Here is a 115343-nt window from a genome sequence, read left to right on the forward strand (position 1 = left end):
AGCCTGCGCAAAGCGGTCGAGCGCATTCTAAGTCAGGTCGGTCAAGAATACACCATTACTTTTGCTTAACCCCTTAAGATACTTCCTTCGTCAGCATGACAAAACAATCATTTATGAGTAACTTAATCGAAAATCACTCACTCTTTGATTGATGAATTCCCTTAAAAAATTGCCGGATTTCGTCGGCCAGTGCCTGAGGCTGCTCCATAGCGGCAAAGTGGCCACCCGATGATATTTCATTCCACCGTTCTATGGTAAAATAACGCTCAACCAGCTCTCTGGGCGGAGCGCTAATATCCTTAGGAAAGAACGTAAATCCGGCAGGCACAGCCGTTTTTTTGCCCGTTTTATCGAACGGATTATACTTGATAAGTGGGTTGTATGTAGCGGCCATGATCGATTTGATGGCTTCATAATACAGCCGCATTGACGAGTTACTGGTTCGCGTAACCCAATAGATTGTGAGATTTGTCAGCAACTCGTCCTTCGTAAAGGCATTTTCCAAATTCCCGCCATTATCGCTCCAGGCATAAAATTTTTCGATAAGCCATGCCGCCAGACCAGCCGGCGAATCAGTCAGACTATACGCCAAACTCTGGGGCTTGGTAGCCTGAATCATCGAGTAAGCGCCTTCGGTTCGTTGCCATTTCTGTATTTTTTCAAAGAATTTCTTCTCAGCGTCGCTGGCATCATCGGGCTGTTCGAGGGTATGGTGAAACGGCAAATCTGTCAGATGGATAGCGTGGAGATGGTCATCATGATAAAGCGCCAGTTGTTCGGTGATACTGCCTCCCCAATCTCCACCATGCGCAAAAAATTCGTCATAACCCAATTCATCGACCATCAACCTGGCGAACAGATCAGCCATTTTTTTCGGGTCCATCCCTTCCTCTGCGGGAATACCGGAGAAGCCATAGCCCGGCATAGACGGCACTACGACATCAAACGAAAATCCCTCTTCATCGGCTTCTGTGAGTAACGGAATTAGTTTATGAAACCGGAAGAAGCTATCGGGGTAACCGTGAATCAATAACAGCGGAAAAGACGTTTTCCCTTTGCCTTTCTGGTGGATGAAATGAATACCGATATCGTCAATTTCTGTCTTGAAATGAGCAAACGTATTCAAATACGCTTCCTGTTTGAGCCAGTCGAATTGCTGCTGCCAATACGTGCAGAGTTCCTGCAAATAGGCTTCGTTGGTACCCATCTCCCATTTTTCATTCGCTATCTGATCGGGCCAGCGGGTTTTCGCCAGTCTTGACCGTAAATCGGCCAGCGTACTCTCATCGACGCTGATTGTGAAGGGATGTATCATTTCAGTCTGTTGACAGGATCGGTCCTAAAACCAATCGTAACAAATAGCTACCTACCTGAAATGTAAAGCCCGAATCGCCTATGAATGTTTTGTTTCAGAGTAAAGCAAACAGGACTTTTAGTGCGGTAAAAGCAACTGTTCCTAAAATAAACGAGACGGCATAATAGTAGAAGGATTTATCGTTGAAATAGCTCGGGCCTACCCACGAACAGACGGTGGGTGATTCACGCACGTAATATACCTGCAACGACTGACCAACTTTTAATTGCTCTATGTCGGTCGTGGCATCTACTTCTTCCTCATAAACTGTACCGTCGACGTCAAAAACAATCGTCGGAAAAAGCTTGACCGCACCATTCGTTCGTTTTTCGCGAATGCGACTAATGCGCCCCTGGGCGAATGCGCCAATGCGCATCATTTCTTTATAGAGTTCAGATGACGCCCGACCAAGGGTAAAGGCATAATGGGCTCCATAACCGGCTAAAATCAGGATAAAAATCGTATCGATGGCGTTCATGATTTCTGACTGTTTCTGTTGAATTGAATAGGACAAAATTGACAGTCAGCAGGCCGGGACACAATCTGGGAAACCCTAGAAATCGACTACAGGGAAACCTTTGAAATAGCGTATAGGAAAACCCTGATTAGTTACCTTTCATGAAAAATCCCGAACAACCAAAGGCTATTCGGGATAAGAAAGGATGGTGGATAACAAACGGAACTGACTTATTTAGCTGCTGTAAATTTCAGCTCAAGGGTTTCTCCCGTACTGGGATCTTCCTCGTTCAGGTTGAAGATGATGTTGTCGCCGTCGGCATCGGCTACCTGTTCGCCATCAACGTAGAGACCGTAAACCTTTCCGCGTTTTTTCACTTCTACGTTATCGATATCAATGGAAGCATCCTGCGAGCCCGTGGCTTTCAGCGTTAAGGTCATCGTTACGTTATCTTCTGACGTAGCATCCAGACTAACCGTTCCTGAAATGGTTTTTCCCGACTGGGTTAACGGCAATTTGGGCAGGTCGATTTCGTCGGTGCCGGCTGCGTAGCGAAACGAACTTAGTTTATAATTACCAGCTACTACGTCGGCCGCATTCTCTGGCTCGATATCGGTTTCACTTTTTTTGCAGGCGGTAAAGGTCAGCGCAACGAATAAGAAAAGAAGGATCGTTTTCATGGCTTTTAGTTGTTTGCGAGGTGATTTCCGTCAATCACCGAGGCAAAACTACCCGCCGTTTCAAGTCTCATCAATACCGCATTTGTATGATTTTTAAGGAGCAGTATCAAAGAGCGAAAGAATGAAAGAGTGAAAGCCATCCGGATGCTTCTCTGCCGGATGGCTTTCACTCTTTCATTCTTTCGCTCTTTATCTACGTCCCAAGTACTTATTCACCGCTTCCACCTTCGAGTGGACCTGGAGCTTTTCATAGATGTTGAAGATGTGTTTTCGCACCGTAGTGGGGCTGACGAATAGCTCTTCCGCTACTTCTTTGTGACTGTGGCCTTTCGACAGGCGGTCGAGAATTTCGCGTTCGCGGGGGGTCAGTACGTCCAGTTCGGTTGGAGTGGAGCGATTGACGTGGAACGAACCCGCAATTTTACGGGCAATGGTACTACTCATGGGAGCGCCCCCTTCGTGCAGTTCGGTGATGGCTTCGAGGAGTTTATGGGGCGGGCTGCGCTTCAGAATATACGAATTCGCACCCGCTTTGAGCGCTTCAAAAACAGTTTCATCTTCGTCATACATCGTACACATCATGAACTGAGTATCAGGACATCTTGGCTTGAGATGCCGTACGCAGTCGATACCATTCATGCCAGGGAGGTCGATATCCATTAACACTACGTCGACGCAGTGACCGGGCAGATAGTCGAGAGCCGCTTCGGCCGTCTCGAACGTAGCCTGACAGAAAAAGCCATCGGCACCGTCGACCAGAATAGCCAGCGATTGCCGAATAGGCTCTTTATCTTCAACAATAGCAACGGTTATGGAGGTTTTCATCTGGCAATATTCACCGTTTTTTTTGGGGAAAGCTATACTACGTTTGCAGTATTTTGGGGGCCGATACGGGTGGGTAGGGATAGGTGATTTTCACGGAAGTACCGGCCGATGAGGACAAAATTTCATAACATCCGCCTGATTCTTCGATACGTTGCTGCATATTGCCCAACCCGTTACGTAACGCTGTCTTCTCGTTGGGCGTAAAACCTCGTCCGTTGTCTTGTACCTCAATGAATAAATGGTCGGCGTCGGGGCGGATGGTCAGGTGAACTTCGCTGGCGTGGGCGTGTTTCACTACGTTGTTCAGCGATTCTTTCACCGTCAGAAAAACGTTACGTCGGTCGGCGCCACGTATCGCAATTTCGCGGGGAGATTCTGTTACGTCGGTTTTCAACGTAACGGACGTATTTTCGATGAACTCACTGGCGTAAGCGCGGGTGTATGCAATCAACCCATTGAGGCTGTCATTTTTGGTGTTCAACGACCAGATAATCTCATTCATAGACGTCACCATCTCCGACGAAATGCTGGAAATTTTTTCCACTTCAGGGGTCGTTTTATCGCCCATCTTCGTTTTCGCCACCTCGCTCAACAACCCGATGGCCGTCAACGAAGCCCCCAGATCGTCGTGCATCTCTTTGGCGATACGTCGGCGCTCTTTTTGCTGGCCTTCCAGTTCCGACTGCACCACCGCCAGTTCGCGCTGGCGTTCGGCAGCCAGCAAAGCCTCGTCGGCGGTACGTTGGCGCTGTCGGTAGTAGAGGTACGCAAATACCAACCCTCCTCCCACCCCAACAATGACCAGACCGGCAATCAGCAAATAAAGATTCTGGCGTTTTTGTTTTTCCTGAAGCTGATCGATACTTAGCTGTTTTTGAGCTAGTTGCTCACGAGATTCGGCCTGTTTCAGTTTCACTTCGTAGTCCTGAAGCAAACTTTTTGTTTCCTGATTATTCAGCGAATCATCAACGCCAATGTATTTATCCAGCCAATTGGCAGCAGCTTTGAAGTTGCCCAAACCCTGATTGGCGATGGCGTATTCGCGGTAAATATTCCGAAATTCGGTTAAGCCGGCCTTGTTTTTTACTGCAATGGAATGCGACTCATCCAGCAGTTTTTTGGCGGCTGCAAATTGCCTCATCTGACTTCGGGTTTGGGCTAATGTCATCAGCACCTCAAGTTCGTGCCGCGTGTTGCCTAACTGTCTGCTGAAACGTAGCGCTTCATTTCGATAATAAAGGGCCGAGTCGTAGCGGGCCGCCAGCGAGTGTTCGAATCCGATATTGTTATACAGATTGATCATAAAGTCGAGGTCGTTTTTGGGATCAATCCATTGTTTTGCTTTCAAATAATTGGCCATCGTTTCGCGACTTTTTCCCATGTCGCTATATACGACAGCCAGGCTGAAATAATCGGTGGCAATTGCCCGCCGGTCGGCCTTATCTACCGTCAGGGTGGTATCGAACGCAAGCGCTTTTCGGTAATGTTCCAGTGCCTTTTCACGCATCTTCTGCTTATTATAGATGTATCCAAGGTTCTGATTCACAACCGCTACGTTGCGCGGGCTTCCGTCTAGCTGCATGTAGCGGGCAGCCTGCTGGTAATTGGGAATGGCTTCCTGAAACCGCCCCATAAACAACGCCGTGTTGGCCACGGCAAAATAGCTAAGCCCCAGATGCCGCTTTATCGTATCCTGTTTAGCTTTCTCAACGGCAGCCAGCGCCACCTTTCGGGCTTCATCGTGCCGTCCCAGGTTATTAAGCTGGTACGCCATAAGCCGTACACTCTCAAAATAGCCTTTGGTAAAATTGATTTTCTGAGAGAAACTGTACGCTTTCTGGTAATTATTCAGCGCCTTGATCGGTGCACTTGTCTCAATTGATTCTCCTTTTTTAAGGAGGTCCATTACGTAGCTGGTATCGGTCGGGTTGGGCACCGACTGCGCGTAACTAACGACCCTGAATAGAGTCAGTGCAAGTCCTAAACAAAGTTGTTTTACCAGCGAAAGCATCAAGTTAAGCTGTTACGTTTCTAACAAAGATAAACGAAACGTTGTAATCGCTACGTGTGTGGTAACACTTGCTGATTTACAGTTTAAATCGGCTTGATAAACGAAATTGTCCGCTCTACTTCTTCAAAACCTACGCCTTTATGAAAAGCTTCTCCCAACGTATTGTCCAGTAATACGTCGGACGCCAGTTCCTTACTTCCCTGTTCTCTTGCCCACTCCTCAGCCTGTCGGATGAGCGCCCGCCCTACGCCCTGCTGCTGAGAAACTGGCGCTACGTAGATACCTTCCAAAAAAGCGACCGGTGTTTGAGAAGCGCCCGGTACATAATCCACCCGCAGTGACAGATTCATAAAGCCAATTGCTACTCCCTGATTGTCACGAACAATGAAGGCTTCCTGTTTCGGAGATTGATAAATTTCGTTCAGCACTTCAGCCATTTCAGCCTCGGTCGTGTCGGGCCAAAGCGCCAGGGCCATTTGTTGCCAGTCCTTAAAATCCGGTTCATTTATTTTTGTGATACGCATACGTATTGAGTTTAATCAGTCACTATTTTTACTTCAAAAGAAACATTCAGTATAATCGACGTATGAAAAATTTCTTTCTCTTATTTTCTCTTACGCTAACGACAGGTATTGCTACGTTCGCTCAGCAGCAGGAGTTGTCGATTTCGCCCATTGGATTTGCCTTACCCAGAAACCAGCTTCTTCAGTACGAACGCTACGTTGACAAGCAGCAAAGTCTAACCTTTTCATTAAGCTACAACGAAAATCTGCGTAATAGTTTGTTTTTCAACCCGCCCCGCACGGAACGCTTCCAAAACGTGCGAATGGCGGCTGGTTACCGCTACTACGTTCCGGGTCTGGGTATTGGCGATGAACTGACCCTGTTTGGCTCGGTGCGTGCTATTGTTGATTATTCAGCGTTGCGGCTTGCTTATGATACACGCAATCCTGTTTCGGCAGATTCGCTACGTGCCGCCGGTTTTTCCCTGGCCCCCGAACTGCTGTTTGGTGCAAAAGCAACTTTCCTGAAACGCGTTACGTTGACTGGGTCCCTTGGTGGGCAGTACCTGTTCAAGCTGTTTCCAACCAGCCAAATCACGCAAAATCAGAACTACTGGAATTCGTTTTACTGGACTAACGACAATCAGGACGCACAATTCAAGCGTAACGTTGTCACACATTACCGTCAGGGCTGGTATCCATCGATTCAGGTTACAGTGGGTGTGGTGTTGGGGAAGAGTCGGTAGTTGAGGAAGACCCCGACAGGCTCCGGCTGTCGGTTGTAACTACTCAATTAGTTGGGCCAGCGACCACAACATCGGACGGCACGGGCCGGGGCCTATATCCTACTTTATCAACGGCAACGTAACGATGAAATCGTTGGCAGTTTCTTCTACTTTGGGCGTCTGCTGGCCCAACAACTGATACTTCGACAAAATATTCAGCAGCCCTTTTTGCGTGGAATTGACCCGGTTTGTGGCTTTTCGCTGTAACGTATTGCTGACGATCAGGCATCCGTCTTCAGTTGTCGTGAGTCGAATCCGTAACGGTTGTTCGGCTGATACGATGTTGTGTTTCACGGCATTTTCGACCAGCAATTGAAGTGTCAGTGGGGGCAGTTTGTACTGGAGAAACGGATCGTCGATATTTTTTATCAGGTCGATACCGGCACCGTAACGGGTTTTGAGCAGATGGTAGTACGAATCGATAAAGGCCAGTTCGGTTTGCAGGGTCGTGAGTTCGTGATCGTTGGTACGTAGCAGATACCGGTACACACTCGACATTTCATCCACAAAACGCTCAGCTTTAGCCGGTTCAGAGGCAATGAGCGACGATAACGTATTGAGGCTATTGAACAGAAAATGCGGGTTGAGCTGCGCCTGAAGCGCCATCATCTGCACCGCCGACATTTGCTGCTGGAGTTTTTCGGTAACCAGTTCCGATTCGAGATGCTGGCGCTGGTGCTGTTCGCGTTCGCGGGCGAGTCGCTGTTCCATCGTGGCGCTTCGGATCGCACTTCGGCGCTGGCGATATCCCAAAAGCAACGTAAAGCAGATGAGTTCGGCCAGAATTCCCAGTTCGAAGAATGTCAGTGGGGCCGATAAAAAGAAATCCGAATTATCCAGTGCAAACCCAAGTCTGGTCAGGACCATCGACACAATACCACCTGCCAGAATAAACGCCGACCCAATTGCAACGTAGCGGGGCACCACCCCTCTCAGCTGGCCGATTTGCCAGACGCCATAACCCGCAATTCCTACCATAAGCAGCCGCATAGACGTATGAGCCGTATCGTAAACGGAACCATACCACTTATCTGCGGCAAAACACAATGCCCACATCAGCACTATATAGGCCAGAATAACTCCTTTTGTAATCCTGAATAAGCGAAAAAGCCCCGGCAGTCGAGTGCGAAGCTGAATTAGCGCATCGGCAAAATCGAAGTAAATAAAATAGGCGAGCATGGGAGCCGCCACCCGGACGAAATACCACGTATTATTTGATACATATTGGTTGATTTCATCGACGCGCAGGCCAAAATATACCAGCCAGGACAGCATATACAGCGTATAAAGTCCATAAAGACGCTCGCGGTAAATGCTCCACTGCACGATGTTCAGCAAGAGGATAGCACTGACCATCCCTGTGAACAGCAGATTCCAGGTGGCAAATGTCATGAAGTGTTTGTCTCAGTTAGGTAAAAATGGTCTAAAAATCGGAATTCTCCGGGTGGCGTGTCAATCGTTAAGCCGATGAATTGGTATAAGTTGGTTATGAACCGTCATAAAGTGAGGGTGAACCGTATGTTGTTTTAAGACGTAGCACCGGGCGTTTTGTTTCGAATTAGTTGTGACACAGAGATGCACAGAGGTGTTGTTATTTTTCTCTGTGCATCTCTGTGTCACAACCCTTTAAGCAAATCTGGTTAATTCTCAGCGATTTCACGTATTTTCGTTTCTTCATTCCTCTGAACCAACTACTAATTCGTTCATGACCTACGAAGCCTGGTCCCCGCTTTTTCTGGGAATGGCGCTGGCCCTGCTGATTGCCAATCTGGTGCAGTGGTTCATGTACCGCGAACGTATTTACGGCCTGTATACGATTTACATTCTCATCTGGGCTGTTTATTTCACCATCAATCACTTCAATCTGCCTAAAAACCTCAGCAACTTCTATAAAGTCCTGCTGTCGTATTCGGGTTACATATTGTATCTGGAACTTGCCCGGATTTTTCTCGACCTCAGCGACCGGCCTCGATTTCGACGCTGGATCACGCGGGTTCAGGGGCTGCTGGTGCTTTATATCGTTACGAAGACGTACATTTATCTGTTTACCGATCTCTGGAAAAGCCCCATCCATGACCTTCTGATTCATCCGGTACGATTTGCCCTGATGACGGTTGGCGGCTACGTCGTTTTTTCGTTCTATCGTTCCAAAGATACCGTTGCCCGATTCTTTGTAGCTGGCACGGCGTCGTTGCTCATCAACCATCTCATTACAACCATATTACTAATTCGCTCGCCGATTTACAGTCAGCAAATGCCGTTTTGGGAGCACCCTGATTTGTTTGTGCAGACAGGTGTTGTGCTCGATCTGATTTTCTTTGGGCTGGGCATTACGCACCGGCATCGGCGCGAAGCGGTTCGGAAGGTAGCGGTTGAAGGGCAGCTCGCTACTGAACGGGAACAACGCCAACGCGAACATCTCGAAGCTGATTTGCAGATGGAACGCCTGAAACAGGAGAAAACCGAAGTGCAGATGCGGGCGCTGCAAAGCCAGATCAATCCGCATTTTCTGTTTAATAGCCTCAATACGTTGTCGTCGCTCATCGATGAAAGTCCGCGTCAGGCGGGTGAGTTTGTCGATGAACTATCGAGCGTTTATCGGTATTTGCTACGTGCTAATCGAGCCACCGATACGTCTGAACGCGACCGGGAAGGAGATCTGACCACCGTCAGTCTTGAACTCGATTTTATTCAATCGTATTTCCATTTGCTACGTACGCGCCACGGCGCGGCCATTCGTCTGGAAGTAGACGTACCGCCTGACCATGCCGACGCGCTACTTCCTCCGCTGACGCTGCAATTGCTGGTAGAGAATGCTGTAAAACACAATATTGCTTTACCGGCTCAGCCGCTAACCATCCGCATACGTAGCACTGACGATAGTAATTTAGTCGTTGAAAATACGCTGCAACGTAAAACGCTACGTGTCGAATCGACGGGAATCGGCCTGGCGAATATCACCGCGAAATACCGCATCCTGAACCAGCAGGAACCGACAATTGAAGAAGTGGATGGCTGGTTCCGTATTACGTTGCCTTTACTGGAGCCCAAAAGTTTGTTGACTACAACGTAACGTTCACACTCCGTTTGAAGCCCCATAACGAGTGTTTTTGTCATGCTGAGGCACGAAGCATCTTAATTTATCCCTACAAGCGTGCAAGAAAACCTTAAGATGCTTCGTGCCTCAGCATGACAAAAACGTCAACTTGGTATTGGCGTCGTCACCTCACTTTCCGGTTGAATCGTCACCTCTTCGTTGTAGAGACAGAGCGTTATCGATTCCTTCGAGAAATTATGGATCGTTACGTTCTGCTGCGTCGTTATTACGTCCAGCAATGCACCCCGGAATCGAATTTTGAACGAAAACGATTGCCAGTTTTCCGGACAGTAGGGACGTAGCACTAGCTGGTAGTTAATCGATTGTGGAATTGGCGGCAAAATGACCCATTCGGTCTTATTTTCTTTGCGCGCCTTTTTGACGATTTCCTTCTGCTCTTTGGGCAATTCCAAACCAACCCGCATACCACCGAACCCTTTCACCACCGCCAGCCACGTACCAGCCATCGACGTAATGTGGCAGCCGTCTTCGGTATCGTTGTTGTAATCATCGAGGTCGAGCCGGGCGGTGCGGAGGTACATTTCGTAGGCTTTTTCTTTCATTCCTAAACTGGATGCCAGAATTGAATGTACACAGGGTGATAGCGACGATTCATGCACCGTCATTGGCTCGTAGAAGTCGAAATTCTTTCGGACAAAATCGTGCCCGTGCTCGTGTTCGAAGAAATAAAGTCCCTGCAATACGTCGGCCTGTTTGATGAAGCACGACCGCAGAATCCGGTCCCACGACCAGTTCTGATTGATCGGGCGCTGCCCTTTCGGAATGTCTGAAACCGGCATCAGTTCTTTATCCAGAAAGCCGTCCTGTTGCAGATAAACCTGACGTTCTTCGTCAAAAGGGAAATGCATAGTATCAACAATATGTGTCGCTTTCTCAATCTCTTTCTCTTCCCGAAAATGAATCCGGTCGATCAGATCGGCGTATTTCTCCTGGTCGAGAATCTTCACTTTATTGACTGCTTCGATGGTGTAACGTAGCGTCCAGGCGGCAATGTAGTTGGTGTACCAGTTGTTATTGACGTTGTTTTCGTACTCATTCGGCCCCGTTACGCCCAACATTACGTACTTCTCTTTCTTCGTCGACCAGTTGACGCGCTGGCTCCAGAACCGGCTGATGGCAATGAGGACTTCCAGCCCATAATCGACCAGATACTGCTCATCGCCGGTGTAGCGAACGTAGTCGAAAATGGCGTAGGCGATGGCTCCGTTCCGGTGAATTTCCTCGAATGTAATTTCCCACTCGTTGTGGCACTCTTCCCCATTCATGGTCACCATCGGGTAGAGCGCAGCGCCCGCCCGGAAGCCCAGTTTCTGCGCATTCTCAATGGCTTTACCAAGTTGTTTATAGCGGTAAATCAGCAGGTTACGCGCCACCTTCTGATCAGCCGTAGATAGGTAGAAAGGCAGGCAATAAGCTTCGGTGTCCCAGTACGTACTACCGCCGTATTTCTCGCCGGTAAACCCTTTGGGGCCGATGTTCAGTCGTTCATCTTCACCTGTGTACGTCTGGTTCAACTGGAAAATATTGAACCGGATTCCTTGTTGAGCTGCTACGTCGCCCTCAATCACGATGTCGTTCGTTTTCCACTTATCGGCCCAGGCCTGCTTCTGTTCGAACAGCATTTTGTCGAAACCTTTGCGACTGATACGTTGGATGTACTTGTGGGCTTCCTTTATCAACGTATCAGAATCGTAATTCAGCGACGACAGATTAACGCCATATTTATAGATGACCGTTTCCTGGCCCTCCCGACAGTCGAGCGTAATGCGATTCGCTACGTATTTCTCGTATTTGATCGGCTGCGACTGGTAGTCAACTTTCTCCCCCCCCTGCTCAATTTCCACGCACATGCCCGTTGCTACGTGGAAGCCAGTTTTACGAGTGCGTAATTCAATATACGCTTCACCATAGGCCGTTTCCTTACGTACCTCATCCCAGAACGTTTCGTCGTAATTGGCATCTCGGTTTCGGACGGCCCCGTCGATGTAGGGCGTAATGGTGATTTTTGCGTCGAAATTCAGCGGTTTGATGGCGTAACGTATCGCCCCGGATTCGTCGTCAACGATGGAATAGAACCGTTTGGCATTGACTTCCACCTCTTTTCCACTCTTCAAACGAGCCACAAACTGGCGTTCGAGATAGCCTTCCTGCATGTTGAGCACGCGCCGAAAATTACGTACTTCGCAGGTATTCAAGTCGAGGGTTTCGTATTCAATATCGATGTCGATGCCAATCCAGTTGGCGGCATTCAGGACTTTGGCAAAGTATTCGGGGTACCCATTTTTCCACCAGCCAACGCGGGTTTTGTCGGGGTAGTATACGCCGGCAACGTAGTGACCCAACATGGTTTTCCCGGAGAATTTTTCTTCAAATGATCCGCGTCCGCCCAGTCGGCCATTACCGATGGACATTACGCTTTCGGTTATCTCATTGTAGTCACGGTGGAAACTTTCTTCAACTATATTCCAGGGGTCCTGCGTCAGGTAATGTTTCATTAATAGGTTATGAATGTTGCGCGAATTTAATCCGAACAGCGAGTAGTTTGCACACCTGCGAGTAGATACGTAGTACGCAATTACGTCGTTCTGTCGATTCGTTATCTCTATTGAGACGCGCTACGTTACGGTCAGTTACAAAAAGAGGCTTTAGAAAACCATAATGAACAATACCGACCGTCATGGGAAGTTACTACGTTCGTCAATCTATAAAATGTATGAGACATAATTAAATAGACAGAGATAACACATTAAATATAGGATTTCCTGTACCCAAAATATAGGCTTACCTCGATTTTAGAACAGGAACCTCTGCCCCAATTTTGCCATACGTATCACTTAATCCAGTTATCACGTATGGAAACACATCCAACACTTGTTTTTGGGGCTGACTTTACAATTATAGTATTACTACTCTTGGCTGTGGGTAGCTATTTTGTTTATCAGGGTTATCAAACCCTATCATTTTTTTTCGAACTGGGCCGACGGGGGGAATCGACCAAAGGACGCGTAATCGGCTTAAACCGAAGTATCTCTTTTAATGGCACAAATAATGTTGAATATATCAATCCTCTGTTTTCGTACTGGATAGATGGGCAATTGTATGAAGTAGAAGGCGATCTGCTGCTTTTTGAGAGCTTTGCCATCGGTCAGGAGATGCCTATAAGGTTTCTGCCCGAAAACCCGAAAAAATTCACGTATCGAAAAACGAGTTTAACTGGTATCGGATCGCTGCTGATGGGTTTATCCCTAGTGGCACTTGCCGTATGGTTACTAGTAAAGTAAAGATACTGGAAAGTTGATCGTTTCAGAATGTACGTTCCTATTGCTACACATAAAAAGACCTCTTTTCTGGCTTTGACATTATGATGTTCAAAGCAAAAGAGGTCTTTTAAACCTTCCCTGGAAATTGGGGTGATATATATGTAGGCAACTCTGTTTATCAGGCTTTAAAACGGAGCCGAACGGTATGAACCTGTTGGACAAATTCGCTCAAATCGGTCTGATATCCTTCAACTTTGGCACCAGTTAATTGGCGGGTTATTTCGCTATTAAGCTGTTCGTTATGGCTAAAAACCGCAACCTGGCAAATCTCACTGCTTGAATTTACCCGGAATTGCACGACCACAATTCCTCCCTTTTGCGTTGGTTTGAGCGCATCCGGATACGATACATATTTGCCTACCTGTTGCTCAAGGGTTGCCTTTGCCACTTTCGGTTTGTGTGGCGCAGCGTAGGCCTGCGTTGCCAGGAAGCCTACCAGCATAAGAAGGGCGAAACTCTTTTTCATGACTTCAAACGGATTTAACTAATGAACTAAAATGCTCCTGGTCCAAACTCACCGGGAGTTTGGACCAGTTAATATTAAGCAAATATTATGTCAATATTAATTTTATGTTATAGTTTTTTATTTTGATTTAGTTAGCGGTATTATAGATATTCTCCAAATAAATAACCAAATCAGTCAATACATTCGGATTTTTGTTAGTTTATAACTAAAATCTACTTTTAGAAGATTCCAAACAGCGCTGTTTTAGACTATTATTTTCCAATCCAATGTTAAGCAAATGTTAACAAAATCTATTTACTACGTAACAAATGAAAAGCCCCAACCAGATAGGAAGGGGCTTTTCATTTCAAATGACTTCGTCCGAATTATTTTTAACTCAATGATTTATGGTATTTTTCACTTCTTTTCCTGCAATACCTGTTTCATCAATCGTTCCAATTCCTCGATCCGGGCCTTTTGCTGCTGTAATTCCTGTTGCCTTGCTTTATCCGCTTTCTCCAGTTGAATAGTATACAAGGTTAATTCCTCTACTTTTTCCAGCAACGTAGCATTCATCTTCACCAGATCAACGCCTTCCTTCACTACGTCGGTCGCCGAGGGTACGTTGGGTAAATGACCATGTACACCAACGTAGCGTTCTACCTCACTCAGAGAGGGCAACTGATACGTTGGGGCAAAAACCTTATCGCTCCACTGGTTCACGTTGTCGATACGTAGCCGATGGCGGGCCAGCACCGTTTCGCCCACTTCGTTAACGGTCAGAAACTGGTCGGTGGTGCCGTTAAACAGGGGGTTCGATAAGTGAGCGAATTTGATTCTGCCGTTGTTACGTAGGTTGATGGTGCCGCGCACATCCAGGGGAAATTGAGGGGAATTGGTACCGATGCCCACGGCAATGCTGGTGTTGTTCGGATCGCCCAGCACGATGGCATTGCTTAAAGCCACACTCGCATTAGTACCGATGGCGACCGCATTCTGGAGCGCACCGCTGACGGGTTGGGCGTTGTAGCCCACCATGGTGTTGTTGCTGCCAGTGGTGTTATTTTTCCCGGCATCAATCCCAAAAAAGGCATTGTTATTGCTATTACTGCTGGAGCCCGCATTTTTGCCAAAAAACGCGTTTCTACTCCCCAGCGTATTGTTGATGCCTGCTCCTGCTCCTACAAAGGCATTATCGTTACCCGTTTCGTTTTTCTGGCCGGCATCATTACCCATAAATGTATTGGACCCACCCGTAGTGGTGAAAAAACCCGCCTGATTGCCCACAAAGACGTTAAACGTGCCATTGTTGTTGTGCCCCGCCTGATAGCCCAGAAACGTATTGTTGGTTCCTGTTGAGTTGTATAAACCCGCCAGTGAGCCCACAAAGACATTATAACGTCCAGTCGTGTTGCTATTACCTGCTTGATAGCCCAGAAAAGCATTATCGAATCCTTCCGTGTTTTTGTTGCCCGTCTGATAGCCCACAAACGTATTTTCAGCTCCCGACATGGTTATATTACCGGCACCTATACCTACAATGACATTCTTCCCCCCCGGCGTGGCCGAGATCGGTGCGGTGGCTACGTAGTTGTTTTGCGCCAGTAGTGGAGTGCTCAGCAGAAGGGCGAGCAGAATGCTGGAAAGTGATTTCATTGATTTCGTAATTAAATGCCTGTTTCTCAAAGTTAATGAATAGCCAGCAAGTTATAGTATTGCTTTACTTTTCGGTTTCTGTTGATTTGTTCGTGCCAGGTGAAGGAGTAAATATGCAAAAAGCCCCTGTCTCTTTAAAAGAAGCCAGGAGCCCTGTTCACATTTGTTACTTTTATCCGTAAACATAAAACTATAGTAAATCTAACCTTCCCGTTATTAATCGTTAAGTAAGGGTCCGACTGCTTATTACCGCTTGTCAGTTCGGGTTGTTGAGGTTGTCAGTTCACCGCTTAAATTGGTCACTTCACCTTCTTTTTTGGCCTACAGGCTTATGGGCAGCGTTATCTTTAGGGCATTTCATCGGTTCATGGCTATGAATCAGCTAATCAGAGAAGATCATTCCGGCGAACGATTACAGCACGAAATCGACAAGATTCTCCTGCGGGCTTCGGTGGTGACGGGCCAGTTTATGGGATTGATTTCGCTGCTGTTTTTTGAGGCCATCGACGACCGGCCAGAACCGAAAGTGGCCTGGTTTTCGTTCGGGATGGCGTTTCTGTTCACGATGCTGATCTGGATGTTCAACATCTATATCAACAATCGTCGAGGGTTATCCTTTGTGTATCAATTCATTAATCCCGACTATGAATTCATTATCCGGGTCCTGATCTGCCTGCTCATCAGCGAGGGCATGATTCGTATCTGGACGGTACTGGATGTGTTCTATCAGATGGAAAATACGGGAACCAGCAATTTTCCGGCGGTGCTTCAGGTACGGGGGCTGCTCATTGTGGCGTTCTCGCTACTTACTACGTGGGGTATCGAAAAAGCATTAGCGCAACAACAGGCTATGGGGCTCATAACCAGACTAAAAGAAGAAAATTTTCAGGCGAAGTACGAGGTACTCAAGCAGCAGATCAACCCACACTTTCTGTTCAATTCCCTCAATATTCTGAAGGGCATGATACGTACCGGAAACGAAGATGCCGAAGAATACCTGATTAAACTGGCCGATGTATACCGATATATTCTGCAAAGCAACGCCAAACAGGACGTAGCGATGTCGGATGAACTGCTGCTGCTTGAGTCGTACCACTTCATGTTGAAAAACCGTTTCCGTGATGCCATCGACCTCACCATTACGTTGTCGCCCGAAACGCGTCGGTCAGTGCTGCCTCCGCTGACGTTTCAGATGCTGATGGAAAACTGCGTGAAACATAACGTACTGACGCAGAGCCGAAAACTCTATGTCAGCGTAACCGAACAGGATGGTATAGTGGCCTTTCGAAATAACCTGCAACTCAAACAGTCGCTGCAATCGAGCACCCACGTTGGGCTGGAAAATCTGACCCGACGCTACGAACATTTGTGCGGCACACCATTACGTATTGAACAGGACGAACAGTTTTTTACGGTTTATTTACCCATAATTCCGCCCGACCATGACCGTGCTTATTCTTGAAGATGAGGCCATTACCGCCGAAGAACTGCAACATTACATTACGTCCATCGATCCGAACGTAACGGTGCTGGCATCACTGGAAACCATCGAAGAGGCCGTTGATTTCCTGAAAACGCATGAAAGCCCCGACCTGATTTTCTCCGACATACAGCTCGCCGACGGACTGAGTTTCGAGGTATTTGAACAGGCTCCGGTACGTTGCCCGGTCATTTTCTGTACGGCGTTCGATGAGTACGCTATCCAGGCTTTCTCGACGAACGGTATCGACTACGTACTGAAACCATTCGACCGGAAAGCAATAGAAGGAAGTCTAAACAAATTCCACGCGCTGCAAACGTACTTCCAGCGCGATACGCCCGCCCTCGCAAAACCCGACCTGAACGAACCACTGCAACGGCTCATCGAGCAGCTACGTCCCAGCCGACGTTCGAGTTTTCTGGTCAATTACCGGGGCAAATATTTTCCGGTTTCGGTGGCCGACATTGCGTATTTCTATACCGAAAACGACGTAGTATGGCTCTATAAATCGTCAGGCGAGAAATTCGCCCTCGAATACAACCTCGACCAACTCGAATCCCTCCTCGACCCGAGCCAGTTTTTCCGGGCCAACCGGCAATACATCATTCGCTACGACGCCATCCGCGAATTTGAGTCGTATTTCAACCGCAAGCTCGCCGTCCGGCTCCATTTGCCCACTTCAGAGCCCATCATCATCAGCAAAGCCAAAGCCAGCGAATTCATGCACTGGCTGGAGCAGCGTTGATGCTTCTTTAGCTAAGCAAATTAGCTAGCAAGGCCGCTTCATAGGCGGCTTTTTCCGTTTCATCGGGTCTATGGTTTGGGTTCGGGGCTGCCGATTCCAGTTTTGTTGTGTCGTACGTGAACGAGATACCTTTCACGACATACGGCGGGCAGTTTGACCGTAACAACGCCTTTCTGCATCTAACTTCCTCTTTTACATACTAACAACAAAAACGACGAACAACTATGCGTTTACGTGTCCTCTTTATCGCTGCTGTTGGGCTGGGGTCAGCTCATGGTGCGCTGGCTCAGAATATGAACTACGTAGCAACAAACCCTTCGGCAAGCTCGCCGGGCTCGTACAATACCATTGTCGGTATTGCTGCGGGCGGTAGAAATTCCACCACTGGCTGGTCGAACGTGTTTATGGGCAATTACGCTGGTTTTGAAAACATAAGTGGTGAAAATAACGTGTTTTCAGGTGCCAAAGCGGGATACGCTAACAGAACAGGCAGCCGTAATGTAATCGTTGGCGAAGAATCAGGGTACGCAGCCAATGGTTTCGATAACACCTTTATTGGCTTTGCTACAGGCTATTTTACGTCGGGCAGCAACAACGTTATCATGGGTAGCCGGGCAGGGATTGAAACCCGCGGAGGCAGCAATAACGTCTTTTTGGGTCGTTACGCGGGCGGTGCCAATCGCGAAGGCAGCAATAACATATACATCGGTCTTGAGGCTGGTTACAACAATAATAATGGCCATGAGAACGTATTCCTGGGCTTTCAGGCGGGTTACATTACCCAGGCAACTGCGAATATGTTTCTGGGCTTCAAGTCGGGCTATGCCAACACATCGGGTCAGTATAACGCGTTTATGGGCTACCAGGCGGGCATGTCGAATACCTCGGGCAGTGGCAACGTGTTTGCTGGTACCCGATCCGGTATGAACAACGTTACTGGTACGGATAACACGTTTCTGGGCAACAATGCCGACGCGCTTTCACGGGTGGTAAGTCTGACGAACGCAACGGCAATCGGAGCCAACGCCCGCGTAGCTACCAGCAACGCTATTGTGCTGGGCGACACTACGAAAAACACGAAAGTAGGGGTTGGCGTAACGGCTCCGGCCTTTCCGCTAGACGTGCGCGGTACCATCAACATCCGAAATAAAGGGTCGCTGAAGTTCGCCCAGCGGGTACAATTGCAGAGCGACGAAACGGAGTACCTCGTATTGACAGCGGGTGAACAGGGCCAGAGTGGATTGCGACTGGCAAATTTATCCAACAACGTATCAGCGGAAACGGCCAGCCGATTGCTCAGCGTAGACGATCAGGGTCGAGTGGGCCTGTATCGGCCGGTGGTCAGTGCTGATCAGGTGCGGCTACAGGCCAGTATCGCAAACCCGTGGGCCGACTATGTATTCTCACCAACGTATCAACTAGCTCCGTTACGTGAAGTTGCCGATTTTGTGCATACAAATCAGCATTTGCCGGGTTTGCCCAGCGCAGCCGAGGTTACTAAGGAGGGAATTGATTTAGCTACGCTGAACACCAAATTGCTGGAAAAAGTAGAAGAACTGACGTTGTACCTGATTGAGCAACAGAAGCAGAATACGGCTCAACAAGACGAATTAACCGAACTACGCCAGCAGATCAACGAATTACGTAAGCGGTGAATGATGCAATCCGAATTATTGTAAGGATATGAACAGCGATCCTGTTTAAAGTTTTACTGAATATCGATTTTGTCATGCTTCGTTCCCGCTTCGGCGGCCCGGTCAGCATGACAAAATCGCTCATTTTTGACTTTTTCTTAAAAGTCTAAACAGGTTCAACGTAGCACAATCCACTTACCGATTTGCCAAAACAGCCCATATCGGTGTCCATTGGATGTCTGGATAGCGGTTGTTGTCGAGCGAATCCAGTTTGGGCGCACCACCAAGCATATCACGCAAGTATTGCATTCCCTGCCAGGGCGGGAAAACTTCATTCGGCTGTGGTGATACCGTACGCATCGCTTTAATCATGGTGTTCAATACCCCTAAGCCACCCAGACGTAGCAAACTGAACTTTTCACCCGTTGCTTTTTGGGCTGCTTCCTGTACATCACGAATGCTTGCCACCTGACCAGCAATACGTAAATAACGTGGCGTCGACGTATCAAGGGCGGCAGCAGCCGTAAACTCAGCCGTATTCTGCAGGGTGGTAAAGTCCATCAACTGATCGGCGTTGCCCCAGTACATGATCTGATTCAGTTTAAACAGGATGACGGGTGCCTGACCAGTCAGCAAATCAGTGAACATTCCGTTCAGAATCGATGTAGCACCAATAGGCGCTTTATCCAGACGCTCATTAAACGTCCGACGTAAATCCAGATTTCTATTTTTTCCTTTGGGCAAAGAGCGGTAATCGATACAATAATCAGACGGAATAAACCGGGGAACGGCCGCGTCTATGGCTGCCTTAAGCAGTCGGGTTTGGCTTTCCACGATCACCTCCCGCAATCCTGACAAAGCAGAAACGACACACGTACCACCCTGGCAGGCCTGCGCCAACGACGTAGCATTGCTGAAATCTACCTCAACAACCGATACTCCTTGCTGACGTAACGCGCTAATTGCCTGATCGTTGCTTCCCCGACGTATCAGTACCGTTACGTTAGCACCCTGCTTACGTAGTTCATGGGCGATACGTTGTCCGAGATTCCCAGTGGCACCTGCCAGTATAATTGAATGTTGAGCAGGGTTTGTACTGTTCGTCGGTTGTGATTCTGAAATGGATTCCATACATGAAGGATTGCTCCTCAATAGACGTAGTGTTTACCGACATTGTTTTATAGGCTTCCATTTCCATGTCTCGCTGAGAGGCCAGCCGCCTGAATGGAGTAACTTTGGGTTTGCGTTTAAGGCTTGACAAAAGCAGATTTTCGTTACGTTTTGTTAGCTTCGCGCTGGACAATTATAAATACTATTATGAAAATTAAACTTGTATTAGTTCAATTATTTCTCGGCCTATGTTTTTCAACATTCGCGCAACAAAATCAAGCTCCGAAATCCGAAAATAAAGCGAATGTTGCCGAAAAAGGATTGATCAAGGTATCTGTTTTGTACCCTTATGCAGAAGGCAAAACGTTTGATATGGATTACTACGAAAAAAGCCATATGCCATATGTAGCCGGTTTGTTAGGGTCTAATTTGGTACGTTATACGATAGAAAAAGGGATTTCAAGTGGAATTCCCAACTCTCCATTACCATTTATGGCTATTGGAAGTTTTTATGTTAAAAGCCTAAGCGATTATCAGGCTGCTATCACCCCAAATAGAGAGGCTATAAGAGCAGATTTCCCAAAGTACACTAACATCAGTCCTACCATACTGGTTAGTGAGGTGGTAAAGTAATTTGTCAGCTTATCAGAAACGTCTCGACCGGGCCAATTGGCGTTTGTCTTTCGGCGTTGTTCTCACAGACGTAGCACCATAGCCCCCGTAGCCTGATCGGTTTCTCGAATTAACTGGTTAGGGTGTACGGTTATCGTTATTTCGACAGAACCGGTGCCCACTTCCAGCCCCAGAATGTGTCCGCCGAAAGCTTTAAAATCTTTGCCTGTAACTACGCCGTGTACGTGCATAGCAGGTTTACCGTCTTTCCAGGCGATGCTGCCCGTCATACTGGCCAGTTCCATATCGCGCATGGCTTTAGGCTCGTAGTCTTTCTTTTTGGCATTCCAGAATCCAAATGTTGGGTGGACAAAACCAAAGCCGGTCAGGCTGGCGCTCGGAATTTTCTCGGTAAGCGTCAACTGCTCCAGCTCAGTCAGTACGTTGTCGCCCTGACGTAGCACCATTACGTATCCGGTGGGCGTTTTGATGTATTTGGCAGGCTGCTGGGCCTGTACGGATAAAAAAGAGAGGCAGCAAAGAGCTGTCACGAGGAAAAAGAATATCGTATTCATAACTGTCGCTGAGTAAATCAATAGCTTGTAAACACAAATCAGCCAGAATCTTCCTGATTCTGGCTGAATATCTAGTGTATGGAGACCTGTCTATAAGGTTTAAAAACAGTGTGTTTGTCATGCTGATCGGGCCGCCTAACAATATTGACTACTCCAAAGCATCAATTTAACCCTCTGCTTCTGTCAGTTTAACCTTCCAATTTGTCCGCTTCGCCTAGTTAAGCCCCGCTCGCCGTAGTATCACCCTCTACTTTTGGTGCATCGGTCAACGATCAATCGCCAACAAGATATGAAACGTGTATTCATCGGGCTTTTTTTGCTACTATCCCGCAGCCCAGCCTTCTGCCAAACTCCCGCTGATACGCTCCGGCTTACGCTTCCCCAGGCCGAAGACCAGTTTCGCCAACATAATCTGTCGTTGCTGGCTACGAGACTGGGAATCAATGAATATCAGGGTTATGAGAACCAGTCGAAACAACGTAACAACCCATCGATTTACATCGAACAGATGCCGTATAACCGGCAAACCCGCGAGTTTATGCCTGTAAAACAGGGCAATTCTGAACAGCTCATTCAGGTGCAGCAACTGCTTTTGCTGGCGGGCAAACGTAACAAACAGCTCGCGCTGGCCACTACCAACACCAAACTGGCCGCCGACCGTTTCGACGATCTGGTACGTACACTTTCGTCGCAGCTACGTTCGACATTTTATGATCTGTATTATCAACAAAAAGCGCTGGCGATTTACGAGCAGGAAATCAATACGTTAAGCCAGACGGTAGGGCTTTACCAGCAGCAATACGACAAAGGCAACGTACCACTCAAAGACCTGACCCGTCTTAAAGCCTACTTGTTTAACCTGTCGACCGAACGGCAACAACGCCAGGCGCAAGTCACTGACGATCAAACCACATTGGCTGTATTACTCAATACAGCACCCGAACAACCCATAAATGCTACGCTGACAGATGCCGAGGTCAACCAACAACGCGACCTCGGCAGGCTGTCGCTCGATAGTCTGATAACCCTTGCCGAACGGAATCGCCCTGACCTCCGTGGCTACCGCGATCAGACAATCGCCGAGCGCCAAAATCTGTCTCTGCAGAAAGCAATGGCCGTTCCCGACCTGACTTTACAAGGAACGTACGACCGAAACGCGGGCTACATTCCCAATTATTTTGGAGTAGGTGTAGGCATCTCACTACCCTTTTTCAACCGCAATCAGGGTAATATTCAGGCGGCAAATGTGCGCATTCAGAGCAGCCAGCAGGTGGCGTCGGCGTATCAGCTTCAGGTGGAAGGTGAACTTCAGCGGTCACTGACAAAAGCGCGGCAGGCCGACCAGTTATACCGCACATTCGACCAACGTTTCAACAGTGATTTCGGCCGACTTATCGACGGCGTTACGTTGAACTACCGCAAACAAAACATCGACGTAGTGGAATTTCTGGACTTTCTGGATTCCTACAAAACATCTCAGATTCAGTTTATTCAACTCCAAAACGACCGGACTCAACGGCTTGAAGACCTCCGTCTTGCTGTCGGTGCCAATCCATTCGCCAACTAAGTTTCTCAAGCTCAATTGTTTTGCCAATACACAATGAAAACGTATCCATTCCCCCGCACCAGTTGGCTCTTACTTCCAGTCGCCGTACTAACTGCTACGTTGCTGACCAACTGCCAACCCGACGCTTCGGCCAGCAATACGCCGGACAGTACCAGTAAACAGGTCGATTTGCTGGCTACTGCTACGTTCGATACGGCAAAACTTGTGCCCGTAACCAACGAGATGAACCTGACCGGAAAAGTGACCTTCAATCAGGACAAAGTGGTGAAGGTGTTTCCGCTGGTTGGCGGCCATATCGAAAACGTCAAAGCTGACCTCGGTGACTACGTGAAGGCAGGACAGGAACTGGCAATTATCCGCTCGGGCGAAATGGCCGATCTGGAACAGCAATCCATTGCGGCACGCGGCCAACTGGCTATCGCCCAGAAAAACAACCAGGTCACTGAAGACATGGTGAAAAGCGGCCTCTCGTCGCAACGCGATCTGGTTTCATCGCGGGAGCAGTTGCAGGCGGCCAAAGGCGAGATGAATCGCATCAACGAACGACGTAGCATTCTGGGTGGTCGTGGTTCGTCGGTCTACGTAGTGAAAGCCCCTGTCAGCGGATTTGTGGTCGAGAAAAGCGCGGCAACGGGTATGGAAATCCGCTCCGACGATCCCGAAAATCTGTTCACCATCTCGAACCTCGATCACGTTTGGGTAATTGCCAACGTGTATGAATCCGACGTAGCACACGTTCACGAAGGCGATCTGGCCCATATCACTACGTTAGCTTATCCAGATCAGGTGTATCAGGGACGTATCGACAAGGTTTTCAACGTATTAGACCCAGACAGCAAGACCGAGAAAGTACGTATTACGTTGGTAAACCCAACCAAAGGCACCGACAACATTGCCCTCAAACCGGAGATGTTTGCCAACGTGAGTGTGCAATACGCAGGTCGTGACCGACGTACCGCCATCCCCGCCAAATCCATTGTTTTTGCCGATAACCGGAATTACGTAGTGGTTGCCGATGCCAAAAATCGTCCTGTCGTTCGCGAAATAGACCCTTTCAAAACGATAGGTACTACTACGTATCTCAATGGCGGCATACAACCCGGCGAACGTGTCGTCACGCAAAATCAACTCCTGATTTTCAAGGCACTAAATAATTAAAGAGTGAAAGAATGAAAGAGCGAAAAGGCTGACGCGAGCTATTTTCTACGAATGCACTCTTTGGATCTTTCATTCTTTCGCTCTTTAAATCCGCTCATTCACCCTTTCGCTCTTTGCCATGAACAAGTTCATCAAAAGCATTCTGACTTTCTCACTGAAGAACCGGTTCTTCATCTTTTTTCTGACGGCACTGGCCATTATCGCCGGTATCATCAGCTACCAGAATACGCCTATCGAAGCGTTTCCCGACGTAACGAATACACGGATCACGATCATTACGCAGTGGCCCGGACGGTCGGCGGAAGAGGTTGAGAAATTTGTGACCATTCCGGTTGAAATCGGGCTGAATTCGGCGCAGAAAAAAACGGACGTTCGCTCTACTACGTTGTTCGGTCTGTCGGTCGTAAACGTCATGTTCGATGATGGCGTCGATGACAGTTTTGCCCGCCAGCAGATCAACAACCTGCTTCCCGGCGTTGAACTTCCCGACGGTGTAAAGCCTGATGTTCAGCCACCTTATGGCCCAACCGGCGAGATTTTCCGATACACGCTGGAGTCGCCAACGCGCACCGTTCGCGAACTTAAAACGATTCAGGATTGGGTGCTCGACCGCCAGTTCAAGAGCGTACCGGGTGTAGCCGACGTAGTGAGTTTCGGTGGCGAAGCCAAAACCTACGAAATCTCAGTTGACCCGCGTCGGCTGGCCGATTACAACATTACCCCGCTCGAACTGTATCAGGCTGTTGCCAACTCCAACGTCAATGTGGGTGGTGATGTCATCGAGAAAAACGCCGAAGCCTACGTAGTACGCGGCATCGGTTTACTACGTAACCAGCGTGATATTGAGAACATTATCGTCAAAAACGTGAAGGGTACGCCCATCATGGTACGTAACGTAGCGCAGGTATCCGAATCAGCGTTGCCCCGTCTAGGACAAGCCGGTCGCGACAAGCAGAACGACGTCGTGGAAGGCGTAGTGGTGATGCGGAAAGGCGAAAATCCAATGGAAGTGATCGAGCTGGTAAAAGACAAAATCAACCAGCTGAACACCAGCATTTTACCGTCAGACGTAAAAATCAATACGTTCTATAATCGCGAAACGCTGGTCCATTTTGCGACGCATACCGTTACGCATAATCTGCTCGAAGGTATCATTTTCGTAACAACCATCGTGTTCCTGTTCATGGCTGACTGGCGTACTACGTTGGCGGTGTCCATCGTGATTCCGCTGGCCTTATTATTCGCCTTTATCTGCCTGCGACTCAAGGGAATGTCGGCCAATTTGTTGTCGATGGGTGCCATTGACTTCGGGATTATCGTCGACGGAGCCGTGGTGATGGTGGAGGGTATTTTCGTAGCTCTTGATGCAAAAGCACATCACGAAGGCATGGAACGGTTCAACAAGTCGGCCAAACTGGGACTGCTACGTTCGACGGGTACGGAAATGGGAAAAGCGATTTTCTTCTCCAAAGCCATCATCATTACGTGTCTGATTCCGATTTTCTCGTTCCAGAAAGTCGAAGGTAAAATGTTCTCGCCCCTGGCCTGGACACTTGGTTTCGCTCTGCTTGGTGCCCTGCTGTTCACACTGACGCTGGTACCCGTAATCGCAAGCATGCTCCTCAACAAAAACGTACGTGAAAAACACAATCCGTTTGTTACGTTTATTACGAACAGTGCGATGCGGGCGTTCTCGTTCACGTTCGCCCGCAAACGTGCCAGCTTGTTATTAACGGCTCTCCTGGTGGTGGTTGGTTTGTCGGGTTTCAATTTATTAGGTACTGAGTTTTTACCCGAACTCAACGAAGGTTCGATTTATGTGCGGGCGTCGTTACCCATGAGTATTTCGCTGCCCGAATCGATTCGGTTGACGCAACAAATGCGTAAAGTGTTTCAGCAATTCCCCGAAGTGAAAGGGGTTATCTCGCAAACCGGCCGCCCGAACGACGGCACTGACCCAACGGGATTCTACAACGTTGAGTTTCTGGTCGATATCTACCCGAAAGAGGAGTGGAAAAGTGGACTTTCCAAAGAGCAACTGGTGGCTCAAATGCAGGATAAGTTGAAAGTTTTCCCCGGTATCGACTTTGGGTTTTCGCAGCCAATCATGGACAACGTAGCGGAAGCGGTTTCGGGGGTGAAAGGTTCTATTGCCGTCAAGATTTACGGTAACGACCTGCCAACGCTGGTCAAGAAAGCGGACGAAGTAGAGAAACAACTCGCAACGGTACGTGGCATTGAAGATCTGGGCGTCATAAAAAACATCGGTCAGCCCGAAATGCGGATTGAGTTGGACGAATACAAACTGGCTTTGTATGGCGTCAATAAGGCTGATGCCCAGGCAGTTATTGAAATGGCGATTGGTGGCAAAGCGGCTACGCAGATTTACGAAGGGGAACGCAAATTTGACCTCCGTATCCGCTACGAACCCAGTTTCCGACGTACCGAAACCGAAATCGGCAACCTGATGGTGCCAACCCAAACGGGCACGCAGATTCCCATCAAGGAAATTGCCAAACTTTACACGCAAACTGGCCCAATCCTGATTTTCCGCGAAGGCAACCAACGTTTTTCGGCTGTAAAGTTTTCAGTACGTGGTCGCGACATGGGTAGCGCCATTGCCGAAGCTCAGCAAAAAGTGTCGTCGGCGGTTACGTTTCCTTCGGGTTACACGGTCAAATGGGCGGGTGATTTTGAGAATCAGCAACGCGCCACCAAACGGCTTGGCCAGATGGTTCCAGTGAGCCTGGTAATGATTTTCGTAATTCTGTTCGTGCTGTTCGGAAACGCCAAAGATGCTGGGCTAGTGCTCGTTAACGTACCGTTCGCCATCATCGGCGGTATTGCAGCCCTGCTCGTTACGCACGTCAACTTCAGCATTTCGGCGGGGATTGGATTCATCGCCCTATTCGGTATCTGTATCCAGAACGGCGTTATTCTGATTTCGGTCTTCAAGAAAAACCTGAAGAATCAGATGCCGTTAGCACAGGCCATTTACGAAGGTGTGTTGTCGCGAGTACGTCCGGTGGTGATGACGGCCATGATGGCGGCCATCGGTCTGATTCCGGCCGCCGTCTCAACCGGCATTGGTTCAGAAACATCGAAACCACTGGCGATTGTGGTCATCGGCGGACTCATCACCGCTACGTTGCTGACACTGTTCATTTTCCCGCTGGTTTTCTACGCCTTCTACCGTCCGGGAGCTCGTGAACGGAAGGCCATGAAGAAAGCGCTGGTAGAACAGGTTTAAAGAGCGAAAGAGTGAAGGAGTGAAACCGGCAGGTATTTTCGCTCATTCACTCTTTCACTCTTTGATAAGCTCAGCCTTTACACGTAGCGCCTGTTTTATGTGCCGTTCGGTATGCGCAAGCAGCATCCGGAAGGCATCTCCCAGCCTGATCTTGAGCCAATTGCCGAGCAACGTCATTACTTTATCTGTATTCCAATCAAGGTAAACGGCCTTGTCCAGCAAGGAACGTAGTAATGTTTGCAGGTCCAGAAACTGGCTCATTACGTCGGCAGGAACGAGTTCGCTGGCGGGTCTGGGACGTATCATTCCGGGTGCGGGCAGCTTGATTTTCACCTGCGGATCAACAGCGAAAAGTATTGCCTTCCCGACCCAGTCACTATGTATTGGCTGGTCGGTGGGCTGGGTTTGCACGAGGCCAAGTTTATCGACCTTGTGCTGAATGTTACGTATATAGAAGCGTTCTGCCAGATTCAGGTGCTGCAAACATTCGATAATGCTCCAACGTTCGGGCGCGGGTTTCCACCGGAGTTGTTCATCGGTGAGTGGCGCAAACTCCTGTTCAACCGTTTTCAGAACAGCCGTCAATCGGGTTTGTAAATCGAGCGCCGTTTCGAGTTTCTGCATGAAATCAGAAGTTGATTTTGTTACTGAGCCTGTAAATACGCCTGCCTGAACTGTTCGACATCGCGTTTGGTATTGAGATCAATGGCGCCAGCTTCGAACGGAACTTCCGAGCAATCGTCGCGGTGGCGCACAATCACCCATTGAAGCCCTTTATCGCCCTGTAACTGCAAAATTTCGGTGATATACGTGCGGTAAAAAAGAGCCGGTACGCCAATCTGCGTTCCATATCGACAAGCCACAATTCCTTTCTCTTCGTCTTTCCAAACATCGAACATGTGCTGAAGCAAACCCAGCGACACAATTGGTTGGTCGATGTGCAGAATCAGGACGGCATCAATGTCCTTGTGCGTCAGGTACAAAGCTGCGAGCCCGGTTTTCAGTGAACCCGCCTGCCCGCTCGGCCAGGTCGGATTATCGACAAGCGTAATCGGTAAGCCCGCCAGTTCAGGTGCAATCTGGTTGCGGTTAGCCCCCAATACAACCACTACGGGGCCACGTTGCAAAGCCAGCGCACTCTCGGTGGTTCGCCGAATGAGCGTTTGCCCTTTATACGTTAATAGCTGCTTTACGTCTCCCCCCATGCGCGACGAATCGCCCGCAGCTAATACAATCGTTCCAATTTTCAAGACAATAGTTTTTTGTTTGAAGATAGCAAATAAAGAGCGAAAGCGTGAATGAGTGAAACCGGGCCGCCGGAGCGAATATCGCTTCGCTCCGGCGGCCCGGTTTCACTCATTCACGCTTTCGCTCTTTAAAAATTTCTCTCGGATAGCCTACTTCTACGAGCGATAATCCTTCTGCCGGAGCTGCTCGTCCGGCGCGTTTGCGGTCGCGGGCCTGAATAATCTGCTCGAAGTCGTTTACACTTAACCGCTCCTGCCCTACTGCCAGCAACGTACCGACAATGGCACGTACCATCCCGTGCAGAAATCGATTGGCCTGGATGTGAAAGCCTAAATCGCCGTTCGATCCCACTTCCCACTCTGCCCGGTCGATGCGGCAGTTAAAGGTTTTAACATCGGTTTTTACTTTACTAAAACTCTCAAAGTCAGTGTGATTAAACAATAGTGAAGCGGCTTCATTCATCCGTGCTACGTCGAGCGGCAAGGTAAACAGATACGTCAATCCCTCCCGAAACGGGTCTTTCCGCCGACTGATATGATATTGGTAATATCGATACGTAGCAGTGTAGCGGGCATGATCGTCGGCACGTACCGGAAAGCAGTCGTATACAGCAATATCCTTCGGAATCAGACTGTTAACTGAACGTAGCAAATGAGCCGGTAACGCTACGTCGGTTTCAAAATGCGCGAATTGCTCAGCCGCGTGTACACCTGCATCGGTTCGGCCACTGCCTACAATGGCAATCGGCCGACGTAGCACGGTTGTCAAAGCCGTTTCAAGGACTTCCTGTACGCTTAGTCCGTTGGGTTGTCGCTGCCAGCCATGATAATTCGTCCCTCGATACGCCAGTTGAAGAAAATAACGCATAGTGGCGGTAAAGGTACAAAGCAGCTAATAGTACAAGCTGTTTTATCTCGAATACTACGCAGCAAAAACAGCATACGCTGTGATTATCAGGCAATTATGGCCTCCTATCAAAGCCCTGTCAAAAAGAGGAAGGTATTTTACATTCAGCTACAATCTATCTACTTCAAACTTCAGATCGTCAATCAGTTGACGTAGTCGGTCGGTGCTGGGCGGTACGGGCGGTAATTCCTGGCTGACAAAGGCGCTTACTTCCCAAACTTCCAGTACGTCTTTTAAAGATACTTCGCGATTTGGTACGTCGGTTCGGTCGGCAGTAAGTAAGAGCACTCCTCTGGTTTTCACCTGATTATATACTCGACGGCAGCAGATGATAGCTCCATTCGGATGATTCAGCATCAGGACATACACTTTGCCATCAAGAATATCGAACCAGTTCCGAATAAACTTTCCGACGAGTAACGCCCCCGGAAACGTAAAATCATCGCCAGCCTCAAAAGCCCGATATTGACCTTCGGTCAGGTTTGGCAGATGCATAGCTGGCAGTTGATAAATGAAGTCATTCTGTTGATGACGTTGCCGATACGTAGCAAACTGCGCCTGCATCACCACCGGAATGCTGGGCCCCATCGCCTGTGCCGGCGGTGTCGACTTAGTCGTTACGCCCGGCTCTTCATAGACATTATTAAATGTCAGTAGGTCGGCTGGACGGGCCGGATTCGACGTAGCAGCCGGATTTCCGCCCCAACGATCACCAGTGGGTGTAAATAACGATTCAGTATCTGGTTTATCCTGTCGCAGCCAATCAGCCGTTTTTGCCGTATTGGTGGGCTGATTGCTCGTCGGCCGCTCCGGACGAACGGGCGACGTAATAACGGGTGGTGTAGGTATTGGATGTTCGTTTGTGCGACGTACTTCCTCCTGAGGTCGGTAAAATTTGTTCAGTACCGACGAGAGCGGTTGCGGTTCGGGTTGGGGTAGTCCAGGTTGCGCAAAAATATCCGGAAAGTCAGGGTGCTGAAACGGGTCATCGTCGGAAGTTAATTTCCCATCCGAGCGGATGGCTGGCCCTGAATCCAGGCGCGTATTGTACGTATCGGCTGCTTTTTGGCCCAGCGGAATACTAAGATTCGGGGTTTCACGAATTTTGCGCAGATCTTGCCGCGTTAGCAATTCAACAGTGGTGTTGAATGCTTTAGCAATCGCCTGCATATTCTGCTGATTTGGGTTAGCACGGCCCTCTTCATAAGCACCTAATAAAGAACGTTTTATATTTATTTTTCGGGAGAATTGCTCCTGCGTTAACCCATTTAGCTTACGCAGGTAGCGGATGTTATCACTGACGAGCGTCATCCGGTTGGGGTTTACTAAAGTTTCAGCTAAGATAACGATTCATGGATTAAATCCACAAACACCACTTTTTTGTATTTTTAGCATAAATTATTGCCTTACATGACCATCCTTCAGCCCCCGGCGAACCTACGTAGTGAATTACAGGCTGTTTTCGATGCACAGCATCAAAATGCCCCTTTAATGGCTCTGACCACGGCCCCCGAACGTATTGAACGCATTCGACGGATTCAGCAGTGGCTGACGAGTAATGAAACGGCGATTCAGCAGGCCATGTACGACGATTTCCGGCGGCCTCCGGTTGAGGTACTGGTGGGCGATCTCATTCCGATATACAGTGAAATCAGGCATACAATTCGGCATCTCAAGAGTTGGATGAAACCCCAGCGCGTTCCCACGTCGCTCGCGTTGGCCGGTACCCGAAGTTACATTCATCACGAGCCCAAAGGTAACGTATTGATTATTAGCCCCTGGAATTACCCACTGGCACTGGCAATACGTCCGTTGGTGCTGGCAATAGCCGCTGGTAACGTAGCGATGCTGAAGCCCTCGGAACTGACACCTCACACGTCGGGCCTGCTGAAACGAATGTTGACGGAATTATTTCCTACTAACGAAGTGACTGTTTTTGAGGGCGATGCCACCGTTTCTGAAGCCTTACTCGAACTGCCTTTCAACCATATATATTTTACCGGAAGTCCGGCGGTTGGGCGTCTGGTGATGACCGCTGCGGCTAAGCATCTGGCATCTGTTACGTTGGAATTGGGCGGAAAATCGCCTGCGTTCGTCGATGAATCAGCAAATTTGAAACAGGCGGCCGAACAGATCGCTTGGGGGAAATACTTCAATAACGGACAAACCTGTATTGCGCCAGATTATTTACTGGTACACGAAGCTGTAAGAAAGCCTTTTCTGGAGTCATTACAGGAACGTCTACAGAAGATGTATCAACCTGATAACAAACCAGTTGAATTTTCCGACAGCTACGCCCGTATCGTCAACAGACGCCACTTCGAGCGTCTAAAAATGCTGCTTGACGATGCTACGTCGAAAGGAGCAGTTGTTACGTTCGGCGGTCAGCTCAACCCTGACCAGAATTTCATTGAACCCACAGTTCTGGAGAACGTAACGCCGAATATGCGAGTCATGCAGGAAGAAATTTTCGGCCCTCTGTTGCCTATATTAACGTATCAGACACTCGACGAAGCGATACGTATCGTCAATCAGGGCGAAAAACCGCTGGCGCTCTACATCCACAGCCGAAACCAAAAACACACGCAATACATACTGGATCATACGTCGGCGGGCGATACGGTGGTGAATGATACGTTACTACAATTCGGCAATATGGAAATTCCGTTTGGGGGCGTCAACAACAGTGGTATCGGCAAATCGAACGGATTTTTCGGTTTTCAGGAATTTTCCAACCAGCGGGGAGTCATGCACCGCGACTTAGGTACCATCAAATTCCTTTACCCGCCCTACACTGACACAGTAAAGAAGATCGCTCAATTTATTGCAAAATATCTGTAAACGTAGCGTTTCATAAGCCGACTTTATGTGGCAGAGCCAAATTGGCTCATAGCTTAAAATGCTTCTTTTGTCGGTGTTTGCCTCCGACCTATCGACTCGATTTGTAAATTCCCTTGAAAAAATAGTGATTAGCCGGTCAAATAATAATCCTGGTTAAGCTTCCTGTACACTAATTTTTGTCATGCTGACGAAGGAAGCATCTTAACTTTCATCATTTGAGTACCAGGAATCTTTAAGATCCTTCCTTCGTCAGCATGACAAAAAATACGATGCAGAATACTCTAAACTGTTTATAGTTCAGTACTCACTAACCGAGAATGAAAACTCTGATTCACTCATTTTTACTACTACTGGTATGCATTGGTGCTGCCTTTGCCAATACGTCTATCGATAATTTACAAGTTGATTATCAACCTACTCCGCTGGGAATTGACCAGACGAACCCGCACTTTTCGTGGCAGATGAAAGCGCTGGATGCCAAACGGGGTTACGCGCAGATAGCCTATCAGTTAATCGTAACTGACGCCCAAAAGCACGTAGTATGGGATTCGAAAAAGGTGAATTCCGGGATTTCACATGCTATCGAGTATGCCGGACAGGCTTTGCAACCAACCACGCGCTACGTTTGGAACGTAACAGTTTGGGATAATACAGGCAAGTCGTCAACCAATAGTTCCTGGTTCGAAACGGGGTTGATGAATCCTACGATTGCAGCCTGGTCGGGGGCCAAATGGATTGGCGGGGGCAGTGATGAACTGGTTTTTTATTCGCACTACGTATCGGTTTATAAAATTCAGTATAACGTTCAATTAGATCAGGCAAGTCGTTCGACCAAAGCCGCCTTTGTTTTCGGCGCCAACGACCGCCGGTTGATGAACAGCGATTTAAACTTAGAGGGCATGAAAAATGAACAGAATCAGAGTTATATCGCCTTCGAATTGGACATATCGTCGGTAAGCGATTCGCCGGATGGACTCGCAAAAATCAACATTTACCGGGTTGGCTACGCGAAAAATGACAAAGCTGATGTACCATTTAAAACCCTCACCATTCCGCAAACATTAATTAACAATGCCAACAAATACGAAAAACACACGATTGTTGCCGAGTGTAATTTTGGCTTGTTCGAGTTATTTGTAAATGGCAATCAGGAGGCCAATAAACTGAAGGAAAAAACCGACGCGCCACCCTCCCGTTTCGGCCCACGCGGCTTCAATCTCAATCCGGCGGGCAGCGGTAACAACTTCATCAGTTTTCCGATGGTCGCCGATATTGGATTTAAAGTCGGGCCAAATCAGACGGCGCATTTTTCGCAGGTCGAAATCCGAAATTATCGGTTTCCGTCCAATTTATTATTCTTCGAAAATTCAACTAAATCAGCTTACAACGGCATTTTTAAGTCGCCGAATTTGGCCGTTGACAACGGTCGATATACCCTCAAAGGCGAATCGCTGGTTATCGCAGACCCGAGCCGGAATGCTGCGCCCATGCTACGTACTACGTTCGCTACGTCGGCAAAACCCATTGCCAAAGCCCGTTTATACGTAACGGCACGCGGTATTTATGAAATGTACCTGAACGGCAACCGCGTCAGCAACGATTATTTCAACCCCGGTCTGACGCAGTACAACAAACACCACATGTACCAGACCTACGACGTAACAACTGCGCTGAAATCGGGACAGAAAAACGCCATCGGAGCTTGGTTGAGTGAAGGCTGGTGGAGCGGCAATATTACGTTCAGTGGCGAAAACTGGAACTACTTCGGCGATCGTCAATCGCTGCTGAGCAAGCTCGTTGTTACGTATGCGGATGGTTCTGAACAAGTTGTTACGTCTACACCCCGCGAATGGAAACTGTTTACGGATGGTCCGGTACGTTACGGTTCCTTTTTTCAGGGTGAAGTGTATGACGCGACGAAAGAAGCGCTGGTGAAAAACTGGTCGATGCCTACTTATTCCGATGCAGGGTGGAAATCCACCGTCGAGGTGCCGCTGGAGGGTACAGCCTATGCAGGCACCTTCACCAATCCGTTCGGGCAAAAATCAACCATGGATTATTCTGGCTTCAAACTCATCGGGCAAATGGGCGAAAATGCCAGTCTGGTGAAGACGCTACCGGCTCAGAACGTAACGCAGGTTCGGCCCAACGTATTCGTTTATGACATGGGGCAGAATATGGTAGGTTTTCCGCAGATACGGATCAAAAACGGTAAAAAAGGGCAAGTCGTTACATTGCGATACGCCGAAATGAAATATCCGGACTTGGCTGAATATAAGGTGAATACAGGTATGGTCATGATGGAAAATATTCGGGCGGCCCTCGCTCATGATACGTATATTTTGAAAGGTGGCGACGAAACCATTCAACCGCGCTTCACTTTTCATGGCTATCGCTACGTTGAACTGACCGGGATTGGCCAATCTGTTCCTGTAACTGACGTAAAAGGACTCGTTATCAGCTCAATAACAAATCTGACCTCTCACTACGAAACCTCGAACGCGCTGGTCAACAAGCTCTGGCAAAACATTACGTGGTCGCTACGTAGTAACTTCCTTTCTATCCCCACCGACACCCCGGCACGTAACGAACGAATGGGCTGGAGCGGAGATATTTCCGTGTTTTCGAGAAGTGCTACGTACCTCACCAACGCCGATTTATTTCTCAGAAGACACCTGCTGGCCATGCGCGATGTGCAGGCCGAAAATGGACGCTTTACCGACGTAGCACCGATGGGTGGTGGTTTTGGCGGGACGCTCTGGGGTAGTGCCGGTATCGTGGTGGCCTGGGAGACGTATCGGCAATACGGTGACGTAGCATTATTGAGCGAACACTACGATGCCATGAAACGCTACGTTCAGTTTCTGGAAACCAAAGTTGACAAAGCAACCGGCGTCCTGAACGAAGGCCCGCTCGGCGACTGGCTGAGCCCGGAAAATGGTAAAAACGATAATACGTTGTTCTGGATGGCTTACTTCGCCTACGATCTGGACATGATGAGCAAGATAGCAACGGTACTTGGGAAATCAGAGGAAGCCACTCAGTTCACCAAACGCCGGGATGAGATAAAAACGGCCTGGAATGAAATTTATGTTGACAAAACGACGCACAAAACCGTAAAATCGGGTGTAAAAACGGGTTTTATGGGGCCACCAAATCAGCAGGATCAGGCGCAGAAATCGGATAAGGGACAGGTGATTGACACGCAGGCTTCGTATGCTATTCCGCTGGCGTTGGGCCTGTTCAATGAAGAGAATAAACCTTTTGCCATTCAATTCTTAAATGCCGCAATTGAGCGTCCGAACAAAGATGACGAGGGTATAGAACGTCCATCTTACTCCTTGATGACAGGCTTTATCGGCACCGCATCTATCATCGAAGCACTTTCCGAAAACGGAAGTACGACTAATGCGTATCGGCTTTTGCAGCAGCAGGATTATCCGTCGTGGCTTTATTCGGTGGTCAACGGCGCTACGTCCATTTGGGAACGCTTGAATTCATATACTGTTGAGAAGGGATTTGGCGGCAACAATAGCATGAATTCCTTTAATCACTATTCTTTTGGGGCCGTAGCGGCCTGGATGTATAACTATTCATTGGGTATTCAACGCCACCCGCAGCAGGCGGCTTTTAAGGAAATTGTCCTCAAACCTACCCCCGATCCCACTCACAAAATAACCTACGCCAAAGGGTATTATGATTCCATTTATGGACGTATCAATAGTGAGTGGAAATCAGAAGGAAATCAATGGACGTACAAAACCAGCTTGCCAGCGAACACGACTGCTACGTTATATTTACCCGTCAGGAGTATTAATCAAATTAAAGAGAACGGAAAATCAATTTCCCAATTGCCGGGGGTCCGTCAAGTTGATAATCAGGTGCTTATTCCTTTAGGTTCGGGCAGCTATTCGTTTACAATCAGTAATTAAATCTGCGTAAGCGGGGTGTACGTCGTCAGATGAAAGTGGACAAAAAGGGTGGAAAGGGACGAGACAATTCAGTAATCACATCGGCGACCTGGTTGTTTCACCTAAATCACCTTAGTAATGTCTAATTCAACTAAAAAGTCCTCTCAGAGCCGATCAAAAACGGCTCAATCAACTTCAAGTTCCTCAGAGCGCAAACCGACCCTATTGATTATCAAAGACATCCAGCCGCACCGGCGGCCTGGCTATTTCAAGATCAAAGGCTGGGGCTGTTATTATCTCTCAACAGTGCTGGATGACTACCGCTCCGGCGGCCCGGTCGCGATATATTTTAGCGTGGGAACTGTGCCCCTGTATGCAGGCTACAGACGTTGAGCGAAGGGTGCAAGTAGCTCTAAAAGCCAGTAGTTTGACGGCTGATCAACGACCTCGCATGTTCTCGGACAATGGTTCAGCTTTTGTGTCTCGCTATCTGAAAGGGGAAAGCATAGAACATATTCGCAGTTCGCCGTTTCATCCGATGACTCAAGAAAAAATTGAGCGGTATCACCGGTCAATGAAAAATGTGCTGTTACTGGAACACTACTATAGTCCCGATGAATTGAGGACGCGCCTAACGGAGTGGGTAGATTACTACAACCGCGCGGGCGGCCCCGCACCAACGCTATCATGACCGGGGCGCCGGAGCGATCACTTGAGAATGTACGTCCCGCCGATGCATACTGGGGTCGCCAATAGCAAATCGTAGCTGAACGGCAAAAAATCAAGCGACTAACGATGGCCCAACGACGGAAAAGTGGCCCACCGCTGTGGTCATATTTTTCAGCGAGTTCAAAGTGCTTAAAAGTACATCTTCTGTTTTACCTCCATCTGTCCACTTTCGGTTGACGATATACAAATAGTAGAATAAGGACAGGGAGAAGATATCTCACAGTTTTAGCGCATTTGCAACCAAAGCGAATCGATGGTTACATTTACTCCAAAGAGGTTTACCTAATGGCATAAAAAGCCCGCCGAAGTGAGTCAGTGGGCTGTTATGTGTCTGGAAAGGAATTTTCTTTCAAGTTCAAATATTGATCGGGGTTTAACTCTATAGCCCCACCATTTTGACAAACGAATAGATTTAAACCGGCTCAACGCTACAACTTTGGGCACGTGTTATTATTGCAGGGGAGGAAAGCCAATGGGTTATTGGTTAAATAGCCTGTTGTCGCGCTTATCATCGAAACACTTGTACAGGGTCAGATCTACATCATTAAACTTCTTAATAATTCTATAGCCATTAAAGTACTGCCTTTTTAGGTCTAAACTTTTATTTATGTACAAGTCAAAGGTCAACTTCCAGATTGGTGAGGTAGCGATGGCAAAAACATGACCTAGTAATTCAAATTCCAAACAACCGTATTCAGCTAACAAATAGTCTAAGTGATAATTTGATGGATCGATACAAAGCTTGGGGTGAGTAATTAAATCGTCTGAAATAAATAACATACCAACACTACGTTCAAAATGCAAAACAGGATAATCGCTAAGGTCGTACCGGGCAAATGCTCTTATAAAATCAAACTTACTATTATGCCCATCACCCATCTGCCTTTCAGTCTCCTCAAGGAATACCTTATTTAGTTGTCTGGTGATTATTTCTTGAAAGTGGGAGCGAAAGCTATACGCTGGTTTTAGTCTAAATGTTATTGGTTTGCTCTTGAAGTTTACATCAAAAAAGATTGACTTATAACGACCAGCAGCATGGCCCCTCCCTATTGGAGTGCCGTTATTAAGAATCCTAAACTTGGACAAATTCAATGACTCCTTGAGGATAGTTTTCCACTCTGCGGGTTCCCAAAATAAGAATTACATGAATCGCATACAATTGGGCATATCTGTCGACCACCTAAAGATTGTGGAATAGTATGTACATCTCTATTAAATGTTACCCTGGGTTCCTTCTGATTAGACCAAATGCATTTTTTTATGCCTTTATCGATTTCATTGCTGCTCAATCCTGCTTAGCGTTGTTATGCCTACAACTTCTAATTAAACAGTGTTGTATGCAAATACGTATGCAAACAAAAAACCGCCAACATTGCTGAAGGCGGCTTTTTGTTTATATGTATCTGTCAATCAATGAGCCAGTGGAGGGATTCGAACCCCCGACGCGCTTGCGCATCCTGATTACAAATCAGGCGGAATCGACCGCTATCCGACACTGGCAATCCTCAATCCAGAGCTGAATTGTGGTGCAAAACTAACAATTTTAAGCGTCACGTGCAAAGCAATTTTCAATTTTGTCCTACGCGTAACGGACTTTTTCGTGAAAGTTATGCCTGTGCTACTCGCAACTGATGCCGTAGGTCGGCCAGTTGCTTTTCGGCGTCGGCGATTTTCTTGTCAATATCAGCACGGAGTTTGTCAGCGTTTTTAGAACGGGCAAAAAATTCGATGTTGTTCCGATACGTAGCAATGTCGTTTTCAATAGCTGTGATACGTCGGCGGATGTCGCTTTCCCGCTTATTATCTCCTCCATCGCGATAGCCACCACCACGATTCGAATCCCGTCCGCCACGGATGGCTTCTGCTTCACTTTGCAGCATAATCCGCTCTTTGTCTTTCGCTGGAATTTTACCCGTAGCGCCAACCAATGCATTCACTGCATTGATATATCGCTTTTGGGTCGACTGCATATCTTTCTTCGGTACGAAGCCAATGGTGTTCCACTCCTTCTTGAATTCATTCAGTTGAGAGAGGTCGGCGTTAGCCGTCGCGGCAGCTTCAATACGTTCGATCAGAGCAATCTTCCGCGCTAAATTCTCTTCAAACTCACGCTCTGTTTCCTGATTTTTCGACCGTTTTTTATCGAAGAAAGCATCACAGGCAGCTTTGAAACGGTCGAAAATACTGTTCTTTTGTTTCTCTGGAACCTGACCAATATTTTTCCACTGCTTCTGTAGCTCAATCACCGTCTGCGTAATTTCAGGCGACTCCTGTCCAGCGGCCAAAATGGCTTCGACCTGCTCGCAAAGCTGAACTTTTGCCCGCAGATTTTCTTCGCGCTTGCTTTCCAGTTGACGGAAAAACTCCCCTTTATTGTGGAAGAACGTTTTTAGAGCGGCCCAGAATTTCTTGCTTAATTCTTTGCCTTCCTCACGCGGCATTGGCCCCTTAATGGCGTTCCAGCGATCCTGCAGCCCCATAACCACTTTTGTGCGGTCGTTCCAGTCGTTAATGCTGTTCGACGTAAAAGATGTCAGCGGTACTAATTCTTCATAAATTGCCGACTTTTCTTCATACAACTGCGCCGACTCTTTCCGCTGCTCGTTGGTCTGGTCACGACGTTTATCATACAGTACGTCCAGAGCCACTTTCATACGACCCCATAGCACTTCCTGCTCAGCTTTAGGAGCTGGTCCAATGTGCTTATATTCCTCGAACAGAGCGTTCGCTTCGTCAATTGTTTGGCGGGTCACAGCCGTTTCTTCCACGGCTTTTGCCATCGCTTCAACTTTCTCGATGACTTCTGATTTGAGCGTAGCATTACGTTTACGGTCGAGTTCTTTTAACTCAAAGTAAATATTACGGTTGCTGTAATAACGGTCGACCAGGGCGTGATACGTGGCCCACAACGTAGCATTATGCGGGGAATTCATGTTTCCGGCCGCTTTCCACTCGTCCTGAATTTTCTTGAACTCGTTCCAACTTACTTTCGGATCGCCAGCGTTGTTTTCTTCGTTTTCAACGAGTTCGCGCAGGCGCGTCAGCAATTCTGTTTTTGCGGCAAAGTTGTTATCCTTTGCCTTGTCCAGATTCTGGAAATACGTATTTTTCTGACTTTTGATTTGCTTGTACAACTCGTCGAACCGTTGTACCAAATCGTCATACTTATATTCAAAACCTTCCTCGGCGCCAGTTTCTGCCACGTACGTTTGTAAGGCAGCTTCCCGTTCAGCCCGTTTCATCTGATCAAACAAGGGCTTAACTTCTTTAAGCACCTGATCGGCCTTTTTGAAATCGCTGGGGTTTACGCTTGTCGCGCTGATAACTGCCATCTGAGTTTCGAGCAGATTTACAAAATCCTGTTTCGAAAACTGGCTATAATCAGTAACTGGCTGAGACGAATGCTCTGTTTCTTCTTCCGGTTCCGGTACAGTTGCGTAGTGCGCCGTTATGTCTTCGCTCATAAACGGTTCTGTCTCGGTTTCAGTAGCAACAGGCGTTTCTTCCGCAACGGGTTCAGCCGAAGTTTCAGCCGTGGGCTCTTCAGCGACCGAAGGCGTGGGGGCCGCTTCAGTTACAGGCTCATCAGCAGTTTCCGCCACAGGTTCATTGGTGGCTGCTACGTCGTCAGATGAGGTAGCGTTTGGTGAAGCCGTTTCCTCGCTTTCTGCTATATGTACAGGCACGTCGGCATCAGCTGAAATAGTCGGCACGTCTACCGACGTAGCAGACGGTTCAGCACTTTCTGCCGATGCAACGGGTCCGCTATCCGTCTCTGAAACTATATTGTCCGTTTCTGAAACCACTTCGGGAGTTACTGGTACGTCTTCGTTCGCAACGGGGGCAGACTCAGTCAAATTGGTTGTTGTTTCGGATAATACGGGTGCTATTTCTGTAACACCTGTAGCCTCTGCTGGTTCGGCAGAGAGCGTAGACGTAGCGTCCGCCGGTTCGGGCGTAGCTTCTGCACTCTCGGCTTCTGATTCGCCGGGCGTGGCCGCAACGAGCTCTTCTGCTTCAGAGGGGGTAAGGGATTCGGGAGTATTCACTGCCAGCGCATCGGTTGCCTGATTCGTGGTTTCCGACTGCTGGTTAATTTCCTGTTCTTGGTTTGCCATGTTGGGAACGTACCGATTACTTTTGCAAAAGTACGATTATATACGGATTTTCTTGTAGCAGCGTCAGTGAAAAGGCGATAAATAGAGCATTCCTAATGTCCTCAGACATCAGTCATTTACGTAACGAATATACACTGGCAGGCTTAGATGTCGCCGATGTGCTCCCCGACCCTATTGCCCAGTTCCAAAACTGGTTCGATGCGGCAGTCCAGGCAAAGGTTCCTGAACCGAATGCTATGCATCTCAACACTGTAACACCAGAAGGTCGGCCCGATGGACGTATTGTGCTTCTAAAAGGCGTTTCAGAAGCGGGTTTCGTCTTTTTTACCAATTACGAAAGTCGAAAAGGGCAGGAATTAATTGCCCATCCTTTTGCCAGTCTTACCTTCTTTTACCCCGACCTGGAACGTCAGATTCGAGTGGAAGGCCGGGGCGAAAAAGTAAGTTCGGAAGAGTCTGATACGTATTTTAATAGCCGCCCCCGCGGAAGTCAAATTGGCGCCTGGGCATCGCACCAAAGTTCGGTAATTCCGAATCGGGACGTATTGGAAATCCGTCAGCACGAACTCGAAACTCAATTTGCGAACCAAACCATCCCTCGTCCAACGTATTGGGGCGGTTTTCGAATCGTACCCGACGTAGTGGAATTCTGGCAGGGACGGCCCAGCCGCCTGCACGACCGGATTCGATACCGGAAAGAAGGGGAAAGTTGGGTGATTGAGCGTCTGTCTCCGTAAATAATGAGCGAAAGAGTGAATGAGTGAAAGAGCGGGGCTGTCGGATGGTATTCGCTCCGCTCCGGCAGCCCCGCTCTTTCACTCATTCACTCTTTCGCTCATTGAAGTAAAACCAACGGATTGATTACTTTTAACGTCGAACTCCCTTTTCCTTCTTTTCTATGACGGGCAGTAAAGCCAGGTCTCCTCAGGCCGTATCGAATCGCACGCTGTTTAGTGTCATTTCGGCTTCATCGGTCGGGACGCTCATTGAGTGGTACGACTTCTACATTTTTGGCAGTCTGGCCGCCATTCTTTCCTCGCAGTTTTTTCCGAAAGACAATCCAACAGCCGCCCTCTTATCGACGCTTGCTACGTTTGCCGCTGGGTTTGTGGTACGTCCCTTTGGCGCACTGGTATTCGGGCGACTTGGCGATTTGGTGGGCCGGAAATATACGTTTCTGGTAACGCTGGTGCTGATGGGCGGCTCTACGTTTGCCATCGGCCTGATTCCGGGTTATGCTACCATTGGCTTCTGGGCACCACTGTTGGTGCTTCTCCTTCGGCTCGTTCAGGGTCTTGCTCTCGGTGGTGAGTATGGCGGAGCCGCTACGTACGTAGCAGAGTACGCGCCCGAAGGCCGACGAGGGTACTACACAAGTTTCATTCAGACTACCGCTACGTTAGGTTTGTTCGTTTCGTTGGGTGTGATTCTGATTACGCGTGAAACATTAGGCGTTGATACATTTTCGGACTGGGGCTGGCGGGTGCCGTTTTTACTGTCGATTCTGCTGGTTGCCGTTTCCATCGTGATACGTCTGCGGATGGCCGAATCGCCCCTTTTCTCGAAACTGAAGTCGGAAGGGAAAGTCTCGAAAAATCCACTCGCCGAAAGTTTTGGGAAGAAACAGAATCTCAAAATGGTTTTGCTGGCTCTGTTCGGAGCTACAGCCGGTCAGGGTGTTATCTGGTATACGGGGCAGTTTTACGCACTGTCATTCATCCAGAAAGCCTGCAATATTGAGTTTGTGCAGTCGAATATGATTGTAGCCATTGCACTGCTGGCCGCTACTCCCCTTTTTGTCGTTTTTGGCGGATTATCGGACCGCATCGGTCGGAAGTCGATTATGCTGGCGGGGATGTTGTTGGGCATCGTTACGTATCGCCCGATTTACGACAAGATGTACAGCCTTACCGATTTGTCGAAACAACAGGAAGTTGTTGACGCCCGCACCATTGATCGGAAACAAGTAAAACTGGGCAATGGCGATACACAAATAACAACAACGACGACTCATATCTACACCGATGGTCTGATCGCCAAAGACGTTGAAAAAACCGCTACGTCCGCCAAACCTGAATTGACCAAATCCGTTACGTTACCGGACGGCAGTTTCTGGCTGATGGTGCTGCTGGTGTTTGTGCAGGTTGTATACGTAACGATGGTCTACGGGCCAATTGCCGCCTTTCTGGTTGAGTTATTCCCGACGCGCATTCGCTATACGTCTATGTCGCTGCCTTACCATATCGGCAACGGCATTTTTGGTGGATTAACCCCGTTTATAGCGACAGCCCTGGTTGCTACAGCTACCAAAGCCAATCAGGCCGTACCGGGTTCGGTCGCGAAGCCCTACCTCGAAGGATTGTGGTATCCTATTTTGGTAGCGAGTATCTGTTTTATCATTGGCATTTTGTATCTGAATAACAAGAAATACACCACGGCAGACGATTAATATCTGAGCCAGGCTCCGGCTTGACTCGTGTAAAATTTCGCTACGGCCAAGCTGTAGCCTGGCCTATACAAGAAATGGAACTTCTAAAAAAATACCTCGGCGTAGTTTGGATTTTACTCGGTGTCTACGTCGGTTACGACCGGATTACGGATAGTCTGACAAAAATTGGCAGTCCCCAACTGGAAGATCGTGTTTTCGGATGGGTGGTTCTGCTGGTGCTCACTCCTATCGTTGTCGGCGGACTGATTTTGTTCGGGAAATATGCACTGGATGGCGAATATGATTCGTAACACCGTTGGATCAACGCTATGTTGGTTAGTCGTTTTTCTGCTAACCGTTTTTTCGCAACCTGGGAACGTAGCGTTTGGGCAATTGCCATTCCCGGCTAATGTTAAGCGCGTTCTGTTTTTGGGGAATAGTATTACGTATGCCGGAAAGTACGTAACGGCTATCGAAACGTACTACGTAATGCACTATCCAAACCAACCAATTGAATTTATTAACGTTGGGTTGCCGAGCGAAACCGTTTCGGGACTTTCCGAAGAAGGGCACGCCGACGGGAAGTTTCCCCGCCCTGATCTACACGAACGACTGGACCGAATTCTGACGCAGACAAAACCCGATTTGGTGTTTGCCTGCTACGGCATGAACGACGGGATTTATTTACCCTTCGATGAAAGTAGATTCGCGAAATTCAAAGAAGGAATCCAGTGGCTGCACGATGAAGTAGTAAAAACGGGAGCCAATCTTATCCACGTCACCCCACCTGATTATGACGAATTGAAGGGCGGCAAAGTCGGTTATGCCGCCGTCCTCGACCGCTACGCTGACTGGTTGCTGGAGCAGAAAACGGTCAAGCAATGGAACGTAGTGGATATTCATTACCCCATGAAAAAGTTGCTGGAAGCACACCGAAAAGTAGATGCTACGTTCGGTATTTCTGCTTTTGCACTGGCCGAGGATGGTGTTCACCCTGGCGACGTGGGCCATTGGGTTATGGCTAAGAGTATATTGCTTGGTCTGGGCGAAAAGAACGTAGCACCCGCTACCGATCTGAAATCATCGATTGCGTCAATTCCAAATTCGGCACAAATCAGTAAGCTCATCGCCGAGCGACAAGATCTCATGAAAGACGCCTGGTTGACCGCGACTGGCCATAAACGTCCCGGCATGACTACTGGAATACCCCTTCTCGAAGCGCAGACAAAAGCCGCCGACATGGAAAAACAAATCCGAACGTTGTTGAAGTAAGGTTGTCATTTATGGTCAGTGATTGTCATTTATAGTCATTAATGGTCAGGTTTAAAACCAGTTCTGAGCCATTTATGACCATAAGTGACTACTACGTTTCAATGACTAATCATAACCATAAATGACAACATACTTTTACCTTTACGGTCTTATTCGTTTTTATCCTTTTACGACTCATGCGTATCCGAACCTTTGACGAATACCAGACAGCTTATCAGAAAAGTGTCGACGACCCGGAAGCTTTCTGGGCCGAAGTTGCTCAGAATTTCCAGTGGCGCAAACCCTGGACCAAAACCCTTCAATGGAATTTTACCGACCCCGACGTAAAGTGGTTTGTGGGTGGTAAACTTAATATTACCGAGAACTGTCTCGACCGGCATCTGGCCGAACGTGGTGACCAACCGGCCATCATCTGGGAGCCCAACGACCCCAATGAAGCGGGTGTTACGTTGACTTACAAAATGCTCCACGACCAGGTTTGCCGCTTTGCCAACGTATTGAAACGCAACGGCGTCGTGAAAGGCGACCGGGTTTGTATTTATATGCCGATGGTGCCCGAACTGGCCATTGCGGTGCTGGCCTGTGCCCGCATCGGGGCGGTTCATTCGGTGGTTTTTGGTGGTTTCTCAGCACAAAGTATTGCCGATCGGATTAACGACGCCCAGTGCAAAGTGGTCGTTACGGCCGATGGTGCGTATCGCGGGAATAAAGAAATAGGACTAAAAAGCACTGTGGATGACGCACTTATCGGCTGCCCCAGTGTGCAGAAAGTAATTGTGATGACCCGTACCCGCACACCAGTTTCGATGCTGAAGGGCCGCGATGTGTGGTGGGAACAGGAACTGAAACAGGTTACCGCCGATTGCCCCGCCGAAGAAATGGACGCCGAAGATATGCTGTTCATTCTGTACACATCCGGCTCAACGGGCAAACCTAAAGGAGTAGTACATACCTGTGGTGGGTATATGGTTTACACGACCTACACCTTCCAGAACGTATTTCAATATGAACCGGGTCAGATTTTCTTCTGCACGGCCGATATTGGCTGGATTACCGGGCATAGTTATATCGTTTATGGTCCACTGGCATCGGGTGCTACGTCAATGATTTTCGAAGGTGTACCGACGTACCCCGATTGCGGTCGGTTCTGGGATATTGTCGATAAATACAAGGTCAATATTCTGTATACAGCCCCAACCGCTATCCGTTCGTTAATGGGTTTTGGTTTGGAGAAAGTCGAGAATCACGATCTGAGCAGCCTGCAAGTGTTAGGCTCTGTAGGTGAACCAATTAACGAAGAAGCCTGGTATTGGTATAACGACCATATCGGCAAAAATCGCTGCCCCATTGTCGATACGTGGTGGCAGACGGAAACCGGCGGTACGTTGATTTCGCCCCTGGCGGGCATTACTAAAACCAAACCGACCTACGCTACGTTGCCACTACCCGGTGTTCAGCCGGTACTTGTCGATGAAAACGGGAAGGAGATTGAAGGTAACGGCGTCAGCGGCAACCTCTGCATGAAGTTTCCATGGCCGGGCATACTACGTACTACGTATGGTGATCACGAACGCTGTCGCCAGACGTATTTCGCTACGTATCCGGGCCTGTATTTCACGGGCGATGGCTGCCTGCGCGACAAAGACGGATACTACCGCATTACGGGCCGCGTCGATGACGTCCTAAACGTATCGGGCCACCGCATCGGCACTGCCGAAGTCGAAAATGCGATCAATATGCACACGGGCGTAGTGGAAAGCGCCGTGGTTGGTTACCCGCACGACATTAAGGGACAAGGAATTTATGCCTACGTTATTACTGAAAGTGGAGCCAGCAGTCATGACGAAGACCTGACCAAACGCGATATTCTGGCTACGGTAAGCCGCATCATCGGCCCCATCGCCAAACCCGACAAGATTCAGTTTGTAACGGGTTTACCGAAAACACGCTCAGGCAAAATCATGCGCCGAATTCTCCGAAAAATTGCTGAAGGCGACACCAGTAACTTAGGCGACACCACTACGTTGCTCGACCCGGCGGTTGTGGATGATATTAAGGCGGGGGCGATATAAGCATTTTTGTCATGCTGAGGTACGAAGCATCTTAAGATTTCCTGGTTTATATGTTGTAAAATCTTAAGATGCTTCGTACCTCAGCATGACAAATAATCTTCTTTTACGTTTGTCTCTACAATGGCCTAAAACAGAACCTCACTATCGCTTCGCCGGAATAATAGCGGACGTAGCCAGCCGAGCACCCGTTACGTTGGGAGTGGAACCGGCCGAATCGAGCAATGGCTTCTGCGACAGGAAAAATGCGTTTTCAAAAGACAGCGATTCACTTTTTACGCCGATAAAAGTTGCTTTTGTATCAAAGAAGGCTTCCTTAAAACTGGCTTCTTTCAACGTAGCATTACTGAAATCGACGGCGTTTCGGAACCGGCAATTATCAAAAATATTTCGACCTGTACTTTGCGCGTAATTGAACGTCAGTTGTCCGTCGGTGGTGCACATTGAGAAATCCAGATTACTTCTGAAGTCGCCCAGATTGAAACGCGCATCTCCTGCAAAAACTGCACTCTGAAAGTAAACCACGCCTGCCCAGATCGTTTTCCAGAAACTGGCCATCTTCGCGAAATGCGCGGTCTGAAAGCGAACCTCCCGCGTAAACATGGCTCCGTCGAAGTATGTTTCAGAACCAAAACGAGCGCCTTCAAACGTTACGTTCCGGTTAAACTGACTGTTGGCAAACGAGCTGATGCCCCGTACCGAAATCGATTGGAAACTGGTTTCGCCATTGAATTTGCTGTTCAAAAACGTCAGATTCTTTCCAAAATCGCAGAGAATGGTCTGACCGTTACGTTGGTTGAATGCCGTTACTTTTCCCGTAAATACGCAGTTTTTGAAATAAACCGACGATTCAATCGCTACGCTACGTATCGTTTCGGTTTGTGGGTACGTAGCGAGCGTAGTAAAATCCAGATCACCTTCAATCGTTTTGTTTTCAATAAAAACTGGCTCCTGATTGCCCAATTTTTCCAGTATGCTACGTGCCGTGATCGGTTTGGTATCGGTTGCCGTGGCCGTACAGCCCAGGCAACCGATACAAAGCGTCAGCATTGCAACCAGATTACTTAGATTTAACCGCTTGAAGCGATTGAGTTGCTTGACTTTGTACATATTGTTTTACTTTCTGAGCCAGTGCACCACTTTTCTTTTGCTGACGAATGAAATTGAAAATCTCCTGGGGAGCATACGCATTTTGATGGTCCGCATTAACAGCCGTAGTAAACTGCTTACGGGCTTTTTCAGGACTTTTGATGGTCAGTTTATTTTTGAACGAGAACGCCACACCCGCCTGTTCGTAGCCTTCACGAGCTGCATATCCGTTCTTGAATTTGATCGGCCGATCAGTTGTGTAGAAGTAGTTATCTTCTTCATCGAATTCATCGAACGTATCGTCGGCGTCGACCATCAGCACCAGGTAATACGAACCACTCAGATTTGACGGCGTTTTATACGTAGCACGTACGCCATCGTCGGTTCCAAACAATACGTCCGACAGGCTGCTATACGCCGGAATGCTTATGTTCAGTTCACAGTTTCCATTCGCACAACTATACTTGTTAGACTGCAGATTTTTGTTTGAATAGGTGTGCTGAAACAATACGCCATAATCATTTGCATTCCGGGCATTGTAGTAGATGTAGTACGCTGTCCAGGGCGTTTTGGGCGTAGCGTCGGCAGTACCGTCGTTGTAGATATTGAACTCAACAGCTCTGGACGATGGCGAACCAGTCGACTCATAATCAGACGCATCTGAATTAACCCAGGCCACTAAATCAACACCTTTTGTTGTCGGATTCGGCTGTGGTTGTGGGTCATCGTTCGGCTTAACTGCGGTTTCGCTCATCACGAACAATTCTTTCCCGCCGTCTTTCAGGGGAATTAGAAATGTGTTGAGCATGAAATTGTAATCGATCCAGATGAATCCCTTGCTGCCCCAAGTCGTTCCCCAGGAGTTGATGACTTTGAAAGCACCATTGGGCCCTTTTTTGTCGTCGTAACCTATGATGGTCAGCGCGTGACCTGCGTGCATACCCACTTTATCGTAGGTTGTATTCGACGACAGTACGTTGTCGCTGTTCCAGGTCATAAAATTATCGGCGAGTTCGGCGCCAATTACGACGGGCACTTTATTGACCAACTGCTGTTTGACGGCTGTAACCGTCGGGTCGATCAGGCGGTACGCTTTAATTTTATGTTTAGCCGCTTCAGTATCCCAGCTGGCCGACGCAGTCGCTTTGCTGCAATCGCCTAAATCGGTATACGGTGAAACGGCTAACGTAGCACCTCCCCGTGCCATAAGCACATCCATAATGGGTTCAAAATTTGTCCCATTACAATCCGCACCTTTATCTTTTGGATCAAGGGCCGTAAACAAATCACGCGGGCTGATCTGGTAGGAAGGACTGCTCAATTGAGCGGCCGTATAGCCTTTAGCAACGCCTTCGATAGCCGTTTTTGCGTAATAACCCGTTGCCCAGACTGCACAAGTGCCATAAGGCCCCTGATTGCCGACGGGTGGTAAATACTGAGTCAGATCAAACGAAGCAGGCAGGTTGTCTGCGCTAACAGCACCAAATTTAATGGCATACGGGGCGTCAGTCAGGTCTTCTTTCTGCGAAAATAAACCCAGCGAATAACCGGTTGTGTTAATAGGCTTGTCCCCTGGATTGGGAAGCTGATCTTCTACCTTTTTACAGCCGAGTAACAGTGCGGCTACAGCGGTTGCAGTCAAAATTCGTGTGGTGTTCATAAAGTATTTTGAATGTTGTTTAAAAAAGAGAATGGAACGTCGGTGCATCGGCCTCTTGCCGACGAACGACGTCACGAAATTGGGGTGCTACGTTCCGGGGAGAAATAACATTTCGCTTCAACTGCTCAAAACAGATACTGAATTGGACAATTTGAGCTATGAACTATTGTGGGAAAAATGGAGAGGTGGGCGTAAATCAGCCCATTTGAGAATATGCAGACGTAGCAGACGTTACGTCAGAAATAAAAACGGCTGACTGTGACTAGGACACAATCAGCCGCCAAAAGCAGTACGTTACGTTGATTTAAATTAGCTATTTACTTCACTTTTACAATCTCCCCAAAATAGTTCATAAACACCAGATAGTCAGACTTCTTCTCACCAACAGGATCAATCAGCCGAACGGTAATGGTAACGTAGCGCTGGCCGTTGAAAGTTGGTTTATACGTAGCATTTTGCAGGACAGAACGCGCAATCAGTTCGTCATTTTTGGAGAAATAGGCGATGTCGTCTTTAGCCAGTGTTCGTTTGAACACGCGACTTCCCGATTTTTTCACCGCGAGTATTGTCGCCGTATTATTGAAATAACAACCTTTTTCGGTCGACGTAGCGCTGGTATCCTGGTCGAGCGTCAGCGTGAATTTCATCGGTTTAGCCGACTCCTGATATTCATTGGATTTCCCCAATTTATCAGCCTTCAAGATGGATTGGCAGTTTTTGGGTTTGGGTGCCGCCACTACCGTCGAATCGGTGGTAGCCGACGTAGTGTTTTCTTCTTTTTTTTCACTCTTTCCACAAGCAGCGAGCAGGCCAACCGCCAGAACAAATACGTATGCGTTTTTCATGCGGTAAAGTTCGCATTTATCCGGAAAAGGTATCATCAAAGAAACACAAAGGTTTCACTACGTCTGCCAATGAATTTGTTCGTGTAATTTTCAGGATTAATCACGGCCAATTGACCCAAATCCAACAGTTTGGTGTTGTACTAAAGGAGTCATTCCTGCTTACTACTACCAAAAATTCTACTAACAACAAACGTATGCAACTTCTTTACAGCTACTTACGGCGCTATTGGGGCCTGTTAGCCCTCGCCCTGCTGCTAGCCGCCGTCAACCAGATTTTCTCCCTCCTCGACCCCTACATTTTTCGTAAAATTATCGACCAATACGTAGTGAAACCCGATGGTTCGCTACGTCCGCTGAGCTTCTGGGCTTTTCTGCAAAATGGTGCAGGTCTGCTGATTTTGCAGGCACTTGGCGTGGCGATGGTGAGCCGAATCGCCAAAAATTTTCAGGATTACTACGTCAATGTGATTACCCAGCGGCTGGGCGCTCAACTCTACACCGACGGCCTTCGTCACTCGCTCGACCTTCCGTATCAGGTGTTTGAAGACCAGCGTTCGGGCGAAACGTTGGGAAAACTACAGAAGGTACGTACCGACGTAGAGAAATTAATCCAGTCGTTTGTCAACGTATTGTTTACGTCGGTGGTCGGTATTGTGTTTGTGATGTGGTATGCCGCTACGGTCTATTGGCCCATCGCTCCGGCTTATTTTCTAACCATTCCGCTACTGGGTTTTGTCAGCTCGCTGCTCAGTAAAAAAATTAAGACCGTTCAGAAAACCATCGTCGCCGAAACTACTGCGCTGGCGGGTTCTACGACCGAAAGTCTACGTAATATTGAGCTGGTGAAAAGTCTCGGACTGGCTCAACAGGAAACAGAACGACTAAATGCTACAACTGAGAAAATTCTGAAGCTCGAACTCAAGAAAGTCCGTTACATCCGGTCGTTGTCGTTTGTACAGGGTACGTTTGTGAATCTGCTACGTAACGCTATCATGCTGTTGATGCTGTTTCTGGTGGTACGAGAACAGATAACGGTGGGCGAATTTTTCTCGCTCTTTATTTATTCGTTTGCCATTTTCGGGCCGCTTCAGGAACTAGGTAACATCATCAATATATATCGGGAAACGGAAGCGTCACTGGCGAATTTCCAGCAGATTCTGAACACCCCCCGCGATGTAAAACCGGCCCAGCCGCAATCTGTTGCTACGTTGAAAACGCTGGCTTTCGACGATGTTCATTTCAAACATCTCACTGCCGAAAAACCCGCCCTCGACGGTATTTCATTCGATGCACAGGTTGGCGAAACCATTGCGTTTGTCGGCCCTAGTGGATCAGGGAAAACGACGCTGGTGAAGTTACTCGTTGGCTTATATAAACCTCTAAGTGGCCAGATTTTGTACAATAGCATTCCTGGCTCAGATGTAAACCTGGATGAACTGCGTGAACAAATCGGTTTCGTAACGCAGGATACTCAGCTTTTTGCTGGAACGATTCGGGAAAACCTGCGTTTCGTGGCTCCTGACGCCACCGATGAAGAATGTCTGAGAGCCCTGCATCAGGCTGCGGCTGATACGTTACTGAGACGTGCTCCACAGGGACTCGATACGGTCATTGGCGAAGGTGGCGTAAAAGTGTCTGGTGGTGAAAAACAGCGACTCAGTATTGCCAGAGCCCTTCTCCGCAAACCGGCCTTGCTGGTGTTTGATGAAGCCACGTCGGCGCTGGATTCCCTTACCGAAGAGGAGATTGGACGTACTGTTCGCCAGTTATCGGGCTCACGTCAGCACATCACCATTCTGATTGCCCACCGACTAAGCACTATCCTCCACGCCGACCGGATTTTCGTGCTGGAGCAGGGTCAGGTTGTCGAACAGGGCCGTCATGAGGAATTACTCGACCAGAAAGGGCTCTACTACGCTATGTGGCGTCAGCAAATCGGCGAACGTAAAGAATTGGCAGTGGTTTAAATAGTGTAGCAAGTAAAAAGAAGGTAGCTACGCTGTTAATACAGTAGGAGTAGCAGTTATATGATTCCATAATTCCTCCATAGGTGCCATTTCACAAAGCGCAAATGATAGCTGCCCATTAAATAAAGCGTATCTTTACTGCATGAGCGAACTAACGTATACATCTATTCCTGATACATCAGATAACAACTACTGGGAATCCAGGACCACCGACCGCAGCACAACCTTTATTCCAAAGGATAAAGAACTACATCAGGAGCTAAAGCGCAAGGCTTGGGCTGTTATTCAGGCATCGCTGACCAAGAGGAATAGAAAAGGTTAATAATACCAGGCCGTCACAAGGGAGTGATGGAATCATCTTATACAGTACTCATTGAGCGCAATACAGCCCCATAACGCCATGGTTTGCCAAAATCAATGGTCTATTAATTGCATGTATGGGTGTCAAAAATAGTTAACTTCCTACCAGTGTTGTTCTGGCAATGATTTAAGCCCCTTTCATCCGATTGGGGCTTTTTTGATACACGCTACTTGCACCAGTTAGTTAAACGAATGGTCAGTAAACTGATTATCAGCCAGATTCAACATTAAGATTGATTATGCTTTTAGTAGCGAACATATGTTTTCATCCTTTGTACCCGCCCCAGCAGCCCGGTCAGGATGATAAAATAGCCCAAATCAACCATCCGTTATTCACGTTAATCATACGCCTGAACTCTCAAATCTGATTTCCATGTGAAAGTCCTACACATAAAAACTTTTTCTCAAAATATTTGGTTGATATATCAACTAAGCAATACATTTGCACCATGATTACGGACAAAGAAACAGAGCTGCGTGGAAAAATTTCGGAACGGATGGGCAAGTTGTCCATTTTTACGATCAACCACGTTGGCCATCTGATGGGTAAAAAGGCGAATCGCGAATTGATTCGGTCTGGCTTTAAACTTCAGATTGAGCAGTTACCGATTCTGTTTACGGTTTACTTTTCGGGCACCGATTTACCGTCACAGCAGGAAATTGCAAACCTCATCCAGAAAGACAAATCGGGCATACAGCGCTCTATACGCACGTTAGAACGGGATGGCTACCTACGTATCGTTGCGGATGAGATCGACCGACGCAAGAATCTGATTCAGCTTACACCTGCTGGCAAAATGGTAGTTGAGAAAATCATTGAAGAAGCCGAAAAGATCGATAAGCAGGTAACTGATCAACTGAGCGCCGAAGAACTGCATACATTCATGACAACACTACGTAAAATTTCATCGCTACTGGGTGAGTAGCATTTTTTTAACTAATTAGTTGATATATCTACAGTAGACACATCAACTTTATTTCACTTATGAAACATAAAATTGCACTGGGTTTATTTTTGATACTGGCTCAAAGCAGCTGGGCCCAGTCGACAAACGGCTTTCGATTAAAGGATTGCATCGATTACGGCCTCCAGCATTTTGGAACGGTACGTATCGCGCAGTATCAGGTTCAAAATGCGAACGAGCAGGCTCGTCAGGCTTTGGGACAGTACCTGCCCCAGGTTTCGGGAACGGGAACCGCGACCGATAATTTAAAGCTTCAACAGAGCATTATTCCGGCTGGGTTGTTCAGTCCAGAACCACGGGTACTGATTATCGGGCAGAAATATCAGATAAACGTAGCAGCACAGGCTAGTCAAACCATTTATGACCGGTCGCTGCTGCTGGGGCTTAAAGCGGCTAAACCGAATCAGCAACTCGCGGAACTGAATACCCGCCAGACCCGCGAAGATATTATTTACAATATCGCCAGCAATTATTACCAGGTTTTCATTACCCAACAGCAAATTGCTCTCCTACGCGACAACCTTCAGCGGACGCAGCAGGTACTGAATATCCTGAAGTTGCAGCGGGACAATGGCGTCATTCAACCGGTCGATTATACCCGTACGGAAGTCAATTACAACAGTACACAGTCACAACTCACGTTGGCCGAGAATGACTATAATCTGGCGCTGAACCGACTCAAATATCAGATGGGTTTGTCGCAGGAAGAAAATCTGGTTTTATCGGATTCCGCACTGGTCAAGCAGCTTCCTACAATTGAACAAGCTTCGTTCGATGCTCAAAATCTGGTTTCGTTCCAGCAAGCCGCTACGAATTTGGACCTACAACGCCTGCAACTGAAGCGGATTCAGGCCGGTTACCTGCCAACGGTAAGTCTCACAGCCAACTATGGAACGCTCAATCTGGGCGCTCAGGAACTGAATCAGGTGTTCGACCGATTTGCTGGTTTTGGTAGCATTGGTTTGCGTTTCAACATACCAATTTTCGATGGTCTGCAACGCGACGCGCAGATAAAACAGCAACGGCTCACCGTACTGACGCAGGAAGAACAACAGCGCCTGAACGTAGCAGCTTACCGGCTTCAGTTCAATAACGCCCAGTCGCAAATTCAGAAAGTACAAACGAACGTAGTAAACGGCGACCGAAACGTTAAGCTGGCTCAGGAGGTTTATAACATTACTACACTGCAATATAAACAGGGTGTTAAATCGCTGACCGATCTGGTCAACGCCGATACGTCGTACCGCCAATCCCAATCCGATTACATCAATTCCCTCATTAATCTGTATCAGGCCCGCCTTGATCTGGAACAATCGAAGGGAACACTACTTACATTCTATAATCAACTTTAACCGGGCCGCCGGAGCGGTCGCTAGCAGGCTATACAACTGAAAGCCATGAAAAAGACAACACTTATTATCCTTACGTCCGCTGTGGCCATCATTGCACTGATTGGCTTCCGGCTGGTGTCGAATAAAGAAAAGATTGATGCCCAGAAAAAGCCGGTCGTCAACACCAACGTAGCAATTCCGGTAACGACCATACAGGTCGAAGAAACCGCTGTGAGTCAGCAGCTTGTCAAAACGGGCAATCTGATTCCGTTCCGTGAAGCCAATATTACGGCAACTACGGCCGGCAAGGTGACGAAGGTCAATTTTAACCTGGGTACGTCGGTTCGTCAGGGTCAGACGCTGGTTGAACTGGATAATCACCTGAAAGAACTTTCGCTACAGGCTATGCAACTGAACATTGATAAGCTGAAGAAAGACGTAACGCGCTACAACACGTTGCTGGCGGGAAACGCTACCACGGAGATCCAGGTCAACGAAACGAAGTACAACTACGAAAACGCTGTTAATCAGGCCGAACAGATTCAGAAGCAGATTCAGGATGCGAACGTAAAAGCACCGATCGGCGGGCAAATAGTTCAGAAAGCCATCGAACCGGGCGTGTACATTACGGTCGGTAGTACGTTAGGCAAAGTGCTGGACGTATCACGGCTGAAAGTGAACGTACTGGTCAACGAAAGCGATGTGTATCAGCTACGTAACGGACAATCGGTACGGGTTATGGCGGACGTATTTCCAGGACGGGCGATCAATGGGCAGATTTCGTATATCGCCCCACAAGGTACCGACGAGCACAATTACCCGGTTGAAATTACCATCAACAATGGCAGTGGTCTGAAAGCCGGTACGTTCGTAAACGTCGATTTCTCGCAGAAATCGAACCAGAAAACGTTGCAGATTCCACGTATCGCGCTGGTCGAAAGTATCAAAAATCCGTATGTCTACGTAGTAGAAAACAACGTAGTACATCAACGTAAACTCTCGGTCGGCCGCGATTTTGGCGATACCATCGAAGTAATAGGCGGTTTATCGGCTGGCGACGTAGTAGTTACGACCGGCCAACTGAACCTCAGCGAAGGCAAACCTGTGCAAATCACAAAATAAAGAGTGAAAGAGCGAAAGAATGAAAGAGCGAATATCTCGCGTCAGCCATTCACTCTTTCGCTCATTCACTCTTTCACTCATTAAAGTCATGTCAATAACCGAAATAGCCATTAAACGGCCGTTACTGGTAACGACCATATTTACCGTACTGATTTTGTTCGGTGTGCTCAGCTACCAGCAATTATCGTACAACCTGTTGCCAAAATTTGAAGCCAACGTCATCAGCGTTGCCACTACGTATCGGGGCGCGTCGGCCGACGAGGTTGAAACTAACGTAACGAAACGTATCGAGGACGCACTGTCGTCGCTGGAAGGCCTCGACCGGATGACGGCAACCTCACGAGAAGGAGCCTCTATCGTGATTATTCAATTGAAAAATGGGGTCGACGTAACGCTGGCACAACAGGACGCGCAACGCAAACTCGAGCAGATTATCAACCTCTTGCCCGATGATGTTGACCGTCCGATTCTTAACAAGTTTTCGACGGATGAACTGCCGGTGCTACGTATGGGCGTAACGGCGAACCTATCGCCGACCAAACTCTATGATCTGATTGATGATGATCTGAAACCGCAGCTTTCGAACGTAGCGGGCGTTGGTCAGGTAAACGTAATTGGCGGCAGCGAACGTCAGATTCAGGTAAATGTCAACACCGAAAAACTACGTGGTTACGGCATTTCGGTTGGTCAGGTAGCGCAGGCTATCAATGCGGCTAACACTAGTTATCCGGCTGGTCAGGTAGAAACGCGGGAATCGCAGTATTCCATCCGATTTGATGCGTCGGTCGAAACGACCAATCGGTTACGTAGTCTGGTAATCGCCCGTCGGACAGACGGTAGCCAGGTACTACTGAAAGACGTAGCGGAAGTGGTCGATGCCACGGCGAAACCAACGGCCATCAACCACATCAACGCGCTGCCTTCCATTGGTGTACAGATCCAGAAACAGTCCGACGCCAACGCCGTATCGGTGAGTGAACTGGTCCGGGCACGTATCGCTACGCTAGAAAAACAGCATAGTGATGTCAAACTCAAATTCAACATTGCTGCCGATCAGTCGACCTATACGCTGGCTTCGGCACACGCGGTTGTTGACGATTTGTTTCTGGCCGTACTGATTGTGTCGGTGGTGATGCTGCTGTTTTTGCACAGCTTCCGCTCATCGCTGTTCGTGCTGGTGGCGCTGCCATCGTCTATGATTCCAACGTTTGTCTTGATGTACGTATCGGGTTTCTCGCTGAACCTGATGACGTTGATGGCGCTTTCCTTAGTAGTTGGGATTCTGGTCGATGACTCGATTGTGGTATTGGAAAACATCAACCGCCACCTCGAAATGGGGAAAGATCGCGTCAAGGCTTCGCTGGATGGACGTAGTGAAATTGGCTTTACGGCGCTGGCCATTACGTTGGTCGACGTAGTGGTATTCGTACCGCTTGCCATGACCGGCGGCCTGATTGGGAACATCCTGCGCGAATTCTCGCTGGTGGTTGTGTTCTCTACGTTAATGAGTCTGGTTGTATCCTTTACGCTGACGCCTTTGCTGGTATCTCGCTTCGGCAAGCAGGAACCGCTGAATCCCAACTCGTTATGGGGCCGGCTGAATCTGGGTTTCGAGCGGATACTGGATCGTATTACAGCGGCTTACGGCCAAATTCTGGAAAGTGTACTGGGGCATAAACGCTGGATTTTCCTGGCTGTACTTGCTTTATTGATCGGCTCGATTGCTTTAGTACCGACCGGATTTATCGGTGCGGCTTTCATGCCGCAAAGCGATCAGGGCGAGATGAGTGTGCAATTGGAACTGGCTCCTACGGCATCTATTTACCAGTCTAATGCTGTTTCGCAACGGGCTGAGCAGATCATCATGAAACACCCGGAAGTAGCGAACGTGTTCACCAACGTTGGCTACACCAGCAGTGGTATCGCTACGTCGTCGAACAGCAACATTGTTGATTTGAACGTAAAGCTGGTTGATAAGAAGGAACGTAGCGTTTCGACAGAAGATTTTGGTCAGCTCCTGAAACGCGACGTGGGTCAGATTCCAGGCGTGAAAGTAACGGTTAGTCCGGTTGGGATTGTGGGTGCCTCGCAGGCTCCGATCCAGATTGCCGTAAAAGGGACCAATATGACGACCATTCGTCAGGCGGCTAATCAGATTAAAGATGTCGTTACGTCGGTTCCGGGCACGCAGGACGTTAAGTTTTCGGTAAAGGATCCGAAACCCGAAGTCACCGTGAGCCTTGACCGCGAAAAAATGGCGCAGTTGGGCATCAGTGCATCTGACGTAGGGATTGCGTTACAGAATGCCTTTCGGGGAAATGATTTGTCGAAGTTCAAACAGAACGGTAACGAATACGATATTCTGGTAAGCCTTGACCAATTCGACCGCACAAACCCGCAGGATGTCAGCAGGTTAACGTTCGTTAACAATCAGGGTCAAACGTTCGAACTGTCGCAGTTTGCCAAAGTTCAGGAACAAACCGGCGAAAGTGTGCTGGAACGTATCGACCGTCTTTCGTCAATTACGATTAACTCGCAGGTTATTGGTCGCCCGGTCGGTACGGTTGGTGGTGATATTCAGGCGAAAGTGGCGCAACTTAAACTGCCGGAAGGCATTTCAGTTCAGTATTTAGGCCAGTTGCAACAGCAATCCGATGCCTTCGGGAGTCTGGGTCTGGCACTGGGTATCGCTATTCTGCTGGTGTATTTCATCATGGTGGCGCTCTACGAAAGTGTCGTTTACCCATTCGTGGTACTATTCTCGATTCCAGTAGCCTTGATTGGTGCCTTGCTGGCGCTGGCGCTGACGATGCAAAGCCTGACGGTATTCTCGATTGTGGGTATGATTATGCTATTGGGTCTGGTAGCTAAAAACGCCATCCTGATTGTCGACTTCGCCAATCAGCTCAAAGCCGAAGGTCACGACGTTGTTCACGCCCTGATCGAAGCTGGTAAAGAACGGTTACGCCCCATTCTGATGACAACGCTGGCGATGGTGTTCGGGATGTTGCCGCTTGCGTTAGCCAGCGGTTCCGGTGCCGAAACCAAAAACGGCATGGCCTGGGTTATCATTGGCGGGTTGACCTCCTCCCTCCTCCTGACGCTTTTGGTTGTACCTTCTGTGTATCTGGTCATTGACCGAATCATGGCTCGGTTCACCAAGAAACCAGTAACGCCGAAGAAGCCACAGGAGTTGGAAGTCGCCAAAGCGATTAGCTAACGAAACACGAATTATAGGTAGTTCATTTTTGTCATCCTGACGCAGGAAGGATCTCAAGGTTTCCCAGCACTCTATTGAGGAAACTTTAAGATCCTTCCTGCGTCAGGATGACAAAAAACTTGCAACAAAACTCTATTAATCAATTATTTACCCAATCGACTATTCATTACGCAAAACTAACGTAGCAATTCCGCAGGTAGCTTCGTGATTTTCTCAACCTGAAGATTCCGATAAAATACCTCGGCCCCTTCCGACTGAATCTGAATTTTACCTTTAGTAAGTGGCTCAACCTGCCCATTTACCAAGTGGCGCGTGTTCGTTAACACCATATTCACCTTGCCGTTAATAACGTGCAGAGCCGTTCCTCCAAAACAATATAAATCTATGGTATTCCACTCGCCCGACGTTTTTTCATTGTCCAACCCCTTCAGGCATGTGCGGCCATTCGTTGTTTTGTCCTGGAACGTAACAGGTGTACCGCCAGCCTGATAAACGTATTTCCCTTTTTCATTCTGTCGAGCGGGTATATCGGCTACTACGTCCATAACACCCCAATAGTCTCCAGTGTCGCCTTCCTGAATCTGAAATTCAAACGATTCCATCCAGAGCATTTTCGTACCGTTAGGTCCAACACAATGGTACAATAAACCGCTGTCACGAGGTTGATCAAGTTTAGGAGCCCATTTCTGTTTTCCCCATTTGAATTCCAGCCGCAGGTGGTAATTTTCAAATTCGGCCAACGTATTGATGCCGCCAAAAGTCTCCCCGGAAATCCGAAGGGCAGGCTTTCCATCTTCCGTAACGACCGAAAAAACCTGATTTGGATCTTTGTTCAAACCGATGGGAGGCAGCTGTTTATTTTTCTGGTCAGGTCGGTCGAGGTACGTTTCCCAACCAGTCAGGTCTTTCCCGTTAAAAAGCGACTGCCATTTATCGTCTTTGGGCACCAACGGTTCAACAACATAGGCCTGCGAAAACAGTCCGAAGCAACTAATTAAAAGAAGTAGTTTCATAAACTTTTCGGGTGATTACTACGCACTACGTACCTGTCTGTTACGTAGTATCAGGCAGGTATCGTTCAAATAGGTAAAGATTTTGCCTCTACTTTAATACCCGGAAAGCCTTTAGTCAGCCCCTTCTACTAGTACTAAATTCCTGTTAGCAACTAACTGTACTGTACTCTTTTAATTAAAAAAAATAAAAAAATCGTACAACTATTGTTTTATTTAAACGATTAAGCTTACATTTGAACCATCACTTCTTCGACCGCACCAAATCCACCATTCTTATAAGCCAATCGAGCCATCATACTACGTATGAGCCAGAAAAAAGTATCGATTAAGGATATTGCTCAGCAGGCGGGCGTTTCCACAGCGCTGGTGTCTTACGTATTGAATGGTAAAGAAAAGGAGAGTCGGGTTGGGCAGGAAATTGCCTTAAAAATCAGACAGATTGCGAGGGAGCTGAATTACCAGCCCAGCTATCTGGCCAAGAGTTTACGTAGCGGAAAAACACAGACAATCGGTCTGATCATTGCGGATATATCGAACCCTTTTTTCGCCAATATCGCTCGCATTGTTGAGGACGAAGCCAAGAAAATTGGGTACACGGTGATTATTGGAAGTTCGGACGAAACGGCTGATAAATCGCGGGATTTAATCGATGTGTTTCTGAACCGGCAGGTCGATGGATTCATCATCGTATCAGCCGAAGCTTCTGATGAACAGATTTATTACCTGAAGGATAAGAACGTATCATTTGTCTTGCTGGACCGCCATTTTCCGGAAATACCAACCGATTTTGTTTCACTCAATAATTATAAAGCCGCCCTCGACGCTGGTTTACATCTGCTCGAAAATGGCTATAAACACATTGGATTAATTGCCTATAAATCAGGCCTGTTCCACATGAAGGAACGGATTCGCGGCTATCGGAAAGCGTTGGAACAGCATAACGTTACGTTTCGCCCCGAATGGCTAATTGAAGTAGGGTTTGATACGATTGAACAGGAAGTGAAAGCGGGTATTAATGCGATGCTGGCTTCCGATGCTCCGATTGATGCGCTGATTTTCGCTACGTATCGATTGGCCATCAGCGGACTGAAATACATAAACGAATTAGGTTTGAAAGTGCCTGATGATCTGGCCATTGTCAGTTTCGGGCAGGCCGAGGCCTTTGATTTATACTATTGCCCGATAACGTATCTGCAACAGCCTATGGACGATTTAGGAAAAATGGCGGTAAGTGTGCTGGCAAACAAACTAAAGCACCCGCAGGAACCACAAAAGCAGGTTTTGATGGAGGCACAGTTGATTGCCCGCGATTCGTCGCGGAGAAAAGTACCGAAATCGTAGCAAGTCATTATTTAGCTTGTTGCTTAATCGTTTAAACAACCCTTTTTCTGCTTTAAATTTTCGACAACCACATGCAACGGAGAAATTTTCTAAAGTCAGCTATGCTTGGCTCAACAGCAGTGTTGGCGGGTGTACCTTTTTTTGATACGCAAGCGGCTATTCCTAAACTTAAGATTACAAAAATTCGGTATTACGCAGCTCCGGGATATAATAAACCCCTCTTCAATCAGGCCAGAGGCATTGTCGAGATCGAAACTGACGGTGGTATTATCGGCATCGGCGAGGGCGGCTCCAAGGATATGGTTGAGCAACTGGCTCAGATGATGATTGGCGAAAATCCGTTCCGCATCGAACACATCTGGCAGAATCTTTACCGGGGCATGTTTTATCCGCCAGGCCGCGAAAAATTACACGCTCAGGGCGCACTCGACATGGCCCTGTGGGATCTTAAAGGCAAAGCGCTTGGCGTGCCCGTTTACGAACTGCTGGGTGGTGCTACCCGCGACTACGTCGAATGTTACGCCACCGGTTTCCGTGCTTCCAAAGCCAAAACCGAAGAAGAACGTGCCCGCGACTGCATCGAAGCGGGCTTGCGGTCGTACCGGATTGGGCCAACCGGCGGTAATGGGACCGATCCGTTCGATTTTTATGACAACGCGAAGAAAACCATTGAGTTCTGCAAACGTATCGACGCAGCGGTTGGCGGAGGTGGCAAATGGGCCATCGACCTGCACACCCGCTTTGATACCACCGAAGGCGTCAAAATCTGCAAGGCGCTCGAAAATCTGGAGCCGTACTTCGTCGAAGACATCGTTCGTTCCGAAAACCCGGACGTTTATAAAACGGTACGTCAGATGACCAACGTACCGATTGCCGTCGGCGAGCAATTCGGCGACCGCTGGGATAGTAATACGTTCATCGAGCAGCATCTGATTGATTACACGCGCTTTACGTTGCCCAATACGGGCGGAATCTCGGAATTCAAAAAGCTGGCATCCATGTGCGAAACGCACTACGTCGGTATGATTCCGCACTTCACTGGTCCACTCGCGACTGCTACATTGGTGCATGTGCTGGGTTCCAGCAGTCCCATGCGCTGCCTGATGGAACTGGGCGGTGGCGAACCCGAACGCCCGGCCTACTTCAACGAGGATTTTGTCAACTTCAAAAACGGCAAGCTATACCTCAATCCAGAACCAGGTTTAGGCGTGAAGTTCGACCCGAAGAAAGCTACGTTTCTCTTCGAAGTAAAAGAAAATACGAAGTTCCCGCACCCAATTCTGAAAGCGCCCGACGGGTCAATTCACAATTGGTAGATCATTGCTTGATAAAAGAGAAAAGGCGTGGTTAGAAAATGTTGTAAACAAACAAAAGCTATTCCTATCCCTTAATCGTTTCTACCGCCTTTCTCTTTTATCAAATCTGTTGCCGCTTTTTCTAGTGCCCATTTAATAACTCTTACAATTCCTAAATCATGAAAAAACATCTAATGCTGCTCGTGTTATTGCTGTTGCTGGGCCATGGTTATGGCTTCGCGCAGAATAACCGGGTAACCGGTAAGGTAACCGGTGCTAACGACCAGGGATTACCCGGCGTAAACGTAGTAGTTGGCGGTACGTCGACCGGAACCACCACCGATGCCGATGGAAATTATGCCATCAATGCACCGGCCAACGCGTCGCTGATTTTCTCGTACATCAGCTACATCAGCCAGACCATTCAGGTCAACAATCGCTCAGTGCTTAATGTAAAGTTGATCGAAGATGCCAAAGCCATTGATGAGGTGGTCGTTACCGCACTCGGTATCAAACGGGAAGCTAAAACGCTGGGTTACGCTACGGCTACAGTCAACTCGGAACAGATTACAGTAAACCGCACCAACAACTTTGTGAGTGGTTTACAGGGAAAAATGGCTGGAGTAAACATCACGACGATGGGTTCCGGTCCTGCCGGAACGGCGAAGATTCGGATTCGCGGTCAGTCGTCGTTTAGTGGTCAGAACAACCCGCTGATTGTTGTGAACGGCGTTCCTATCGACAATTCCAACTATTCGCTTGGGGGTGATTATGGTACCCGCGCCATGAACAATTCCGACGGTGGCGATGGGTTAAGCAGTATCAACCCCGACGATATCGAAACCATGACCGTATTGAAAGGTGGTACGGCAGCAGCCCTCTACGGTTCACGCGCGAAAGACGGCGTTGTGATGATTACCACCAAAAGCCGGGGCGCGGGCAAAGGATTTGGTGTTACGTACAACACAAACTTCACCACCGAAACGGCCCTGGATTTCACTGATTTCCAATATGAATACGGACAGGGCGAGGGCGGTTTGCGTCCTACTTCGCGTGACCCGACTTCGGGTGTTTGGAGCTTTGGTGAGAAATTTCAGCCGGGCATGACTCAAGTGCTTTTCGACAACGAAACCTGGCCGTATGAGCCGGTTCGCAACCGCGTGAAGCAATTCTATCGTACTGGAACCAACTTCACCAATACCGTAACGGTGTCCAACAACGGGCAGAACGGCGGTTTCAGTCTTTCGTTCAGCAATACCGACAATAAGGGTATCATGGACAACAACACCTTCAATCGGAAGGTGATCAACCTGGGTTTTTCGCAGAATATCAATAGCCGGCTGACGGCTTCGGGAAACATCAACTACTCGAAGGAAAATAACGTCAACCCGCCCCAGTTGAATGCGCAGGATTTCTCGGTATCGACAGTGATTTTCACGCTGGCGAACTCCATGCCATTCCAGGCGCTACGTGATAACCAGGTCCAGCCCAACGGCGATGAGTTTGTGTTCTCGCGCTTCCTGGTACGTAACAATCCGTACTATTCGATGAATTATCACTTCGAAAACATCCTGCGCGACCGGATTTTCGGAAACCTTGCTCTTCGCTACCAACTGACCGACTGGCTGTACATTCAGGGACGTATCGCGCAGGATTACTACATTCGGAATCAGGATTATAACATCCCGAATGGCTATGCGCCCATCGCTAAAGCGCCAACCGGCTACGTAAATGGTTCGTACACGCAGGACGTACGTCAGAATACCGAACGCAACCTCGACTTCATTCTGGGTGGAAATAAAACGTTTGGCAAGATTGGCGTCGACATAACGCTGGGTGGAAATGCCCGCTACGCCCGCAACGATTACAACAGCGTAACAGTGCAGGATTTCGTGCAACCAGGCTTATACACGGTAGCCAACGGACGGGTTAAAAACCCAATCTATGCGTTGTCGGAGAAAAAAATCAACTCACTGTTCGGTTCTGCTACGTTGTCGTACAACGATTACCTGTTCCTGACCGCAACGGCACGTAACGACTGGTTCTCAACGCTGGCCGAAACGAACCGGAGCATTCTGTACCCATCCGTTACGGGTAGTTTCGTGTTCTCACAAGCCTTCCCCAAACTGCCGGAATGGATCTCCTTCGGTAAAATTCGTGCGGCCTACGCGCAAGTCGGTTCTGACAACGTAGCGCCTTATTCGAACGCGCTTTACTATCAGGTCGACAACAACTCGTTCCCGAATCCAGCAGGGCAACTCGTGCCGGTCGGTGGTATCAACGCATCGACAGTTCCGAACAAAAATCTGCGTCCGCTACGTATCCAGGAAGCCGAAGTTGGTCTGGAACTGAAACTGTTCAATAACAAAGTTGGCGTAGATTTTACGTATTACCACAAAACCACCAACGACCAGATTCTGGCGGCTCAGGTTTCGGATGCTTCGTCGTATACCAACAAATTGATTAACGTAGGACGTAGCATGAACCAGGGACTTGAAATCGCTCTGAATTTCTCGCCAGTTGTTACAAACAACTTCCGATGGGATTTCAATGCCAACGTATCGTACAATACCTCGAAAGTGCTGCAACTGGGTCTGTCTCCGAACGATACGGTAATTACAGTTAGTGGTGGCAGCGGCCGGGTATTGAATCAGGTGGTAGGCAAACCTATTGGCCAACTCTATACGTTCATGTATCTACGTGATGCTCAGGGCCGTAAAGTATACGACGCGAACAGCGGCATGCCACTACGTAACAATACGTTGGTAAACGTTGGCAACGCGCTGCCTACCTACTTTGGAGGGATTACCAATACGTTCACGTTCAAAGGCATTTCGATATCGGCGTTGATCGACTTCAAACTGGGTCACAAACTGATTTCCGGCCGTAACATCAACTACCTGCGCCACGGGCTCTCGAAACGGACGTTACCGGGTCGCGATGTGGGTTATGTAATTGGCGACGGCGTGAATCCAAACGGCGAAATCAACAAAACGCGTGCTGCCGTTCAGCCTTTCTACGAATCGCTCAACCCGCTGGGTATCCACGAAGATTTCGTGAACAACGCTGGTTTCTGGAAACTGCGCCAGATCACGATTGGCTACGATTTCACCAAACTGCTGCCTGAGAGTCTGTTTATCAAGGGTATCAAACTGAGCGCTGTAGCCAACAACGTACTGGTTATCAAGAAGTGGACCGAAAACATGGACCCAGAAGAAGCGATGGTGTCGTCGGATAACTCAGTTGGTCTTGATTTCTGGCCTGGTCTTCCCCCAACGCGTACGATGGGCTTCAACCTTAATGTTCGATTCTAAATAAGTTTTCTGTTTACAGTATACAGTTTTCTGTTACGCGTAGCGGTCCTGCTTTAGCCACAGAAAACTGTAAACGGAAAACAGTAAACTCAAAATAACAAACTCATGAAAAAACATCTCAAATATATCCTCACGCTAACGCTCTCACTGGGTTTGCTGACGAGTTGCGATAAGGGATTTACGGAGGTCAATACCAACAAGGTTGACCCTACGTCGCTGGCAGCGTCGATGGTACTAAATAAGGCCATCATCAATACCAGTTACCTCGACGGATTTGGTACGTTGGGCATGCTGACTTACAACTTTGGTATTGTGCAACAGATTATTACGCCGTATGGTAGCTCGCTTTCTGGGGCTAACTATGATCAGGTGAATAACAGTAATACGCCGTTAGTCTGGCAGAATTTCTACCGGAACGTAGTGAAACAGCTCGTGTCGGTAATAGACCAAACCAAATCCGATCCGCTGCAAATCAATACGTATCAGGGTGCCCGCATCTGGCGCGCTTACGTGTTCATGATTCTGACCGATACGTATGGTGATGTTCCCTATTCAGAAGCGGGACAGGGGTATACGACTGAAATCATTACGCCTAAATACGACGCGCAACAGGACATCTATAAGGATCTGCTGAAGGAACTGGACGAGGCTTCGGCCGCGCTGACCACCGCTCAACCCGCCGTTGTAACAGACATTCTGTACGGGGGCGACGTAGCGAAATGGAAAAAACTGGGTTACTCGCTCATGCTACGTGCCGCCATGCGTCTGACCAAAGTAGACCCGGCAATGGCTGAATCCTACGTGAAGAAAGCTGTAGCTGGTGGCGTACTCCAATCTAATGCCGACAACTCGACACTTCGTCATACGTCTCTGTATAACAACTACGTTGCCAATCACTTACAAGCTCGCGAGAAAACCAATTTCTACCTGGCCGCTCCCTTCGTCGATTACCTGAAAGCCAACAACGATCCTCGTCTGCCCATTTTCGCAGTACGTTACGTGGGTGCCAAAGGTGGTCAGGAACAGGTTGTAGGACGGGCGTCATCGGACCCGGCGGTTCAGATTGGGATGCCGATGGGCTATAACGACGTATCGATTTCTACTACGTTTGCGGCCAACAAAGTTGTGAGTTTGTGGGATTATACGCAGGTCAACCTCAATACGGTTTTGAAACTGGATTCGCCTGAGTTCCACGTTACGTATGCGCAAACCTTGCTCCTGCTGGCCGAAGCAGCCACCAGAGGTTGGGTAACGGGCACAGCGGCTGACTATTACACAAGAGGTATACGGGCGAATCTGGAGCAAATGGCTTCCTACGGTACAACCATCCCTGAAGCCACTATCAAAGCGTATCTGGATGCGCATCCGTACAATGCAGCCAATGGGCTTGACTTGATCAATACGCAATACTGGGTCGCCAGTTTCCTGGATGGCAACGAAGCGTGGGCCAATTTCCGACGTAGCGGTTTCCCCGCCCTGAAGAAAAATCCATATCCGGGTTCCGAGGTCAAAGGCGACTTTATTCGTCGACTGCCTTACCCTGATAGTGAGATCATTGTCAACTCTGGCAAAATGAATGAAGCCATTACCCGCCAGGGCCCAAACACGCTCGATACACGTATCTGGTGGGATAAGAAGTAGATTTTTCGATGACAGGATTTACAAGAAGGTAGCGTCTTCGTCTGCATGACAAAATCGCTCTTGTAAATTCTGTCAAAATTGTCATTTAAATCACTCAACTCATTACCGTTTCTTTTATGAATAAACTTGATCAGAGCCGTCGCGAAACATTGAAAATGCTTGGTTTTGGCTCGTCTGCCGGAGTCCTTGGCCTCTTCGGTGGGCCCTCTACCGCCGAAGCCCGTGAACAACAGGGGACTCCACGCTACGCCGTTGGTTTGGCTCCCGTTAAAATCAAGAGCGTGAAGGCCATTGCTACGGCTCCGCAAGGCTCTAACCTGATTGTTGTGAAAGTAGAAACCACCGAGCCGGGTCTCTACGGGCTGGGTTGCGCTACGTTCACCCAACGCGCTGCGGCTGTTGTGGTAGCGATCAATACGTATCTGAATGAGTTCTGTGTTGGCAAAGACGTCGACCAGATCGAAGACATGTGGCAGGGTGCCTATGTGAGTTCCTACTGGCGGAATGGCCCTGTACTAAATAATGCGCTCAGTGGACTGGATCAGGCCCTGTGGGACATCAAAGGTAAACGAGCTAACATGCCTGTCTACCAACTACTTGGCGGCAAAGTGCGTTTTGCCATTCCCTGCTACACACACGCAGGCGGCAACACGCCCGAAGCCGCTGCCGATAGCGTGAAGAAATTCATGGCTGAAGGTTTCAAATACATCCGCATTCAACAGGGTGGCTACGGAGCCGTAGGTGCTACTGCTGATCAGCCTGATTTTAAAGTGGCCAATTTTGGTGGTCCAACCGACAACTACATGAACGAGCGGTTGTACCTGAAATCGGTGCCGAAAATGTTCGAGGTGGTTCGGAAAGAGTGTGGCGATGAAATTGAACTCCTGCACGACATCCACGAGCGGGTGCAGCCGATTGATGCGATCAACATGATTAAAAAGGTGGAAGAATACCGGCCTTTCTTCATCGAAGACCCCTTCTCGCCCGAAAACATGAAGTGGTTCGCGCAATTACGTCAGGCAACATCAGTGCCGATTGCGATGGGCGAGTTGTTCAATAACATCAACGAGTTTAAGGAGCCGATGGTGAACCAGTGGTTCGATTTTATCCGGATTCACGTATCGCAGATTGGTGGTATTACACCGGCTATGAAAGTGGCTCGTTTGGGCGAGTGGTTCAACATACGCACCGCCTGGCACGGCCCCGGCGACGTATCACCGGTGGGTCACGCAGCACACGCCCACATCGACCTCGCCGTCTGGAATTTTGGTATCCAGGAAGCGGTCCAGTTTTCGGACAAGATGAAGGAAGTATTTAGCGGTTGCCCAACTATGAACAAGGGTTATATGTCGGTGAATGAGGTGCCTGGTCTTGGTGTGGATATTAACGAGAAAGAAGCGGCCAAATATCCAATCGGCACGAAATCGAACTGGCAGGTACGGAAAATGGACGGCACACTGATTCGTCCATAAGCATCCCTGTAGCGTTAGGATAGACTCATACTAGCTCTGTCCTAACGTTACATCATTCTCCCTGTATTTTTTTATCCGAGAGCTTAAACGATTAAACGACCCAAATCTTCCAATAAACTTTTATGAAAAACTCGTCTAAGTCGTCTGGCGTCTCCCGGCGTTCGGCCATACAGTCCGTTCTTGGGGTGGCTGGCCTGAGCACGATGGTTCTGCCCGAAACATCCTACGCCAGTAATCCGGCACCCTTCCAGGATTACAGCAAGGTGAAGATCACCAAACTGGAAACTTTTCTGGTAAAACCCCGCTGGATTTTTCTAAAAATTCATACTGACGTTGGGGTTCACGGTCTGGGTGAGCCACTACTCGAGGGCCGCGCGCTGACTATCCAGACGGCCATCAAAGAGCTCGAACCATATCTGATCGGGAAAGATCCGCGACGGGTGGTACATCACTGGCAGGCCATTTATCGCCACGCGTTTTACCGAGGAGGGCCCATTCTGACGAGCGCCTTAAGCGGCATCGACCATGCGTTGTGGGACATTAAAGGCAAACTCCTGAACGTACCGGTTTACGAACTGTTCGGCGGCCCCACCCGCGACCGGGTGCGCGTTTACGGACGAGCCAGTAATGCCGAAGACATGAAAAAACGGAAAGCGGAAGGATACACGGTCATCAAGACGGGCGTGGCGAAAAAAAATCCGTCTGATTTTGTTGAGAACCCCAAATTTATCAAATACGCCATCGACAATTTCGCGTCGCTACGTGAAGCTGGTGGCGATGACATGGATATTGCTATCGACTTCCACGGAGCCATTCCCCCACAAACGTCCAAGCTGCTGATCAAGGAGTTAGAGCCTTATAAACCGATGTTTGTGGAGGAACCTGTTCAGGCACAGAACGTAGATATTCTGGCTGACATTGCGCGTGGAACGCATCTGCCCATTGCTGCCGGCGAACGGATTTTTACGAAATGGGGATTCCGTGAACTGCTGGAAAAACGGGCTGTCAGCATCGTCCAACCCGATCTCTGCCACGCTGGAGGTATCACTGAGGGACGTATCATTGCAGGCATGGCCGAAGCGTACTACGTTCCGGTAGCTCCTCACAATCCAATGGGTCCTATCTCATTAGCAGCAGGGCTTCATCTGGCGGCCAGTATACCCAATTTTCTGGTGCAGGAGCAGGTTACGCTGGGTGATGGCTACATCAAGAATCCCTTCAAACTGCAAAAAGACGGCACCGTGATGATTCCGCAAGGCCCAGGCTTGGGCATCGAACTTGACGAGGCTCTAATGAAAGACAAAATCGGTCACGACTGGAAAAACCCAGAATCTTATAATGCCCTCGACGGCTCCGTAGTCGACTGGTAGTCAGAACCGGGATTTAGCAGATTTAAGGATTCTCTGGATTTTGCTTTCCAACGAAAACGCTTCTTCGAAGCGAAAAACAAAATCCAGAAAATCCTTAAATCTGCTAAATCCTGGTTCAAAATACAGGTTCAGAAAATCCATTCATCAGCTCAATCCCGGAACAGAAAATCTTTTCAATAAACCCAAGTACAAATGAAAAACTATCTAAAACTTTTCCTGCTGGCATGGCTGCTAAGTTCGAGCGTGGCCTTTGCCCAGAGTAACCGGATTACCGGAAGGGTAACCGGGCCCGATAATCAGGGGCTTCCTGGTGTGAACGTTCAGGTGAATGGCACGACAACCGGTACGTCGACGGATGCGTCGGGGAATTACGCGGTGAATGCGGCCAACAATGCTACGTTGGTCTTTTCGAACATTGGCTATACGAGCCAGACGGTTGCCATCAATGGACGTAGCGAGATTAACGTACAACTGGTTGAGGATTTGAAAACGCTGAATGAGGTGGTGGTCGTGGGGTACGGTACGCAGCGGAAAACTGACGTAACGGGCGCTCTGACGGCGATTTCGAATAAAGAGTTTGCCCAACAGCCAGTTACCCGATTAGATCAGGTATTGCAGGGTCGCGCGGCCGGTGTGCAGGTAACGCAAACCAACGGCGCACCCGGTGGTGATGCGCGTATCCGTATTCGCGGAGCCAACTCCGTGTTGGGCAATAATGACCCGCTCTACGTAGTGGACGGCTTTGTGGGCGCCAACTTCAACTTCGTCAACCCCAGTGATATTGAGACGATTCAGGTCTTGAAAGATGCCGCTTCTACGTCAATTTACGGAAGCCGGGGTGCAAATGGTGTCGTGATTATCACCACCAAAAAAGGTTCTAAAGGGCTTAAAGTCAACTACGAAGGGCAATTCAGTACGTCGGAAAACATCAAACGTTACGACGTATTGCCAGCCGGTGAATTTGCCGAAATCGTAAATGCGCGGGCTACTGCAGTTGGCTCTGGTTTACCTTTCACGACCGATCAGATTGCGCAGTTCAAGCAAAACGGCGGTACCGATTGGCAAAGTCTGGTTTTCCGGAAAGGAAGCGGCCAACAGCATCAGATTACAGTTTCGGGCGGAAATGATAAAACGACGTTCCTGGTTTCGGGTAACTACCTGAATCAGAATGGGATTGTTAATAACAGCGGTTTCAAACGGTACATTCTACGTACCAATTTGAATACCCAGATCAACGACAAACTCTCGTTCCGGCTGAATTTTTGGGGTACACGTTCGCAAAACCACAACACGCTCGATGGTGGCGCTATCGTTCAGGCGCTGGCCTGGGCACCAACAACACCCGCTTACGGCACAGATGGTCAACCAACGTTTACGGACCCAATCGGGTCGGTTTATCGCAATCCGCTGGATTATCTATACGATCAGTCGGTCGATCAGAACCGGACCGGCCTCAACCTCATTGGCGGTTTGAATTATAAGCTTCCGATCAAGGGACTATCGCTCGATTTACAGTACGCGGTCAACTTCCTGAATGCTCAAAACCTAAACCTGAACGGCAAACGGCTATCGAACAACAACCCAACGGCCAGCCGCTTCTCAGCCGAACAGTTTACGTTGCAAAACACGAACACACTGAACTACGACCTTAAAGTTGGTGATCACTCAATCAACGCCGTGGCCGTGTTGGAAACGCAACAGTTTACCGATCAGAACTTTACGGCCAGTGCAGCGGGACTTCGTTTCCCTCAGTTGGGCTACGACAACATCGGTGGTAATACGGCCGCTACCGTAGCATCTGGTTTTCAGAAATGGACGCTTTTATCGCTACTCGGACGGGTAAACTACGGTTACAAAGACAAATACCTCGTTACAGCTGCCGTTCGGCGCGATGGTTCGTCGAAGTTTGGCCCCGCTAACCGATATAGCGTATTCCCATCGGTAGCCCTCGGCTGGCGTTTGTCGGAAGAAGAGTTTATCAAGAATCTGAACGTATTCAGCAATCTGAAACTGCGTGGGAGCTGGGGTATGACTGGTAGTCAGGCCATTAACCCGTATGCTACGTTATCGACTTATAGCACCATCGTTTCAGCCTTCAACAACACGGCGGCTACGGCGGGTGTAATCCTGGGCAATCCCGGAAACCCTGATCTGAAATGGGAAACCACAAAACAGGTCGACGTAGGTTTGGAGATGGAATTCCTGAATGGCCGGATACGTATCGAAGCCGATTATTTCAAGAAAAATACGACCGATCTGCTTCTCAACGTAGCAATTCCAAGCTATGCGGGTGGTGGTACGCAGGCACGTAACGTCGGTGAAATTGAGAACAAAGGCTTTGAGTTTTCGATTGGCGCTACGCCCTTCGACAAAGGCGGATTCCGTTGGGAAACAAACCTCAACTATTCGACACTCCAAAACCGAGTTATCAGTCTGGGCGGTCTGCCAAGGCTTGGTCAGGGAACGGGCGTAGGTGCTGGTATGTCGACTACGAACGAATTTATGCTGATTCCGGGCGAGCCACTGGGTTCGTACTGGGGCCTACAATACCTCGGCACCTGGAAACCAAACGAAGCGGATCAGGCTGCCAGACAGGGGCGTGTACCGGGCGACCCACACTATCAGGACCTTAACGGCGACAATGCTATTACGACTGATGACTTCCAGATTATCGGACGGGCTTTCCCCAAAGGAACGGCTGGCTGGAACAACACCTTTACGTATAAAGGCTTTACGTTAAACGTATTCTTCAATGGCGTATTCGGCGTCGATAAACTGAACTACACACGGGCAGCCGCTTTGTCGGGCTCGGGCGACGCGCGGCAGTTCATTCTGTCGGAAATCCGGGATTACTACCGTCCGGGTAACGAAACCTCCGACGTACCGGCCTTCACGAAAACGTATCAGCCGTTCACCCAATCGAGCCGGTTCCTGGAAGATGGCGGCTTCGTACGGCTGAAAAACGTTAGTCTTTCGTATAACGTACCAACCGGTTTCATTAATAACAAAGCGAACATCCGGGTATTTGCCAGCGCCACGAACCTGTTTACAATCACGAAATACAAAGGGCCAGACCCAGAATCGGCTCGTGTTGGTTCGGGTACCGATACAGCCATTGGTATCGATTACGGTTCTTATCCAAACGCCAAACAGTACACACTGGGCATCAATCTGGGCTTCTAAAAACTGAACGATCATGAAAAAATTAGTTATAGTAGCCTTGGCGGCAACGCTTACCGTCGGCTGCAAAAGTTACCTCGAAGAAAACACAACCGGATTGCTGTACGGCGGAAACGTACTCTCCACGCAGGACGGTCTTGAATCAGCGCTGACCGGCGCCTACCGGGGCCTGGGCAACCAGTGGACATATGGTTTTCTGCATCCGTCGGCCACAGCCGCTACCATCGGCAGCGACGACGTAACGACGCATCCGGCCAGCAACAAAGCCGACTGGCGCGAATTCGATCAGTTCAACGTATCGACTACGAACCAGCGTTCAGGGGCCGTTTATACGGGCTGTTACAAAGCCATTCAGGGTGCTAACAACGTAATTAACAATTACCAGAAAACGGTTGGCACCAAAGCCACTATCGACATCATTGCGGGTGAAGCTTATTTCATTCGCGGGTTTTCGTACTACTGGTTAACTCGCTTTTACGGAAGCATTCCTTTGGTTTTAGTGGGCGAATATTCGTCTGATCTGCTGACGATCAAGAAGTCGACGCCGGCCGAAGTGTATGCGCTGATTGTGGACGATTTGAAGAAAGCTGAAACCATGCTTCCCAATACCCGGCGCGATCCGGGTCGGCCTAACGCGGGTTCGGCCAAGGCGTTTCTAGCCGATGTGTACCTGACGATGGCAGGTTGGCCGCTGAAATTAACTGCCAACTATGATCTGGCCGCTGCCAAAGCGAAAGAGGTGATCGACAACCGCGCTACGTATGGTTTTCAACTGATGCCAACGTTTGCTGCCGTTTTCGAAAACGATCCGGCGGTGGCTATGATTCCGGAATCGGTTTTCCAGATTGGCGGCTTTACGGGCGGAAGCGGCACAGCCAACGCTACGTATGGCAACACGACGATGCCCGGCGAAGAAGGCGGTTGGGACGATATGTTTGCCGAACTGAATTTCTTCCGTGATTTTCCGGCTGGGCCACGTAAAGATGCTACGTTCCGCACCGAATTTGGCTTGGGTACCACCAAAACTCCTTGGGACAAAAGCCTGACCCGGCACCCTTATTACCAAAAATGGTACATCAAAGGCAACGTTGTTACGTCCAGTATTTCGCTACCGTCGGTCATGATGCGTTACCCGCATGTATTGACCGTTTACGCCGAAGCCAAAGCGCGGGGTACGGGCGGACCTGATCAGGCTGCTTATGATGCGCTGAATGCGGTACGTTTACGCGGTCGGGCAGCGGGCACGAAAGCTCTTTCGCCAGCTGATGGCCTGACAGCCACTCAGTTTGCTGATGAGGTTGTTCAGGAACGTGCCTGGGAATTTGCCTGTGAGCGCACGCGCTGGTTCGATCTGATACGTCTCGAACGGGTAGAAGCTGCTAATGCCGCCAAAAGCCCCGACGATTTGCAGCCAATCAAACCCATCACCAAGGCAAATTATTGGTTCCCATTACCTTACACCGATACGTCGATCAATCCGAATTTGAACTAGGCCGGAATTGAGGTGAAAGTAGATTCTATGGGTTCGTTTGTCTATACTGTTAATCTTAGATGTAATAAATCCATAGAATCTTAACTAAACGTATCATGACGATGCTGAAAAGAACACTCATTGCTATTCCCGTACTATTGGGCTTTGGTAGTGCAACCCTACCACTAGCCGATTTCCCACAAGCCGACCTGTCGAATGGAGTTATCCAGACTACGTTATACCTGCCCGATGCCAGTCAGGGGTATTATCAGGGAACGCGCTTCGATTGGGCGGGTTCGTTCAAGAATCTGGATTACAAAGGCCATAGTTTTGTCGAGCCTTGGTTCGAGAACTACGATCCGAAACTGCACGACGCCATCAGCGGTCCTGCCGAGGAGTTTGTCCCACTGGGATATGCTGAAGCGCAACCGGCTGGTACGTTCGTAAAAATCGGCGTGGGCGTGCTACGTAAACCCGACGAGAAACCGTATGCTTTCTCCAAGTATTACGAAATCGCGAACCCCGGCGAGTGGGCGATAAAGAAGTCGAGAGATCAGGTTGATTTCAGCCACAAACTGAACGACGCTACGTCGGGCTATGGCTACGTGTACCAGAAAACGGTGAAACTCACGAAAGACAAACCCGAACTGGTGCTGGAACACCGCCTGAAAAACACGGGCAAGCTACCCATCGAAACCAGTACGTATAACCACAACTTTTTCATCATCGACAAACAACCCACCGGCCCCACCGTGAATGTGCAGTTTCCGTTCGAGGTGAAAGGCGAGGGTAAAGGGTTTGGCACTACGATTGTTGCGCAGGGAAATAAGTTGGCGTATTCACGCGATCTGGACAAAAAAGAACAGGTGTACAGCGCTGGCTTACAGGGCTTCGGTGCTACGTCGGCAGATTATGACATACGTATCGAAAATCAGAAAACGGGTGCTGGCGTACGCATCAGGGGCGATAAACCGCTCGAAAAATTGGTATACTGGGCCTGTTCCACTACGTCCTGCCCGGAACCATACATCCGTTTGTCTGCTGCGCCCGGTCAGGAAATAAGCTGGACGATAACGTATGAATTTTATACGAAAACGCCCTAGTAGCATTCGCAATTGATCACTCATGTTAGAATCTTTTCCTAAAACCTAACATCGCTTACGAATTCATGAATTCGCTCTTAAAAGTCTGTTTTGGCCTGCTTGCGCTGGGGCTTTACTGGCCGCTACGTTGGGAGAAATCAGTCGTTACTACGTATCAGGCTGACCAACCCAGCAGTGACTGGCCAACTTATGGCGGCAACAACGCGGGTAATCGGTACTCCCCGCTGACGCAGATCAACACGCAGAACGTGAAGAATCTGCAACTGGCATGGACCTACGAAACCGGCGATAATACCAAGCCCGATCAGCGCGGCAATGACATTCAGTGTCAGCCAATTGTGATTAAAGGGGTCCTGTACGGTACGTCGCCACGCATGAAATTATTTGCCGTGGAGGCCGCTACGGGTAAGCAACTCTGGCAGTTCGACCCGTTTTCCGAACCTGGAAAACGGCCCCGGTTTCATCCGCTACGTGGCGTTGTGTATTGGGAAGATGGCGCCGATAAACGACTTCTTTACTCCGTCGGGTCAAGCCTATATGCCATTGATGCCCAGACCGGTAAACCCGTAACAAGTTTCGGAACCAACGGCGAAGTTGATCTGCATGAAGGGCTGGGCGACAAAGAAACCATTGGCCACGACGTAGCAACGCTGTCGATACGTAGCACCACGCCCGGCGTGATTTATAAAGACTTACTGGTTATGGGTTCTAGCGTATCGGAGGGGGGGGATGCGCCACCGGGCTACATTCGGGCGTTTAACGTACGCACAGGCAAGCTGGCGTGGGTGTTTCATACGATTCCGCTTCCCGGCGAATACGGTTACGAAACCTGGGGCAAGGATTCCTATAAAAAGTTAGGTGGGGCCAATTGCTGGGCGGGTATGGTTATCGATGAAAAACGAGGCATCGTATACGCAAGTACAGGCTCGGCATCCGTCGATTTTTACGGTGGAGCGCGTCCGGGACAAAATCTGTTTGCAAACTGTGTAATTGCCATTAATGCCCAAACCGGCAAGCGCGTCTGGCATTTCCAAACCGTCCACCACGACCTTTGGGACCGCGATTTGCCCTGCCCGCCCAACTTAATTCGGGTAAAACACAACGGCAAGATGGTCGATGCTGTAGCGCAGGCCACCAAAGATGGCTACGTGTTTGTCTTTGATCGCGATACGGGTAAACCGCTTTTTCCGGTGAAGGAAGTGCCGGTGCCAACCATTCCGGCCCTACCCGGCGAAAAACCCTGGCCAACACAACCCGTCCCGACCAAACCGGCTCCGTTCTGCCTGCAAGAATTAACTGAATCGACCATCACCAGCCGCACACCCGAAGCCCGCGCCTACGTACTGGAGCGCTATCGCAACAGTCGACATGGGAGTAAGTACCTGCCGCCCAGCGAAGAAGGAAGCTTATTTTTTGCTATTGGCGGTGGGGCTGAATGGGGCGGTACTGCCGCCGACCCGAGTGGGATTTTCTACGTAAACTCGAACAACATGTTGTGGTGGCTGAAAATGCGTGACGTACGGGAAAGTCAGGGTGTTGCCATGACGCGCGGTACGGGACTATTCAACACGAATTGTTCGATATGCCACAGCCTGAGCGAAAAAAGCAAGTCGAAACCGGTAGCAAATGCTGCCAGCCAGGCCTACCCTGATCTGACCGATGTGGGTAGTCGGTTATCAGCTGAGCAGATTCAGAATTTGCTGGCAACTGGGCGCGGACGGATGCCGTCGTTTGCTCATTTGTCGAAAGAAGACCGGGATGCCATCGTTAATTTTCTCCTAAAAAAAGAGAAGCCAGCAACGCCTTCGAATGCGCCTGCGGTCGTCGATGTGCACACATCAGGCTCAACAGCCGCTACGTCGAAAAATGCTGATTTTCCGTACTCACCACCTTTTTTAAACAATGGGAATATACAGTTCCGCGATCAGGATAATTACCCGGCGCTCAAGACGCCCTGGGGAACACTGAATGCCATCGACCTGAATACTGGCAATTTTGTATGGCAGGTGCCGCTGGGCGAATACCCCGATTTGATGAAACAGGGCCTTCCGCCAACCGGCACCGAGAATCACGGCGGGCCAGTCGTAACGGCGGGCGGACTTGTTTTCATTGCCGCTACGTATGACGAGAAACTGCGCGCTTTCGACCGGAAAACAGGCAAAATTGTCTGGGAATATAAATTACCGGCGGGTGGTTTTGCGACGCCCATTACGTATATGATCGATGGTCGGCAGTACGTAGTGATTGCCTGTGGAGGAACCCGCTACAATTTGAAATCAGGAGGGTCGTATGTAGCCTTTTCTTTACCACAAACGTCTAATTAACATGAAGTTACGACCATAGTTCTTTGTCATGCTGACGAAGCCGGGCCGTCGGAGCGGAAGTATCTTAATGTTTCCAAACTAGACAGCAATGAATCTTTGTCATGCTTCCGCTCCGGCGGCCCGGCTTCGTCAGCATGACAAAAACCCGGTCCAGAATACTCTGAACTATTAGCACTTGAGTTCTTAATATCCATTAATTCTTAACCTATAAACTGATGGTCAATTTTTTATTGTGTTGTGACTGGGGCACTTCATTCTTTCGACTTCGATTGATGAATGCCTCTGACTATCAGAGTCTGGGTGAAATTCACTCGCAAACGGGTATTGCCGGTACGTTTACCGGCTGGCAAACCAGAGGAGCATCGCGAGGCATCGCCCGTGACCATTTTTTTCGTCAGGAATTGAAAAAACAGATTGATCGACTTGCCGAAAAAGTGGCTATGCCTTTGGATGGCATTCCTGTCGTTATCTCCGGTATGGCTTCCTCATCGATTGGCATGGAAGAACTCCCGTATGCTACGTTGCCCTTCGCGGTAGATGGTAGTCAGGCCAGTGTGCGGCATTTCGATGCCCAGGCTGATTTTCCACACGAAATCATGCTGATTTCAGGCGTAAGCAGCGATCAGGACGTAATGCGGGGCGAAGAAACTCAACTCGTCGGCCTAATTGCTTTACTCCAGTTATCGGGCGACAAACCGCAGGAAGCTATCTGCATTTTTCCGGGTACACACTCCAAACACATGGCTATCCAAGGTGACCAGTTGGTTGGTTTCGATACGTATATGACTGGCGAACTGTTCAGCCTTATGGCGCAGCAAAGCATTTTAAAAGACTCAGTCGATACGTCCCTCCTCGCTCACCTCACCGATAGTGACAAAGAAGCATTCCGGCGGGGAGTAAGGCGATCTGGTACGTCACCCATTCTGAATAGTCTGTTCACCATTCGTACGAATCAGCTTTTCGATAAGCTGACTAAGAAGCAGAATGCTTTGTACTTGAGTGGCTTGCTGATCGGTACCGAACTCAATCCGTTGCTTCAACAGGATAATTGGTCGCTGGTACTTTGCAGCGGTAGTAACCTGTCCATTTTTTATGAACTGGCGCTCGCCGAACTGAATCTCCTGCACCGCACCATCACCATTCCACCTGATATCATTGACCTGGTAGCCAGCATCGGGCAAATCAATTTATTCCAGAACCAGACCGCGAAAGTGACAGCGAAATGAATTCAGCCCCTTTTTCATGGGAATTATTTACCCAAATGCCCATTGTCGGTATCATCCGTAACGTAGTAGTAGCTGATATTCAGCAGATTCTCCCTATTTACCGGGAAGCTGGCCTGACGACTATCGAAATAACCATGAATACGCCCGGCGCCGAACAGGTCATTCAGTACGCTCGTGAACACTATTCAGAAGGACTGAACATTGGCGCGGGCACTGTTTGCACCACGGATGATTTGACGAAAGCCCTTGATGCCGGTGCGCAGTTCATCGTTACGCCCATTCTCGATAAAAAGGTAATTAAAACTTGTGTGAAGGCTAACGTACCGATTTTCCCGGGCGCGTTAACGCCTTCCGAAGTCTACAAAGCCTGGAAACTAGGAGCCTCAATGGTAAAAGTTTTTCCGACGACGGCATTAGGACCCGGCTACATCAAAGATTTGAAAGCACCGCTGAACCAAATAAAACTGGTGCCTACAGGCGGAGTCGATCTGAAAAATATGGATGATTTCCTGAAAGCTGGTGCTGATGGACTGGGTATCGGAAGCCACCTGTTCGACAAAACACTCATTGCCAAAAAAGACTGGGCTGGTTTAAAAACACACTTTCAGGAATTTGCCCAACAGTTACGTAGTAGTTGAGTAATGTAGTTGGCCCCGACAGGCTCCGGCTGTCGGAACCGCCGGATGGATTTTAGTGCCCGATTAGCTGCTATCGCGACTCTGACAGCCAGAGCCTGTCAGGGCCTTTTATTACTTAAACCCGTACCGTTTTGAAAATTCGTAATTACCGCTGGGTCATCGTTGTACTGCTGTTTCTGGCAACCACCATCAATTACCTTGACCGCCAGATTATTGGCTTATTAAAACCAATTCTGGAAGTCGAATTTGGCTGGAGCGAAACCGATTTTGCCCGCATTGTGATGGCGTTTCAGGCGGCCTATGCGGCTGGACTGTTGTTGCTGGGCTGGTTTATCGACAAAGTCGGCACGAAGGTCGGTTACTCGATTACCATTATTTTCTGGAGCGTGGCCGGTATGCTTCATGCGGTCGCCCGCAGTGCAATTGGTTTTGGGATTGCCCGTGTTGGTCTGGGATTGGGGGAAGCCGGAAACTACCCAGCGGCCGTAAAAACCGTAGCCGAGTGGTTTCCGAAAAAAGAACGGGCGCTAGCAACGGGCCTTTTCAATGCTGGGACTAGTGTCGGTGTGGTAGCGGCTCTGCTGATCGTTCCCTGGATTTTAAGTAATTACGGGTGGCAGGAAGTTTTCTGGATAACAGGCGCGCTGGGCTTCGTATGGCTGATTTTCTGGATCATTTTTTACGACGTACCAACTCGGCAAAAACGTTTGACGAGCGAAGAATACACGTACATCACTAGTGGTCAGGAAACCGAGCCCGAAGTCAAAACCAGTGTCAATTGGTTCAAACTATTCACGTTACCGCAAACCTGGGCACTCATCACTGGCAAAGGGCTTATCGACCCGATTTACTGGTTTTTTCTGTTCTGGCTCCCTTCCTATTTCTCGTCCATGTTCAAGCTCGATTTAAAAAAACCCAGCGTCGAACTTATGCTGATTTACCTGGCGACCACCGTCGGCAGCATTGGTGGAGGCTATCTGTCGTCCTTGCTCATCAAACGCGGCTGGCCAACATTGAAAGCCCGCAAAACGGTATTGTTTGCTTTTGCGGTAATTGAGTTATCGGTCATTCTGATTCAGTTTGTTACGGATGTCTGGGTTGCCGTTGGGCTAATTAGTCTGGCTGTGGCCGTTCACCAGGCCTGGGCTACTAACGTGTTTACAATGGCTTCCGATTTATTTCCCAAACAGGCCGTTAGTTCGGCTGCGGGTATTGCCGGGATGGCTGGTGCCGTCGGTGGAATCTTCTTCCCGATGCTGGTGGGTAGCCTACTCGATTCCTACAAAGCCGCCGGGAATCTGGGCGGAGGCTACAACATCCTGTTCACCATCTGCGGATTTACTTACCTCACCGCCTGGATAATTATTCATCTATTAACTCGCAAACCCAAACTGGTTGATATCAGCGAGATTACGTAGGCAAGTATAGAACCTTTAAACTGTTCTGTATGAGCCATTTTTGTCATGCTGAGGCATGAAGCATCTTAAAGCACCCAAACAAGCGAGTAATGAAACGTTAAGATGCTTCGTGCCTCAGCATGACAAAAACACTCGTTATGAGACTATTGCCAAAAGTATAATACTACTTTCAGATAGCTAGTTTAAAATGGTATAAATAGACTCATAGTTATATTTGTAGTTCAACCTGCTATCAGGTCGTTTTCGGATTATGGTTCAAATACGTCATCTCACGGCTTACCTCGAAGCTTTCGCCCCTCTTGCTTATCAGGAATCTTATGACAATGCCGGACTAATTGTCGGCGATCCGAACGAGGAAATCAAAGGAGTTTTGATTTCACTCGACGCCACTGAAACCGTTATTGATGAGGCTATTGCCAAGGGCTGTAACGTAGTGGTGGCTCACCATCCGATTGTATTCAAAGGACTGAAAAAGCTGAACGGCAAAACCTACGTAGAACGTACCGTTATCAAAGCTATCAAAAACAACGTAGCGATTTACGCGGCCCACACCAATCTGGACAACGTAGCGGGTGGTGTAAATTTCAAGATTGCCGAGAAATTGAATCTTCAGAACGTACGGGTGCTGGCACCGAAAACACAGGTGTTAAGCAAACTCGTTACGTTCGTTCCGGTGGCCGATACACAGCGCGTATTGGATGCCCTTTACGCAGCCGGTGCCGGTCAGATTGGCGACTATAAAAATTGCAGTTTTCGAGTAAATGGCACTGGTACGTATCAACCCGGCGAAGGAGCCAATCCAGCCATCGGTGAAGTAGGTGAATATCACGAAGAGCCTGAAAATCGTATCGAAGTTATTATTCCGACGTATCAGCAAAACAACGTACTGGCCGCTCTCCGGCAGACGCACCCTTATGAAGAAGTAGCGTACTACCTCACTGCGTTAGACAATCAGAATCAGGAAGTTGGCTCGGGTGCAGTGGGCGAATTGGCAGAACCTCTGGAAAATAGCCAATGGCTTTCCTATCTGAAAGAAAGCATGCAATTGAACCTGATTCGGTACACCGCCTTACCCGACCGGCCAATTAAACGCGTGGCTGTGTGCGGGGGCGTCGGCAGTTTTTTACTACCGGATGCCATGCGCGCTGGAGCCGATGTGTTTGTAACAGCCGACTACAAATACCACGAGTTTTTCGATGCCGACGGACGCATTTGTATCTGCGATATTGGTCATTATGAGAGCGAAGTCTTTACGAAAGAGCTTTTTCATCAGCATTTGGCAAAAAAATTCACTACTTTTGCGGTAATTTTATCAGTAACGGACACGAATCCGGTCCGTTACTTCATATAGCACTAACAATTCTCCGAATGGAACTTACGATTGCGCAAAAATTAGACGCTCTTCTGAAACTGCAATCCATTGATTCTCAATTAGACGAACTAATAAAAATTCGCGGAGGCCTTCCCGAAGAAGTCCGCGACCTGGAAGACGATATAGCTGGCTTTGAAACACGGATTGGCAAATTTCAGGGCGAAATCAAGTCTCTGGAAGAAGACATCGAACGCAATCGTGTAGCTAAAAAAGACGCCGAAAAGCTGATTACCAAGTACAAAGATCAGCAGATGAACGTGCGGAATAACCGCGAGTTCGACGCGATTTCGAAAGAAATTGAACTGCAATCACTTGAAATCGAACTGGTTGAAAAACGGGCTAACGAAGCTTCGTTCCGGGTTCGGGGCAAGGAAGATGAAATCAAATCGACGCAGGCAGCACTTAACGAACGGAAAGAAGACCTGAAAGCGAAAAAGCAGGAACTCGATCAGATTACGTCGGAAAGTCAGGAAGAAGAGAAAGAGTTTATCAAACAGCGGGAGGAGCAGGCTAATACCATCGAACCCCGTTTGTTGAATTCGTATAACAAAATTCGCGGTAATGCACTCAACGGTCTGGCCGTTGTAATGGTGAAGCGCGGAGCCTGTGGCGGTTGCTTCAACGTAGTGCCCCCACAGCGTCAGGCTGATATTAAAGACAAAAAGAAAATCATTGTCTGCGAGCATTGCGGCCGGATTTTCGCCGATGTCGAAGGTGTCCCCGAACCAGCTCCGGTTGGCCGTGGTCGGTAAGAAACATATTACGTATGAGGTGTATCTTCAAAAAAGCACCGGGCTGCAACCCGGTGCTTTTGTTTATACTATGGCTGGCTCCATTATTGGTTTCCGCGCAGGATTTTGCCTGGACACCGGGGTTACTACGTGCTTATACAGGCCTGCAAAAACTGAAAATACAGCCTGCCCAACAAACCTTGTCAGTTGAACCGACGGGCAATGGCGTTCGTATTTTTCTTGACAATTACGTCGATATGCTCACACTCGTTACGTCCGATGATGACAAGGCGTTTGCCAGCCTGAGCGAACGGGAAGACGAGCGGCTCGACGCACTCAAAGCACTAGACGATACGTCGCCCTGGAAACGGGTTTTACTAGCCGAAGTCCGACTTCACTGGGCATTTGCCAAACTGAAATTCGGCAAGGAAATCGGCGCCAGTTGGGACGTTATCCGCGCCTATAAACTCCTGGCTGAGAATCAAAAACGTTTTCCGGATTTTCTACCTACCTACAAATCGCTGGGTACGCTTCACGTAATGATTGGTTCTGTTCCAGATAATTACACCTGGGTAGCGCGACTGCTTGGGCTACATGGAAGCGTGAGTCAGGGTCAGCAGGAATTGCTACGTGCACAGAAGGACGCTACGTTCGGACTCGAATCCCGCCTGATTGATTTGATGGTACGTGCCTACGTATTGAATTTTGCCGATGCTGATAGTCATTCATTACAAAGGCTTGTGCAAGATCATCCCGACAATCTGCTGCTTCATTTCTTCGGAGCTACCATCGAACAGAAAAACGGACATAGTGAACAGGCTCTCAGCTACTTAACCAAACGCCCGACTGGTAATACGTATCAATCGTTGCCCATTGTCGATAATATTCTGGGCGATATTTATCTGCAAAAAGGTGAGTACGTAACGGCAACGACGCATTTTCAGCATTTTCTGACCAATTATAAAGGCCGAAATTTCCTGAAAGACACGTATTACAAGCTCTTCCTCTGTCAATGGTTAGCCAATCAGGCCGATGCGCAGTCCAGGCCTTATCTCCAGAAAGTGCTGAGTTCGGGACGTACTACGGTTGAGTCAGATAAAGCCGCCCAGAAATTTGCCGAAGCTTATCTGAAACGAGGGGCTTCTCTAAATCAGAAAGTGCTGATGCGGGCACGACTAGCTTCCGACGGTGGTTTTACTGATAGTGCTCTTACGTACCTGCGTCCATACACCGAAGCGAAATTCCCGGAAATCGTTGAAAAAGCAGAATACAATTACCGGATGGGACGTATCTACCAACGTAGAAACGATCCCGATGCCGCCATACCATACCTGAATCGTGCCCTCAACTTTAGTGAACCGGGCCAATTGTCTTTTGGTGCTACGTCGGCCTTACAACTGGGCTACATCTACCAGAAAAAGAACGACCGAACTCGCGCCCGGTCGTTCTTTCAGAAAGCACTCAGCTTCAAGCACCACGAGTACAAAAACAGCGTAGATAATAAAGCGCGAGCGGGATTGAGCGGATTGTAGAGACAGGGCATGCCCTGTCTCATGACCGGAAGGTTCTAGTGGCTGGATGGTTTATTGCTGACGCCTAGGAGACAGGGCATGCCCCCGCAACGGCGGACCGGTCTCTACGATAGCGCAGCAACACCCGGCAACGTCTTCCCTTCCATGTATTCAAGCAGGGCACCACCACCGGTTGATACGTAGCTGACACGGTCGCCGTAGCCAGCCTGGTTAATGGCTGATGCCGAATCGCCACCACCGATGAGCGAGAATGCACCATTTTCTTCGGTGGCTTTCACAACGGCTTCAGCAATGGCGTCGGTTCCTTTTGCGAAGTTTTCGAACTCGAACACGCCCATAGGACCATTCCAGAGAATCGTTTTCGATTGCAGTACTACGTCCGTAAACAACTTGATGGATTCGGGGCCAATATCAAGCCCTTCCCAGCCGTCAGGAATCTCTCCCGTCTTAACAATCTGCTGGTTAGCGTCGTTCGAGAAACTATCAGCGCAGACGTTATCGAGCGGCATGTAAATTTTTACGCCTTTACCTTCTGCTTTTTTCAGCAACTCAAGCGCCAGGTCCTGTTTGTCAGCTTCGAGCAGCGATTTTCCAATTTGTCCACCCTGTGCTTTCGTAAACGTGTAGGTCATTCCGCCACCGATGATGAGGTTGTCGACCTTGTCGAGCAGTTTTTCGATAATCAGGATTTTGTCGGAGATTTTAGCGCCACCCATAATGGCGGTAAAAGGACGCTCGGCACTTTCCAGTATCTTTTTGGCATTGTCGAGTTCGGCCTGCATGACGTAACCAGCTACGCGGTCATCGAAGAATTGACCCATAACCGCTGTGCTGGCGTGAGCGCGGTGAGCGGTTCCGAAAGCGTCATTTACCCAGACATCGCCCAGTTTGGCCAGTTTTTCGGCAAACGCTACGTCGCCTTTTTCTTCTTCTTTGTAGAAACGTAGATTTTCGAGCAGAAGGATTTCGCCGGGTTGCAGGCTGGAGGCTAAATCAGTCGCCGACTGGCCAATGCAGTCGTCTGCAAATTTTATCTCCCGGCCAAACGCTTCGTTGAGCGCAGGCAACAGGTGTTTCAGCGAATATTTTTCTTCGGGACCACCCTTCGGCCGACCCAGGTGCGACATCAGAATAGCTGACCCGCCATCATTCACGATTTTCATGACGGTTGGGATGGTGGCTTTGATGCGGGTATCGTCGGTAATGTTGTATTCTTTATCGAGTGGTACGTTGAAGTCAACCCGAACGAGGGCTTTTTTTTGGGCGAAATTGTAGGAATCTACGGTTTTCATGCGACTACGTTTGGTCGTTGGTTTGCGGGGCCAAACTTAGCGGTTTTTCATCAGACGGAGGCTGTAAGACGAATCAAAGTTTAGAACATTCCAGCAACGTAGTGTCTATTCTTTTGCGATACGTAAAGCCGAGAATCGGGCAATATGATCGAAATCGGCATCACGATGCAAAATAGGCATGTCATAAAAAATGGCGTAGTGAGCAATCAGGCAGTCATTAGGCTTTCGGATCGTGACACCTTTTTTACGCAGCACCCGATATAATTCAGCCGCGCCAATAGCGGCTTCCACGAGATCAAGTTTCAAAAATGCTAAAGACAGCAAGTTTTTCTTTACTTGATTAAATAGTGAATCTTCATGAACACCCTGTAATACCTCTTGTATGATGGTAGACGTCACGTAAATGTTCAAATCGGAATAATAAAGGTACTTTTTTAGAAGTCGAACCTGAGTAGTGTCCTGTTGTCGAATGTAATCGATCCAAACAGAGGTATCAATAAGAGTGGGCTCCATTTACTTTTGCATTCTCATTTGTTCGAGATCGCCCTCCCAGTGAACCTTACCTGGCCATTCTAAAATCTGTTTACGATTGAGCATTTTAATATAATTTTCTAATGCCCGTTCAACAACTTCTTTTTTCGTTTTTGCCTGACTGAGTTCCATTGCTTCCTGAAGTAGCTCGTCATTTATATCAATATTCGTTCGCATGGCCGATTCCCAGTTTATACACAAAAATAATCAATTTTATACACATCAGTACTTTCCTTCGCTCCCACCCCCACCGAAATTGCCGCCACCAAAACGAAGGTCATTTTTAGGTGATTGTTGAGCAACTCCGGTAGCGTGGACTGCGGCAACGGTCGCTACGTTGGTCAGAAATTCGTTGGGAGAATCTTCGTCAGGTGCGTCGGTGAAACCGTGTTTTGGTTTCTGCAAATAGCGAATTCCAGCCACGGCAATGCCAATCAGGATTAGTCCACCGATAGTTAATGCTACGTTGAGTGGCACTAGTGCTACGTATTCATGCAACGTAACGACAGCAGCAATGAGGCCCATCGTTCCCAGAATAATCAGCATCCGGTTCCGCTTCTTCAGACCCTCCCCGAGATAAATACCCGGAATCAGAAAGGTCAGTATCCAGAACAGACTTGACAGCGAAATTTCGGGCGCTCCCACCAATCCGCTGTTACGTAGTTGTGGTCCCAAAAGTAAGCCGTTCAGTTCACGTATTACAAAATAATTACTACTTGCCGCCAGCATAATCAAAGCTATCCACTGCGCCAGGTTCAGCGGATCGACGTAGTACGTCTCTTTCGGATAGCGACGAAAGTACTGTCTGACAGTTAGATACAATCCTCCCGAAACTGCCATCATAATGAACGGCATCGCATCCTTCCCCCAGTCATATTTCAGCAGACTATCGAACAGAGCGGAATAGAAAACGGCCAATGTAAAGAAGGCAATCAACGTATCGCCATAGTACCAGAGTATAAGCAGCAGCAGCGGCAACGTAGCAAAACAGTGGGTGGCAACAGACCACTCTTCGGGCAAAAGCTGATTCAGACCGAACGCCAGAAAACCAGCCAACGTAGCGGCAAAGGCGTTATCGATACCATTTCGGTAAAGCAATCGCCGGTTAATTAGTAATTGGCCGATTATGCCCGTACCAATACCGGCTACAATATTGAAAATGGCGTAGCCATATTTACTTTTAATATCGTTCCAGAAAACGCTGGCAGGCAACATGTAACAGGCTAAAATGGCTACGGTCGTGAACAGAAACAGGCCAATTTCAATGAAGCCGTTTGTCTGTCTAAACTCCACCGGATATTCTTTCTGCACACGAGTCACCTGATCGTCAGATAACAAGCCTTGCCGATGCCATCGCTCGGCCTGCTCGACAATTGAGCGATTATAAATCCATTGTTCGTTATAAGCTTTCATGGAAAAGTCAGCGTGTGCTACGTTATCGAATCACGATTTTCCGCGTTTCGGTAATTGAGTCATCAGGTAATAAACTACACCAATACCTGTGATGATGAAATACCAGTAGTAGGCTCCATCGTCTTCGGGGTGGACGTACTCAATAAATAGGTACGTAATAGCGATATAACCGTATACTACGCTCATCAGCAGAAACAAAAAGGATTTTTCCCGGCGGGCGTAGCGATCGAGAGCGATGCAGGCTACGGCTATTGCGATAGCAAAAGGTATCCATATTTCATTAAAATTAAAGAGTCCGCCCAACAGGGCCACCATGAGCAGATTACCCGCGATGGTCAGGTACGTATACGTGAAATGCGGCTTGATACGTCGGCGCTCCAGCCAGAAAGCCGTCCCAAGCAAAATAAGTGCTAAACCAATGGCAGAAAAGACGGTTCGCTGATCAAAAAAGTTGGTTTTAAAATACAGCTCAAGCGGCCTCACCGTTACACCTACCCATGAAATCAGGGCCGTAAGCGCCATTCCTAATACACCCCGATGGTCGAAACGGTAGGACAGGGGCAAAAACAACAAAGCGGGCAGCAGGGTTACCAGTCCGTAGCGCGTGCCGAATACGTTATATGCATACTGTGCGTAGCCTTCCAGTGTCAGAAAAAGCAGACAGCCCAGAATCAGCGCGTAATCGCCGAACGTCGACCGGCTTTTCGTTTCTGAGGGCGTCCAATCGGGCCGGTTTCGCCAGGCGAAATAAAAGCATCCGGCACAGGCTACGGCGATGGCAACCAGCAAAGCACCGTGGCCAATTTGGTCGAAATTATCATAGACGAGCAACCCCACACCACCACTAAATAGCAGGATTCCGATGTAGAGTATGGATCGAAGTTCCCAGTGCAATGAGAACGGCTTTTTCTGCTCAATTTCAGCAATTTGACCCTGCTGTTTCGCGTCTAAAATTCCTTGTTTATGAAGCTCGTTTAATACGTCGTTTGGGGACATAAACGGTTGTTTTTTTGTTCATTAAGTATGGTCGGACGACAGAAAGTTATACTTACTCCTCGCTATTATCTCGACAATTTCCGCTACGTGCTGGATTTTGTAAAACGGCTGTACGGTGGCTTGTTAAACGAGGCCGAATGGGATTTTGTGCGCCGATTCGAATCGCTGAGTCTCGATGCACAATGCCTGTACGTACGATTCAGTAATCGCAAAGGACTCTTTTTTCGGATTAACAAACTACAATATAACGAAATAACTGACTTACCGGCAGCCGTCGATACGTTGATCGCTACTGGCTTTATTGATCCGCTATCACCCCGTCACGAAGCCTTTGGCAACGACGCGCTGAGCGTATTTACAAAGCCCGAACTTCTTGAGTTACTGCCGCTGGAGCCCGAAGAAATCAGGCCCCTCGCCAAAGAGAAAAAAGAAGGCGTCGTGAAATATGCGTTGCAGGAGCTTGATTTTGGCGAAGTCGTTACGTCGCTGACTACCCACGAAACGGTTGTGAAGATGAATTTCGAGGCCGAAAGTATGATGGTGAAATACCTGTTTTTCGGCAATCGGGGTGCCAACATGACTGAGTTTGTGATACGCGATCTGGGAATGGTCAATTTCGAACGATACGACGATAGTAAGCTAACGGCTCGTTTTCGGTCTCGCAAGGAGGTGGAAGATAAACTGCTCATTTCGCTTACCAGCGAAGAGTTTTACGACTTGAAAGAAGGCGATACGCCCCCTTCAGACATTTACAATTGGTTCCTGAACTGGAACGAAACCCGCCCCGAACTAACCGAAATTGCTATTCCGGGTTATCAGAAATTGGTTTGTCGGGTTGGTGGTTACCTCGAACGGCAGAAATTACCTGAACAGGCACTGTCTGTTTATGAACTTTCTGACCGCGTTCCGGCCCGCGAACGGCGTGTACGATTGCTGTTCCGAAACGGTTCGATAGACGAAGCGCTCGCCCTCTGCGACGAAATTGCGCTCAACCCGCTGAATGCTGAAGAGCGGTATTTCGCCAACGATTTTCGGGATAAAATTCTGAGTGTGGGAGAGAAAAAGCGTCCCCGAAAAGCTACTACGCGATTTCTGTCTGATGCCGAAAGCGTCAACATTCCGGCGGCTTACCGACACCATGTCGAAGCTGGGGTTATGAATTATTACCTGGAACATGACTTCGATGCGGCTTTTACCGAAAATTATCCCTGGCGGGGCCTTTTCGGGCTGGTTTTCTGGGATATTATCTACGACGCCAACGTATCGGCCATTCACCATCCGCTGCAACGGGCTCCGTCCGATTTTTACCTGCCCGACTTTTACCTCAAGCGCGAAGATCTGCTCAAAAAACGACTGGCCGAACTCACCAATAAAGACGACTGGCGACGACACACCGGGCGTATGTTCAACGCGAAGTATGGTATCACCAACGTGCTGGTCGACTGGTCGGATGAATTACTGACGCTGGTGCAACGTATCATCGACTTATTAGATGTAGAGCAGTTGAGGCTCATTCTGTTAGAAATTTCCCGCAACCTGCGTGAGCATACACGCGGTTTCCCCGATCTTCTGATCTGGAACGAACAAGGCAGGTATGAGTTTGTAGAAGTCAAATCACCCACCGATCATCTGGGGCCACAACAACTGCACTGGCTGGAATTTTTCCAGACCATCGGCGTCCACGGCAAAGTGGTTCGGGTAATTTGGGAGTTGTGAGAGGTGGAACTAAACTACTACGTATCACTTTCTACGTCATAGCAAGTGATACGTAGCAGAACCTAATTGATACAATTCAATGCCTTCCCGGAAAACCATTTTTGCCATTATCGGCAGCGCCAGTAAAAACTCATCGAATCTAAAGCTGGTCAACCGAATTGCGGACGTAGCAAAACATGATCTCGACATTATCATTTTCGACCGATTATCTGAATTGCCGCCCTTTAATCCTGAACAGTCAGTCAGTAACGTACCAGAGTCCATTACACAATTCAGAGCCGCTATTCAGGACGCAGACGGCCTGTTAATCTGTACGCCCGAATACATTTTCAGCATGCCAAGCGGTTTGAAAAATGCCATTGAGTGGTGCGTCGCGAGCACTGTTTTTTCCGGAAAGCCGATTGGCCTTATCACGGCATCAGCCAGTGGTCAGATGGGGCACGAAGAGCTGAAAATAATTATAAAAACCGTCGAAACTGTTTTCACAGAAGATACTACGTTATTGATACAGGGCATAAAAGGAAAAATAGATGTAGCGGGTGCAATCACCGATGCTGACACACAAAACAAACTAATCCATTTTATCGACGCTTTCGTCAATCTGGTCCAAACGCATTCATCAGCAACGTAGCACGGCAGTGGTTGCAGACATCTTCTACGTTCTCTACGCTACGTTAAGTAGTCTCCGAAAAAGAAGGAAAAGTTTTCTGACGCTTACCACGGATCAAAGTCAGCTTTGTTGGTGATTTTGAAAACCCGGCTGTAGGTGCCCCGGATATAGCGAACCTGATAGCGATGGCCGGACATATGGGTAACCTGGGTTTGAAATAGGTTGGAAATAGGTACTTCCACCCTACCAACAAATACCACTTTTTTCGACAGTATCTCGGGAGCCAGCGCTTTAACAACAGCTGTTGACCGAGTACGTGCCGCATCGAAACGTGTTCGAATAGCCTCCATCGTGGGTTCCTGAACCGACATCGGTTTTTTATCAGTCAGATATCGGCCCTTATTTTCAATGGCATCGGCCATCCACTCTTCGAACCAGCACAGATGACCTACTACCCAACGTACCGAATTTGATTCGGGGTTCGGTTTCCAGTCGGCTTCTTTTTCGGTAATACCTTTCAGGTTACCCCACAAAGATTTGTATTGATAATCCGTCATATCTTGCAACAAGCGGACTTCATTCAGGGAAAACTCATCGCCCTGCACGGCAGACGAAAATTCCGGCATTAGAAAAGGCAGGATGGCCGGTGCATTTGCACTCTGACTTAGAAAGGTACGTCGTGAAAGTGTTTTCATGAAGCCAGGTTTTATATGGGTGAAACGTAGTAAATCAGTACGTAAACATCTTGTCGCTGTCAGTTGCGAGCCTGACCAGCACAGTCGGCATAGCAAACTCGGCCGGTTTTCCGGCAATCTCAGCGTCACTTAATCCCCTCGCCTTCGACGACATCCCCGACAGGTAGAACTTGCCCCCTGCTTTCACAATGGCGTCGTAATGGTCACGAAGTTTACCCGTTCCCAGCCCAACCACTTTATCTAATTCGCTATCCTTGAGCAACGTAACGGCATCGCCCGCCAGAAATAGTGCAACGGTATGTCCCTCGTCGGTAGCCGTTTTGGCTACCAGAAATGCCAGTGCCGCCTTAGTGGGGTTGTCGGGGCCGCAGGTAACATGAATCAGGAATTTCATCTTTTTTTGAGTTGATTGAGCATGAGAAATCGTTCCTGCCAGTAGCAAAAAACTGGCAAGCAGCATTTGTTTAATACGTATCATGGTGGAATTTGGCTTATTTATGCGTCGTGAATTAAGGGTTTGATTTGTTCGGCCATTTCAGGCGTAATGGTCACCTGATGGGCGTCTTGTGCATGTTGCGCAGCTAATTGCAGCACTTCGGCTTCGGTTTCAGCCTTGACAATACCAGGGCAATCGAAGCCCACATCTTTGCAACGTAGTTCTTTCATGATTGTGTTTGGTTTGGGATAATAAGTAGGAATTACCTGTTTCGATGCTAAGACTTTCTGGATGGATTACCTATCCTGAATTAGCATCGAAGAACAAAGGCTTTTTATAAAAGACTCATAATCACAAAGGAAACCTTCTTTTATCCGTTTTCAATAGCCTGTAAACGGAACTTCAGACATAGTTACTGAACGGTAGCCTTTTTAAGTATTTATACGCCATTACCTGCTGGCTGCAGGGTTCATTATTTTAGGTAACAAACGCCCCGTCGAACGCATATAAACTCGATATGGCTCCCCGAAGGCATCAAGCATCATCTGCTCTTCATGATTCACTCGCCCCAGATACATCGCCCAGAACCAAATAAATGGAGGTACACCAATAAACCAGTTCGCAGAAAGTAGTAACGTACCAATAGCCGCCAATAAAAAAGAGAGGTACATGGGGTGACGGATATAGCGGTATATGCCCCGAATAATCAGCACATGGTTTTCCTGGATGTGCAGTTGCCCAGTCCAGTTGCGGCCCAACGCCTGATGTGACAACACCAGAACAACTACACCCAGTAGGGAAACACCAAAACCAACCCATCTGATCCAGTTAGGTAAATAGAAACCAGCAAAGTCGAGCCAGGTCGTTAACGCGTAAAAAATAGGGATAATGAACAGCAACGTACCAATACGGTACATGAGTAACTCCCGGTCGATATTCACTGACTTTACCAGCTTCCCCGCAGGATTCTTCCGTACGACGTATTGCCGGATAAGCTGACCGGGAACGAAACACACCATAAACAGAATGCGAAATACAAATTCCTGGTTCATAAGTTCATTTTGGTTAAACGTATCAAAATGCGTATCAGGCCGCTACGTCTGTTCCCTGTCTTAGAAGCATGCCCGACCAAACCGTTAGTACAACGGAAATAAAGACGGTTACCCAGGCGATTGGCGTCTCAACTTTATTGATAATAGCCAATGAATGTACAATAACTAAAGCCAGATCAGACAGGAGTATAAGTACAATCATTGCCCGACGCCCCAAAGAGGGTTCAGCCCCTCGACCATACCAGCAGGCCACTGCAAACGCGATAAGTAACGTACCATAACCCTGTGCCACAAGCTTTGCCCCCGGATTTATCCAGGAAGGGTCAGTCAAGTATTGATTGCCGATATAATCCGGAAAAAATGCGAGTGTTACTCCAAATGATAAACAAATGAGAGATACGGTTGAGAAGAGGTTTTTAATGTTCACGATTTGGCTTCAGGGGTTTAAGGTTAGATGCAAGTCGATAAAACAATGAGTATGGTATTGGCATAGAAATGGAAAGCTTAGTTTATTGAGTCAGCTCGCTATTGGTTGCCTTTACTTAACATCAGCAAAGACAACCAATAGCATAAATTGAATGCGAGCAGTAGCCCAATACTGGTCAATCAGGCAGATTGTAGGCCCGCTTCACAGCCGCATAATCCTTGTAATCAATGTTAGCCTGACGCCCACCGGGTGTACTGCCGTTCACAATAACGATGCGGTATTGGGGGGCATCCTTCGCCATATCCCGGTAGAACTGGGCGTTCTTACCAATAAAATCAGCAACGGCAACCTGTTTTTGAGCCTGATCTAACTGATTGGTAAAAAAATACATATATAAATGAAGGTTATTGACTCCTATATCATCGCTATTCACGTAATAGCCGATGAAATCGTTATATTGATTGGTAGCCCGCCCTGGGATTTTTATTGATCCATTTGCGCTTGTCGACTGAATTCGTTCGACCAACTTAAATTCGGCACTCCCACTATCATACTGTAATTGAGTGTATTTCCAGTATACATACACAATCGACTTATTAATAACATCAGCCGTTAACAGTGGACTAACTCTGTTGTTATCATTACCAATAATGGTCTGGAGATTATCCGGGAAGCGATAATAATAACTACTAAAATCAGGGGCTTTCCAGGCAGTGTATACTACGTTAGCGTTCCCGGCAGGCCCTTGTGGACCAGTTGGCCCCGCCACACCACTCACCCCCTGCGGGCCAGTTGCGCCCGCCACACCACTTACCCCTTGCGGACCCGTTGCACCGGCGGCCCCCGTTGGCCCGGCAGGGCCTTGTGGACCGACCGGCCCTTCTGGCCCTTTACACGATACAACAATCAAACATAATAGAGCTAATAAACCTGTACTGATCTGGAATAGAAGCGGAACACGCGTTTTCATGATGGTGAAAAATTAAATGTGAATAGAAAAAATAAACGTAACTAAACTGATCGGATATGACCAGATTGCCAGGTGAATACGTAACAGACGTTTTCATGGTAGCGAAAAGATCACCGGACAAATGCTTTAATAGGGCCTTTTCTGAATCGTTTTCATTGTTTTTAGTGTGAATTGTTTTTGAATGAGTTGGTGTGATTAGCAGCGGAAAGCTCACTTCTTAATTCCTGTACAAACTTCCCCTCGAAACACAAAACAGGCTTTTGGTTTTGCGCCAGGCTTGTTTGCCAGTTAGACAATCTTGTTTGTCGACCGCGGATCGATAGGCAAAGGTGGCCGGAAAACTCAGCTGGGGGCAATACCACAAAAGGGGTATTTTTAACTATGACGCCAGGAAATATCTTTGGCTACGTAAATCTATCTCCATGACAAAGTGCCTGATTTTCGGTTGTTTGTGGTTTTCTGCGCTTGTGGGTCGGTCGCAGGCGGTTGAGCCTATACGAATTGGTAACGAGTCAGACTGGTCGCTATGTAATCACCTTGAGCTAGTCAAAACGGCTTTGTGGCTTACACCAGCACAAGCCTTTGCGGTCGCCCAGAAAACGCCCACCACCCGTCTTACCGAACGCCATCTTAATCTTGGTATTGAGCCCAACTACGTATGGCTTTATTTCAGGCTACAGAACAGCGAAGCCACCAAAACAGTCTTTTTCTTATTAGATCGTATTGATATACACCGTGTTCAGTGCTTCCGCCGACGTAACGGGCAGATCGATACATTAGCGCTTACGGGCGACGCGTTACCGTTTCAGAGCCGTCCCGTTAAGATCAATTATTTTGCCATACCGATCCCGTTGAAATCGGGCGAGCAATCCGAAATCATGATTCTCCTGGATAAGCGGAATGAGTTTATTTCAGGGAACGTAGCACTATACTCATCCGAAAAATTTTTACAGACCCTTCGGCTTGATTCGGCACTAGTGGCTTTTTTTCTCGGAATGGCCGGGTTTATCTTCCTGTTCAACTTCCTCTTGTGGTTTTCCCTTAAGGATTCGGTGCATCTTTTCTTTATGGCGCACCTAACCTGTAATACACTTTATGTGCTCAGTAGTCTTGGTTACGGATTTGAGTTTATATGGCCTGAATTGCTTTTCAGTAATTCGCTTATAATGGTCATGTTATCAGCGCTTTGGGCCAGCACCAACCTGTTTCTGATGAAGCGGTTTTTGGGACTTAATCCGTCAACGAGCCGATACTCAACGGCAACGACCTGGTTAGCGTGGTATATCTTGATTATTTCGTTTGGAGGGTGTACCATTTCTCTGTTTCAGCAACAGGATCTGCCGGTTTGTGTCCTTCAACTTGGCGAATTTTTGCTCATTACCTGGATAATCGCCAACGTAGTGCTGCTGGTGGCTGTTTTCACAGAACAAATTCGTAAGCGAAACGAAGCCGCTTATATATACGTAACAGCCCTCAGTTTCACGATTCTCGGTACGTTCATCTATGCACTAACCCTTTTGAACGTAGTGAATGCGGGGCATTTTACCACGAACTGGCTGTTACCAGGATTTTTGTTAGAGCAGATTACGCTCGCTTTTGGGTTAACGATACGTTACAATCGCTTCCAACGACAGAATCTGAACCTCCAGCTGACACTCGCTCAGGAACGTAATCAGACCACTACGCAGGTTATCAATGCGCAGGAAGTTGAGCGCCGACGTCTGGCTGCCGATCTGCATGACGATCTCGGCGGCACCCTGGCCACGCTCCGGCGCAGTTTGGGTGCGCTTCGCCAGCAGCTACATGATACGTTGGCCATTAATGCGCTCGACCAGCTTGAGCCACTGGTCCAAAAAAGTACGCATGATCTCCGGCGTATCGCCCATAATCTGATGCCGCCCGAATTTGACCGGCTGGGTCTGCGTCATGCGCTCGATCAGTTAGTACAGAGCCAGCCAATGCAACCGACTCAATTTTCATTTGTTGTAGCCGGACAGGAACGGCGGTTTTCGTTAGAGATTGAATTGAATCTGTATCGAATCGTTTCAGAACTGGTGCAGAACATTCATAAACATGCCGAGGCCCGACGAGCAGCCGTACAGTTGCTTTATTATGAAGATTACCTATCCGTTATGGTTGAAGACGATGGGCTGGGTAGCCGGGTAACAAAAAACAGCGAAACAGGGGCAGGTCTTGGACTGAAAAATAGTAGCTTACGGGCCGAATACATCGGAGCACAGCTACGTAGGGACGTAACAGAAGCCGGTACGTTGGTCGTGCTCGATGTGCCCTACGTAACAACGTCTTATGGAGCCTTCTCCCCCATCCCGCCTACTTCTGATTGACGACCATCGGCTATTCAACGACGGGCTGAAAAGTCTGCTCGACGCCCAAACCGACCTGACCGTCTGCGGGCAGGTTTTCACGGCCGCTGACGCCCTGGCTGCTGTTCATCGATTAGCTCCTCAGTTGGTGCTGTTAGACGTTAATTTGCAAGGGGTCAGTGGTATCGATCTTGGGTCTCAATTGATTCATAATTTCGCAGGTTTATATGTGATACTCCTGACTATGTACAACCAGCCTAAACTTCTGGACGAGGCACGGCGGGCGGGCCTGCATGGCTACCTGCTCAAAGATGCCACCACCGATTTACTATTGAAGGGCATACGTACTGTGTTGAACGGAGGTAAATTCTTTGCGCTGAACGAATCGGGACATTTTATCGACCGTTTTGGCGACGACTTTGCCCGTCGCCTGAGCCTGACTTTCCGGGAAGTCGAAATTATCCGGCTCATTTGTCAGGGATTAAGCAGTGAGCAGATTGCGGATCAATTGACTTTGAGTGTGGAAACCATCAAAACCCACCGGAAGAATATCCACTTTAAACTAGGCATCAGCAAAGTGGCCGATCTGATTCAATTTGCCATTAAACAAGGTTTATAACGACGTAGCAGTAGTCGCCACCACTACGTTATTTTTGGTAGATTAACCTCGTCAGGAATGAGCAGGCAACGTAACAACAAACGTAGTACCCTTGCCCTCCTGACTCTCCACCCACATCTCGCCACCATGCCCCTTAGTGATAATGTCATAACTCAGTGACAGCCCCAACCCCGTTCCCTGACCAGTTGGCTTGGTGGTGAAAAACGGTTGAAACACCTTTCCTTGAATACCCACCGGAATACCCATGCCGTTGTCCTTCACCCGCAACTCCACCTGTTTGCCTTGCTGATACGTACTCACCACAATAACGGGCTTATATTCCTGGGACGTAGCACTACGTTCGGTAAGTTCACGTTGGTGCAGCGCGTAGAAAGCGTTATTGAACAGATTCAGCAGTACCCGACCAATATCGCCCACCACCACGTCTACCAAAGGCAAATCGGCCGCAAAGTCGGTTTGCAACGTAGCGGTGAAGTCGTTGTGCTTCACCCGAAAGCCATGATAAGCCAGCTTCAAATATTCATCCGCCAGCGCATTCAGGTCAGTATGTTGTCGTACATCAGAGCTGGGTCTGGAATGTTCGAGCATGGCTCTAACGATGCTGGAGGCACGTTGGCCGTTCTGAGCAATGAGCTGCATATTCTGCCGCAGGTCAGCGGCCAGCTCCTGGGCGAGCGGTTTGTCCTCGTCGGCAACGCTTTGATGGAGTTCGTCGGCCAACTCGACAGAGACTTCAGCGAAGTTGTTAACGAAATTGAGGGGATTCTGGATTTCGTGGGCGATGCCAGCGGTAAGTTCACCTAGGGAGGCCAGTTTTTCTTTCTGGATGAGTTGATTCTGAGTGGTTTTGAGTTGGGTCAGCGTTCGATGGATTTGGTCGTTTTGCTGATTTAAGAGAACGTTGGCTTTTTGCTTTTGCCGATTACCCCGGTAAAGAATGAACGCAATGATCAAAATGGCAGCCAAGCCCGCCAGCATAGCATACATTCTAAGTTTATTTTGGCTCTGAATTCGCTCTTTTTCTAATTCTTCCAGTCGAAGTTGATCATCAAACGTAATATTTAGTACCTGCCTGAGTTTTTCATTTTCATTATTAGCTAAGCTATCTTTCAAAGGCGTTACTTTATCCAGATAATAGAAAGCACTATCAATACTTTTTTGTTTTTTATATGTTAAATAGAATGACATATAGGCAATTAATATCCCCGTTTGTAAATGCAGATCATTATATATAGACAAGCCTTGTCTTGTATAATAAATACTCGAATCAATCTGTCCAACATTCCTATACATAGTAGCAAAACCCAAATAGGTTTCTCCTATGTTTTGAAAGTTCCGCTGGTACTTACTGATACGTAACGCCTGCTGATAATAATTTTTCGATAAACTGTAATTACTTTTTTTATTATAAATCTCACCGATTGAAGATAAGATTCCTCCTTTATATTTAGTATAATCTGATACGTCAGCAAAATGCAGCGCCTTTTTTTCAAAAAGAAGTGCAGAATCTAACTTATTTTTTCTAAAATAGACTCGGCCTATATTCATAGCACTTACTGATAAGGCGAGATTATCCTGTACACTACTTGCATAGCTATATATTTGATTAAGAAGCAGTAACTGTTTATCAAGATTACCAATAGCACCGTTTAAAATAGCTAAATTATTCAATAACCCTGATAGAAATCGTAAACGAGTCTTTTTAGGGCTTTCATTTTTTAACAAACCCCATATATTTTTTTCAGTATCAACATTTTCCAATATTAACTGTGCTTTCAAAAAATATTTTATTGCAGTTGGATAGTTTTCCTTTTTATAGTAAACATACCCAATATGACTCAGAGCCAAGCCTTCCCAAAAAAGTTGCTTCATTTTTTTTGCTAATTGTAGTTGTAGTTGACCATAATATATAGCACTATCTCTATTAATCTCTGCATGATAAAAGCCAAGCCTTCTGTAGGCATCCATACGTAACGTATCATTGTTCGCCTGATGTCGTCGTACATTCAAGCTATCGAATGACATTTTTTGCATTTCGACATAATCAAAATTTTTCTGCGCTATTGATAATTTAGGCAAAATCAGAAGCAGATTAAGGACAAAAAAGAGTCGCATTTGGTATAAATCAGTTAATTGGTATTAGCATAATAAACGTAGTGCCCTGCCCTTCCTGACTCTCCACCCACATCTCTCCTCCATGTCCTTTGGTGATGATGTCATAACTCAGCGACAACCCCAAACCCGTTCCCTGTCCCGTCGGTTTGGTGGTGAAAAAAGGCTGAAATACCTTCCCCTGAATCGCAACCGGGATACCTAGCCCGTTGTCCATAACTCGCAACTCCACCTGTTTGCCTTGTTTACGCGTACTTACTTCAATAGCAGGAGCATACTCCCCCGACGATGACGCAGCACTAGGTTCCCCAATCACACGCTGATGGAGGGCATAGAAAGCGTTGTTGAACAGGTTCAACAGCACCCGGCCCATGTCGCCCACCACTACGTCTATCATTGGTAAATCCATTGCCATATCCGTTTTCAACGTAGCAGTAAAGCCGTCATGCTTGGCCCGAAAACCATGATAGGCCAGCTTCAGATATTCCTCCACCAACGTAGCAAGATCGGTCAGATGGCGTTCACCGGTTGAGCTGCTGGAGTGTTCGAGCATGGCCCGCACGATGCTGGAAGCCCGCTGACCATTCTGAGCAATGAGTTGCATGTTCTGGCGCAGATCACCGGCCAACTCCTGACTAAGGGGCTTGTCCTCGTCTTCGACGCTCTGGTGGAGTTCATCGGCCAGTTCGACGGAGACTTCAGCGAAGTTGTTGACGAAGTTGAGGGGATTCTGAATCTCGTGGGCGATGCCAGCGGTAAGTTCGCCCAGGCTGGCCAGCTTTTCTTTCTGGATGAGTTGATTCTGAGTGGTTTTGAGATTGGTCAGCGATTGGTTTAGTTGAGCGGTACGTTCATTGACCTGCTGTTCGAGAGTTTCATTTTGACTAGCCAGAATCTGCTGCTTTTCGGTGGATAGCTGTTGAACCTCAACGAGTTTTTGGGCCAGGCTGCGACTGTTGAATGAAGCTTCCAGAGCCAGATAGATGGAAATGGAAACGGGTAGGCTTAAATAACCAATATTAAAGGCTAGGTGGCCATACATCCAGGCTGGACCAGCCGGCAAAATTTTAAATAAAATGGATGCCCAAAGCGAATAGAATACAATAAAAAGTATGCATCCCCAAACGATAATTGTAGCGCCCCGTTGCTTACGTCGAGCACTCAGAAACGTTACACGAGCACATTCTGTCATGGTTAAAAAGCCAAGCAGATTAATCCCCCAATTGTAGCTGTTGTGATACTGGATAAATAGGAGTATTATACTTATGAACCAATAAATTAGTAGAGTCCAATAGATAATCCCTTTGCGCTGATTAAATATGGTGTAAACTGCTGTCAGAAAAAAGATACCAGCTATCACGTAAAGAAGACTTCCGGCAATAAGAAATCCCATTTTGGAGCTTGCACTTTGGGCATAATAGTAAACAAGGGCCAACAAAATCGAATTGCCAGCGAAACTAACGGTTGATAGAAAAAAATATAGATTTGACTTACTTGACTTGTCGAAATAAAATAAGGCTAAGTGAGTAATAGCGAGCAGTAAGAAAAAGCCAAATTTAAAATAGTCGAGCGGGGCACGGACGTCATTTCGCCGAAAGAAATTGATGTTTGTGGAATCGGTTATTAGAAGCGACAGTGCTTTATTCTTTTGTCCGACAAATTCGATGTAGGGTATATTCTTTTGAATAGCAAACCGTACGGCTAGTACCTGCTCTCCCGCGTTACGAATAGGTGTACCTAAAAAAGTACCAATAGGCGTAGATGCTGCCCTTACCTCTCCGTTTTCATCGCTTATTTCACCAAAACGCCCAAGCAGGCGTCCATTCAAATAAATTTCGGAAGCACCGTTCTGCTCTACCAGCATAGCCAGCGATTTAGTAGTCGTTACACTATCTACTCTAAATCGAATTCGTAACCAGCCTACGTTGGTTTTCCAGAACTGAGGTATGTCCATGAGGTCCTGAGTTGGGTCAATAGATTCCCAGGCTGAATCATTAAAATCTGGTCTCGCCCAATTGGGATTGTCGCCCGATTGCCATTTCCACCCTTTATCGAGCGATAAGCCCGGTGGGGGAATAAAATTAGGAGACGCTTGCCCCCAGCATTCCGAAATCGTTAGGCTAAAGAGCAGCAGGAACAGGTATAGCCGATTTATCATAGTATCAGGAAAACGTAGTGAAAGACATAACTGATTATAAGCCAATAAATTCCGATGGCGTTTGTCGAAATACTTCTTTAAATGCAGTCGAAAAATTGGCCGGATGTTCAAAACCAACCATATAGGCCGTTTCAGAAACCGGGTGTCCGGCACGTAGCAACTCGGTGGCCCGCTGAAGTCGGTACAGCCGAATGAATCGCGCTGGACTTACGCCTGCCAACGTAGTAAGTTTGCGAGTCAGTGTACGAAGACTCATGGCTACGGCTTCGGCCAGCAACTCAGCCCGGAACGTCGAATCATCCAGATGATTCTCCACAATGCCATTCAGTTTGGCCAGAAATACATCCTGCGCCGTTGGGGTATGCGTTTCGTCCGCCGGAGAGGACGTAGCAAGGGTATCGCCAAATTGCTTTTGGTAATAGCCACGTAATTTTTGCTGGCGAGTAATAAGGTTACGAAGTCGAAGTCGAAGTTCCTGTAAGTCAAATGGTTTGGTCAGATAATCGTCGGCCCCTTTCTCCAGTCCCTCCCGACGGCTCTCAACGGCGGTCCGGGCCGTCAGAAGAATGATAGCAATGTGGTCAGTACCTGGATCCTGCTTCAGGAAATCGGTCAATTGATAGCCATCCATTTCGGGCATCATTACGTCCGAAACGACAATATCAGGCAACTCCTGTCTCGCTATTTCCAATCCACTACGTCCATTGGTGGCAGTAAGAATATGATATTGGTCGGCCAACGATTCCTTCATGAACGTAAGCAGCTCCGTATTGTCTTCGACCAGCAAAATCACCGGCTGGCCGGAATCCGCAAATGGCAACTGCGCGGTTCCAGCAGGCGCAAAAACCACGTCAAAGGGAGTAGGCTCAAGCGGAATGTGCGTAGACGTAGTAGGTGCTACGTTATCGGACACAGACCGAATTGGAATTTTGGCCGTAAACGTAGTACCAACGCCCAGCACGCTGACCACCGTCAACTGCCCACCAAGTCGACGGGCTAATTCATAAGCCAGCGCTAGCCCAATGCCCGATCCTTCATACGCCCGTGTCAGGGACGTATCGGCCTGATAAAACCGGTCAAAAATATGAGGCAGGTGTTCATCGGCAATCCCGATACCTGTGTCAGTGACGGTCAATGTCAATTCAGATGGGCCAATCTGGCTATTCACCTTGATCTGGCCCCCTTCTGGCGTAAATTTTACGGCATTCGACAGCAGGTTTGTCAGAATTTTTTGCCATTTGTCGGTATCGAACAGACTTTCATGCTCCAGTACGTTCGCCAAAAAGGTCAACATCAGCCCTTTCTGTTCGACAAAATGCTGAAAGGAATCGACCACCTGCGCCAGAAAAGCCACTACGTCGCCCCGCGATTCCACAATCGGCAGGCTGTCGGATTCGAGTCGGGCTAGGTCGAGAAGTTGGTTGATCAAGTGCAGAAGCTGATGGGCATTCCGGCGAACGGTAAGCAGATTGCGTCGGATCGTTCCCTGATACTGACTCTCCTGAAGCATAGCCTCCACCGGGGAGATGATCAGCGACAGGGGCGTTCGAAATTCATGCGTGATGTTGTCGAAAAAGCGGGCTTTGAGATCGGCCACGGCTTTGGCACGTATCGATTCCCGTAGCTGACTGACATGACGTACCGTTTTTTCAATCGTCAATTCCAAGTCCTTGAAATTGATGGGTTTCATCACGAAATCAAATGCACCCCGGTTCATAGCAGCCCGCACATTGTCCATATCGCCATACGCCGACACCATGACCGCCTGTGTAACCGGCACCAGATCGTGCAGCTGCGCCAGCACAGCCAGACCGCTCATATCGGGCATGTTGATATCGAGCAGCAATACGTCGATATCCGGCTCCTGATGAATAACCGTCAGGGCTTCCTGTCCGCTGGTGGCAAACAGAAACGCATACTCGCCCGCCTGAATACGATGCCGGAAGCGTTGTTTCATCAGCAGTTGAATACTTACTTCGTCATCGACCACCAAAATCTTTGTCGTCATGGCGTGTGGATAAGGTTGGGTCAGCTGCCGGTGAATTCGGCTAACTTTTGTTTGAGGAAGGTAAAATCAATGGGTTTGGTCAGAAAATCATCAGCCCCATACCGTTGCGCCTGTTCCCGGTTATTGCTATCCCCATAAGCGGTGAGCATCACAACGGTAGGCGGCCGCTGGGGATGTGTACCCCGAATGCGACGTAGCAGTTCCAGACCACTCATACCCGGCATATTGATGTCGGACAGGATCAGAATAACGCCCGAATCTTCCAGCTTGACCAGAGCCTCTTCACCCGACTGAGCAAACGTCAGGCTGATTTCTCCCCGACTGATTTCGTGCCGGAATCGCTGCATAAACAGGGGCTGAATCTGTGTTTCGTCATCGACTACTAATATTTTCATCACTATTGTTTACTTGATAGAGGGTGGACAAATAATAGATAGAAATCTACTGGTAATTAGCCGGTTGCAATATGGGATTATATCCGTGAAGTGGCTTATTCGTTTCGGCCAAAATCCTTTTCGAGTTGGTCATTTGGTAAAAGAAAAACCTCCCGAAAACTTACGCTGTCGGGAGGTTTAATGAAGAGACCGTTTAGACTTTCGGACGCAACCTCAAAATGCGTGATTTTGTCATGCTGAGGAACGAAGCATCTTAAGGGTTCCTGCCAAAAGAGTGAGGATATTTTAAGATGCTTCGTTCCTCAGCATGACAAAAACAGCGTCGCAAGTTTGCACTTCACTACGTAGTGGCCTGCGCTTCTACAACAGCAATGGCTACCATGTTTACAATCTCCCGTTCCGACGAACCCAATTGTAGTACGTAGACGGGCTTCCGCATTCCAAGCAGAATTGGCCCTATTACGTCGAAACCGGCGGCTCGTGGGCCGGCAGCTTCGCGCATGAGGTTGTAGGCAATGTTAGCTGCCGATAAGTTCGGGAAAATCAACGTATTGGCCCCTTCATCAACCAGTTTGCTGAGCGGATAATTCTGACGTAGCAGATCGACGTTAAACGCCAGGTGCGCCTGCATTGACCCATCCACAATCATGTCGGGGTGTTTGGCCTGTAGCATTTCGGCCGCCAGCAGCATCTTGTCGGCATCTTCACCACTGGCACTACCAAAATTGGAGTATGTTACCAGGGCGATACGTGGCTTGATATTAAAACGCTCGACGGCGCGGGCGGTCAGTTCAGTAATCTCGACAATCTCCTCGGCCGTCGGGTTCATGTTGACCGTCGTATCGGAGAAAAACAGCGGTCCGCGATTGGTCAGCAGAATATACATCCCGGCTACCTTCCGCACACCCGGCTCTTTGCCAATCACTTGCAGCGCGGGGCGAATGGTATCGGGGTAGTTGTGCGTCAATCCCGAAATCAGTGCGTCGGCCTGACCTGTTTCGACCATCATCGCCCCAAAGTGGGTGCGCGACAACATCCGTTTGCGGGCGTCGGCTGCGGTAAGTCCTTTCCGATGTCGTTTTTTGTAGAGCAATTCACCGAACTGCTCAATCAATTCCTGTTCTTTCCGGGGTGTAATGATGGGAACATCATGTAAATCCAGGTTATTGTGAGCAATCATTTCCTGGATAACCGAACTTTCGCCCAACAGAATAGGATGCGCAATGCCACCATCTCTTACTTGCTGAGCCGCTTTCAGCACTTTCAGGTTTTCAGCATCGGCAAAAACAACCCGCTTTGGATTGGTGCGTGCCTTGTTGTTAATGACCCGCGATATACGTGTATCCTGCCCCAACCGCCGGGCGAGCTGGCTTTCGTAGGCTTCCCAGTCGGTGATGGGTTGTTTCGCCACGCCCGATTCCATAGCGGCTTTCGCCACCGCTGGAGCTACCGTTTCAAGCAGTCGGGGATCAACGGGTTTCGGAATGATGTAGCCTTTGCCGTAGAGCAAATTGTCGGTTCCGTAGGCCATATTCACCAGATCAGGAACGGGCTTTTTCGCCATGTCGGCCAACGCGTGAACGGCCGCCAATTTCATGGCTTCGTTGATTTCGGTGGCCCGCACGTCCAAAGCTCCCCGGAAAATGTACGGAAAACCCAGTACGTTGTTGACCTGATTTGGATAGTCGGAACGGCCTGTCGCCATGATTACGTCGGGCCGGGCAGACGTAGCATCTTCGTAACTGATTTCGGGCGTCGGATTGGCCATCGCGAACACAATCGGATTTTCGGCCATCGAACGTACCATATCCTGACTTACCGTATTTCCTTTCGATAACCCAATAAATACGTCGGCGCCAACAAAGGCTTCTTCCAACGTATTGAGGTCGCGTTTGGTAGCGAACAGGCTTTTTCGTTCATCAAGGTCGGTACGGTCGGCACGTATCACGCCTTTGCTGTCGCACATCACTACGTTGTCGACGTTCGCGCCGAGTGATACGTAGAGCTTGGTGCACGAAATCGCCGACGCGCCCGCCCCGTTGACCAGAATTTTGGCGTCTTCAATTTTTTTACCCACAATGTCGAGCGCATTAAGCAGCGCAGCCGCCGAAATAATGGCCGTGCCGTGCTGGTCGTCGTGCATGATCGGAATGTTCAGCTCCTTTTTCAGACGCTCTTCAATGGCGAAACATTCAGGTGCTTTGATATCCTCCAGATTGACCCCGCCAAAAGTTGGCTCCAGAATCTTCACCATACGCACAAATTCATCGACGTCTTTGGTATCGAGTTCAATATCAAACACATCGATGTCGGCGTAAATCTTGAAAAGCAACCCTTTCCCCTCCATCACGGGTTTGCTGGCTTCGGGCCCAATATCGCCTAATCCCAGTACGGCAGTACCATTGCTGATAACCGCCACCAGATTGCCTTTGGCCGTGTATTTATACACATCTTCGCGATTTTCGGCGATGGCTAAACAAGGTTCTGCCACGCCCGGCGAGTAAGCCAGCGACAAATCAGTCTGGGTACTATATTCTTTTGTGGGAATGACTTCCAGTTTACCGGGACGCCCTTTGGCATGATACGCAAGCGCGTCTTCACGGCGGATTTTTTGTTGCATGAAACAGGAAAAGGTTGTGGGTTATTGCACTTATAATCAATCAAGTACTTCCCACACCTGAGCCATTAAATGAATCATCTGAACGGATAAGAGAATCATTCCAGTATGAATCAGCGTACGGCGGGTGGGTCTCAAAAGTACAATAAATAATACCCGCAGCCCTATTTTTTTCAGAAAACAAAGTGTCTACTTGTTCGATGGAGTAGACAAAAGACGTTGTTACGTTATTCAGAATCCGGATAAAATGTAGGCCAAACGTAGCAGTTATCTGACAGTAATCGAATCGTTTTTGTCATGCTGAGGCACGAAGCATCTTAAAATATCTTCACTCTTAGGTTAGGAAACATTAAGATGCTTCCGCTCCGGCGGCCCGGCTTCGTCAGCATGACAAAAACGCTCATTTACGAGCTTATGCCTGAAAATTTAACCCTTTCGTCAGTCCGTTTTCAGGATTCGTACCGATTGCGTCTGTTCATTAGCCGTGGCACGTAGTACCAGCGACCCAGGCGGCAAATGGCTCAGGTCGAACGTAACACGTTCGGCAGTAGCGGGGTTGTTAATCTGGCGCAGATCGAGTAATTGGCCCTGCGTCGTTACGAGTTGTAGAGTAAGCGGTTTTCCGGCAGTTCCACTGACAGAAACCGTAGCTGACTCACGAACTGGATTTTTCAATACCGATACCAGCAATTTCGGTTCAGATTCGTCAGTGACGGATTCGCGTAGGTAAGGGCAATACGTACAGGGAGCATATTTATAAAGTTCCATTCCCGAACTGCCATCCCACGCCCAGAAAAACACGCTGCTGCCCATCCCAATAAATCCTGCTGCACCAGACGTAGCGTTTGGGTTGATTTCTTTCAGCATGGTCGTACCTGCCGACGTACCATCCGACTTCCAGGGCTCGCGACAGTAAAAAAATAACCGATTGCCGATTGCCGTAAAGGCGTTCATGGCTACACTGGCACTACCCGGCGTTACGTCTTTCACCAACGTAGTACCCGCCGACGTACCGTCCGACATCCAGAGTTCAGTACCATAAGCAGCGGTTGTAGCCGCAAAAAATACCTTGTTGTTCACCGCCGTCATGTATATAGGAAACGAAGTCCCCGTTGGATGAATGTTCTTGATCAGCACCGTACCAGCGTCCGTACCGTCCGTCTTCCAGAGTTCGACATCTCCGCCTACATGAGCCCGGAAATACAGCTGTCCGTTCATTACCGCGTAACCGGCTGGCTGGGCGCTACCACTCCCAGGCACCAGATCTTTCACCATCACCGTCCCGGCCGACGTACCATCCGACTTCCAGAGTTCGGTGCCATTCACACCATTGTTTGCGCCAAAGTAGAGCAGCCCGTTCATGACGGTCAATTCAAAAATACTGCTTTCGCCGTTGGATGGATTCAGGTCTTTCACCAGTTGCGTTCCCGCCGACGTACCATCTGATTTCCATAGCTCTATACCAGTAACGCCATCGTCAGCCACGAAATACGCAGTACTGCCGATTACCTGCATCTTACGGTTATACACGGGTAGGGAATTGCCGGTAGGATTAATGTCTTTCAGCATAACTGTTCCTGCCGACGTACCATCCGATTTCCAGAACTCCTGTCCGTTGACACCATTATCGGCGGCAAAAAACAACGTACCATTTACGTTGGTCATCCGCGTTGGGTTCGAACTTCCCGACGGGTTAATATCTTTGACCAATACGGTTCCGGCGGCCGTTCCGTCTGTTTTATACAGCTCCCGGCCCGCTGGTCCCGTGGCCGCGAAAAACACCGTTCCGTTGACAGTGGTTAACCAATCGGGGGTAGATGAACCAGACGTATTGATGTTTTTGAGCAGAATAGTATTAGCTGCTGTGCCATCCGATTTCCAGAGTTCGGCACCGTTTGCGCTCGTTTCGGCGGCAAAAACCAGTGTTCCGCCAATAACGGCCGCCGTAGCGCCATCGCCCGATACGTAGGAACTCTCAGAACCGGCGTAAATGTCTTTTACGCGTGATACGTAGTACGGAACAGGTAAAAACTGAGCCGTGGCCGGTAACGTAGCGCCCATCAGCAACCATACGAGAGTAGTTTTCCACGTTTTCATAATTAGCTAGAGTAATACGTAACCGATGCATAAATTAAGTGGTTAAACGTAGTGATTATCAGCTATTTTAGAAAGAACTTTTGAGTTTACGGTTACGTAACAACGTATTAATTATCACCTGGTTATGCCACTACGTCGAATTGTTTTTTTAGGGCTTGCAAGTCTCTCATTTGCTTTATTTCTTACCGCGATGTTATCAGAACAGAAACCGCCCGAAACCTTATCTTTCGCCGACAACGGCCGAATCCCGAACAGCAAATACCCGCTCCTGCTCTACCGAAAAGCGTTTTCAGAAACGGGCGGAGCCGGTGCTACGTGGCTGGAAGAACGATTTGCCGCCAACAATTGGACGAATTCCTGGCGAAATGGCGTTTTTACGTATCATCATTACCACAGCATCACGCATGAAGTACTGGGCGTTTACAGCGGTTTTGCTACGTTGCAACTAGGCGGTGAACAAGGTAAAAAAGTGAACGTAGCGGCAGGAGACATCATCGTGATTCCGGCGGGGGTTGGTCATAAAAAACTGGAATCATCATCCGATTTTGGCGTAGTCGGCGCATACCCGGATGGCCGCGATTATGACCTGCTACGTGGCGAATCCGGCGAACGGCCACAAGCCGATAAGAACATAGCCAACGTACCAATTCCCAAAACCGACCCATTGCAAGGGAAGTCGGGCGGGTTAGTGACTTTGTGGCACTAATTCTGTTACCGATTCTACTTACTTTGCGGTAAAATAGACCTGAATTTTGAATTATGGAGTACAGACAATTGGGAGCATCGGGACTCAAGGTACCGGTGCTGAGTTTTGGAACCGCTACGTTTGGGGGCGGCACAAAATTTTTTAAGGCCTGGGGAACTACCCAAACCGATGAAGCTACGAGACTAGTCGATATTTGCCTCGATGCAGGCGTCAATCTGTTCGATACGGCAGATGTGTATTCAGATGGTCTGTCGGAAGAAATTCTGGGGAAAGCGCTGGTCGGCAAACGCGATAAAGCCCTCATTTCGACCAAGGCTACGTTTACGTTTGGCGAAGGCCCCAATAACCAGGGTTCATCGAGGTTTCATCTGCTACGTCAATGCGAAAGCAGCCTTAAACGGCTTCAAACCGATTATATCGACATTTACCACATGCACGGTTTCGACGGCGTAACACCCATCGAAGAAACGCTACGTACACTCGACGATCTGGTGCAAAGCGGCAAAGTGCGCTACGTTGCCTGTTCGAATTTTTCAGGTTGGCACCTCATGAAGTCGCTGGCAATTTCCGAGAAATACGGCTGGAATCGCTACGTAGCGCATCAGGTATATTATTCATTGGCGAACCGGGAATACGAATGGGAACTAATGCCGTTAGGTATCGACCAACGCGTTGGTGCGCTGGTCTGGAGCCCGTTGGCGGGTGGTCGACTGGGTGGTAAATACGGACGTAACAAACCGGCTCCAACTGAAGGCCGTGTCGTTGAAGGAGGTAGCCCTGTACCACAGGCGGTCGTGCCTGAAGAAACGTTTTTCAACATTACTGATACGTTGGAGGAATTGGCCAACGAGACCGGAAAATCGATAGCACAGGTCGCTATTAACTGGGTGCTGCAACGCCCTACCGTTTCGAGTATCGTGATAGGCGCACGTAACGAAGAGCAATTGACGCAAAATCTTGAAGCCGTTGGCTGGAATCTGACAACCGAACAGCTTCAGAAACTGGATGCTGCCAGCGACGTACCACCTATTTACCCGTACTGGCACCAGCGGCAGAATCTAACGCTGAATCCACCACCAACTTTTTATTGAAAGGATTTTTAGTGTGATCAGATGCTTAAATCTGACCACACTAAAACACAATACGTATCAACAGAAAACTGTAAACTCCCCCCATGATTGCGTTCAAACGGGTAGACCACTTTCTTATCTGCATTCCCATCGGTGCTACGTCTGATGCCCGTGCTTTTTATACCGACGTACTGGAACTGCCTGAAATTCCGGGTAATCACCCCGACGGAGCTATGTGGTTTCAGCTAGGCGACATTGAGTTACACATTCGCGAAGAAGCGGGCGGTAATTTTTCAAAGCGGCATCCCGCATTCGAAATCACTAACTTAACTGTGGCACGACAATCGTTAGAACAAAAAGGTATCGCTATTGAGTATTCGTCGGTTATCGACGGACGCGATCGGTTTTTCTTCCGGGATCCGTTCGGCAACCGGTTTGAGCTACTCGAATACGCGCACTAATTTATTAACCCATTTTAACGTAGTGAAAAACCCTTGAATACCGACTCTGTAATAACCAGCGACTTATTTGACCTGCTCGCCAAAGCAACCCGCGATGCCGTCTGGAACTGGGATCTAGAAACGAATACCGTCTGGTGGAATGAAGGTTTCTTTACTCTGTTTGGTCATAATCACAACCGTCCGACGAGTGGACCTGAGTCCTGGTATGAGCGCATTCATCCCGACGATCAACAGCGTGTTCTGAAGTCAATCCATGAGATCATCGACAGCGGTGGAGCCAACTGGAGTGACGAATACCGGTTCAGCCGGGTTGATGGAACCTACGCCACGGTTTTCGACCGGGGTTACGTGTTGCATCGCGACGGAAAGGCCGTGCGGATGGTTGGCGCCATGCAGGACATCTCCGAACGGGTTGCCTTGCAGAAAGCACGCGATGAGAGTGAAGCACGGCTGCGATTCGCCCTCCAATCAGCGCAATTAGGCACCTGGGATTTAGATCCAAAATCGGGCGTGGTAAGTTGGGATGCCCGATGTCAGGAACTGGTAGGTTTACGTCACGAAGATTCAATTTCGTATAACCAAAGTCTGGATTTCATTCATCCGGAAGATAAAGACCGGGTCAATAATGCTGTACAATGGGCACTAAATATCAAATCTGGCGGAAGTTACGATATGCGTTTCCGGACCATCGGCGTAAACGATGGACAACTGCGCTGGGTACGTTTTATTGGACAAACTCACTTCGATGAGCATGGCCAGGCGCACCGTTTTTCGGGAGTAGCGCAGGATATTACCACTGAAGTTGAAGCTCGCGAGAAAACCGATTTGTCGGAACAACAGGCAAGAATGGCCCTGGAAGGTTCAGGAGCAGGCTCGTTTTCAGTCGATTTGGATACCGACGACCTCGTATACTCGCCTACCCTGGCCCGCATCATGACAGGGGAAGCAAAAACGGGACTAACCCGAAACACCCTTGTCGACTACGTTCACCCCGACGATCGCGCCATACGCAATAAAGCTTATAAAGATGGGGCACGTAACGGTATCATCAGTTATGAAGTTCGGTTTATCTGGGGCGATGGCTCGCATCACTGGATTAAAGTACTTGGACAGTACATCTTCAATACGGCCGGAAAAGCCGTTTCATTTTCGGGCATTGCTCTCGACATTACCGATCAGAAAGAAAAAAATCGAGCCCTCCGGGAGATGGAAGAGCGCTTTTCCATTGCCTTTGCCAATACGTCGGTCGGGATGGCTTTTACGGATCGACAGGCCAATTTTTCGCTGGTCAATGAAGCTTACACGCTTTTGCTGGGTTATTCGGCCGAAGAACTTCGCTCGCTAAATAGCATTCAACTAACTCACCCCGACGATCGGGCGTACAACCATAAACTATTTAAGGAAGTTGCCCAGGGGAAACGTGCTTTCTTCAATCTGGTTAAACGGTACATCTGCAAAGACGGAACGTATCGTTGGGTGCAAATGAACGTAACGCGCCTGGACGATTCGCAGAATGAAGCCGAGGGCATGGTTATTATTTCGTACGATATTACGGAACGTATTGAAGCCGAAGCCAAACTGCGGGCTACTGAAGAACGGTTCCGTAACATGGTCATGCAGGCGCCAGTGGCCATAAGCGTTATGGACGGACGTAGCATGAACGTCGAAATGGCCAATACGGCCATGCTGGCGATATGGGGAAAAGATCCATCCATCATCGGACTGCCGCTTATTGAAGCACTACCCGAACTGAAGGGACAGGGTTTCATCGAATTAATGGAAAGTGTTTATGATTCAGGCATTTCTCATTATGGTACCGAAACCCTCGCCCGCTTACATCGAAACGGGCAATTGGAAGATGGATATTTCAATTTTGTTTACGCTCCTTTACGCGACGATGGCGAAATTACCGGCGTTATGGTCGTTGCCACCGAGGTAACTACCCAGGTTGCCGCCAAAACTGCTTTGCAGAAGAGCGAACAGCGATTCCGTGACCTGATTGCCGAAGCTCCCGTTGCTACCGCCATCTACCGGGGCCAGGACCTCATTATTGAAATGCCGAACGAGGCCATGCTCAAGTTATGGGGTAAGAATAAATCGATTATTGGAAAGCCCTTGCACAAAGCTATCCCTGAACTGAAAGGCCAACCGTTTCTCCAACTTCTCGATGAAGTATATACGACTGGAGTTGCCTACCACACGCAGGAGGCACGAGCCGATTTAGTGGTTGACGGTAAGCTGGGTACGTATTATTTCAATTTCACCTACAAGCCTTTGACAAATGCGGATGGCCAGGTGTACGCTATCCTGAATATGGCCGTCGACGTAACGGAACAGGTACTTATCCGAAAAGAAATTGAGGAACTGGCCACCAGTCTGGAACAACAGATACAGGCCCGAACGGAACAGTTGACGGCCTCGAACCACGACCTCCGTCGCTCGAACGAGAATCTGGAGAAGTTTGCCTACATCGCCAGCCACGATTTGCAGGAGCCGTTACGTAAGATTCAGTCGTTTGGCGATATTCTGAAGAGCCAGTACGTAGAGCAGTTGGGCGAAGGAATTTCGTATCTGGAACGGATGCAGATGGCTGCCAGCCGTATGTCGTTGTTAATTAAAGACTTACTGACATTTTCCCGGATTTCGGTACGTCAGGAAACAGCGGCTCCCGTCCCACTCAATCAGGTTGTTGCCGACGTCATAGACAATCTGGAAGTGGTCATCGCACAGTCGAATGCACGTATTGAGTTTGAGCAACTTCCGACTGTAACGGGCGATGAGTCGCAACTGCGGCAGTTATTTCAAAACCTGTTGAGCAATGCACTTAAATT

The 115343-nt window shown here is 48.4% G+C and carries 89 protein-coding genes and 1 tRNA gene (1 of these 90 running past the window's edge); 48 read left to right on the plus strand and 42 right to left on the minus strand.

The window, feature by feature from the left end:
* Positions 1-133 precede the first annotated feature (133 nt).
* The 6 genes from IC229_RS13580 to aac(6') all read right to left on the minus strand — a co-directional run bounded on the left by IC229_RS13580 (position 134) and on the right by aac(6') (position 5851).
* A complete protein-coding gene (locus tag IC229_RS13580) occupies positions 134-1315 on the minus strand; it encodes an epoxide hydrolase family protein (protein WP_190887533.1) in 1182 nt (393 codons plus the stop codon).
* Between the two features lie 94 nt (positions 1316-1409).
* Positions 1410-1832, minus strand: a complete 423-nt coding sequence (locus tag IC229_RS13585; protein WP_190887534.1) for a DUF3592 domain-containing protein — start codon at positions 1830-1832, stop codon at positions 1410-1412.
* Positions 1833-2041: 209 nt separating this feature from the next.
* A complete protein-coding gene (locus IC229_RS13590) occupies positions 2042-2491 on the minus strand; it encodes a putative periplasmic lipoprotein (RefSeq protein WP_190887535.1) in 450 nt (149 codons plus the stop codon).
* Between the two features lie 189 nt (positions 2492-2680).
* The gene (locus IC229_RS13595) at positions 2681-3316 is read right to left on the minus strand and encodes a response regulator transcription factor (protein ID WP_190887536.1); all 636 of its coding nucleotides are present in this window, start codon (positions 3314-3316) and stop codon (positions 2681-2683) included.
* Positions 3317-3353: 37 nt separating this feature from the next.
* On the minus strand, positions 3354-5327 hold the full coding sequence (locus tag IC229_RS13600; protein WP_190887537.1) for a tetratricopeptide repeat-containing sensor histidine kinase: 1974 nt from the start codon (positions 5325-5327) through the stop codon (positions 3354-3356).
* A gap of 83 nt (positions 5328-5410) precedes the next feature.
* Positions 5411-5851 carry an aminoglycoside 6'-N-acetyltransferase gene (gene aac(6') / locus IC229_RS13605; protein ID WP_190887538.1) on the minus strand — a complete coding sequence of 147 codons (441 nt, stop codon included), beginning with the start codon at positions 5849-5851 and terminating at the stop codon, positions 5411-5413.
* Positions 5852-5913: 62 nt separating this feature from the next.
* Between aac(6') and IC229_RS13610 the strand changes: the two genes are divergently transcribed.
* Positions 5914-6576: a hypothetical protein gene (locus tag IC229_RS13610; RefSeq protein WP_190887539.1), complete on the plus strand. Its 663-nt coding sequence runs from the start codon at positions 5914-5916 to the stop codon at positions 6574-6576.
* Between the two features lie 99 nt (positions 6577-6675).
* On the opposite strand, the gene IC229_RS13615 is transcribed toward IC229_RS13610, so the two are convergent.
* Positions 6676-8007 (minus strand): sensor histidine kinase, encoded by a 1332-nt coding sequence (locus IC229_RS13615; protein WP_190887540.1) that lies wholly within the window; start codon positions 8005-8007, stop codon positions 6676-6678.
* A gap of 313 nt (positions 8008-8320) precedes the next feature.
* Here IC229_RS13615 and IC229_RS13620 point away from each other — a divergent pair, with 313 nt between their 5' ends.
* Positions 8321-9688 (plus strand): sensor histidine kinase, encoded by a 1368-nt coding sequence (locus IC229_RS13620; RefSeq protein ID WP_190887541.1) that lies wholly within the window; start codon positions 8321-8323, stop codon positions 9686-9688.
* Positions 9689-9816: 128 nt separating this feature from the next.
* Here the strand turns inward: IC229_RS13620 and IC229_RS13625 are convergent, their stop codons facing one another.
* Positions 9817-12228: a glycoside hydrolase family 65 protein gene (locus IC229_RS13625; RefSeq protein WP_190887542.1), complete on the minus strand. Its 2412-nt coding sequence runs from the start codon at positions 12226-12228 to the stop codon at positions 9817-9819.
* A gap of 7 nt (positions 12229-12235) precedes the next feature.
* A complete protein-coding gene (locus tag IC229_RS13630) occupies positions 12236-12412 on the minus strand; it encodes a hypothetical protein (RefSeq protein ID WP_190887543.1) in 177 nt (58 codons plus the stop codon).
* 173 nt (positions 12413-12585) lie between these two features.
* On the opposite strand from IC229_RS13630, the gene IC229_RS13635 reads away from it, so the two are divergent.
* The gene (locus IC229_RS13635; protein WP_190887544.1) at positions 12586-13014 is read left to right on the plus strand and encodes a DUF3592 domain-containing protein; all 429 of its coding nucleotides are present in this window, start codon (positions 12586-12588) and stop codon (positions 13012-13014) included.
* A gap of 157 nt (positions 13015-13171) precedes the next feature.
* Here IC229_RS13635 and IC229_RS13640 read toward each other — a convergent pair whose 3' ends face one another.
* Entirely contained in the window at positions 13172-13519 is a 348-nt protein-coding gene (locus IC229_RS13640; RefSeq protein WP_190887545.1) for a hypothetical protein, read from the minus strand.
* Between the two features lie 396 nt (positions 13520-13915).
* Complete coding sequence (locus tag IC229_RS13645; protein ID WP_190887546.1) at positions 13916-15154, minus strand: sbcc family protein; 1239 nt, start codon at positions 15152-15154, stop codon at positions 13916-13918.
* Between the two features lie 373 nt (positions 15155-15527).
* On the opposite strand from IC229_RS13645, the gene IC229_RS13650 reads away from it, so the two are divergent.
* The 3 genes from IC229_RS13650 to IC229_RS13660 all read left to right on the plus strand — a co-directional run bounded on the left by IC229_RS13650 (position 15528) and on the right by IC229_RS13660 (position 19034).
* Complete coding sequence (locus IC229_RS13650; protein WP_190887547.1) at positions 15528-16616, plus strand: sensor histidine kinase; 1089 nt, start codon at positions 15528-15530, stop codon at positions 16614-16616.
* Complete coding sequence (locus IC229_RS13655) at positions 16597-17379, plus strand: LytR/AlgR family response regulator transcription factor (protein WP_190887548.1); 783 nt, start codon at positions 16597-16599, stop codon at positions 17377-17379. Before IC229_RS13650 ends, IC229_RS13655 begins: the two co-directional genes overlap by 20 nt.
* 224 nt (positions 17380-17603) lie before the next feature.
* Complete coding sequence (locus tag IC229_RS13660) at positions 17604-19034, plus strand: right-handed parallel beta-helix repeat-containing protein (protein ID WP_190887549.1); 1431 nt, start codon at positions 17604-17606, stop codon at positions 19032-19034.
* A 174-nt stretch (positions 19035-19208) separates the two neighbouring features.
* On the opposite strand, the gene IC229_RS13665 is transcribed toward IC229_RS13660, so the two are convergent.
* Positions 19209-20144: an NmrA family NAD(P)-binding protein gene (locus tag IC229_RS13665; RefSeq protein ID WP_190887550.1), complete on the minus strand. Its 936-nt coding sequence runs from the start codon at positions 20142-20144 to the stop codon at positions 19209-19211.
* A 186-nt stretch (positions 20145-20330) separates the two neighbouring features.
* Between IC229_RS13665 and IC229_RS13670 the strand changes: the two genes are divergently transcribed.
* Complete coding sequence (locus IC229_RS13670; RefSeq protein ID WP_190887551.1) at positions 20331-20756, plus strand: EthD family reductase; 426 nt, start codon at positions 20331-20333, stop codon at positions 20754-20756.
* A 62-nt stretch (positions 20757-20818) separates the two neighbouring features.
* Here IC229_RS13670 and IC229_RS13675 read toward each other — a convergent pair whose 3' ends face one another.
* Entirely contained in the window at positions 20819-21310 is a 492-nt protein-coding gene (locus tag IC229_RS13675) for a PPC domain-containing DNA-binding protein (RefSeq protein ID WP_190887552.1), read from the minus strand.
* Between the two features lie 289 nt (positions 21311-21599).
* Between IC229_RS13675 and IC229_RS13680 the strand changes: the two genes are divergently transcribed.
* From IC229_RS13680 to IC229_RS13690, 3 genes are all read left to right on the plus strand, one after another.
* Entirely contained in the window at positions 21600-22877 is a 1278-nt protein-coding gene (locus IC229_RS13680; protein WP_190887553.1) for a TolC family protein, read from the plus strand.
* Between the two features lie 33 nt (positions 22878-22910).
* On the plus strand, positions 22911-24035 hold the full coding sequence (locus tag IC229_RS13685; protein ID WP_190887554.1) for an efflux RND transporter periplasmic adaptor subunit: 1125 nt from the start codon (positions 22911-22913) through the stop codon (positions 24033-24035).
* Positions 24036-24153: 118 nt separating this feature from the next.
* Complete coding sequence (locus tag IC229_RS13690) at positions 24154-27285, plus strand: efflux RND transporter permease subunit (protein ID WP_190887555.1); 3132 nt, start codon at positions 24154-24156, stop codon at positions 27283-27285.
* A gap of 54 nt (positions 27286-27339) precedes the next feature.
* Here the strand turns inward: IC229_RS13690 and IC229_RS13695 are convergent, their stop codons facing one another.
* From IC229_RS13695 to IC229_RS13710, 4 genes are all read right to left on the minus strand, one after another.
* On the minus strand, positions 27340-27909 hold the full coding sequence (locus IC229_RS13695; protein WP_190887556.1) for a DinB family protein: 570 nt from the start codon (positions 27907-27909) through the stop codon (positions 27340-27342).
* Between the two features lie 20 nt (positions 27910-27929).
* Positions 27930-28535, minus strand: a complete 606-nt coding sequence (locus IC229_RS13700) for a nucleotidyltransferase family protein (RefSeq protein ID WP_190887557.1) — start codon at positions 28533-28535, stop codon at positions 27930-27932.
* 106 nt (positions 28536-28641) lie between these two features.
* Entirely contained in the window at positions 28642-29400 is a 759-nt protein-coding gene (gene truA / locus IC229_RS13705) for a tRNA pseudouridine(38-40) synthase TruA (RefSeq protein ID WP_190887558.1), read from the minus strand.
* A 147-nt stretch (positions 29401-29547) separates the two neighbouring features.
* On the minus strand, positions 29548-30750 hold the full coding sequence (locus IC229_RS13710) for a helix-turn-helix domain-containing protein (protein ID WP_190887559.1): 1203 nt from the start codon (positions 30748-30750) through the stop codon (positions 29548-29550).
* A gap of 99 nt (positions 30751-30849) precedes the next feature.
* On the opposite strand from IC229_RS13710, the gene IC229_RS13715 reads away from it, so the two are divergent.
* The 3 genes from IC229_RS13715 to IC229_RS35305 all read left to right on the plus strand — a co-directional run bounded on the left by IC229_RS13715 (position 30850) and on the right by IC229_RS35305 (position 36882).
* Positions 30850-32280: an aldehyde dehydrogenase family protein gene (locus IC229_RS13715; protein WP_190887560.1), complete on the plus strand. Its 1431-nt coding sequence runs from the start codon at positions 30850-30852 to the stop codon at positions 32278-32280.
* 317 nt (positions 32281-32597) lie between these two features.
* Positions 32598-36212, plus strand: coding sequence for an alpha-L-rhamnosidase (locus IC229_RS13720; protein WP_190887561.1), 3615 nt, complete (start codon positions 32598-32600; stop codon positions 36210-36212).
* Positions 36213-36642: 430 nt separating this feature from the next.
* A complete protein-coding gene (locus IC229_RS35305) occupies positions 36643-36882 on the plus strand; it encodes an integrase core domain-containing protein (protein ID WP_223833994.1) in 240 nt (79 codons plus the stop codon).
* A gap of 515 nt (positions 36883-37397) precedes the next feature.
* On the opposite strand, the gene IC229_RS13730 is transcribed toward IC229_RS35305, so the two are convergent.
* The 4 genes from IC229_RS13730 to IC229_RS13745 form a co-directional block, all read right to left on the minus strand.
* Positions 37398-38012: a hypothetical protein gene (locus IC229_RS13730; RefSeq protein WP_190887563.1), complete on the minus strand. Its 615-nt coding sequence runs from the start codon at positions 38010-38012 to the stop codon at positions 37398-37400.
* On the minus strand, positions 38009-38209 hold the full coding sequence (locus tag IC229_RS36080; RefSeq protein WP_190887564.1) for an HNH endonuclease: 201 nt from the start codon (positions 38207-38209) through the stop codon (positions 38009-38011). Before IC229_RS36080 ends, IC229_RS13730 begins: the two co-directional genes overlap by 4 nt.
* Before the next feature lie 127 nt (positions 38210-38336).
* Positions 38337-38420, minus strand: a tRNA-Thr gene (locus IC229_RS13740).
* A 107-nt stretch (positions 38421-38527) separates the two neighbouring features.
* Positions 38528-41038: a DUF349 domain-containing protein gene (locus IC229_RS13745; RefSeq protein ID WP_190887565.1), complete on the minus strand. Its 2511-nt coding sequence runs from the start codon at positions 41036-41038 to the stop codon at positions 38528-38530.
* A gap of 95 nt (positions 41039-41133) precedes the next feature.
* Between IC229_RS13745 and pdxH the strand changes: the two genes are divergently transcribed.
* The 5 genes from pdxH to acs all read left to right on the plus strand — a co-directional run bounded on the left by pdxH (position 41134) and on the right by acs (position 46810).
* Positions 41134-41775 carry a pyridoxamine 5'-phosphate oxidase gene (gene pdxH / locus IC229_RS13750; protein ID WP_190887566.1) on the plus strand — a complete coding sequence of 214 codons (642 nt, stop codon included), beginning with the start codon at positions 41134-41136 and terminating at the stop codon, positions 41773-41775.
* Positions 41776-41936: 161 nt separating this feature from the next.
* A complete protein-coding gene (locus IC229_RS13755; RefSeq protein ID WP_190887567.1) occupies positions 41937-43487 on the plus strand; it encodes an MFS transporter in 1551 nt (516 codons plus the stop codon).
* A 74-nt stretch (positions 43488-43561) separates the two neighbouring features.
* Entirely contained in the window at positions 43562-43777 is a 216-nt protein-coding gene (locus IC229_RS13760) for a DUF6814 family protein (protein ID WP_190887568.1), read from the plus strand.
* Positions 43767-44738, plus strand: coding sequence for an SGNH/GDSL hydrolase family protein (locus IC229_RS13765; protein WP_223833990.1), 972 nt, complete (start codon positions 43767-43769; stop codon positions 44736-44738). The genes IC229_RS13760 and IC229_RS13765 overlap by 11 nt, the downstream gene beginning before the upstream one ends.
* A 176-nt stretch (positions 44739-44914) precedes the next feature.
* Positions 44915-46810, plus strand: coding sequence for an acetate--CoA ligase (gene acs / locus IC229_RS13770; RefSeq protein WP_190887570.1), 1896 nt, complete (start codon positions 44915-44917; stop codon positions 46808-46810).
* A 141-nt stretch (positions 46811-46951) separates the two neighbouring features.
* On the opposite strand, the gene IC229_RS13775 is transcribed toward acs, so the two are convergent.
* The 3 genes from IC229_RS13775 to IC229_RS13785 all read right to left on the minus strand — a co-directional run bounded on the left by IC229_RS13775 (position 46952) and on the right by IC229_RS13785 (position 50401).
* Positions 46952-47917: a pentapeptide repeat-containing protein gene (locus IC229_RS13775; RefSeq protein WP_190887571.1), complete on the minus strand. Its 966-nt coding sequence runs from the start codon at positions 47915-47917 to the stop codon at positions 46952-46954.
* Entirely contained in the window at positions 47868-49556 is a 1689-nt protein-coding gene (locus IC229_RS13780; protein WP_190887572.1) for a C1 family peptidase, read from the minus strand. The genes IC229_RS13775 and IC229_RS13780 overlap by 50 nt, the downstream gene beginning before the upstream one ends.
* A 317-nt stretch (positions 49557-49873) precedes the next feature.
* Positions 49874-50401: a hypothetical protein gene (locus tag IC229_RS13785; RefSeq protein ID WP_190887573.1), complete on the minus strand. Its 528-nt coding sequence runs from the start codon at positions 50399-50401 to the stop codon at positions 49874-49876.
* A gap of 194 nt (positions 50402-50595) precedes the next feature.
* Between IC229_RS13785 and IC229_RS13790 the strand changes: the two genes are divergently transcribed.
* The 6 genes from IC229_RS13790 (at position 50596) to IC229_RS13815 (ending at position 59366) form a co-directional block, all read left to right on the plus strand.
* A complete protein-coding gene (locus IC229_RS13790) occupies positions 50596-52368 on the plus strand; it encodes an ABC transporter ATP-binding protein (RefSeq protein ID WP_190887574.1) in 1773 nt (590 codons plus the stop codon).
* A 142-nt stretch (positions 52369-52510) separates the two neighbouring features.
* Positions 52511-52690, plus strand: coding sequence for a hypothetical protein (locus tag IC229_RS13795; RefSeq protein ID WP_190887575.1), 180 nt, complete (start codon positions 52511-52513; stop codon positions 52688-52690).
* 487 nt (positions 52691-53177) lie between these two features.
* A complete protein-coding gene (locus IC229_RS13800; RefSeq protein ID WP_190887576.1) occupies positions 53178-53654 on the plus strand; it encodes a MarR family winged helix-turn-helix transcriptional regulator in 477 nt (158 codons plus the stop codon).
* A 59-nt stretch (positions 53655-53713) separates the two neighbouring features.
* A complete protein-coding gene (locus tag IC229_RS13805) occupies positions 53714-55045 on the plus strand; it encodes a TolC family protein (RefSeq protein WP_190887577.1) in 1332 nt (443 codons plus the stop codon).
* Positions 55046-55090: 45 nt separating this feature from the next.
* On the plus strand, positions 55091-56146 hold the full coding sequence (locus IC229_RS13810) for an efflux RND transporter periplasmic adaptor subunit (protein ID WP_190887578.1): 1056 nt from the start codon (positions 55091-55093) through the stop codon (positions 56144-56146).
* An 88-nt stretch (positions 56147-56234) separates the two neighbouring features.
* Entirely contained in the window at positions 56235-59366 is a 3132-nt protein-coding gene (locus IC229_RS13815; RefSeq protein ID WP_190887579.1) for an efflux RND transporter permease subunit, read from the plus strand.
* Positions 59367-59542: 176 nt separating this feature from the next.
* On the opposite strand, the gene IC229_RS13820 is transcribed toward IC229_RS13815, so the two are convergent.
* Positions 59543-60379 carry a 3-keto-disaccharide hydrolase gene (locus IC229_RS13820; protein ID WP_190887580.1) on the minus strand — a complete coding sequence of 279 codons (837 nt, stop codon included), beginning with the start codon at positions 60377-60379 and terminating at the stop codon, positions 59543-59545.
* Positions 60380-60682: 303 nt separating this feature from the next.
* Between IC229_RS13820 and IC229_RS13825 the strand changes: the two genes are divergently transcribed.
* The 16 genes from IC229_RS13825 to IC229_RS13900 all read left to right on the plus strand — a co-directional run bounded on the left by IC229_RS13825 (position 60683) and on the right by IC229_RS13900 (position 85807).
* Entirely contained in the window at positions 60683-61720 is a 1038-nt protein-coding gene (locus tag IC229_RS13825; RefSeq protein WP_190887581.1) for a LacI family DNA-binding transcriptional regulator, read from the plus strand.
* 71 nt (positions 61721-61791) lie between these two features.
* Positions 61792-63036: a mandelate racemase/muconate lactonizing enzyme family protein gene (locus IC229_RS13830; protein ID WP_190887582.1), complete on the plus strand. Its 1245-nt coding sequence runs from the start codon at positions 61792-61794 to the stop codon at positions 63034-63036.
* 158 nt (positions 63037-63194) lie between these two features.
* The gene (locus IC229_RS13835) at positions 63195-66329 is read left to right on the plus strand and encodes a SusC/RagA family TonB-linked outer membrane protein (RefSeq protein WP_190887583.1); all 3135 of its coding nucleotides are present in this window, start codon (positions 63195-63197) and stop codon (positions 66327-66329) included.
* A gap of 105 nt (positions 66330-66434) precedes the next feature.
* Complete coding sequence (locus IC229_RS13840; protein ID WP_190887584.1) at positions 66435-67970, plus strand: SusD/RagB family nutrient-binding outer membrane lipoprotein; 1536 nt, start codon at positions 66435-66437, stop codon at positions 67968-67970.
* A 116-nt stretch (positions 67971-68086) separates the two neighbouring features.
* Positions 68087-69442, plus strand: coding sequence for an enolase C-terminal domain-like protein (locus IC229_RS13845; RefSeq protein WP_190887585.1), 1356 nt, complete (start codon positions 68087-68089; stop codon positions 69440-69442).
* A gap of 122 nt (positions 69443-69564) precedes the next feature.
* Positions 69565-70812 carry a galactonate dehydratase gene (gene dgoD, locus IC229_RS13850; protein ID WP_190887586.1) on the plus strand — a complete coding sequence of 416 codons (1248 nt, stop codon included), beginning with the start codon at positions 69565-69567 and terminating at the stop codon, positions 70810-70812.
* 192 nt (positions 70813-71004) lie between these two features.
* The gene (locus IC229_RS13855) at positions 71005-73995 is read left to right on the plus strand and encodes a SusC/RagA family TonB-linked outer membrane protein (RefSeq protein WP_190887587.1); all 2991 of its coding nucleotides are present in this window, start codon (positions 71005-71007) and stop codon (positions 73993-73995) included.
* A gap of 13 nt (positions 73996-74008) precedes the next feature.
* Positions 74009-75484 (plus strand): RagB/SusD family nutrient uptake outer membrane protein, encoded by a 1476-nt coding sequence (locus IC229_RS13860; RefSeq protein WP_190887588.1) that lies wholly within the window; start codon positions 74009-74011, stop codon positions 75482-75484.
* A 101-nt stretch (positions 75485-75585) separates the two neighbouring features.
* Positions 75586-76566, plus strand: a complete 981-nt coding sequence (locus tag IC229_RS13865) for a hypothetical protein (RefSeq protein WP_317171570.1) — start codon at positions 75586-75588, stop codon at positions 76564-76566.
* A 65-nt stretch (positions 76567-76631) separates the two neighbouring features.
* Positions 76632-78890 (plus strand): outer membrane protein assembly factor BamB family protein, encoded by a 2259-nt coding sequence (locus IC229_RS13870; RefSeq protein ID WP_190887590.1) that lies wholly within the window; start codon positions 76632-76634, stop codon positions 78888-78890.
* A 215-nt stretch (positions 78891-79105) separates the two neighbouring features.
* Positions 79106-80116: a 2-dehydro-3-deoxygalactonokinase gene (locus tag IC229_RS13875; RefSeq protein WP_190887591.1), complete on the plus strand. Its 1011-nt coding sequence runs from the start codon at positions 79106-79108 to the stop codon at positions 80114-80116.
* Positions 80113-80754: a bifunctional 4-hydroxy-2-oxoglutarate aldolase/2-dehydro-3-deoxy-phosphogluconate aldolase gene (locus tag IC229_RS13880; RefSeq protein ID WP_190887592.1), complete on the plus strand. Its 642-nt coding sequence runs from the start codon at positions 80113-80115 to the stop codon at positions 80752-80754. The genes IC229_RS13875 and IC229_RS13880 overlap by 4 nt, the downstream gene beginning before the upstream one ends.
* A gap of 131 nt (positions 80755-80885) precedes the next feature.
* On the plus strand, positions 80886-82172 hold the full coding sequence (locus tag IC229_RS13885; RefSeq protein ID WP_190887593.1) for an MFS transporter: 1287 nt from the start codon (positions 80886-80888) through the stop codon (positions 82170-82172).
* 250 nt (positions 82173-82422) lie between these two features.
* The gene (locus IC229_RS13890; protein WP_190887594.1) at positions 82423-83523 is read left to right on the plus strand and encodes a Nif3-like dinuclear metal center hexameric protein; all 1101 of its coding nucleotides are present in this window, start codon (positions 82423-82425) and stop codon (positions 83521-83523) included.
* Between the two features lie 17 nt (positions 83524-83540).
* Positions 83541-84296, plus strand: coding sequence for a zinc ribbon domain-containing protein (locus tag IC229_RS13895; protein WP_190887595.1), 756 nt, complete (start codon positions 83541-83543; stop codon positions 84294-84296).
* Positions 84297-84310: 14 nt separating this feature from the next.
* Positions 84311-85807: a tetratricopeptide repeat protein gene (locus IC229_RS13900; RefSeq protein ID WP_190887596.1), complete on the plus strand. Its 1497-nt coding sequence runs from the start codon at positions 84311-84313 to the stop codon at positions 85805-85807.
* Positions 85808-85911: 104 nt separating this feature from the next.
* On the opposite strand, the gene IC229_RS13905 is transcribed toward IC229_RS13900, so the two are convergent.
* The 5 genes from IC229_RS13905 to IC229_RS13925 form a co-directional block, all read right to left on the minus strand.
* Positions 85912-87099, minus strand: coding sequence for a phosphoglycerate kinase (locus tag IC229_RS13905; RefSeq protein WP_190887597.1), 1188 nt, complete (start codon positions 87097-87099; stop codon positions 85912-85914).
* 105 nt (positions 87100-87204) lie between these two features.
* Positions 87205-87612, minus strand: a complete 408-nt coding sequence (vapC, locus tag IC229_RS13910; RefSeq protein ID WP_190887598.1) for a type II toxin-antitoxin system VapC family toxin — start codon at positions 87610-87612, stop codon at positions 87205-87207.
* Entirely contained in the window at positions 87613-87807 is a 195-nt protein-coding gene (locus IC229_RS13915) for a type II toxin-antitoxin system VapB family antitoxin (RefSeq protein ID WP_190887599.1), read from the minus strand.
* 45 nt (positions 87808-87852) lie between these two features.
* On the minus strand, positions 87853-89043 hold the full coding sequence (locus IC229_RS13920) for a hypothetical protein (RefSeq protein WP_190887600.1): 1191 nt from the start codon (positions 89041-89043) through the stop codon (positions 87853-87855).
* A gap of 30 nt (positions 89044-89073) precedes the next feature.
* Positions 89074-90039: a DUF2157 domain-containing protein gene (locus tag IC229_RS13925; protein ID WP_190887601.1), complete on the minus strand. Its 966-nt coding sequence runs from the start codon at positions 90037-90039 to the stop codon at positions 89074-89076.
* A 27-nt stretch (positions 90040-90066) separates the two neighbouring features.
* On the opposite strand from IC229_RS13925, the gene IC229_RS13930 reads away from it, so the two are divergent.
* The gene (locus tag IC229_RS13930) at positions 90067-91755 is read left to right on the plus strand and encodes a VRR-NUC domain-containing protein (protein WP_190887602.1); all 1689 of its coding nucleotides are present in this window, start codon (positions 90067-90069) and stop codon (positions 91753-91755) included.
* Positions 91756-91834: 79 nt separating this feature from the next.
* Entirely contained in the window at positions 91835-92386 is a 552-nt protein-coding gene (locus tag IC229_RS13935; RefSeq protein ID WP_190887603.1) for an NADPH-dependent FMN reductase, read from the plus strand.
* 83 nt (positions 92387-92469) lie between these two features.
* Here the strand turns inward: IC229_RS13935 and IC229_RS13940 are convergent, their stop codons facing one another.
* The 6 genes from IC229_RS13940 to IC229_RS35725 form a co-directional block, all read right to left on the minus strand.
* Positions 92470-93060 carry a DinB family protein gene (locus tag IC229_RS13940; protein WP_190887604.1) on the minus strand — a complete coding sequence of 197 codons (591 nt, stop codon included), beginning with the start codon at positions 93058-93060 and terminating at the stop codon, positions 92470-92472.
* A 34-nt stretch (positions 93061-93094) separates the two neighbouring features.
* Complete coding sequence (locus tag IC229_RS13945) at positions 93095-93538, minus strand: DsrE family protein (protein WP_223833991.1); 444 nt, start codon at positions 93536-93538, stop codon at positions 93095-93097.
* A 17-nt stretch (positions 93539-93555) separates the two neighbouring features.
* Positions 93556-93726, minus strand: coding sequence for a DUF1059 domain-containing protein (locus tag IC229_RS13950; RefSeq protein WP_190887605.1), 171 nt, complete (start codon positions 93724-93726; stop codon positions 93556-93558).
* Between the two features lie 219 nt (positions 93727-93945).
* Positions 93946-94548, minus strand: coding sequence for a protein-S-isoprenylcysteine O-methyltransferase (locus IC229_RS13955; RefSeq protein ID WP_190887606.1), 603 nt, complete (start codon positions 94546-94548; stop codon positions 93946-93948).
* Positions 94549-94582: 34 nt separating this feature from the next.
* Positions 94583-94975 (minus strand): hypothetical protein, encoded by a 393-nt coding sequence (locus IC229_RS13960; RefSeq protein WP_190887607.1) that lies wholly within the window; start codon positions 94973-94975, stop codon positions 94583-94585.
* Positions 94976-95150: 175 nt separating this feature from the next.
* Positions 95151-95945, minus strand: a complete 795-nt coding sequence (locus tag IC229_RS35725; protein ID WP_190887608.1) for a hypothetical protein — start codon at positions 95943-95945, stop codon at positions 95151-95153.
* A gap of 422 nt (positions 95946-96367) precedes the next feature.
* Between IC229_RS35725 and IC229_RS13970 the strand changes: the two genes are divergently transcribed.
* Both IC229_RS13970 and IC229_RS13975 read left to right on the plus strand, forming a co-directional pair.
* The gene (locus IC229_RS13970; protein ID WP_190887609.1) at positions 96368-98290 is read left to right on the plus strand and encodes a sensor histidine kinase; all 1923 of its coding nucleotides are present in this window, start codon (positions 96368-96370) and stop codon (positions 98288-98290) included.
* Entirely contained in the window at positions 98253-98888 is a 636-nt protein-coding gene (locus IC229_RS13975) for a response regulator (RefSeq protein WP_190887610.1), read from the plus strand. Before IC229_RS13970 ends, IC229_RS13975 begins: the two co-directional genes overlap by 38 nt.
* Before the next feature lie 51 nt (positions 98889-98939).
* Here the strand turns inward: IC229_RS13975 and IC229_RS13980 are convergent, their stop codons facing one another.
* The 6 genes from IC229_RS13980 to IC229_RS14005 all read right to left on the minus strand — a co-directional run bounded on the left by IC229_RS13980 (position 98940) and on the right by IC229_RS14005 (position 110275).
* Positions 98940-101003 carry an ATP-binding protein gene (locus IC229_RS13980; RefSeq protein WP_190887611.1) on the minus strand — a complete coding sequence of 688 codons (2064 nt, stop codon included), beginning with the start codon at positions 101001-101003 and terminating at the stop codon, positions 98940-98942.
* Between the two features lie 10 nt (positions 101004-101013).
* Positions 101014-103158: a sensor histidine kinase gene (locus IC229_RS13985; protein ID WP_190887612.1), complete on the minus strand. Its 2145-nt coding sequence runs from the start codon at positions 103156-103158 to the stop codon at positions 101014-101016.
* A 34-nt stretch (positions 103159-103192) separates the two neighbouring features.
* Positions 103193-105166: a response regulator gene (locus IC229_RS13990; RefSeq protein ID WP_190887613.1), complete on the minus strand. Its 1974-nt coding sequence runs from the start codon at positions 105164-105166 to the stop codon at positions 103193-103195.
* A gap of 20 nt (positions 105167-105186) precedes the next feature.
* Positions 105187-105561, minus strand: coding sequence for a response regulator (locus IC229_RS13995; protein ID WP_190887614.1), 375 nt, complete (start codon positions 105559-105561; stop codon positions 105187-105189).
* 340 nt (positions 105562-105901) lie between these two features.
* Entirely contained in the window at positions 105902-108181 is a 2280-nt protein-coding gene (locus tag IC229_RS14000) for an NADP-dependent malic enzyme (RefSeq protein WP_190887615.1), read from the minus strand.
* Positions 108182-108616: 435 nt separating this feature from the next.
* Positions 108617-110275 (minus strand): ELWxxDGT repeat protein, encoded by a 1659-nt coding sequence (locus IC229_RS14005; RefSeq protein ID WP_190887616.1) that lies wholly within the window; start codon positions 110273-110275, stop codon positions 108617-108619.
* A 190-nt stretch (positions 110276-110465) separates the two neighbouring features.
* On the opposite strand from IC229_RS14005, the gene IC229_RS14010 reads away from it, so the two are divergent.
* The 4 genes from IC229_RS14010 to IC229_RS14025 all read left to right on the plus strand — a co-directional run.
* Positions 110466-110981 carry a cupin gene (locus tag IC229_RS14010; protein WP_190887617.1) on the plus strand — a complete coding sequence of 172 codons (516 nt, stop codon included), beginning with the start codon at positions 110466-110468 and terminating at the stop codon, positions 110979-110981.
* Positions 110982-111034: 53 nt separating this feature from the next.
* Complete coding sequence (locus IC229_RS14015) at positions 111035-112072, plus strand: aldo/keto reductase (RefSeq protein WP_190887618.1); 1038 nt, start codon at positions 111035-111037, stop codon at positions 112070-112072.
* An 83-nt stretch (positions 112073-112155) separates the two neighbouring features.
* A complete protein-coding gene (locus tag IC229_RS14020; protein ID WP_190887619.1) occupies positions 112156-112512 on the plus strand; it encodes a VOC family protein in 357 nt (118 codons plus the stop codon).
* A gap of 33 nt (positions 112513-112545) precedes the next feature.
* Positions 112546-115343: the 5' portion of a PAS domain-containing sensor histidine kinase gene (locus IC229_RS14025; RefSeq protein ID WP_190887620.1), read on the plus strand. 322 nt of this gene lie beyond the right edge of the window; only the first 2798 of its 3120 coding nucleotides appear in the window; it begins with the start codon at positions 112546-112548; its stop codon lies beyond the right edge, outside the window.

The sequence above is a fragment of the Spirosoma profusum genome (assembly GCF_014699005.1).
Classification (GTDB): Bacteria; Bacteroidota; Bacteroidia; order Cytophagales; family Spirosomataceae; genus Spirosoma; species Spirosoma profusum.

What these genes read in the sequence shown, in the direction of transcription:
- IC229_RS13860 (WP_190887588.1), top strand. Translation starts at nt 74,009, where the DNA reads ATGAAAAAATTAGTTATAGTAGCCTTGGCGGCAACGCTTACCGTCGGC.
- IC229_RS13765 (WP_223833990.1), top strand. Translation starts at nt 43,767, where the DNA reads ATGATTCGTAACACCGTTGGATCAACGCTATGTTGGTTAGTCGTTTTT.
- IC229_RS13930 (WP_190887602.1), top strand. Translation starts at nt 90,067, where the DNA reads ATGGTCGGACGACAGAAAGTTATACTTACTCCTCGCTATTATCTCGAC.
- IC229_RS13970 (WP_190887609.1), top strand. Translation starts at nt 96,368, where the DNA reads ATGACAAAGTGCCTGATTTTCGGTTGTTTGTGGTTTTCTGCGCTTGTG.
- IC229_RS13775 (WP_190887571.1), bottom strand. Translation starts at nt 47,917, where the DNA reads ATGTACAAAGTCAAGCAACTCAATCGCTTCAAGCGGTTAAATCTAAGT.
- IC229_RS13995 (WP_190887614.1), bottom strand. Translation starts at nt 105,561, where the DNA reads ATGAAAATATTAGTAGTCGATGACGAAACACAGATTCAGCCCCTGTTT.
- IC229_RS13940 (WP_190887604.1), bottom strand. Translation starts at nt 93,060, where the DNA reads ATGAAAACACTTTCACGACGTACCTTTCTAAGTCAGAGTGCAAATGCA.
- IC229_RS13720 (WP_190887561.1), top strand. Translation starts at nt 32,598, where the DNA reads ATGAAAACTCTGATTCACTCATTTTTACTACTACTGGTATGCATTGGT.
- IC229_RS13630 (WP_190887543.1), bottom strand. Translation starts at nt 12,412, where the DNA reads ATGACGGTCGGTATTGTTCATTATGGTTTTCTAAAGCCTCTTTTTGTA.
- IC229_RS13670 (WP_190887551.1), top strand. Translation starts at nt 20,331, where the DNA reads ATGAAAATTAAACTTGTATTAGTTCAATTATTTCTCGGCCTATGTTTT.
- IC229_RS13890 (WP_190887594.1), top strand. Translation starts at nt 82,423, where the DNA reads ATGGTTCAAATACGTCATCTCACGGCTTACCTCGAAGCTTTCGCCCCT.
- IC229_RS13620 (WP_190887541.1), top strand. Translation starts at nt 8,321, where the DNA reads ATGACCTACGAAGCCTGGTCCCCGCTTTTTCTGGGAATGGCGCTGGCC.
- IC229_RS13915 (WP_190887599.1), bottom strand. Translation starts at nt 87,807, where the DNA reads ATGCGAACGAATATTGATATAAATGACGAGCTACTTCAGGAAGCAATG.
- IC229_RS13595 (WP_190887536.1), bottom strand. Translation starts at nt 3,316, where the DNA reads ATGAAAACCTCCATAACCGTTGCTATTGTTGAAGATAAAGAGCCTATT.
- IC229_RS13655 (WP_190887548.1), top strand. Translation starts at nt 16,597, where the DNA reads ATGACCGTGCTTATTCTTGAAGATGAGGCCATTACCGCCGAAGAACTG.
- IC229_RS13855 (WP_190887587.1), top strand. Translation starts at nt 71,005, where the DNA reads ATGAAAAACTATCTAAAACTTTTCCTGCTGGCATGGCTGCTAAGTTCG.
- acs (WP_190887570.1), top strand. Translation starts at nt 44,915, where the DNA reads ATGCGTATCCGAACCTTTGACGAATACCAGACAGCTTATCAGAAAAGT.
- IC229_RS13825 (WP_190887581.1), top strand. Translation starts at nt 60,683, where the DNA reads ATGAGCCAGAAAAAAGTATCGATTAAGGATATTGCTCAGCAGGCGGGC.
- IC229_RS13675 (WP_190887552.1), bottom strand. Translation starts at nt 21,310, where the DNA reads ATGAATACGATATTCTTTTTCCTCGTGACAGCTCTTTGCTGCCTCTCT.
- IC229_RS14005 (WP_190887616.1), bottom strand. Translation starts at nt 110,275, where the DNA reads ATGAAAACGTGGAAAACTACTCTCGTATGGTTGCTGATGGGCGCTACG.
- vapC (WP_190887598.1), bottom strand. Translation starts at nt 87,612, where the DNA reads ATGGAGCCCACTCTTATTGATACCTCTGTTTGGATCGATTACATTCGA.
- IC229_RS13920 (WP_190887600.1), bottom strand. Translation starts at nt 89,043, where the DNA reads ATGAAAGCTTATAACGAACAATGGATTTATAATCGCTCAATTGTCGAG.
- IC229_RS13635 (WP_190887544.1), top strand. Translation starts at nt 12,586, where the DNA reads ATGGAAACACATCCAACACTTGTTTTTGGGGCTGACTTTACAATTATA.
- IC229_RS13650 (WP_190887547.1), top strand. Translation starts at nt 15,528, where the DNA reads ATGAATCAGCTAATCAGAGAAGATCATTCCGGCGAACGATTACAGCAC.
- IC229_RS13865 (WP_317171570.1), top strand. Translation starts at nt 75,586, where the DNA reads ATGCTGAAAAGAACACTCATTGCTATTCCCGTACTATTGGGCTTTGGT.
- IC229_RS13870 (WP_190887590.1), top strand. Translation starts at nt 76,632, where the DNA reads ATGAATTCGCTCTTAAAAGTCTGTTTTGGCCTGCTTGCGCTGGGGCTT.
- IC229_RS13585 (WP_190887534.1), bottom strand. Translation starts at nt 1,832, where the DNA reads ATGAACGCCATCGATACGATTTTTATCCTGATTTTAGCCGGTTATGGA.
- IC229_RS13990 (WP_190887613.1), bottom strand. Translation starts at nt 105,166, where the DNA reads ATGACGACAAAGATTTTGGTGGTCGATGACGAAGTAAGTATTCAACTG.
- IC229_RS13785 (WP_190887573.1), bottom strand. Translation starts at nt 50,401, where the DNA reads ATGAAAAACGCATACGTATTTGTTCTGGCGGTTGGCCTGCTCGCTGCT.
- IC229_RS14010 (WP_190887617.1), top strand. Translation starts at nt 110,466, where the DNA reads ATGTTATCAGAACAGAAACCGCCCGAAACCTTATCTTTCGCCGACAAC.
- dgoD (WP_190887586.1), top strand. Translation starts at nt 69,565, where the DNA reads ATGAAAAACTCGTCTAAGTCGTCTGGCGTCTCCCGGCGTTCGGCCATA.
- pdxH (WP_190887566.1), top strand. Translation starts at nt 41,134, where the DNA reads ATGTCCTCAGACATCAGTCATTTACGTAACGAATATACACTGGCAGGC.
- IC229_RS14000 (WP_190887615.1), bottom strand. Translation starts at nt 108,181, where the DNA reads ATGCAACAAAAAATCCGCCGTGAAGACGCGCTTGCGTATCATGCCAAA.
- IC229_RS13805 (WP_190887577.1), top strand. Translation starts at nt 53,714, where the DNA reads ATGAAACATAAAATTGCACTGGGTTTATTTTTGATACTGGCTCAAAGC.
- IC229_RS13895 (WP_190887595.1), top strand. Translation starts at nt 83,541, where the DNA reads ATGGAACTTACGATTGCGCAAAAATTAGACGCTCTTCTGAAACTGCAA.
- IC229_RS13600 (WP_190887537.1), bottom strand. Translation starts at nt 5,327, where the DNA reads ATGCTTTCGCTGGTAAAACAACTTTGTTTAGGACTTGCACTGACTCTA.
- IC229_RS13835 (WP_190887583.1), top strand. Translation starts at nt 63,195, where the DNA reads ATGAAAAAACATCTAATGCTGCTCGTGTTATTGCTGTTGCTGGGCCAT.
- IC229_RS13950 (WP_190887605.1), bottom strand. Translation starts at nt 93,726, where the DNA reads ATGAAAGAACTACGTTGCAAAGATGTGGGCTTCGATTGCCCTGGTATT.
- IC229_RS13815 (WP_190887579.1), top strand. Translation starts at nt 56,235, where the DNA reads ATGTCAATAACCGAAATAGCCATTAAACGGCCGTTACTGGTAACGACC.
- IC229_RS13820 (WP_190887580.1), bottom strand. Translation starts at nt 60,379, where the DNA reads ATGAAACTACTTCTTTTAATTAGTTGCTTCGGACTGTTTTCGCAGGCC.
- IC229_RS35725 (WP_190887608.1), bottom strand. Translation starts at nt 95,945, where the DNA reads ATGAAAACGCGTGTTCCGCTTCTATTCCAGATCAGTACAGGTTTATTA.
- IC229_RS13810 (WP_190887578.1), top strand. Translation starts at nt 55,091, where the DNA reads ATGAAAAAGACAACACTTATTATCCTTACGTCCGCTGTGGCCATCATT.
- IC229_RS13690 (WP_190887555.1), top strand. Translation starts at nt 24,154, where the DNA reads ATGAACAAGTTCATCAAAAGCATTCTGACTTTCTCACTGAAGAACCGG.
- IC229_RS13665 (WP_190887550.1), bottom strand. Translation starts at nt 20,144, where the DNA reads ATGGAATCCATTTCAGAATCACAACCGACGAACAGTACAAACCCTGCT.
- IC229_RS13975 (WP_190887610.1), top strand. Translation starts at nt 98,253, where the DNA reads ATGGAGCCTTCTCCCCCATCCCGCCTACTTCTGATTGACGACCATCGG.
- IC229_RS14020 (WP_190887619.1), top strand. Translation starts at nt 112,156, where the DNA reads ATGATTGCGTTCAAACGGGTAGACCACTTTCTTATCTGCATTCCCATC.
- IC229_RS13845 (WP_190887585.1), top strand. Translation starts at nt 68,087, where the DNA reads ATGAATAAACTTGATCAGAGCCGTCGCGAAACATTGAAAATGCTTGGT.
- IC229_RS35305 (WP_223833994.1), top strand. Translation starts at nt 36,643, where the DNA reads ATGTTCTCGGACAATGGTTCAGCTTTTGTGTCTCGCTATCTGAAAGGG.
- IC229_RS13790 (WP_190887574.1), top strand. Translation starts at nt 50,596, where the DNA reads ATGCAACTTCTTTACAGCTACTTACGGCGCTATTGGGGCCTGTTAGCC.
- IC229_RS13880 (WP_190887592.1), top strand. Translation starts at nt 80,113, where the DNA reads ATGAATTCAGCCCCTTTTTCATGGGAATTATTTACCCAAATGCCCATT.
- IC229_RS14015 (WP_190887618.1), top strand. Translation starts at nt 111,035, where the DNA reads ATGGAGTACAGACAATTGGGAGCATCGGGACTCAAGGTACCGGTGCTG.
- IC229_RS13985 (WP_190887612.1), bottom strand. Translation starts at nt 103,158, where the DNA reads ATGATAAATCGGCTATACCTGTTCCTGCTGCTCTTTAGCCTAACGATT.
- IC229_RS13640 (WP_190887545.1), bottom strand. Translation starts at nt 13,519, where the DNA reads ATGAAAAAGAGTTTCGCCCTTCTTATGCTGGTAGGCTTCCTGGCAACG.
- IC229_RS13800 (WP_190887576.1), top strand. Translation starts at nt 53,178, where the DNA reads ATGATTACGGACAAAGAAACAGAGCTGCGTGGAAAAATTTCGGAACGG.
- IC229_RS13840 (WP_190887584.1), top strand. Translation starts at nt 66,435, where the DNA reads ATGAAAAAACATCTCAAATATATCCTCACGCTAACGCTCTCACTGGGT.
- IC229_RS13610 (WP_190887539.1), top strand. Translation starts at nt 5,914, where the DNA reads ATGAAAAATTTCTTTCTCTTATTTTCTCTTACGCTAACGACAGGTATT.
- IC229_RS13680 (WP_190887553.1), top strand. Translation starts at nt 21,600, where the DNA reads ATGAAACGTGTATTCATCGGGCTTTTTTTGCTACTATCCCGCAGCCCA.
- IC229_RS13645 (WP_190887546.1), bottom strand. Translation starts at nt 15,154, where the DNA reads ATGAAATCACTTTCCAGCATTCTGCTCGCCCTTCTGCTGAGCACTCCA.
- IC229_RS13590 (WP_190887535.1), bottom strand. Translation starts at nt 2,491, where the DNA reads ATGAAAACGATCCTTCTTTTCTTATTCGTTGCGCTGACCTTTACCGCC.
- IC229_RS13925 (WP_190887601.1), bottom strand. Translation starts at nt 90,039, where the DNA reads ATGTCCCCAAACGACGTATTAAACGAGCTTCATAAACAAGGAATTTTA.
- IC229_RS13695 (WP_190887556.1), bottom strand. Translation starts at nt 27,909, where the DNA reads ATGCAGAAACTCGAAACGGCGCTCGATTTACAAACCCGATTGACGGCT.
- IC229_RS13660 (WP_190887549.1), top strand. Translation starts at nt 17,604, where the DNA reads ATGCGTTTACGTGTCCTCTTTATCGCTGCTGTTGGGCTGGGGTCAGCT.
- IC229_RS13715 (WP_190887560.1), top strand. Translation starts at nt 30,850, where the DNA reads ATGACCATCCTTCAGCCCCCGGCGAACCTACGTAGTGAATTACAGGCT.
- truA (WP_190887558.1), bottom strand. Translation starts at nt 29,400, where the DNA reads ATGCGTTATTTTCTTCAACTGGCGTATCGAGGGACGAATTATCATGGC.
- IC229_RS13755 (WP_190887567.1), top strand. Translation starts at nt 41,937, where the DNA reads ATGACGGGCAGTAAAGCCAGGTCTCCTCAGGCCGTATCGAATCGCACG.
- IC229_RS13615 (WP_190887540.1), bottom strand. Translation starts at nt 8,007, where the DNA reads ATGACATTTGCCACCTGGAATCTGCTGTTCACAGGGATGGTCAGTGCT.
- IC229_RS13945 (WP_223833991.1), bottom strand. Translation starts at nt 93,538, where the DNA reads ATGATACGTATTAAACAAATGCTGCTTGCCAGTTTTTTGCTACTGGCA.
- IC229_RS13780 (WP_190887572.1), bottom strand. Translation starts at nt 49,556, where the DNA reads ATGAACACCACACGAATTTTGACTGCAACCGCTGTAGCCGCACTGTTA.
- IC229_RS13685 (WP_190887554.1), top strand. Translation starts at nt 22,911, where the DNA reads ATGAAAACGTATCCATTCCCCCGCACCAGTTGGCTCTTACTTCCAGTC.
- IC229_RS13875 (WP_190887591.1), top strand. Translation starts at nt 79,106, where the DNA reads ATGGTCAATTTTTTATTGTGTTGTGACTGGGGCACTTCATTCTTTCGA.
- IC229_RS13935 (WP_190887603.1), top strand. Translation starts at nt 91,835, where the DNA reads ATGCCTTCCCGGAAAACCATTTTTGCCATTATCGGCAGCGCCAGTAAA.
- IC229_RS13955 (WP_190887606.1), bottom strand. Translation starts at nt 94,548, where the DNA reads ATGAACCAGGAATTTGTATTTCGCATTCTGTTTATGGTGTGTTTCGTT.
- IC229_RS13905 (WP_190887597.1), bottom strand. Translation starts at nt 87,099, where the DNA reads ATGAAAACCGTAGATTCCTACAATTTCGCCCAAAAAAAAGCCCTCGTT.
- IC229_RS13900 (WP_190887596.1), top strand. Translation starts at nt 84,311, where the DNA reads ATGAGGTGTATCTTCAAAAAAGCACCGGGCTGCAACCCGGTGCTTTTG.
- IC229_RS13625 (WP_190887542.1), bottom strand. Translation starts at nt 12,228, where the DNA reads ATGAAACATTACCTGACGCAGGACCCCTGGAATATAGTTGAAGAAAGT.
- IC229_RS13710 (WP_190887559.1), bottom strand. Translation starts at nt 30,750, where the DNA reads ATGACGCTCGTCAGTGATAACATCCGCTACCTGCGTAAGCTAAATGGG.
- IC229_RS13795 (WP_190887575.1), top strand. Translation starts at nt 52,511, where the DNA reads ATGAGCGAACTAACGTATACATCTATTCCTGATACATCAGATAACAAC.
- IC229_RS13980 (WP_190887611.1), bottom strand. Translation starts at nt 101,003, where the DNA reads ATGCGACTCTTTTTTGTCCTTAATCTGCTTCTGATTTTGCCTAAATTA.
- IC229_RS13580 (WP_190887533.1), bottom strand. Translation starts at nt 1,315, where the DNA reads ATGATACATCCCTTCACAATCAGCGTCGATGAGAGTACGCTGGCCGAT.
- IC229_RS13760 (WP_190887568.1), top strand. Translation starts at nt 43,562, where the DNA reads ATGGAACTTCTAAAAAAATACCTCGGCGTAGTTTGGATTTTACTCGGT.
- IC229_RS13830 (WP_190887582.1), top strand. Translation starts at nt 61,792, where the DNA reads ATGCAACGGAGAAATTTTCTAAAGTCAGCTATGCTTGGCTCAACAGCA.
- IC229_RS13745 (WP_190887565.1), bottom strand. Translation starts at nt 41,038, where the DNA reads ATGGCAAACCAAGAACAGGAAATTAACCAGCAGTCGGAAACCACGAAT.